This is a genomic window from Novosphingobium gossypii, from assembly GCF_050433305.1.
GTDB lineage: Bacteria > Pseudomonadota > Alphaproteobacteria > Sphingomonadales > Sphingomonadaceae > Novosphingobium > Novosphingobium gossypii.
In genome coordinates, this window is the sequence record NZ_JBNPXM010000001.1 from 720298 (window position 1) to 834332 (window position 114035).

A 114035-nucleotide genomic window follows, 5' to 3' on the forward strand; every position below is an offset into this window, starting at 1 on the left:
CGGATTTCATCGCGTTCTTCGGGGTTCACGAAGATGATCGTGTCGTCAGGCGTGCGCAGGCCATCGGTGAAGCCCTGTGCCGACCAGTTGCGGGCGCGCTCCAGATCCCTGGGCGTCACCCAGAAGTTCTTGCCCTTCACGCCGACATCGAGGCGCACGGTGTGTTCGCCTGCCTCGACCTTGGAATAGGGGATCTGGCGCTCTGAACGCGCTTCCAGATTGCGCAGGAACGGATTGCGCACGGCGGAGGAGTAGAAGCCGGTGGGCGAGAAACGGTGCAGCAGCACATCGCCCGGCTCCAGCGTGCGCAGGTGGTCCTTCCACTCCTGCGGGATCGGGCTTTCATGCGTCAGCAGCGGACGGGTGCCATACTGGAACGCGATCGAGCCGAGTTCCGGATTGTCGATCCAGTCGTTCCAGTCACGCAGGTACCACACGCCGCCGGCCATCACGATCGGCACGCTGTCAGGCACGCCTTCCGCGCGCATCGTGTCGCGCAGCGCCTTGACGCGGGGATAGGGATCTTCGGGCTTGAGCGGGTCTTCGGCGTTGGACAGGCCGTTGTGGCCGCCCGCCAGCCAGGGATCTTCGTAGACCACCGCGCCCATCAGGTCGGCGACCTTGTGATAGGCGCGCTTCCACAGCGCCCGGAAGGCGCGCGCGGAGCTGACGATCGGCAGGTAGTTGACGTTGAAGCGCGCCGCGATCTCGGACAGCTTGTATGGCATGCCCGCACCGCAGGTGACACCCGCCACCATGCCGCGGGTCTTTTCCAGAACGCCTTCGAGGATCTGCTGCGCGCCGCCCATTTCCCACAGCACGTTTATGTTGATCGCGCCCTTGCCGCCCGAAATCTCGTAGGCACGGCGCACCTGCTCCACTGCGCCGTCGATGGCGTAGTCGATCAGTTCCTGGTGCCTCTCCTTGCGGGTCAGCGCGCGGTAGATCTGCGGGATGATCTTGCCTTCGGCGTCGTAGCTGTCGGCATTCACCGCGCTGACCGTACCGATACCACCCGCAGCCGCCCACGCGCCCGAAGACATGTGGTTCGTGGCGGCGACGCCCTTGCCACCTTCGACCAGCGGCCACACTTCGCGGCCACCATACATGATCGGCTTGAGACCCTTGAAACTCATTTTCTCTCGTCTTTCCCCAGGCTTTCGCAATCAGCCCTGCGATTCATTGTGTTTCGGCGGCGCCGCGCCCGAAATGCGACATGGTTTTATGGCTTCCGGCGCCGGCCTTGGCCCTGCAGCTTCAAATTGCGCATAATAGCCCTGTAGCTCGGGCTTGCGAACAAATTCCGTCAGACGATAGCCGACCGATGCAAATTCGCAGAACAGCAACGACGGCGGCAACCCATGCGTGCCCGCCGGACGATCCACATCCACGACCACCAGCTTGCCACCGGGCCGCAGCGCGGGGCGCAGCCTCCAGAGGAACCCGTAGGGGTCGCCCACTTCGTGGTACATGTGGATCAGGAAGATGCGATCAAAGCTCTTTTCCGGCAAGCTGGGATCGCTTGGCCGGCCCAGCTTGATCGAGACGTTCTCCAGTTCCTCGCGCATGACGCGCGCGGCGAGCCGTTCGTTGGCGCCGCGATCGATATCCTCGCCCAGCACCCGGCCCTTCTTGCCGACACGCTGCGACAGGCGCACCGTGTAGTACCCCTCTCCCGCGCCCAGATCGGCCACGGTCATGCCGGGACGAACCTGCGCAAGGTCCATCACCACGTTCGCTTCGTTGGAACTGTCGCGCAGGGCCTCGGTGGAAAACGTGCTGGAAGTGGTCTGCGCAATGGGCCGATCGGCCTTGGGGAAACGCGGTTCGCGGGCGTCGTGGCCATCATCACCCGTCGATGGCTGGCACGCGCCAAGCACCAGGACGGCAGTTGCCAGAACGGCAAGACGAGGAGCGCGCGCGCGAAACATGCGGCCCCTTAGCGCCTGAGCGCCGGATTGGCAAAATGGTTGAGAGGCATCCGTCGCATCCGTGTGTCGGCGCCCCGGCCCTGTGCCGGGACGGGACGCCAGTGATGCCTCAGTCGGCGTCTTCGACTTCGACCTTCTCGCCGGTCACGCGCTGCGACAGGGCAGCGGCCATGAACGGATCGAGAGCGCCGTCGAGCACGTCTCCGGGCGCGGTGGAAATCACGCCGGTGCGCAGATCCTTCACCTGCTGATAGGGCTGCAGCACGTAGGAGCGGATCTGGTGCCCCCACCCGATGTCGCTCTTGCTGGCGTGTTCGGCGCTGGCGGCCTCTTCACGCTTGCGCATTTCTTCCTCGAACAGGCGCGCTTTCAGCATGCCCATCGCGATTTCGCGGTTCTTGTGCTGCGAACGGTCGATCTGGCTGGCGACGACGATGCCCGAAGGAGCGTGGGTTATGCGGACCGCCGAATCGGTGGTGTTGACGTGCTGGCCGCCTGCACCCGATGCGCGATAGGTGTCGATCTTCAGGTCGGCCGGGTTGATGTCGATCTCGAAGCTGTCGTCGATGACAGGGTAGACCCACACCGACGAGAAGCTGGTGTGGCGGCGCGCTGAACTGTCGTAAGGGCTGATGCGGACCAGGCGGTGCACACCGCTTTCGGTCTTGGCATACCCATAGGCGTTCTCGCCCTTGATGAGCAGCGTGCAGCTCTTGATGCCCGCCGCTTCGCCAGCGTGATAATCGACCAGTTCCACCTTGTAGCCGTGCCGTTCCGCCCAGCGCGTATACATGCGCTGGAGCATTTCGGCCCAGTCCTGGCTTTCGGTGCCGCCGGCCCCGGCGTGGACTTCGAGATACGTATCGTTGGCGTCCGCTTCACCCGAAAGCAGCGCGGTCACCTTGTCCTGGTCGGCGCGTTCGGCAAGGGCTGCCAGCGCGGAAAGACCTTCGGCGATGGTATCTTCGTCGCCTTCCATTTCGCCCAGTTCGACGAATTCGACGGCGTCGGCCATTTCGGCACTGATCGTGTTGACTGCGCCGATCGCGGCTTCAAGCCGGCGACGCTCCTTCATGACCGCTTCGGCTTCCTTTGGCTTGTCCCAAAGGGTCGGGTCCTCGACGCGGGCGTTCAACTCGTCGAACCGGCGCAGCGCGCGGTCCCAGTCGAGGAACTTGCGGACCAGCGCAAGGGCCTTCTCGATGCGGACAATGTGGGCCTGCCCCTCGGCACGCATGACAAAAACTCCAAAGAACCGGCGCCAACGGATGGCCGGACAGATCAAGCCGCCCCGCTTAGCGCAGTATGCCTGTTTGTAAAGTGGCGCTCACGCCACCATCCGCAAGGGATGGCGTCAGCCGGGGCGCTTTGCCCTGAGCGCCTTGATGGCCGCAAGCGTGCCGGAAACATGCTCGCGATAGTCCATGTCTGCGTGGACGTAGGCTATGCGGCCACTGCGGTCGATGACGTAGCTGACCCGCTGGGTCATACCCGCCGGAACGCCCGGACGGTTGAGTGCGACGTCATATCCCCTGGTCACTGCCGGGCTGGCGGTGGCGACTGCGAACTTGTCGCGGCAGGCCTCGGTGGAGAACTTCTTGAGCGTGGGCAGGTCGTCCGCCGACAGTCCGACCACGGTTGCGCCCAGCGCCGCAAATTCCGGCGTCGCCTCGGCAAAGGCGTGCGCTTCGAGGGTGCAGCCCTGCGTGAACGCCTTGGGGTAGAAATAGAGCACCACAGGCCCCTTCTTCAGCGCGCGGGCAAGGTCGAAGTCCACCTCCTTGCCGCCCTTCGCGCCCTTGGCCGCGAATTGCGGGGCCTTGGCGCCCACGGCAAGGCTGGCGTGCGCGGTACCCGAAGCGGCAAGGAGCCCAAAGGCGGCGACAGCGGCGAGGATGCGGTTCATGCGCGGGAATGTGGCGCGCAAGCCTGCGCCTGTCCAGTACACGGCGCCAATCGCTGCAGAAAAAGCCAGTGGCTCCAGAAAATGTGTCGCCCCGCGCCTGCCAGGGGAGGCAGGTCACGGGGCGACGTTGCGACCCTCGAAAGGGCTTGCCGTCCGGGTGTGGAAGCGGAGGCGGAATTTCCCCCACACCCTGATCGCGATGCGCGGCGATCAATGATCGGCTACTGCCTGAATACATAACGGACAAACGATTGCAAATTGTACTGTCCGATTAGAGAGGGGTACCGGGATCGGCATTGACGGTGTGGCAACCATGCTTGACGCGGTGTCGCATCGCGGCCCAAGAATGCGGACCATCCTTGATCCGGGACTTTCCATGACTGGCGCCACGACCGCTACCGACCGCCCGCGCCGGAGCGCGCTCTACCTGCCCGCCTCGAACGCCAAGGCCATCGCCAAGGCGCGCACCCTGCCCTGCGACGTCGTGATCCTTGACCTCGAAGATGCCGTTGCCCCCGATGCCAAGGAAGAGGCGCGCGCGGCCGCCGTCGCCGCCGTGGCGGAAGGCGGCTTCGGCCACCGCGAAGTGGCGATCCGCGTCAACGGCATCGACACGGAATGGGGCGCAGCAGACGTTGCCGCCGTCGCCGGATCGAACGCCGATGCGGTTCTGGTGCCCAAGGTCGATGGTCCGGCGGACATCGACCGCTATGACATGGCGCTGGCGTCGGCCGCTGCGGATCTCCAGCTATGGGCCATGATCGAGACCTGCTCCAGCGTCCTCAGCCTTGAGCCGATCGCCGCGCAGGCGCGGGATACCCGGCTGTCGCTGTGGATCATGGGCACCAACGACCTTGCCAAGGAAATGCGCGCGCAGTTGACGCCCGATCGCACGCCGTTCCTGCCCTTCCTGTCGCAGGCGGTCGCAGCGGCGCGGATGCACGGGGTGGCCATTCTCGACGGGGTTTGCAACGAGTTTCGCGACCTTGACATCTTCTCGGCAGAGGCGCGTCAGGGCCGCCTGTTCGGCTTCGACGGCAAGAGCCTGATCCACCCGGCGCAGATCGATCCGTGTAACGCGGTGTTCTCTCCGGGCGAGGCGGAACTGGAGTGGGCCACCTCCGTCATCGCCGCCTTCGCCCTGCCGGAGAACCGGGGCAAGGGTGTAATCAAGGTCGACGGCAGGATGACCGAACTGCTGCATCTGGAACAGGCGCAGCGGCTGGTCGCGATTGCGGAGCAGATCGGGGCGGCGGGCTAAGCGCCCGCCGATCGACTTTCCTTTACTTGCCCTTGCCGATCACGCCCGGCTCGTTGGCGATCACCCTGAGCACTGCTGCCCAGGCATCGACGTTCTGCTGCAGCGCCGCCGGATCGACCTTGTCCAGCGTATCGTCGGGCGTGTGGTGCAGGTCGAAGTAGTGCGTGCCGTCCTGGCCCAGATCGATCACGGCAAGGTTCTGCGCCTTGATGATCGCCGAAACGTCCTCGCCCCCGTCGGCCTCGCCTTCGTGCGGGACGATGCCCATCGGCCAGAGCGCGGCCTTCACCTTGTCCACCAGCGGCTGGCTTTCAGCCGCGGTGTTGAACTTGACCTGCCACACCCTGTCGGCGCCGAAATCACTCTCCATCGCCACGGCGTGGGTTTCGGAGCCATGCACGCGGGCATAGTCGGCGCCGCCACCGCCGCCGACGCCCATTTCCTCATTGCCGGCCCACAGGACGCGGATGGTGCGCAGCGGCTGCCCTCCGTTTTGTGCCGCCAGCGCCGCCGCCGTCACGATGGCGCAGCCCGATGCATCGTCCACCGCGCCGGTGCCCAGATCCCAGCTGTCGAGATGGCAGCCCAGCAGGATCATCGGCAGCGAGGGATCGCGGCCCGGCAGTTCGGCGATGACGTTGCCCGAAGGCGCATCGGGGAACGGCTTGCCCTCAAGCCTGAGGTCGATGGCGAGCGGCGCGCCGCGCGCGGCGGTGCGGGCGATCAGGTCGGCATCGGGGTTGGACACCGCGCCCGCCGGGATCGGCTTCACGTCCTTGGCAAAGATCGTCACGCCGGTATGCGGATTGCGATGGCTGTCGGTGCCCGCCGAGCGGATCACCACCGCCGCTGCGCCCTTGCGCGCTGCAATGGTCGGCCCCTGACGCCGCACGTTGCCATAGGGACCATAACCCGATCCGTCCTGCGCCGCGCGCATGGCGTGGTCGATGAAGGCGACCTTACCCTTCAGCGAACCTTCGGTCGCGGCTTCCAGCGCGGCTAGCGTCGGGAAGTAGACCAGCGGCGCCTTCAGCCCGCCCCTGGGCGTCGGCACCGAGAAGCCGAGCGCGGTGATCGCCAGTGGCTGGGCATAAGGAGCGGTCAGCGCGGCGCTTTCGGGCCCGCGCGTCCAGGCGCGAGTCCTGAACTCGTCCACCCTGACGTTCTGGAACCCCAGCGCCTTCAGCTTCGCCTCGCCCCAGACGCGGGCACGGCCTTCGGCGGGCGAACCGGCGGGGCGCGGCCCGATTTCGGTGGTGATGCCCTCCACGATGTCCCAGGCGACGCCGGTGCCCTGCTGCGGAGTTGCGAAAGCCGGAACGGCAGCGGAGAACGCGGCGGCCAGAAGCCCTGCGCGTAAGAAAGGGGATGTGCTCATGGCCCAAGTGCTAACCGAGCCGTCCGCCGCTGCCAAGGCACGTTCCGACTTCCCCTCTGGCCGCTTTCCTACACCGCGTCGATTTGCGATGCTGCGCCGCCCCTTCTTCGGCAACCCAGTTCAGGAGGCGGATGGAGAAAGGTCACACCACATGCTTGAGGCTCAATCACGAACATGCATGCAAGTCTCTGATGCGGCATAGTTTTTATCGCTCTTCAGTCGTCACTTCGCCATTCACTTCGAACACACCCCGGTTCAACCAGGGCGCGGTCCGCACGCCTCGTCGACGCGTCCCCGCCCCGCCCTTGGCAATCCGGCCTTGCACCTGTAGAGCGGCCCCAACTTTTCCAGACTTGAATTTCCATCCAGAGGAACCCCATGGCCGCCCAATACGCCTACGTCATGAAGGGCATGACCAAGACCTTCCCCGGCGCTGCAAAGCCGGTGCTCAGCGACATCTCGCTCCAGTTCTACCAAGGCGCCAAGATCGGCATCGTCGGTCCCAACGGCGTCGGCAAGTCCACGCTGATCAAGATCATGGCCGGCATCGACACCGACTATACCGGCGAAGCCTGGGCCGGTGAGAACATCACCGTCGGCTACCTGGAACAGGAACCGGAGCTGGACGAGAGCAAGACCGTCCTCGAAAACGTCAAGGACGGCGCGCGCGAAACCGCCGATCTCGTCGATCGCTTCAACGAGATCTCCAACATCATGGGCGATCCGCCGGAGGACTGCGACTTCGACGCGCTCATGGAGGAAATGGGCGACCTGCAGGGCAAGATCGACGCGGTCGACGGCTGGACGCTCGATAACCAGCTTGAAATCGCCATGGAAGCGCTGCGCTGCCCGCCGGGCGACTGGCCCGTCACCAGCCTGTCGGGCGGTGAAAAGCGCCGCGTGGCCCTGACCCGCCTGCTGATCCAGAAGCCGTCCATCCTGCTGCTCGACGAACCGACCAACCACCTCGACGCCGAATCCGTCGAATGGCTGGAAAACCACCTCAAGGAATACGCGGGCGCGGTGCTGATGATCACCCACGACCGCTACTTCCTCGACAACGTGGTGGGCTGGATTCTCGAGCTCGATCGCGGGAAATACTTCCCCTACGAAGGCAACTACTCCACTTATCTGGAGAAGAAGGCCAAGCGCATGGAGCAGGAGGACCGCGAGGAATCCGGCCGCCAGAAGGCGATCAAGGAAGAGCTGGAGTGGATCCGGCAGACCCCCGCCGCCCGCCAGACCAAGTCGAAGGCGCGTATTCGCAAGTTCGAACAGCTGCAGGAAGCGCAGTCGGGCCGTCGCCCCGGCAAGGCCCAGATCGTCATCCAGGTGCCCGAGCGCCTTGGCGGCAAGGTCATCGAGGTCAAGGACATCTCCAAGGCCTATGGCGACAAGCTATTGTTCGAGAACCTCTCGTTCATCCTGCCGCCGGGCGGCATCGTCGGCGTCATCGGGCCGAACGGCGCGGGCAAGTCCACGCTGTTCAAGCTGCTGACCGGCAAGGAAACCCCGGACGAAGGTTCGATCGAGATCGGCTCGACCGTGCATCTGGGCTTCGTCGACCAGAGCCGCGACCATCTGGACCCCAAGAAGAACGTCTGGGAGGAAATCTCCGACGGTCTGGACTACATGAAGGTCAACGGTCACGACACGTCGACCCGCGCCTACGTGGGTGCGTTCAACTTCAAGGGCGCCGACCAGCAGAAGAACGTCGGCAAGTTGTCGGGCGGTGAACGCAACCGTGTCCACATGGCCAAGATGCTCAAGGAGGGTGGCAACGTCCTCCTGCTCGACGAACCGACCAACGACCTCGACGTGGAAACGCTGGGCGCGCTGGAAGAGGCGATCGAAAACTTCGCGGGCTGCGCCGTGGTCATCAGCCACGACCGCTTCTTCCTCGACCGTCTGGCCACGCACATCCTGGCGTTCGAAGGCAACAGCCATGTCGAATGGTTCGAAGGCAACTTCGCCGCCTACGAAGAGGACAAGCGCCGTCGCCTGGGCGATGCCGCAGATCGCCCCACCGCGCTGGCATACAAGAAGCTGACGCGCTGAGGCATTGATGACGATGCCGCCGCTCGCTATCCGGGCGGCGGCAGTCGTTCAGCAAATGTCGCTGCCATATTACGAAACTTAACAATGCGCATCGGTGCCATTCACCTTTGCGACAGCGCTTGTCCGGTAGACAAGACCCAACGATGAGCCGCGCTTCGCCGTCCGGCACTTCGGTTTTGGAGAACCGGAACAATGGCAACCAAGAATAGAAAAGCCCGGATACTGCTCGCCGTCGCAACGATGGCGATGGCCGTCACCGGTATGTCCGCACCCAGCTTCGCACAGCGTCAGGATCGTGGCGAAGACCGGCGCGGTGCCCTGCCCGCCCCGCGTGAGAACGCCCGCGCAGACTTCGGCACACAGCTGCGTCAGATGCGCGAACAGCAGCGCCAGCCTCAGGCGCGGCCACAACAGGCCCGCCCGGACCAGCGCCCCAGCTGGCAGGGTTCGCGCCCGAACGATGGGCGGCCCAACGCCGGGCGGCCTGATCGAGGCGACCGACCGGACCGTGGCCAGCAGGGTCGGCCGGGCTGGTCCGGCGGGGACAACCGCCCGGGCAATCGCCCTGACGGCAACTGGCAGCGGCCAGGCAACGACGGTCGCCCGGATCGCGGCGATCGCGATCGCAACCCTTCGTGGCGCGCCGACAACGATCGTCGCCCCGATGCGAACCGTGACCGCGATCGTGACCGTGACCGCAATCCCGGCTGGCGCTCGGACAACGACCGCCGCGACAACAATGGCTGGCGCGGAAACAACGGTTGGCGGGGCAGCAACGGCTGGCGTGACAACGATCGTGGGCGTGACAACAACGCCTGGCGCAACAACGGCCGGGGCGATCGCTATCAGGCGTGGAACCGCAACGACTGGCGCCGGGACAATCGATACAACTGGCAGAGCTACCGCGACCGCAATCGCAGCATCTACCGCCCGGGCCGGTACTACGCGCCTTACAACGGCTACTCCTATCGCCGCCTGAGCATCGGGTTCTCGCTGGGTTCGATGTTCTATGGCAACCGCTACTGGATCAACGACCCTTATTCCTATCGCCTTCCGCCCGTCTACGGCCCCTATCGCTGGGTCCGTTACTATGACGACGTGCTGCTGATCGATACCTACAGCGGCGAAGTTATGGACGTGATCTACGATTTCTTCTGGTAAGTACACCTGATGAAGACCTCCGGGTACCAGAATCCGGAGGTCTTCTTTTCATGATATGAGCCATGCTTTCCCGCTACTTCGCAAGACCATTGATCTGCCGTCGAATAGCGATACTCTGCTGCCGATGACCGCCGCAGCCCATCCCGATCGCAAAGCCCTTGCCCGTATCGGCACGGCGGTGCGCGAACGGTTGGCGACCCACCCCCGGGTCCGTCGAATGCCGGAGGACCGCGCGGAAATCTACGCCATCGCCGATTTCCTGCCTGCCACGGCCTGCGCACACCTGATGGCCATGATCGACGCCGTGGCCTGCCCCTCCAACCTCGTCGACAATGCGCTCTGGCCGAACTACCGCACCAGCTACTCCGGCGACATCAACGAAGCCGACGCGTGTGTCCGCGATCTGGAGGCGCGGCTCACCGCACTTACCGGCATCGCCTCTGCCTGCGGAGAGTCCGCGCAGGGGCAGCGCTATCAGTGCGGGCAGTATTTCGATGAGCACTGCGACTGGTTCGACACCAGTGCCGGCTACTGGCCGGACGAGCGGCGCTGCGGCGGCCAGCGCAGCTGGACAGCGATGGTCTATCTGAATTCCGTCGACGAGGGTGGCATGACCGATTTCACCCGCGTTGCCCTGACCGTGCCGCCCTGCGCCGGGACGCTGCTGCTGTGGAACAACGCCCTCCCGGACGGCACGCCCAATCCCTGGACGATGCACGCGGCCCGCCCCGTAGTGCGCGGCGTGAAATACGTAGTAACCAAGTGGTTTCGGACCCGCACCTGGCAATAGCGCCACCCCGTCACTACGAAGGCTGGGACAGGCTCACCGCTCCCTGGCGTCGGGCGCGCAGGATTTCGCCTCCAGCACTTCGAACAGGTGGTCCATCCGCTTGTGCAGCCGGATGATCTCCAGCTGTGTGCGCAGGTTCACCTCGTAGTCGTGGCGGGCGGCGATGCGGTCCTTGTCGGAGGCGCGGTTCTGGCTCATCATGATGACCGGCGCCTGGATTGCCGCCAGCATCGACAGCATCAGGTTGAGAAAGATGTACGGATAAGCATCGAAGGGATGCAGTCCGAAATCCTCAAGGATGCGGCTGTTGACCAGCATCCATCCGCCCAGCACCACGCCAAAGGCGATGATGAAGCCCCACGACCCGCCGATCGCCGCGACGCGGTCCGCCAGACGGTCGCCGAAACTGGCGTGGAGCGACGCCTCTTCCTGCGCATCCGGGCCCATCACTACGCCCGAAGCGATGCGTTCGAGAACGCGCCGCTCTTCGGCATCCACGTCGATCAGCTTGCGACCGAGCAGTTCCTCGCACAGTTCGTTCGCGGTCCACTCGGTCTTGTGCATGGGTTCCGGCCCGTCAGGTGGCGGCGCTGTGCAGCGCCAGCGCCTCCGCGATCAGCAGGCGCGTTTCGGACACGCCGTAAAGCGCGATGAAGCTGCCCATGCGCGGCCCCTGCGGGGAACCGAGCAGCGTCTCGTACAGCGCCTTGAACCAGTCGCGCAGGTTCTCGAAGCCGTAGGCTTCCGCCTTGCCGATCTCGTAGACGATGTTCTGCAGGTCTTCCGCCGTCGCGTCGGCGTCGAGGTTGGCCAGTTGCGCGTCGAGGTCCTTCAACGCCGCAGCCTCGATGGCGGTCGGCGCGCGGCGCTGGAGCGTCGGCGCGATGAAGTCGCGGTTGGTAGCCAGGGCGGCGCGGACCATGTCGGCCAGATCAGGATGCGCCTCGGGGCTGGCATCGGCCACGTAATTGCCGAGATACGACCAGACCTGATCCGCCGTCGCCTCTGCGCCCAGCACGCCGACGAGGTTGAGCAGCAGCGCGAACGTCACCGGCACGCTGTCGCCCGCGCCGCCTGTTCCGCCATTGGCGCGCAGCAGGTGCCAGACCGGGTTGCCAAGCTGCTTGTCGAGCGCCTGCCCGGCAAGGTTGCCACGGAACTGCCAGTATTCGTCCACCGCCTTGGGGATGACGCCGACGTGAAGCTGCTTGGCGCTCTTGGGTTCGCGGAAGAGGTAGAAGCCCAGAGATTCCTCGGTCCCGTAAGTCAGCCACTGCTCGATCGTGAGGCCGTTGCCCTTGGACTTGGAAATCTTCTCGCCGTTCTCGTCCAGGAAAAGTTCGTAGATCAGCCCCTCGGGCTTACGCCCGCCAAGCACTTGCACGATCTTGCCTGACTGGATGACCGAGTCGGTCAGGTCCTTGCCGCACATCTCGTAATCGACGCCCAGCGCGTACCAGCGCATGGCCCAGTCGACCTTCCACTGCAGCTTGGCCTTGCCGCCGAATGCCGACTGCTCGACGACGGAGCCGTCCTCATCAGTGAAGCGGATCAGGCCAGTCGCCGCATCCAGCACCTCGACCGGAACCTGCAGCACCACGCCGCTGGTCGGCGAGACGGGCAGCACCGGCGAATACGTCCTGCGACGTTCCTCGCGCAGCGTCGGCAGCATGACGTCGAGGATCGACTGGTTGCATTCAAGTACGCGCGCCAGAGCGGCATCGAACTGGCCCGAGTTGTAACGATCGCTGGCGGAAACGAATTCGTAGTCGAAGCCGAAGCGATCGAGGAAGTCGCACAGCATCGCGTTGTTGTGATGCGCAAAGCTCTCATGCGTTCCAAATGGATCGGGGATGCGGCTGAGTGGCTTGCCAAGGTTGGCCGAAAGCACCTCCGCGTTCGGGATGTTGTCCGGCACCTTGCGCAGCCCGTCCATGTCGTCGGAGAAAGCCACCAGTCGCGTCGGCGCGCCGCCCGTCAGCGCTTCGTAGGCGCGGCGCACCAGCGTGGTGCGCAGCACTTCCTGGAACGTGCCGATATGCGGCAGGCCCGAGGGACCGTAGCCCGTCTCGAACAGCACCGGCGCGCCATCGGGCTTGCCCTGCGGGAACCGCTTGAGCAGCTTCTGGGCCTCCTGGAAGGGCCAGGCCTTGGACACACGTGCGGCTTCGATCAGGGCGTTTTCAGTCATGCCCGCGCTCTAAGGCGAAAAGCGCGATTTTCGCAAGGCCCTCGTCGATCCGGCGCCGCCCCGGGAGGCAATCCGGGACGACGCCGGGGCAGCCTTAGTCCCGCCACGCCCAGTCGTAGACCAGCGGGTCTTCGCGAAATGCGAACCGGTCTATGTGGCGGGCGACCACATCCGTCAGGCCCTGCACCGCATCGCGATCTTCGCCGGTGATGGTGATGGCGATGCCGTCAGCGTCAGCGGCCATCACGGTGACGGCATTGGGGAACGTCACCGTTCCCGTGTCTCCGTCCACCTGCGTTTCCAGCTTGTGGCTCCAGTGCTTGCACAGCTGGCGGACGTACTTGCCGCCGTTTTGCGTTTTAACGATGGTGGCGATGGTGCTCACTTCTCGATCCTTTCGATCTTGCGCGTCGCTTCGTCGATCACGTCCGCCACTTGCAGGATGAAGTCGCGGTCGGCGCCTTCGTGCGATAGGCGGTCGAACACGGCGGTCTTCAGCGCGTGGAAGGCGCGGCGCACGGGCGCAGGATCGACCCTGTCGCGCTGCGCGGCAAGTGCGGCGAGCCGGCCCTTGAGTTCCGCAGCCTTGTCAGCATCCGCTTGCGCCCTGGCGCGGCCTTCCTCGGTCGCCTCGAACGCCTTGCGAGCGCCGTCTCCGGCGACAGGAGCGATGAGGCCGGTCTCTTCCATGTAGATGAGCGCGGGGTACACCACGCCGGGGCTGGGCGCATAGTCGCCGCCCGACAGCGCCTCAACCTCGCGGATCAGTTCGTAGCCGTGCCGCGGTGCGTCAACGATCAGGGCCAGCAGCAGCGTCTGCAGTTCAGACTGGTCAAACAGCCGCTTGCGTCGCCCGCCGCCGCGACGGCCGCCACCATGCCCCCCCCCGGGACCACCTGCGCCTCGCCCACCGAAGCCGCCACGAAAATCGCGGCCGAACTCGCCCCCGAAACCGCCGCGCATGCCATGCAAGCGTCGGCCAAAGGTTTCGCGAAAGCCTTCAGCGCCCGCCATGGCGGCGGCAATCATCTCTGCGCGGTCGATCCCGCGTCCGAAGGGATGGCGACAGTGACGGCGGTGGCCGCGACGGTCGCGCCGGTCGTCGTTGTGAATGTCGATCATTGTATGTTCCATATGCTTCATGATGGCTCTAAGATATATCTTATGCCTTCTTCGACAAGAGGCATATTTGTATCGAAGCGTAATTTTTTCCGTGGAGCGCCTGCCCCTGCCGTTTTCAACCGCACACGCCGTCCCTAAGACAGGGCCATGGCCGCCCTGCCCCTTCCTGCCCTTCACGCCAGTCATGGCGGCTGCTGGTTGCGCGAGAAGGATCTGACCGGGACCGGAACCCGCCCGATCTCCAAGGGCGAAGCGGTTATGGCCGCCGCCGATACGCCGCTGCTGATCTTGAACGCGCCGCTGCTCGCGACACGGCTTGGCTATCCCGATCTGTCCGGGCTGGACCTGCTGGAACTTTACGCTTTCGTGCATCCGGCGCGCTTCGTGGTGCCCACGCCCAAGGGGCTGGCCCATGCACTGAACCTTGCAGAGCCGGAAAACGACGCCGACGTCCCACGCCTGTTGCAGGATGCGGCAGGCGCCCTGCTCGACATGTGCGAGAACGGCGCCTGGTCCGAACGGGAAGGCGCATGGACCGCGCTGCAATCGCTCATCCGCATGCGCTGGCCCTGGGCCACGCTGCTGACGGGGCGCATCCGCCGTCCCGAACGGGCCGAACGCTGGTTGTTCACGCGCCTGCCCGAGTGGGAGGAAACGCCCGAGGTTCCGCAGCCCCGCCAGGTGGTGCTGGACGATCAGGACGTTCTCGACCGGCTGGGCAAGCTGACCGGCTCCACGGCGGAGCAGCGCCCCGGCCAGCGCGCCTATGCGGTCGAAACCGCGCATGCCTTTGCGCCGCGGGAACGCTCGGGCCATCCGCATGTGTTGCTGGCGCAGGCAGGGACCGGCATCGGCAAGACGTTGGGCTATCTGGCGCCGACCTCGCTGTGGACAGAGAAGGCCGGCGGCACCGTATGGGTGTCCACGTATACCAAGGCGCTGCAACGCCAGCTCCGTGCCGAAAGCCGCCGCGCCTGGCCTGAGCGGCGCGCAGACGGCACACGGCCCGTGGTTGTGCGCAAGGGGCGCGAGAATTACTTGTGCCTGCTCAACCTGGAAGACGCGCTGCAGGGCGGCTTTGCCGGCCGCGCGGCGATCCTGGCGCAGCTGGTGGCGCGCTGGGCCGCCTATTCGCAGGATGGCGACATGATCGGCGGCGACCTGCCCGGCTGGCTCGGAACGCTGTTCCGCCAGCGCGGCATCGCGGCGCTGACCGACCGGCGCGGCGAATGCGTCTATGCCGGGTGTCCGCATTATCGAAAGTGCTTCATCGAACGCGCTACCCGCGCCAGCGTCGGCGCGGATCTGGTGATCGGCAACCACGCCCTCGTCATGGTCAATGCCGCCCGCGGGCGTGATCCGGCTTCACGCCCTACCCGCGTGGTGTTCGACGAAGGGCACCATGTGTTCGACGCCGCCGACTCCACCTTTGCCGCCGCGCTGACCGGGGCGGAGGCGATCGAGTTGCGCCGCTGGGTGATCGGGCCGGAAAAGGCATCGAAGGGCCGCCGTCGAGGCCTTTCCGCGCGCCTTGCCGATGTCGCCAGCTATGACGAGGCCGGCGCGAAGGCCATCACCGACGCCCGCGACGCGGCAGAGGCACTGCCCGGCGACGGGTGGATGCAGCGCATTGCGGAAGGCGCCCCCAGCGGCCCGCTGGAAGACCTGCTCGCCGCCGTTCGCGCCACCGTCTACGCCCGCGACGAAAGCGGCGGACAGGAAGCGGGCTATGGCCTCGAAACCGAAGCCGCCGGGCTGGAAGGTTCCTTCGTAGAGATCGCGCAGGCCGCGCGCGTGGCGCTGGCCGAACTGCGCCAGCCCCTCATCAAGCTGGGCATGCGGCTGGAGGCTCTGCTGGAAGAACCGCCCGACTGGCTCGACGGCCCCGGTCGCGCGCGCATCGAAGGTGCGCGTCATTCGCTGACCTGGCGGGTCGACACTCTTGGCGCGTGGGAATCGCTGCTCGACCGGCTCGGCGGCCCTGCCGACCCCGAATACGTCGACTGGCTGGCGCTGGACCGATCGGAATCGCGCGAGTTCGACATCGGCATCCACCGCCGCTGGCTCGATCCGATGAAGCCGTTCGCACGGGTGGTGCTGGAGCCGGCGCACGGCGTCGTCATGACGTCCGCCACGCTGCGCGACGGGGACGACTGGGCCAAGGCCATCGCGCGGTCGGGTGCCACCAACATCGAGGTCATGCCGCGACTGTCGATCCACCAGAGCCCGTTCGACTACGCCAGCCAGGCCGAAGTGCTGATCGTCACCGACGTGCCCAAGGGCGACATCCCCGCCCTATCCGCCGCGTTCGGTCGGCTGATCGAAACCTCGCGGGGCGGCGTGCTGGGCCTGTTCACCGCCATCCGCCGCCTGCGTGCGGTCTATGGCCGCATTGCCGACCGGCTGGCACGCGGTGGCCTTCCGCTTTACGCGCAGCATGTCGACCCGATCGACACCGGCACGCTGGTGGACATCTTCCGCGACGATCCCGCCGCATCGCTGCTGGGCACCGACGCCCTGCGCGATGGGGTGGACGTGCAGGGAGATTCGCTGCGCCTCGTCGTCATGGAGCAGGTGCCCTGGCCGCGCCCGACGATCCTGCACCGCGCGCGGCGCATGGCGAACGGCGGCAGCGCCTACGACGACACGCTGATCCGTGCGAAGCTGGCGCAGGCGTTCGGTCGGCTGATCCGCAGCCGGGAGGATCGCGGGCACTTCGTGGTGCTCTCCCCCGCCTTCCCTTCGCGCCTGCTTTCGGCGTTCCCCGAAGGCACGCCGATCCGGCGGGTGACGCTGGAGGAGGCTTTACAGCGCGTGGCCGGTCATGCTTCAGGGGCCACGGTGGACCCGGCGGAAGACTCGCGGCCCCTCATCTGAACCCCGCCGTCCCGATCCGCCGCAAGAAAGAGCGTCCATGAAAATCCTCGGCATCTTCCGCCACGCAAAATCGGACTGGACCGACGCGCGCCTTCGCGATTTCGACCGTCCGCTCAACCAGCGCGGGCGCGTGGGCGCGGGCGTCATGGGCAAGCACATCATGGAGCACGGCGTCGGCTGGCGCTATATCCTCGCCTCGCCCGCCGTGCGCGTGACTCAGACCATAGAACTGGCCGGGGAGGCCGCGGGGGAAACCCCGCCCGTCACCTGGGACCGGCGCATCTACCTTGCCAGTTCCGCTGCATTGATCGACGTATTGCGCGAACAGGAGGCCGATCCCCGCTCGATCCTGCTGGTGGGGCACAATCCGGGGCTTGAAGACCTGATCTTTGACCTCGTGCCCGACGACGGCTCAAGCCCCCTGCGCGATGTGGTGGAGGACAAGTTCCCAACGGCTGCCTATGCCGTCGTGGAACTGGACATCGAGCACTGGTCCGACTTGCGCGAAGGCTGTGGGCGGCTGACGCATCTGGTCCGACCGCGTGATCTGGACCCGGCGCTGGGGCCGAGCCTGACCGATTAGGTGCCCTCGGCGGGGAGCGCACACGCCCCCCGGTTAAGTCCGTCAGGCCCCGATCAATACTGGACCGTCTCGGTGAACCCGGCGAGGTGCAGCTTTTCCGCCAGATAACGTTCGGCATCCAGCGCGGCCATGCAGCCTGCGCCCGCCGCCGTGATCGCCTGCCGATAGACGTGATCCGACACGTCGCCCGCCGCATAAACACCGGGGATTTCTGTGCGCGGCGTACCGGCCTCGACGATGAGGTAGCCGGTTTCGTCCATCGCCAGCTTGCCCTTGAACAGTTCGGTCGCGGGCGCGTGGCCGATCGCCACGAAGGCGCCATCGGCCAGCAGTTCGCTCTGCTCGCCGGTTTCCGTGTCGATCAGCGCCAGAGCACGCAGGGTGCCGTCCTCTGCCGCAAGGAAGCGGTCGACCTTCTTGTTCCAGACCGTGGTGATCTTGGGATGCGCGAACAGCCGATCCTGCAGGATCTTTTCCGAGCGCAGGGAATCGCGCCGGTGGACCAGCACCACCTCGGTCGCGTGGTTGGTCAGGTAGAGCGCTTCCTCTACCGCCGTGTTGCCACCGCCGATGACAACCACCTTCTTGCCGCGATAGAAGAACCCGTCGCAGGTGGCGCAGGCCGACACGCCCTTGCCGGACAGTTCCTGTTCGCCGGGAACGCCAAGCCACTTGGCCTGCGCGCCCGTGGCGATGACCAGCGTGTCGCCTTCGTAGCTGTCACCGGAATCGCCGGTAGCGACGAACGTGTCGCCGGAAAGATCGACGTTGGTGATGGTGTCCCACATCATCCTCGTGCCGACATGCTCCGCCTGGGCCTGCATTTCCTGCATCAGCCAGGGCCCCTGAATCACTTCGCGGAAACCGGGATAGTTCTCTACATCGGTGGTGATGGTCAGCTGGCCGCCGGGCTGTAGACCCTGAACCACGATCGGTTCCATCCCCGCCCGCGCGCCATAGATGGCCGCAGAAAGGCCCGCCGGGCCGGAACCGATTATGAGCATGCGGGTCTTGTGCGTGGTCGCCATGATCGTAACTTTCGCGTGAATTCGTTGGGGCGGAGATAGGACGTCGCGCCGCGCTCGCCAAGCATGACCGATGCCAAGCTTTCGTTTCATCCCCGCAAAATCGAATATGGCCTGCCAGATTGACGTTACCGCCGCGGGGCTCCAATCCATCGGCCATGACGATCCGGCACGGCCCCACTTCCAACCGCTTCATCTCGCAGCGCCTGCGGCTGAATTATGTCGACTGGGGCAATCCCGATGCACCGCTGCTGATCCTGCAGCATGGCGGGCGCGACCATTGTCGCAGCTGGGACTGGGTGGCCGAAGAACTGCGGCAGGACTGGCACGTCATCTGCCCCGACCTGCGCGGCCACGGGGACCGTGAATGGTCACCCGAAGCGCATTATGGAATGGATGCCTTCGTCTACGACTTCGCGCAGCTGGTCCATACTCTGGGGTACGACCGCGTGACCGTCGTGGCGCACTCGCTTGGCGGAAACATCGCCACGCGGTTCACCGGCCTTTATCCCGACAAGGTCGACAGGCTGGTCAACATCGAAGGGCTTGGTCCTCCTCCCGGCCTGCGCCGCCAGGGTGAGGAGCGGCCGGTGGCGGGGCGCCTGCGCGAATGGATCGAGCAGAAGCGCGCCGCCTCGAGCCGAACAGTGCGCAAATATGCCACGCTGCGCGATGCCTATGAGCGGATGAAGGCCGAGAACGACTTTCTCACGGTCGAACAGGCGCGGCACCTCACGGTCCACGGCGCCAGTCGCAACGAGGACGGCACCTGGAGCTGGAAGTTCGACAACTACCTGAACTTGTGGAACGCTTCGGATCTGCCGACCGACCATGTGGTCGCGCTGTGGCAGGCGATTACCTGCCCGATGCTTCTGCTGTGGGGCAAGGACAGCTTCGCCAGCAGCCCGGCGGGCGACGGAAGGCTGGACTACCTGCCCACCGCCCGTCTGATCGAGTACGAGGACGCCGGCCACTGGCTCCACCACGATCAGTTCGAACGCTTCATGCAGGACTTGCGAGCGTTCCTGTCCTGAACACAGGAAGCAGGCTGGAACCGGTCCGGCCCGGAACCAGCCTGATCGACCCTGGTGCGACCCAAAGGTCCGCGCGCCCAAGGCGGCAGATTAGGACAGCAGGAAATATCCCAGCGCGGCCCAGCAGGCCATGCACAGCAGGATGGCGATCGTCAGGCCGCGTCCATCGTGCTCTTCCCCGCGATCCATGCGCTGGGCAGCATACACGCCACCCGGCACACCATCGGCAGAGAGCCGCGCGGAGAAATTACGCCCCGCGTCGGGGATACGTTCGAAACGGATAATATTGTCGTCGGCGACCTTCATAGCGCATCCTCAAATTGCCGGGATGGTTCGCGCGCTGTTCATGCGATCGCTTCTCCCGGATCAATCCACGGGCGGCGCCTTGTTGACGTCTCATCCCATTCGTCCTGACGATGGTGTACCAAAATCGAGCGAACTTTTCCAGAATATCCAGACTGCATCACATCATTTTAACCCTCGAACAGAATGGATTATTATAGTCGATGAGGCGGTAATTTTATGAAAGTCTGGTGAAATATCACTTCGGCCGCGTACCAAGGCATTTTGCAGTGCAAAAACCACTCCGGGCTTTTTAGCCCGGCAGCTTTTGCAAACGATGACCATCAACTTGGGCAGGGTTTTTGCCGCACGGCAGCACCGTCCTGTCAGCAGCCCACCCAGAACAACGCCGAAGTGACAGCTGACCGTCTTTTTTTCGTCATGGATGCAAAGGCCTCGGCCCCATGACCGTGCAGACCCAGTGATTCGTTACCGCGGTCGATCATCGATCGTGCCGTCTTGCGAGGCGGAGCGGGCACATTTACGCTGACCGCATGACAGATACGCCGCGCCTGAAGATCAAGATCCAGATCCATTCCGGCGATGAGATCGCCATGGGGCCCGGCAAGGCCGACCTGCTCGATGCCATTCGCGATCATGGCTCCATCTCGGCTGCCGGGCGGGCGATGGACATGAGCTATCGCCGGGCCTGGCTGCTGGTGGACGCCATGAACCGCTGCTGGGACGCACCGCTGGTGCAGACCGCGCCCGGTCGCTCGGCAACCAGCGGAGCGCGCCTGACCGCACTGGGTGAGGATGTCTTGGCCCAGTATCGCGCGCTGCAGGAGGAGATCGGCAATGCCGCGCGTGGAACGGCTTACGATGCGCTTGCCGCCCGACTGCTTTGCGAACCCCGCCTGTCGCAGAAAGAGTAAGCCGGCGCGGCTTTCCATTCACGGCGCCACCGTATACAGCTCGATACGGTTCGACCCGGAGTGCCCTTTTCCATGCGCAAGTTCGTGGCCTTCCTGCTGGCTGTGCTGACCCTGACGCACGGAGCCTCTGCCGCGCTGGCCGCTGTTAGAGAGCGACCACCACTGGTCCTGGCTGCCGCCAGCCTGCAGGAGTCCATGAACGCCGCCGCGGATGCCTGGGCGCGCAAGGGGCACCCGCGCCCGCGCATCTCCTTTGCGGCGTCGTCAGCGTTGGCCCGACAGGCCGCATCGGGAGCGCCTGCCGACCTCTTCGTCTCCGCAGACGAACCCTGGATGGACTACCTGCAGCGCAAGGGCCTTATCCGGAAGGGCACGCGTGTCTCGTTCCTGCGCAACGATCTGGTGTTGATCGCCCCGCGTGCCAGCAAGGCACGGCTGCACATCGCGCGCGGGATGCCGCTGAGCGCAGCGCTGGGCAAGGGCCGCCTTGCCGTGGCCGATCCTGCAGGCGTTCCCGCCGGGATCTATGCAAAACAGGCGCTGACCCGGCTGGGCGTATGGCCATCTGTGCAGAGCCAGATTGCGCCGGGCGACAGCGTGCGCAGTGCGCTTGCCCTCGTCAGCCGAGGCACTGCACCGCTGGGAATCGTCTACGCCACCGACGCGCGCGCCGACCCGGCGGTGCGTGTGGTCGCCGTGTTCCCTCCCGCCAGCCATGATCCGATCAGCTACCCGGTGGCCACGCTGGCCGCATCCCGCAATCCGCAAGGCGAAGCGTTCCGCCGATACCTGATTTCTGCCGAGGGCAAGGCGGTGTTCCGCCGCTTCGGCTTCGGAACGAAGTAAGCCCGCCGTGACTGCGCTTTCACCGGCTGAATGGGAGGTCCTGCTCCTGTCGCTGAAGATCGGCGCGGTGGCGATGGCGGCGGTGCTGCCGGTCGCCTTCGCGCTGGCATGGGTGCTGGCACGGTGGCGCTTTCCCGGCAAGGTTCTGGTCGATGCTCTGGTGCACCTGCCGCTGGTACTGCCTCCCGTGGTGACCGGATGGCTACTGCTGATCACTTTCAGCCCCAATGCGCCGCTGGGCAGCCTGCTGGAGCGGACGATGGGCCTGACCTTCCTGTTCCGCTGGACCGGCGCTGCGCTGGCCGCTGCAGTCATGGCGCTGCCGCTGATGGTGCGCGCGATGCGGCTCTCGCTGGAGGGGGTGGACCGCAGGCTGGAACAGGCCGCCCGCACGCTGGGCGCAGGCCCATGGCGCACCTTCCTGAGCGTGACGCTGCCGCTAAGCCTGAATGGTGTGCTGGCGGCGCTGGTGCTGGGGTTTGCCCGTTCGGTGGGAGAGTTCGGCGCGACCATCACGTTCGCTTCGAATATTCCCAGCGAGACGCAGACCCTGCCGCTGGCGATCTACAGCGCGTTGCAGGTGCCCGGCTCGGACGTGCAGGTGGCGCGGCTGGCGGTGCTTTCGGTGCTGCTTTCGATCGTTGCACTGGCAATTTCGGAATGGCTGGTGCGGCGCAGCGGTCAGGACAGGGCGCGCCGTGTCTTCTGACCCCCCCACCTTCGACATCGCCGTGACCCTGCGCCGGGGTGGCCGCGATCTGCGCTATGCGTTCACCGCCAGGCGCGGCCTGACCGCGCTGTTCGGGCCTTCAGGAATCGGCAAGACTACGCTGCTTGATGCCATGGCCGGACTGCTGCGCCCGGTCGATGGCCATATCCGCGTGGCCGGAACCACTCTGTTCGACAAAGCGGCAAGGATCGACCTCAAGCCCGAACGGCGGCGCTGCGGATACGTGTTCCAGGATCTGCGGCTGTTCCCGCATCGTACCGTCCGCTGGAACCTGGAATTCGGGCATCGGTCGTCCCGTGGACAGGCGCTTGACCGCGATCACACGCTGGATCTCTTGGGCATCGCTCATTTGCTGGAACGGATGCCTGCAACTCTGTCCGGCGGCGAAGCGCAGCGTGTGGCGATCGGGCGCGCGGTGTTCTGCAACCCGGCCTTCCTGCTGATGGATGAGCCGCTGGCTTCGGTCGATCTGGCCCGGCGCGAAGAGATCATCCGGCTGGTGGAGCGCATCCGCGACGAGATGCACCTGCCTGTCCTCTACGTCAGCCACGACAGGGCCGAGGTGGAGCGGCTGGCGCAGACTATCGTGCCGCTAACGGCATCGTAAGCGGGGCTTAGCGATCCTCTATCCGCAGCGAAGCGGCGGCGGCGACCAGCAGGGTTCCCGCTGCAAAAGCCATCGTCCAGATCGGCTCTCCCGGAAAGAACGCCTTCATGATCGATCCCATGACTGTCGCCACCAGCAACTGCGGCAGCACCACGAAGACGTTGAACAGGCCCATGTAGATGCCCAGCTTGGCCTGCGGCAGGCTGCTGGCCAAGATCGCGTAAGGCATCGCCAGGATCGAGGCCCAGGCGATGCCGATGCCCACCTCGCAAGCAATAAGTGCGGTCGGATCGCGCACCACCATGAACCCGCCGAAGCCGAGCGCGCCCGCCACCAGGCAAAGACCATGCGTGCGCGCCTTGCCCAGGCGAGCCGAGAGCACCGGCAGCAAGGCCAGCGCAGCCACGGCTGCGACGCCGTTGTAGACCGAGAACAGCACGCCCACCCAGTTGCCCGCCTGCTGGTAGGCCGCGCTGGCAGGGTCGGCGGAACCGAAGGCATACTGCGCGACAACCGGGGTGGTGTTGATCCACATGATGAAAAGCGCCGACCAGCTGAAGAACTGGACGAAAGCCAGCCGCTTCATCAGTGGCGGCATGCCTGCAAAATCCCCGACGATGCCGGCCAGCATCGATGCGCTGCGGCCCGAGCGCGCCAGTCCGATTGCGGCCATTGTGGCAATACCGTACCCTGCGAGAAGCGCCGCCAGCAAGTAGACTTCCTTTTCCAGCGACCACCCCTGCACGGCCACGGCCACGATCCCGCCCACGATGATCCACGGCAGAGCGCTCCACAGGCTGCGGTCGGACAGCGCGGCAGCAGTGGTCTCGGCCTCGTGCGCGTCGCCGAATGCGGCCTGTTCCTGCGGCGAATATTCGCGCGTTGTCAGCACCGTCCACAGCACCGCGGCCAGCAATGCGAGGCCTCCCACCCAGAAGCTGTAGCGCACGGTATCGGGTATCTCGCCCGCGCCCGCGACGTTGGAGACGCCCATATGCTCCAGCGCATAGGGGAACAGCGAGCCGACCACCGCACCCGCGCCGATGAAGGCGGTCTGCACGCCGTACCCGGCAGTGTGCTGGTCCTTGCGCAGCATGTCGCCCACGAAGGCGCGGAACGGTTCCATTGAGATGTTGAGGCTGGCGTCCAGCATCCACAGCAGGAGCGCGGCCATCAGCAGCCCGGATGATGAACCTGCACTTTCAGGCATTGCCAGAAGTGCGATCGTCGCCAGCACCGCTCCTGCCAGGAAATAGGGACGGCGGCGGCCCAGACGACCCAGCCAGGTGCGGTCCGACATGTGCCCGACGATCGGCTGCACCAGCAGTCCGGTCAGCGGAGCGGCCACCCACAGCGCAGGCAGGTCGTCGATCCCGGAACCGAGGGACTGGAAGACGCGGCTCATGTTGGCGTTCTGCAGCGCGAAGCCGATCTGGATGCCGAAGAAGCCGAAGCTGATGTTCCACAGCCCTGCCCAGCCCTGCCGCGGCTTTTCCATCGTGGCTTCCATCATCGCGCTCCTTCCCAACACCCTCGCGAACTTGCCGCCGCGCCGGATCACAGCGCCTTGCACGGGCGGCGGACGCCGACAACATGCATACGAATGCGTGGGCGCGCCACCATCATCGATCGGGGCTATGTCAGCCCACCGTACTGCGCCGCACCACCAGCCGCGCGGGCAAAGTGCGCGATGGCGCTTCTCCGTTCTCGATCTGCTGCGCCAGGGTTTCCACCAGCACCGCGCCCGCACTCTTGAGATCCTGCATCACCGTGGTCAGCGGCGGATTGGTCATGCTGGCGGCGGGCAGGTCGTCGAAGCCGATCACCGCCACGTCGCGCGGGATCAAGCGCCCGGCCTCGGTCAGGGCGCGCATCGCGCCGATGGCGATGAGATCGCTGGCTGCGAACACCGCGTCGAAAGCCACACCCTCGTCCAGCAGTCCGCGCATGGCGGCGTGGCCCATGTCCTCCAGATTCACCGCATCGCGCTGCAACAGCGGATCGACCGGCAGCCCCTGCGCCGCCAGCGCCTCGCACAGACCGCGATACCGGTCTGCAAATTCGGGATAGTGCTCGTCCGCCTGCCCCAGGAAGGCGATGCGCCGCCGCCCCAGCCCGAGCAGATGCTGGCCCGCCATGCGCCCTGCGCCAAGGTTGTCCGAGCCGATCGTGACGCCGATGTTGCCCATGTCGCTGGCATCCACGCTACCCCAGCGCACGAAGTGGGTGCCCTGCCCCACCAGTTGCTGCAGACGGCTTTCGTAAAGCGTGTAATCCCCGTAGCCCAGCAGGATCAGCCCGTCGGCACGGTGGCTGTCCTGATAGCGGACATGCCAGTCGTCCTCCAGTTTCTGGAACGAAATCAGCAGGTCAAGCCCGCGACCGGCGCACTCGCGGGTGATCGCGCCCAGCATGGCGAGGAAGAAGGGGTTGATCTTGGAATCGTCGGGAGACTGTTCCTCGAAGAACAGCAGCGCGATCGTGTTGGACCGCTGTGATCGCAGCGAGGACGCGTTCTTGTCGACCGAGTAGTTCAGCTCACGCGCGATGGCCTCGATCCTTTCGCGCGTGGCGGCGCTGACCGACTTGCTGCCGCGCAGCGCCCGGCTGACGGTGGGCTGCGAGACACCGGCGCGATAGGCGATGTCGAAACTGGTCGGGCGGTTGGTCGGCTTGCGTCCCATCGTCTCTCTCATCAGCGGTACTGCGCTGCAACAATGCTGCGCCCTACGCCGCGTCGCTCCCCGAAAATGCGCGGTTCTACGCAGGTTTACGCGTGGCATTCAGGACACGTCACGTACCTATCATGCATCTACGTATACGTATGCCATATTATGCGCAACGAAGGAGCATCTTAAGCAAGAGGGGTCGAATGGAGTCGCGGGCGAAATCCCCGGGCTTCGCAGGAGGAGAGCCGGACACCATGAGAAGTGGGCCGGCACAAGGTTTCAGGAGAGGGACATGATGTCGCTTCGTAACGAATTTTCGGTCGTCCGCGCGTCGTCGCGCATGGCCATCGCCGCCGCCCTCATGACGGCGGCCTTCCCCGCCGTTGCGCAGGACACCGCCGCAGAAGCTGCCGATCCTGCCGAAGGTGCATCCACGGATGCCGGCACGATCGTCGTCACCGGCTTTCGCGCATCGCTGCAGAACGCCATCAACCAGAAGCGCAACGCCGAACAGATCGTCGAAAGCATTTCGGCGGAAGACATCGGCAAGCTGCCTGACGCCTCGATCGCCGAATCCATCGCACGCCTGCCCGGTCTGACCTCGCAGCGCGTCAACGGACGGTCCAATTCGATCGCGATCCGCGGCTTCGCGCCCGATTTCTCGACTACGCTGCTGAACGGGCGTGAGCAGACCTCCACCGGCGACAACCGCGCCGTAGAGTACGACCAGTATCCGTCCGAAGTGGTCAGCGGCGTCAACGTCTACAAGACGCCGATGGCCAGCCTCGTCGGTCAGGGTCTTTCGGGCACGGTGGACATGCGCACGATCCGTCCGCTCGAGACGGGCAAGCGCATCATCTCCTTCGGTGCACGCGGAACTTACGCGGATCTTGGCAAGCTGAACGCAGGATCGAATGACAAGGGTTACCGCCTGACCGGCACGTATGTCGATCAGTTCGCGAACGACACGATCGGCATCGCGCTAGGCGCCAGCTATATCGACGAGCCTTACCAGATCCAGGAATTCAACGCCTGGGGGTATGCCGACACGCTGGACGGCAACCGTGTCATCGGCGGTTCGAAATCCTACGTCACGTCCACCAACCTGAAGCGGCTGGGCCTCAACGGCACGCTGCAATGGAAACCGACGCCGAACCTGACCACCACGCTCGACGCCTTCTATTCCGACTTCAAGGATGACCAGATCAAGCGCGGGATCGAACTGCCGCTGTACCAGGACCCGGATACCGTCACGCTGGCTAACGCCACGGTCGACAACGGCCTTGTTACCGGCGGCACGTTCAACGGCGTAAAGGGCGTCGTGCGCAACGACGTGTTCCAGCGTCACGCGAAGCTCTACTCGTTCGGCTGGAACACCAAGTGGGAAGGCGACGACGGCTGGAACGCCTTCTTCGACGTCAGCTACTCCAAGACCGACCGCAGCGAACTCAACATTGAAAGCCTGGCAGGTACAGGCCGCAACACTGTGGGTGCACTGGACTCGATCGGTTTCTCCATGAGCGATCGCGGCGCGGTGTTCCGTCCCGGCCTGAACTATGGCGATTATGGCTCGATCCTGCTCACCAGCCCGCAGGGATGGGGCGGCGACCAGACCGCCGTGGACGGAACCCGCATTCGCAACGGTCAGGACGGCTACTACAACGATCGTCATATCAAGGACGAGCTGTGGCAGTATCGCGTCGAAGTTGCGCATGAGTTCGAGAGCGGCGCGCTCCATTCGGTCCAGGTCGGCTGGAACTATACCAATCGTTCCAAGACGCTGGTTCCCGAGGAATACTTCCTGGGTCTGGCTGCCAATACGGATGGCCTGACTAGCGTTGCCATCCCTGCGGAATACCGCCTGAAAGGCGAAACGCAGCTGAACTACCTCGGCCTTGGTCCGGTGGTCAGCTACGATCCGCTCGCACTGGTGCGCGACGGCATATACAACCGCGTCGCCAATCCTTACGGCGATGTCGTGGTAAAGAGCTACGCCATCCGCGAACGCCTGATGACGGCTTATGTTCAGGGCAACCTCGATGCGGAACTGGGCTCGGCTCACCTGACCGGCAACTTCGGCGTGCAGGCGCAGTGGACTGATCAGAACTCGGTCGGCGCCAGCGCGATCCTGCTGCAGCCGCCGGTTAATCCCAACGGCTCTCCCAACATCGGCGGTCTGCGCCGCAACGTCAGCGTCGATTATCTCGACGTGCTGCCCAGCCTCAACCTTTCGCTGCGTTTCCCCAGCGAGACGGTGATCCGCTTCGCAGCGGCGCGTGAAATCATCCGTCCGCGCCTGGACGACATGCGAGCGTCCGAAAAGTTCGACTACACGCTGACCGGCGGCGTCGCGCAGGTGACGGGTGAGGCCGGCAATCCGTACCTGCGTCCATGGCGCGCCAATGCGCTCGACCTGACCTTCGAGCAGTATTTCGGCGGCAAGGGCGTGATCGCGGCCCAGTTCTTCTGGAAAGACCTGAAGAGCTACATCTACAACAACCAGAGCACGGTCCCCACCGACAGCCTGGCACTGCAGGATCCGGGCAACGGCGTGGTGCTCTCTCCCACGGCACAGTACACGATCCCGATCAACGGCAAGGGCGGCAAGCTCTATGGCGTGGAAATCGCCACCACCCTGCCGTTCGAGACGTTCCTGCCCGCGCTGGAAGGCTTCGGCGTGACGGGTTCGGTCGCCTATACCAAGAGCAAGATCCAGGCGACGCCGGACTCGCCCACCGGCGATCTTCCGGGCTATTCGAAGTGGGTCGCCAACGGCACCGCCTACTTCGAGAAGTGGGGCTTCAACGCGCGCGGCTCGGTGCGCTACCGTTCGACCTTCCTGGGCGAAGTCTCCGGCTTCGCGGCCAACCGCGTGCGTCGCCGCGCGGCTTCGGAAACGATCGTGGATGCGCAGATCGGCTACGATTTCCAGCCGGGCAGCGCACTTGAGGGGCTGTCACTCTACATTCAGGGCCAGAACCTGACCGACGCGCCGTTCGTCACGACCAATCCGGGCGATAGCCGCGAGGTCATCGATTACCAGAGGTACGGCCGCCGTTTCCTGGCCGGCTTCACGTACAAGTTCTGACCTTACGCCTCCCCCCCCGGCGCCGGGATGGAACCCTCCTCCTCCTGACCGGCGCCGACCGGGCGGAACCGTCGAAAACTCCCTCCATTCGACGGTTCCGCCTACTACTTCCCCTGACGGCCATCCGGAGATTGCCCGATGAACCGCCTGACATCTTCCGTTGCCGCCATGGCGCTGGCCCTCTCCCACGGCGGCGCTGTCGCCGGAACCGTGGAGGACATGCGCGCCCGCACGCCCGAGCAGGAAGTCATCTACTTCGTCCTTCCCGACCGTTTCGAAAACGGCGACCCCGCTAACGACACCGGCGGTCTGACCGGTGGCAAGCTCCAGACCGGCTTCGATCCGACCGACAAGGCATTCTACCACGGCGGCGACCTCAAGGGCCTGACTGTGCGGCTGGACTACATCCAGAACCTGGGCGCCAGCGCGATCTGGGTCGGGCCGATCTTCAGGAACAAGCCGGTACAGGGCCCCAAGGGCAACGAAAGCGCGGGCTATCACGGCTACTGGATCACCGACTTCACAGCTGTGGACCCGCACTTCGGCACCAACGAAGACTTCGCGGCGCTGGTTCAGGCGGCGCACGCGCGCGGCATGAAGGTCTACATGGACATCATCGTCAACCACACGGCGGACGTGATCCAGTTCCGGGAAGGCACGGCCGAAGGTTATCCCTACCGGTCGAAGGCCGATTATCCCTTCTCCACGCGCGGCGGCCTGAAGGGTGCCGCGATCAACAGCGGCTTTGCCGGCGATGCCGTCGCCACGGCAGAGAACTGGGCGAAGCTGACGGACCCCTCGTTCGCCTATACTCCCGTAGTGCCTAGGGCGGAAAAGGACGTGAAAGTCCCCGCCTGGCTGAACGACCCGATTTATTACCACAACCGCGGCAACACCGACTGGAAGGGCGAGAGCGCGCAGTACGGCGATTTCGTGGGCCTCGACGATCTCGCCACCGAGAACCCGCGCGTCGTCGATGGCATGATCGACATCTACGGCGGCTGGATCGACCGCTTCGGGATCGACGGCTTCCGCATCGACACCGCCCGCCACGTCAACGCCGAACTCTGGCGCAAGTTCGTGCCCGCGATGCTGGAGCGGGCGAAGGCAAAGGGCATTCCCAACTTCCACATCTTCGGCGAAGTGGCGACCGGCGACTACGATCCCGCCCTCCTCGCCTCGTGGACGCGCAACGCGGATTTGCCGGGCGTGCTGGACTTCGCGTTCATGCGGGCGGTGGACGATGCGGCGGGTGGCGCGAAGGATGGCGGCACCGAAACGCTCGCCCGCCTGTTCGATGACGATGCGCTGTACGCAGGCGGCAAGAAGGGCGCGCGGCAACTGCCGACGTTCCTGGGCAACCACGATGCCGGGCGCGTGGCCGCGTTCCTCAAGCTGGGCCAGCCGCTGGCGGGGAACGGCGAACTGCTCCAGCGCTCGATGCTGGCTCATGCCATGCTGCTGACGCTGCGCGGGGTGCCGACGATCTACTACGGCGACGAGCAGGGCTTCGTCGGCCACGGTGGCGACCAGTGGTCAAGGCAGGACATGTTCGCGTCGAAGGACAAACGCCTGACTGACGAGCCTTTGCTGGGCACCGACCGCGCGCCCGCTGCCGAGCATTTCGACCCCACGCATCCGCTCTACCGGCTGATCGCCGAGCTGGCGACGCTGCGGCGCAATACCCCGGCGCTGCATTCGGGCGAGACGAAAGTGCGCGCGGCATCGGACAAGCCGGGCCTCTTCGCCGTCTCCCGCTTCGACCCGAAAACCGGCGGCGAAGTGCTGCTGGCGTTCAACACCTCGGCCGAGGCGGTGAGCGGCAACGTGGCGGTGGAGCCTGCCTCCGCAGCGTTCCACACACTGGCGGGCACCGGCTGTCCCGCGACGGCAACCGCGCCCGGCTCCGTCGCGGTCACGCTGCCGCCGCTCGGCTTCGCAGTCTGCGCCGCGCAACCCTGATCCCACCGAGACGACCATGACCAACGACACCCCCAACACGGCCCCCTGGTGGCGCGGTGCGGCGATCTACCAGATCTATCCGCGCAGCTTCGCCGATTCCAACGGCGACGGCATCGGCGATCTGCCCGGCATCACCGCGCGGCTCGATCACGTCGCGCGGCTGGGGGTGGAGGCGATCTGGATCTCGCCGTTCTATCAGTCGCCGATGGCGGATTTCGGTTACGACATTTCCGACTACTGCGCAGTCGATCCGATGTTCGGCACGCTGGAGGATTTCGACGCGCTGGTGGTGCGAGCAAGGGAACTGGGCCTGAAGATCATCGTCGATCAGGTCTATGCCCATACCTCGGACCGTCACCCGTGGTTCGCGCAGAGCCGGTCCAGCCGCGACAATCCCCATGCCGACTGGTACGTCTGGGCCGATCCCAAGCAGGACGGCACCCCTCCCAACAACTGGCAGTCGATCTTCGGCGGTCCTGCGTGGCGATGGGATGCGCGGCGCCGGCAGTATTACATGCACAATTTCCTGGCCGAGCAGCCGCAGCTCAACTGCCACAACCCCGCCGTGCAGGACGCGCTGCTGGGCGTGGCGAAGTTCTGGCTGGACCGGGGCGTCTCAGGCTTTCGCATCGATGCGCTGAACCATTCGATGTTCGATCCGGACCTGCGTGACAACCCAGCCGCGCCCGACACCGGCCAGCCGCGCACGCGCCCCTACGATTTCCAGACGCAGCTGCACAACCAGTCGCACCCCGACATCCTGCCCTTCATCGAACGGCTGCAGGCGCTGATCGCCAGCTATCCCGACACGTATTCGCTGTGCGAAGTCGGCGGCGCGCGCGCAGGGCAGGAGATGAAGACCTTCACGCATGGCCCTGACCGGCTGGACAGCGCCTATGGGTTCGACTTCCTCTATGCCGACAACCTGACCCCGCAGCGCATCGCCGCCGCGCAGGATTACTGGCCGGACGAACCGGATACCGGCTGGCCAAGCTGGGCGTTCGAGAACCACGACGCCCCGCGCGCCCTCTCCCGCTGGTGCGCGCCCGACCAGATCGACGCCTTCGCCCGGATGAAGACGATGCTGCTGCTGTCGCTGCGCGGCAACCCCATCCTGTTCCAGGGCGAGGAACTGGGCCTGTTGCAGGACGAGATTCCGTTCGAGATGCTGCGCGATCCCGAAGCGATCGCCAACTGGCCGCTCACCCTGTCGCGCGATGGCGTGCGCACCCCGCTGCCGTGGATCGCGCAGAGCGAGCATGGCGGCTTCACCGCAGACCGGCCATGGCTACCGCTGAGCGAACAGAACCTGTCACGCGCGGTGGACCGGCAGGAGGCCGACCCGGCATCACTGCTCAACCTGACGCGACACCTGCTGCACCGTCGCGCGGGCGACGCGGCCCTCCGCCGGGGCTCGTGCGACGTGCTGGTCGCCGACGATGCGCGGTTGGTGCTGCGCCGTGAAATTGCAGGTCGCCGCGTGCTGACCGTGTTCAACATGAGCGCGCAGGCCGCAGCATGGCCCGCAGCAATTCCCACCGGCGGCACCGTCATTGCCGCCGTCAACGACACTGAAATCGGGTCGCTTCCTGCATGGGGCGGCATCTGGATCATCGAAGGAGAAGAGGCATGAAGCCGCTCGCCCTGCTGGCTACTGCTGGCATCGTCATCGCTGCGCCTGCAATCGCGCAGGAAGCGCCCAAGGTCACTGCGGCATCGCCCGATGGCTCAATCGTGCTGACCGTCACCACCGACGGCGACAGCCGCCCCCTGTGGTCGCTCACGCGCAAGGGCAAGCTGCTGATCGCGCCGAGCAAGCTGGGCTTCATCCTGACCAACGGCCTCAACATGACGCGCGGCTTCGCGATCACCGGCAGCGACACGGCAAAGGGCGACGACACCTGGGAACAGCCCTGGGGCGAGCGCCGCTTCGTCAAGGACAAGTACAACCAGGTCACCGTCCGCTTCAAACAGGGCCAGACTTACGGCGAGCGGATGATGAACGTCACCTTCCGCCTCTTCGACAACGGTGTCGGCTTCCGCTACGAAATTCCTGAGCAACCCGCGCTCAAGACGATGAAGATCGCCGACGAGACGACCGAGTTCGATATCGTCCCCAAGGGCACTGCATGGTGGATTCCGGGTGGCGAGTGGAACCGCTACGAACAGGTCTATCAACAGACCCCGATCGATGCCGTGCCGACCGCACACACCCCCATCACCATGAAGCTGGAAGACGGCACGCACCTGTCTTTCCACGAAGCCGCGCTGGTCGATTACGCGGGCTACTGGTTCAAGCGCGAACAGGGCCAGACTTTCCGCACCACGCTGTCCCCGTCCTCGCGCGGGCCGCGCGTGGTGCGCGACCTGCCCTTTGCCACGCCCTGGCGCACGGTGCGGATCGCGGATGATGCCGCCGAGCTGGTCGACAACGACCTTGAACTGAATCTCAATGAGCCGAACAAGCTGGGCGACGTCAGCTGGGTGAAGCCGGGCCGCTACATCGGCATCTGGTGGGGCATGATCCGCAACGACTGGAGCTGGGCGGAAGGGCCAAAGCATGGCGCTACCACCGAACGCACCATGCAGTACATAGACTATGCCGCGAAGCACAAATTCCGCGGCGTGCTGGTGGAAGGCTGGAACAAGGGCTGGAACGGCGACTGGTTCGGCCACGGCGACGAGTTCAGCTTCACGCAGGCGACCCCCGATTTCGACATCAACGCGGTCACGAAGTACGCCGCGAAGAAAGGCGTCAGGCTGATCGGCCACCATGAAACCGGGGGCAACATCGCCAATTACGAAGCCAACATGGATGCAGGCTTCGCGCTATACCAGAAGCTGGGCGTGGACACGGTGAAGACCGGCTATGTCGCCGACCACGGCGGCATCATCGCGAACACCGATTATCCCGGCGGCCCGGTCGGCCCGCTGCGGATGGAGTGGCACGACGGCCAGCGGCAGGTCCAGCACCACCTTGCCGTCGTGGAGGATGCGGCCAGGCACCACATCTCCATCGATGCGCACGAACCGGTCAAGGACACCGGCCTTCGCCGCACCTATCCCAACTGGGTTTCGCGCGAAGGCGCCCGTGGCATGGAATACAACGCCTGGGGCCAGTTCGCCAACGGGCCGGAGCATGAACCGACGCTGGTCTACACGCGCATGCTGTCCGGGCCGATGGACTTCACACCGGGCGTCCTGAGCCTGCAAGGCGCGAAGGGCGCGCTGGCCTCCACGCTGGCCAAGCAGTTGGGCCTGTACCTCGCGATCTACTCACCGATCCAGATGGCAGCGGACTTCATCGAGCAGCTGGACAAGTATCCGCGCGAGATGAAGTTCATCGAAAGCGTTCCCACCGACTGGGCGGAAAGCCACCTGATCGCGGGCGAAGTGGGCGACTATGCGATCTTCGCGCGCAAAGACCGCAATTCCAATCGCTGGTTCGTGGGCGGCGTCAACGATGCCACCGCGCGTAACGTGACGCTGAAGTTCGACTTCCTCGACGCGGGCAAGAGCTACAAGGCCAGCGTGTGGAAGGACGGCGAAGGCGCCACTTACGAAACCGAAGCGCGCCACAACATCGCCTACGATACCCGCACCGTGAAGAAGGGCGATACGCTGGATGTGTGGCTTGCCCCGGGCGGCGGCACCGCCATCCGGCTGGAACCGCGCTGAGGCAACACGAGGCTTCGGACCAGGTTCCGGGGCCTCGTCTCTCTCCGCTCAGGCGCAGCTTGAGTTGTTCGTACCCGTGACGCCCAACGTCAGGTTGCGATCGTCGCGGATGATGAAGGCGGCTTCGCGGCGGAAGGTGGGATTGCCTACGAACCAGCTGCCGAACAGCGGCTGGTAAACGTAGTTCACCTCCACATACATGACTGCGGAATTTGCAACGGCAGTCAGGTTCGGCTTGCCCATACCGGGAAGGATGGTGCCGGTCTTGCCAGCGCCTTCCACGCCGTACTGCGACTTGACCTTGAGGCTGCCACGGCAACGCTGCCAGTGGATGTACTGGCGCCCGGTAGCCGTATCCCTTTCAAGGCTGGACAGGATAATGCGCCCGGTAGCGGCGAAATTGAAGTAGGATCCCTGCACCAACGCGCCGTTCATCACCGAATCGATATCGGTTTCCTTGACGTTGGGCGTCACGGCGCTGTTGTCCGTCTGGCCAAGGCGCGAGGCGTTGTCCGCCAGCGAGGACGCGATCTGGCCGACCTGCATGTTTACCATCGACATCCACGCCAGTTCCGTCCCGTAGAACCCCAGCGTGACAAGCACCGGCAGGATCAGCGCGAACTCCACGAACGACACGCCGCGCTCGTCGCGGCGCAGGCGCCTGACGAGGGTGTTGATGGCGCGCCGCATCACGGGCATGTCCCCGCTGCAGAGCCGTATTTCGCCTGAAGCGCGAAGGGCTGGTTCTTGCGCACGGCGGTGGCGCTCATCTGGCGCTGGTCAGAAGCGCCGGACATGAATGGCACGATGAAGACCGGCTTGTAAGTCACCGTCGCGGTATAGAGCACGACGTCGTTTGCGCCCCCGTTGGAGTTGCTGCCCACGTCGGCATCCCATTTGCCGTTCTTGTTTTCGTCCGTGTAGGCTTCGCCCGCGTCGCACTTGCCGTTGGCGTTGCGGTCGTTCCAGGTTTCGGCCCGCTTGATGTCGGCAAAGTCGTAGTAGCTCATCCGCTTGAACGCCACCGTCGCGTCCGGGGCAACGCCCTTGACGATGTTGGTGACATAGGCGTCAGCCTTGACGTTATTGGCGGTTTCCAGCCCGTCGCCGCGCGCAGCCGCCTGCACAGCCCCGCGCAGGACGATCGTAAGATACGCCGTCCACGCCATGTTGTAGATGCCGATGAGCAGCAACAGCAGCACCGGAGCGGCGATGGCGAATTCGATCACCGCCGATCCGCGCGTTTCTGCCCTCAGCCGATGAAGCGAACGCGCGATCATTCCACCACCCGCAGTTCGCCCACCTGCTTGGCGATTTCCTGGAACGCGGCATTGAGTTCGCCCGAACTGCTGGCAGTGAAGGAACTGTCGTCAGACGCGCAGGTGGTCAGGTCCGAGCTAAGCCCAGAGGTGAAGGCGATGACCCAGACACGGATGCCCTTGTCCTTGATCGCCTCGCACGTCGCAAGGAAACGCTGGGTGTGGCGGGAAGCGTCGCCGCTGCTGCCGTCGGTGGTGACGCGGCGATCCCAGAACTCCATGCCCCACGCCTGCGGAATGTGATACGCCGGCTCCATCTGGCCGTCGGTCATGAAGATGATATGGCGAGACACTTCGCCGCCGTTGGAAGGCTCATCATTGACAAGCGATTTCCACATGCCCTGCGGCGACATCATGCGCCCGCCCCAGATCATGCCGATGTCCAGATACGTGCCGCCCACGGCCTGAAGCGAGTCCGCATAAGTGTTGAACGACGACTGGCTCATCGTCTGCAGAAGCTGCGCCTGCGCCGGGCAGTATGTGCCGCCAAGCTGGCCGTAGGACGAAATGTCGGTGGTGTAGTTCCCTCGGTTGTTATACCGCTGATAGGAAATTTCCGGCCACAGCGGTGCCCACTTGGTAGCGTCGTTGGCCACATCGGGCGCATTGTCGAGATCGAGGTCCAGCGCGGCCTTGGGCGTGATGCCGGTGGCGCTGGAATAGCTGAAGCTCGACTGGTTTACCGTCTGACGTTCCTGGATGCACCCGCCCCAGGTGGAGGATACATTCGAGCCGTAATCGCCCGTCGGCGTGGTCACCGAGCTGAAACGCTTGAACGCACTCGTATCCACGTTCAGCACCTGACGATAGCGCATCGCATAGGGGCGAGTGATGGTGCGGGAATAGATGTAATAAGATCCAAACACCAGACCCGTATAGCGGCAGGAGTATTCCGTGCGTGTCTGCTTTTTGCCCGAGCCGGAGCCGGTGTCGGCAAAGCCGGTACCGGCCGGAACCTCGTTGTTGCAGTTGTTCCCGCTGTAGCTTTTGTTGGAATACAGGGTCCAGCCGCTGGCTGTGTCGCTGTCACCGGAATCGTCGGGCTCGTAGACGCGTGACTGGTAGTTGTACTTATCAACGATATACCGGCTGTCGATCGCGTTCAACAAACGCCCTACATTCACGGTCGAGCTGAACGGCACGAACCCGTAGCGCACGCGCGCATTGCTGGCGGCGGTGGCGTTGTAGATCGTGGTGTAGAAGTTCTTCATCGCCGCCCGCAGCGCCTGGATGCGCGTCTGCGAACCAGACAGCGTGAAGTCCATCGATCCGGTGGTGTCGAGCACCATCATCACGTCGGCGTTGCCCACGCCCATCGAACTGGCGCAGGTGACGCTGATCGGGAAATTGTCCTTGCCGACGATGCGCATCAGCAGCGTGTCGAGGATCGTGGTCGCCGTGGCGTTAACCGTCTGGCCGTTGTCTGGCGAAGTTACGGTGAAAGTGGTGGAGCGCGTGCCCTGGATCGCGTCGTTGAAGTTGGTGTTGAAGTAAGAAGTCGCCGCCGTCTTTGACGCCGCGTCGAAGCCCGCAGTGGTCACGGTACGCCGCCCGGCCAGCACCGCCGCGTCGCAGGCGGACTGGATCTGTTCACGCACCAGATAGTTGCGCCCCAGATCGACCGCGGAGCCGACGACGATCACCGCGATCAGCAGGCCCATGGCCGCGATCGGCAGGACATTGCCGCGCTCGCTGATTGCCACCTGCCGCAGGATCGTGGTGACCGAAGGAAATGCTCGACGCATCGTAAACCAGGCTCGCTCTTGGAATTGCCCCTATAATCCGGCAGTCATAGCGCGAATGTCTTAAGGAAGTTTTGGCGCAGCATCGGCGGCCGCAAACGATAGCATCCCTCATGTCGGAATTTTTTCGTGTGTTTGCGGAACCTTGCGCAAAGACGGGGCGTTATGCGCGCGATCCGGAAAAGGTCGCCTCATGGGGGAGCGATCGCGCGGTGCCGGCAAAGCCCTTTGCGGGACCATAGAATGAAGATTGCGCGCGCAATGCAGTTCCAGCCGTATTACCCTGCCCTGGAGCAGATCATTGGCGGATGAACCGCTCCGCATTCTGGCGGTGGACGACACGCGGGAAAATCTGATCGCGCTGGAAGCTGCGCTGGAGCAGCCCGGCGTGGAACTGGTCACCGCGTCATCCGGGTTCGAGGCGCTTGAGCTGCTCCTACGGCAGGATTTCGCGCTGGCTTTGCTGGACGTGCAGATGCCGGACATGGACGGCTTCGAACTGGCCGAACTGATGCGCGGCACCGATCGCACGCGCGGCGTTCCCATCATCTTCCTGACCGCCATCGCCACGGACGAACGGCGACGGTTCCGGGGTTTCGAGACGGGTGCGGTCGATTACCTGTCAAAGCCGATCGACATCATGGTGCTCAATTCCAAGGTCGCGGTCTTCGTCGAACTGGCCCGCCAGCGGCGCGAGATTGCGTTCCAGCGCGACGAACTGGGCGCTGCGCTGGGCCGCCTGCGTGCGCATGGCGACAATTCCCCGCTTGCCGTTTTCGAGATCGACGCCGACTTGCGCATTGTAAGCTGGTATCGCAGCGCCGAGCGCACACTGGGCTACACCGCGGACCAGGTACTGGGCGCTCCCCTGGCCCTGGCGCCGTTCCTGCCGCCCAACGGTGGTCGCGAGGCGCTGTTGGACGGCATGATCGACCTGCTGCAGGGCGGTGATCGTCGGGCGATGCAGACCCACCGCTTCCGCCGCGCGGATGGCACGGTGCGCGATGGCGAATGGTACTGCTCGTCACTTGCCAGCACCGGCCAGCGGGCGGGCAGCGTGATGGTGGAAATGCTCGACATCACCGAGCGCCGCCGGGCCGAGGATACCCAGCGCCTGCTGATCGGCGAACTGAACCATAGGGTGAAGAACACGCTGGCGACTGTGCAGGCGATCGCTTCGCAGGGGTTCCGCCATGCCCGTTCGCACGATGAATTTCAGGATGCTTTCACCGGCCGCCTCCAGGCCCTGTCGCGCGCGCATTCGATGCTCAGCGCCACGACGTGGGAAAGCGCGGGCCTGCGCCGCCTGATTGCCGATCAGGTGGCGATCGGGGCGCTCAGTGAAGACCGCCTGCTGCTGGATGGCGCCGACATAGACCTTCCGCCCGAACTGGCGCTGCGCTTCTCGCTGGTGTTCCACGAACTGGCGACCAACGCCCACAAGTACGGCGCGTTTTCCAACGCCATCGGCACCGTGAGCCTGATCTGGACTACCCAGGACGGCATGCTGACGATGGAATGGAGCGAACGGGGCGGGCCATCCGTCGCGCCGCCGAGCCGGCGTGGTTTCGGCTCTACCCTTATAGAGCACAGCATGGCCGCCGACGGCGCACGCATCGTCTGCGACTTCGCGCCAGAAGGCGTGCGCTGGTCCATGGTCCTGCCCCTGCCCGATGGCGGGATTTCCGGTGCTCAGGCCGGCGTCCCGGAGCCCCAACCAGAACCGGCCCAGCCCGCGCCCGCCCCTGCCCGTTGCGAAGGCCTGCCGCCGATGCGCGTCCTCGTGGTGGAGGATGAACCGCTGGTGGCGATGGAACTGATGATGGAGATCGAGGACGGTGGCGGCATCGCCCTTGGCCCGGCCACAAGCTGCGAACAGGCACTGGCCATGATCCGCGAAGGCCAGCCCGACATCGCCTTGCTGGACGGCAACCTCAACGGAAACCGGATCGATCCCGTGGCCGATGCCTTGTCCGCGCGAGATGTCCCGTTCGCCTTCGTCAGCGGGTACGACCGCGAACACCTGCCCGCGCGGCACGAACGGCGGCCGATGCTCAACAAGCCGTTCATCCCCGCCGACGTGCGCGCCATGCTGGCGCATCTGGCGCAGGAGGCAAACGCCCCGGTCAGCTAGCCGCGCGCCCGCCGACCCGCTATCGGCACGGGATGACCCAGGTTCCTTCCGTGCTGTTCGTCTGCCTTGGTAACATCTGCCGCTCGCCCCTCGCCGAAGCCGCCCTGCGGCACGAAGCTGCCGCCGCCGGGCTGGACGTGCTGGTCGATTCGGCCGGCACAGGATCGTGGCATGTCGGCAAGGGGCCTGACCCGCGCTCCTGCGCCGAGGCCGCGCGCCACGGCATCGACATCCGCTCCTACCGCGCCCGGCAGGTGGAGGCCGCAGACTTCCGCCGCTTCGACCGGATCCTGGCGCTGGACGCGGCGAACCTTGCGGACCTGAAGCGCATCGCCCCGGCAGATGGCACGGCCAGCCTCTCGCTGCTGCTTGATCTTGTACCGGGGCTGGAGGGATCGGACGTTGCCGACCCCTACTACGGCGGGCCGGAGGGATTCGCGCTGACATGGACGCAGGTGCGCGAAGCCGCGCGCCGACTGGTGGCGCAACTGGCAGACGGCTGAATTTTTCCAACCCGTCCCGCCTTCCGGCGACCCGCATCCGGCCTGCCGCGCGCGCAGTTTGCTTTTGGACCCGGTTGCATTATATGCGCGCTCGAATGCCCCCGGCCCCGGCGGTGGTCTCCCACCAGCAGCCGGGGCTTGCTCTTTCGCACGTTATCCAAGGACCACGCGCATGTCCCGTCGCCGCCAGATCTACGAAGGCAAGGCCAAGATCCTCTACGAAGGCCCCGAGCCGGGCACGCTGATCCAGTATTTCAAGGACGATGCGACCGCCTTCAACGCGCAGAAGAAGGGCACGATCCAGGGCAAGGGCGTGATCAACAACCGCATCAGCGAGTATGTGTTCACGCGCCTCAACCACATCGGCGTTCCCAACCACTTCATCCGCCGCCTCAACATGCGCGAACAGCTGGTCCGCCAGGTCGAGATCATCCCGATCGAGGTCGTGGTGCGCAACGTGGCCGCAGGGTCCATCTCCAAGCGCCTCGGCATCCCCGAGGGCGAGATGCTGCCTCACACGCTGATCGAATACTACTACAAGGACGACGCGCTGGGCGATCCGCTGGTCGCCGAAGAGCACATCGCCTGCTTCGGCTGGGCCAACCATGACGAAATGCAGGACATCGCCGCCATGGCGATCCGCGTGAACGATTTCATGGCCGGCATGTTCGCGGCGATCAACATCCGTCTGGTCGATTTCAAGCTGGAATTCGGCCGCATCTGGGATGGGGACTACAGCCGCGTCATCCTCGCCGACGAAATCAGCCCCGACGGCTGCCGCCTGTGGGACATGACCACCGGCGAAAAGCTCGACAAGGACCGCTTCCGTCGCGACCTTGGCGGTGAAGAGGAAGCCTACCAGGAAGTCGCCCGCCGCCTTGGCCTGCTGCAAGACGACAACGGCCCGAGCGAAGTGCTGGACCTGACCAAGCACCGCAAGCTGCGCGGCAAGTAAGCCCCGAAGTTCAAGGGTTCGATGAAAAGGCGGCGTTCCGAAAAGGAGCGCCGCCTTTTTCCATATGTCGCCTTGCCAAGCCCTTCGCGCCTTGGCACTTCTGCCTGCGATGAGAGTTTCCCTGATCGCGCTCCTCGTCGCGCTGGCGCCTGTCACCCTGACATCTGCGCCGCTGGCCGCGAAGGACCACATTCCCGCCATCGACGACACCCGCTGGGCGTTCGAGCACAGCGACATTCCCGTTGACCCCGACTTCCGCTTCGGGCGGCTGGCGAACGGCATGCGCTACGTCATCCGGCGCAACGCGACCCCGGCGGGCACAGCCGTCGTCCGCATGAACGTGGCGGCAGGATCGCTGGACGAAACGCCTGCCGAACAGGGCTATGCCCACTTCCTCGAACATATGGCCTTCAACGGATCGCAGCGCGTGCCCGAAGGCCAGATGGTTCCCCTGCTTGAGCGCGAGGGGTTGGCCTTCGGGGCAGACACCAATGCCTCTACCAGCTTCGACCGGACGCTCTACAAGCTGGACCTGCCCCGCAGCGACGCGGCGCTGGTCGACACCGCGCTGATGCTGATGCGCGAGACGGCCAGCAATCTCACCATCTCGCAGGACGCAGTCGCGCGCGAACGCGGTGTGGTGCTGGCCGAGATGCGCGATCGCAATTCGTGGTCGCTGCGCAATGCCATCGACACCACGCGCTTCTTCTATCCGGGATCGCTTTACGGCCAGCGGTTCCCCATCGGCACGACCGAGACGCTGAACGCCGCCACCGCCGCCTCGCTGCGCGCCTTCTACGAACGCGAATATGTGCCTGCGCATGTGACGCTGGTGATCGTCGGCGATTTCGACCCCGATGCGGTCGAAGCCGGCATCGTGCGCCATTTCAACGACTGGGCGGCCAGGCCCGCCGCACCGCAACCCGCCCCCGGCCCGATCAGGCCGCGTGACAAGGGCCGCACCGGCATCTACCTCGACCCGGCGCTGTCGGAGCGGGTGACGATCCAGCGCAACGGGAAGTGGATGGACGAGCCGGATTCCATTGCCCAGCGGCGCGAAACGCTGCTGCGCTCCATCGGGTACGACATCGTCAACCGCCGGCTCCAGCGTCTGGCCCGCAGTGCCGAGCCGCCCTTCCGCGGCGCCGGCTTTGGCACCGGCGACGTGTTCGAGGCGGGCCGCTCCACCCGCCTGATCCTCGATACCGTGGACGGCAAGTGGCGCGCAGGGGTTGAGGCTGCCGGGCGGGAATATCGGCGCGCGCTGGCCTATGGCTTTTCCGCTGCCGAAGTGGCCGAACAGGTGGCGCAGGTCCGCACCGGCGTGACCAACTCGGCCGCTTCCGCGTCGACCCGCAGCAACGGCGCGCTGGCGCAGCTGGCGCTTTCGCTGGTGGATGACAGGATGGTCCCTTCCACGCCGCAGTCCGGGCTGCAGCGGTTCGAGGCATTCGCCCCGCACATCACGCCCGAGGCGGTGCTGGCCGCCCTGCGCCGCGAAGCGTTGCCGCTGGACGCACCGCTGATCCGCTTCCAGGGTCGGCAGGCGCCCGAAGGGGGGGCCAAAGCCCTGCGCGCGGCATGGCAGGACGTCATGCGCGCGCCCGTCACGCGCGAAGCGGCGACCGACACGGCGCAGTTCGCCTATACCGATTTCGGCCCGGCCGGGAAGGTCGTGGCCGATACCCGCCGCGCGGATCTTGGCATCCGGGAAATCCGCTTCGCCAACGGCGTAATGCTGAACCTGAAGCAGACCGGGCTGGAAAAGGACCGCGTGCGCGTCAGCCTGGCGATCGACGGCGGCGACCGGCTGGACACCCGCGCCAACCCCCACGCCACGCAGCTGGTGCCGAACCTCGACGACGGGGGTCTGGGCAAGCACAGCCGCGATGCGCTGGACACGATCCTGGCCGGGCGCAGCGTCGGGATCGGCCTCTCCAGCAGCGCCGCTTCGTTCGATTCGCGCGCCACGACGACTCCGCGCGATCTGGAGATCCAGCTGCAGCTGCTGGCCGCGCTCGTCACCGATCCCGGATACCGCCCCGAAGGCGAAGTGCGGTACCGGCAGGCCATCAACAACTACTTCGCCCAGCTGGACGCGACGCCGGCGTCTGCCCTCGCTGCGCGACTGGGCGCCATCCTCAGCGATGACGATCCGCGCTTCAGCCTCGGCAACGTGGAGGATTATCGCCATCTGTCCTACGCCCGCCTCAAGGCCGACATCGGAGACCGGCTGGCCAGAGGCGCCATCGAAATCGCGATCGTCGGCGACATCGATGAGGACGCAGCGATTTCGCTGGTTGCGCGCACGTTCGGCGCCCTGCCCGCGCGCGAACCCGAGTTTCACGACGAACAGGGTCAGGAACCGCGCGTCTTCGCAAAGGATCGGTCGGCTCGCGTCGTTCGTCACACCGGACCCGCCGATCAGGCCCTGCTGCGCCTGATCTGGCCCACCCGCGACGACGCCGACCCGGTCGAGACGCTGCGGCTGGAACTGCTGGAACGCGTCATGCGCGTGGAACTGACCGACCAACTGCGCGAGGCGCTGGGCAAGGCTTATTCGCCGTCCGCCGCCAGCCAAATGTCGCATGAGTGGAAAGGCTACGGCACCTTCGCAGTCAACGCCTCGGTCGATGTGGCCGAAGTCCCGGCGACGCGGGCTGCCATCGCACAGGTCGTGGACGAACTGCGCCGCGCCCCCATCAGCGACGACATCCTGCGCCGCGCCCGCCAGCCGCTAGTGGAAGGCTTGACCAACGCTCTGAAGACGGATGCCGGGTGGATGGCGCTGGCCGAACACGTCCAGTCACAGCCAGAACGGATCGCGCGTTTTGAAAAGGCGAAGGACCGTCTGCTGGCGCTGACTGCGGCGGACGTTCATGCCGTTGCCCAGCGCTATCTGGTGCCGGGCCAGGGTATCGAGGTGCTGGTGCTGCCCAAGGATGCTCCAGAGCCGAAACGCGATTGACATATGTAACCATTTAGGTTATACGCTCCAGCATCCGTCGATCCTGCGGCCGCTGGAAAGATGGTGTATCGGGTCGGTGTCGTGGGCGGTGTACGAGCGTAAAGCCGTGGACCACGCCACGAGCGTCCTCCCGGAAACGGTTCACCGGCCATGCGATCCCGTTCCCCGGCTCAGTCTGTGGAACTTCGCCTGCCCACCCAATCTGCCGCGCCCGAGCCTGTACCTTGCGAGGTCCAGCACGGCACGGCAGGCAGGATCGTCGCCGTCCGCGAGCCCGCGCCGACGATCCGGACCGTTCTTCCGCCAAGGGTCGAGACGGGGTGTTGGTGGCCACTACCCGTCCGGTCGCATCATGCAGTGCCATGCTCCCTCGCACACCCGCAGGGACGCCCCGACGCCGACCCGATGTTACAACTTCGGTCGAGAATTTACCCCGGCACAAGGTCCGCATTCGCCAGCGGATGTTTCCGCGTGTCCGTCGTCCCGGACTTGCTCCGGGACCGCTGGCGGTCTTTAGGCGCCAGCCATCGGCAGGGCGGCTTGCTGCGATGTGGGCTGTTCACGGCCAACGGTCCCGGATCAAGTCCGGGACGACGAGGTAGTCCTACCGGAGCTTCTCTCCGAGAGTGCCCCCCCTCAGGAAACCGGCTGCTCCGCGCCGATTCTCTCCAGCGCAGGCACAAGCTGGTCGAAATGGCTGATCACCGCCGCTGCACCCATCTCTGCGGGCGGCATGTCGTTGAAACCGAAGTCCACCACCACGCACGGCAACCCCGCCGCAGCGGCGGCGCGGGTGTCATAGGTCGTATCCCCGACATAGGCCGCCCTGCCCACGCCACCCGCGCGCTCCAGCATCAGGTGCAGCAGGTCCGGCTGCGGCTTGGCGCGTCCGGGGCCGAGAGTGTCCCCGCCAATGACGGTATAGAACCGGTCGGTCAGCCCCAGTTCGGCGAAGATCTTCTTCGCGAACCGCTCCAGCTTGTTGGTGACGACGGCAATCCTGACACCACGCGCATCCAGTGCGTCCAGCATCGGCTCTCCACCCGGAAACAGGCGGGTTTCCCGCGCGATGTTGGCTTCATAATACGTCAGCAGCGCCTGATGCAGTTCCTCGAATCGCGCGTCCTCCACCGCACCGCCCGTTGCCAGCAGCGCATTGGCAAGCATCTTGCGCGCGCCGCCGCCGACGAAGCCGCGCACTTCCTCTCGTGGAACAGCGCGGCGACCTTCCATGGCCAGCGCGTGGTTCACCGCGTGACCAAGGTCGCCGAGACTGTCGAGAAGGGTGCCGTCGAGATCGAAACCGACGATATCGAAAGGAAAATCATTCATGCGCCGAACAGTGCAGGCTCGGGATGGAAACCGCAACAATTTGCTGGCAGGAGAGCACCCATGACTTCTGCCAGCACGCCCGCTTCCGCCGCGCCCCTCGCGATCGTCGTCCTCGCCGCCGGCAAGGGCACACGCATGAAGAGCGACCTGCACAAGGTGCTCCACCCCATTGCGGGCCGCCCGATGCTGGATCACCTGCTTGCCAGCGCCGCGCAGCTGGCGCCGCAGCGGCAGGTGGTGGTCGCCGGGCACGGGCGCGAGCAGCTGGAAAAGGCCTTGGGATCACGTGCCACCATCGCGGTGCAGGATCCACAGCTGGGCACCGGCCACGCCGTCCAGCAGGCAGAGGGCGCGCTGGAGGGTTTCGACGGTGACGTCCTTATCCTCTATGGAGACGTACCCTTCGTCCGCCCCGAAACGATGCGCGCGATGATAGAGCGGCTTCATGCCGAAGACGCCCCCGCCGTCGTCGTGCTTGGTTTCCAGCCCGCCGACCCGCTGCAGTACGGGCGCGTACTGGCCCATGACGACGGGCGCATCGCGATGATGGTGGAATACAAGGACGCCACCGAGGAACAGCGCGCCTGCACCTTGTGCAACTCCGGCCTGATGGCGGTGAAGTCCGCCGACCTGTTCGACCTGCTGGCCAAAGTCGGCAACGAGAACGCACAAGGCGAATACTACCTCGTCGATATCGTCAACATCGCCACGCTGGAAGGCCGCGCCTGTGCCGTCATCGTCACCGACGACGCCGACGAAGTGGGCGGCATCAACAGCCGCGGCGAACTGGCCGAGGCGGAAGCGCGCTGGCAGGCCAAGCGCCGCATCCGCGCCATGGTGAACGGCGCGACGCTGATCGCGCCGGAAACCGTCTTCTTCGCCTGGGACACGGCCATCGGCCGCGACGTCACCATCGAGCCGAACGTGGTGTTCGGCCCCGGCGTGAGCGTTGCGGACGGCGTCACGATCCATGCCTTCTCACACCTGGAGGGCGCCACGCTGGAAAGCGGCGTCGCCATCGGACCTTTCGCCCGCCTGCGCCCCGGCGCGGTGCTGAAGACCGGGTCCAAGGTGGGCAACTTCGTCGAGATCAAGAACGCGGTGCTGGGCGAAGGCGCCAAGGCCAACCACCTGACTTATCTGGGAGATGCCACTGTCGGTGCGGGTGCCAACATCGGCGCGGGTACGATCACCTGCAATTACGACGGCTACTTCAAGCACAAGACTGTCATCGGCGAGCGCGCCTTCATCGGATCGAACAGCGCGCTGGTGGCTCCGGTGAAGATCGGTGCCGACGCCATAGTGGCGGCGGGCAGCGCGGTGACGCGCGACGTGGCCGCCGGGGAATTGCGGCTTGTGCGCGGCGAACAGCTGGTCAAGCCCGGCTGGGCCGACCGCTTTCACGATGCGATGAAGAAGAAAAAGGCAGAGTTGAAGGGCTAACGCGTTCGCGCTGCAGCAAAGCGCCCGTCATCCCCGCCTTCGCAGGGATGACGGCAGATGCACGTTACGAACCGATCGCCTTCCTGCGGGCGATGTTGCCCAGTTCGGCCTTCGCGATCTCGCTTTTGGGATCGTACTGCAGCGACTGATCGTAGAGCTTTTCCGCGTCGTCGTACTGACCCATCGCCGCCTTGGTGAAGCCCATGCCGCGCAGGGCTCGCGCCGCGATGCGGGTGTCCTTGCCGGTGGTAGACTTGTCCACCACCGCCCACGCCCTGGCGAAGAGATCATAGCTTGATTGCCAGTCCCGGCGGGATTTGAACAGTTCGGCATACTCGTTGGCGAAATGGGCATTGCCCGGCGCCATCTGCGCGGCGGCCCGCAGTTCCGCTTCGGCCAGATCGCCCCGGCCAAGGTCGATCAGTGCATAGCCCTTACCGAAATGCGCCTCGCACAGGGCCGCCTCGACTTCGACCGAACCTGCCGCCGATCCGCCTTCGCGGCACAGGCGCGGACGAAGATCGCCGGCAAGGCGCTGGTCGGCATCGGCGATGACCTTGTCGAACAGCTTGACCGCCTGCGCCTGCTTGCCCTGCCGCAACAGGGTGTATCCCTGCTGGACGTGGCCCGCCGCATCGAAGCGGGTATCAGTGACCCTGACCGGCGACTGAAATGCAGTGGCGACCAGTCGCGGGCTGTCGGATGGATTGGCATGCGCAGTACCCGCCAGTAGCAGCGAGACCAGAACTGAAGACGCAATTCGAGCGTTCATCCGTGTTTTTCCTCTCCCAAAAACACCGATACCGCGCCGGTCTTTGCCGAGCCCTGTAATTTGGGCCAGTCGTCAGACAGTGTTCGTTGAACTGCGAAGAATATCCGACGGACGCGGTTTGACAAGTCATCTTGGTGAAATCAAATCGTCGTTCATCGCAAGCAGGGCCGATCCTGGCCCGGACACGGAGATTCCCATGGCCAACAGCCCCTGGAGCCACACCCGCAGCGCATCGCTTTCGGACGACGTCGATTTCGAGATCAAGGGCCAGGAACTGCAGTTCGTCGAGATCGAACTCGACCCCGGCGAGAGTGCCGTTGCCGAAGCAGGCGCGATGGTGTGGAAGGACGCCTCGATCGACATGACCACCGTGTTCGGCGACGGGTCCGCCGATCAGGGCGGCGGCTTCATGGGCAAGCTGCTGGGTGCGGGCAAGCGCCTGGTGACGGGGGAAAGCCTGTTCACCACCGTTTTCACGCATAGGGGTTCGGGCAAGGCGCGCGTCTCGTTCGCGGCGCCGGTGCCGGGGGCCATCCTGCCAATCAAGCTGGACGACGTCGGCGGGCGGCTGATCTGCCAGAAGGACGCCTTCCTGTGCGCGGCGCGCGGCGTGTCCATCGGCGTACACTTCCAGCAGCGCATCATGACCGGCCTGTTCGGCGGTGAAGGCTTCATCATGCAGAAGCTGGAAGGCGACGGCTGGGTCTTTGTCCAGATGGGCGGCACCGTGATCGAACGGACCTTGCGCCCCGGAGAGGAATTGCATGTCGACACCGGCTGCGTCGCCGCATTCCAGCCCAGCATCGAATTCGACGTGGTGCGTGCCGGATCGGTCAAGTCGATGATCTTCGGCGGCGAAGGCGTGTTCTTCGCCCGGCTGCGCGGCCCCGGCAAGGTCTGGATTCAGTCGCTGCCGTTCTCGCGCCTCGCCGGGCGGATGCTGGCGGCGGCCGGGTCCACGGGCGGCCAGAGCCGGGGCGAAGGCTCGCTGCTGGGATCGTTCGGCAACCTTATCGACGGCGATTGATGACGCCGATGTAATGTCCGGGACAGCGCGCCGTCATAGCTTGTGGCGCACTGTCCCGGCATGAACGCTGGATCCTGTTCCTTGCCGGTGATATCACGATATGATATCGCGCTATCATGACCCGCATCCTTGCCGACCTGCCTGAGGAAGACATTCGCTGGCTCGACGCGCGCGCCGCCGAACTCGGCCAGTCGCGCGCGGCGGTGCTGCGCGAAGCGGTGACCACTTACAAGGCACAGGCCCAGCCGGCCAGCGGCAAGGAATGGCTCGATCAGGCGTTCGGGATCTGGAAGGATCGTGCGGGCTGCGAAGATGCCGTTTCAGGGCAACGCCGCGAACGCGCGCAGTACCTCGATCGGTCCGACGGAAAGCCTTCTGCCCAGTGAGCGGCTATTCCTTCGACAGCAACATCCTGATCGACGCGCTGAACGGACACCGCCCGGCGCACTTCGAGATCGCGCGCGTCGATCGCCCGTGCATCAGCCGTCTGGTCTGGACCGAGGTGCTTTCCAGGGAAAGCGGCCCTACCCTGCGCAACATCGAAATATTCCTGTCCGGCTTCCTGATAGAGGAAGTGGACGCCGAGATTGCCCGCCACGCCGCAGCGCTGCGACGGGAACGGCCAAGGCTGAAGTTGCCCGACGCCATCGTTCTGGCATCGGCGCAAGTCCGGCAGCGCATTCTGGTTACACGAAATACCAAGGATTTCCCGGCAAGCATGCCGGGCATCCGCGTTCCCTATTCGCTTTGAGCGGCCTCATTCTCTCTAGATCGAAAGCATCGGCAAAATGTGTGGCATCATCGGCATCGTCGGCAAGGAAGACGTGGCAGAGCGGTTGGTCGACGGACTGCGCCGGATGGAATATCGCGGCTATGACAGCGCCGGCGTCTGCACCCTCGACGATGGCCAACTGGTTCGTCGCCGCGCCGAGGGCAAGCTGATGAACCTCGTCAAGGAACTGGCAGGCAACCCCGCGCCGGGGCTGACCGGCATTGCGCATACCCGCTGGGCCACTCACGGCGCGCCGACTGCGGCCAATGCCCATCCCCACGCCACGGCCGAACTGGCGCTGGTTCACAACGGCATCATCGAGAACTTCAAGCCGCTGCGTGAAGCGCTGGAATCGCGCGGCCGCAAGTTCGAGAGCCAGACCGACACCGAAGTCGTCGCGCACCTCGTCTCCGAACAGGTGGAAGCCGGCATCGCTCCCGAAGACGCGGTGAAGGCAATACTGCCGCAACTGCGCGGCGCCTTCGCGCTCGCCATCGCCTTCCGCCGCTTCCCCGACATGCTGATCGGCGCGCGCCTCGGCTCGCCGCTGGTCGTCGGTTATGGAGAGGGCGAGACGTACCTGGGTTCCGATGCGCTGGCGCTGGCGCCGCTGACGCAGCGCATCACCTACCTTGAGGAAGGCGACTGGGTGGTCATCACCCGCGACGGCGCGCAGATCTACGACGCCGAAAACAACCGGGTCGAGCGCGAGATTGTAACGTCCGGCGCATCCGCCGTCGCGATCGAGAAGGGCAATTTCCGCCACTTCATGCAGAAGGAAATCTTCGAGCAGCCCACCGTCGTCGCCCAAACGCTGCGGTCGTACCTGCGGCAGGTCGATCAGTCGGTGGCGCTGCCCCAGATCGACTTCGACCTGAGCACGGTAAAGCGCATCACCATCGTCGCCTGCGGCACCAGCTTCTACGCCGGCATGGTGGCCAAATACTGGATCGAAACGTTCGCACGCCTGCCGGTGGACATCGACGTTGCGTCGGAATTCCGGTATCGCGATCCCGTGCTGGAGGACGGCGGCCTTGCCCTGTTCATCTCGCAATCGGGCGAGACGGCGGACACGCTGGCTGCATTGCGCCACTGCAAGGCGGCGGGCCAGACCATCGCCGTCGTCGTCAACGTGCCCACCAGCACCATGGCCCGCGAGGCCGACCTCCTGCTGCCCACGCACGCGGGGCCGGAAATCGGCGTCGCCTCGACCAAGGCGTTCACCTGCCAGCTGGCGGTACTCGCCGCCTTGGCCGCGCATCTGGCAGTGAAGCGCGGGCGCATGGATCGCGACGAAGAGGCGCAGGTCGTCCAGCATCTGCTGGAGGTGCCCGCCTGCTTCAACGCCGCGCTCGACCATGATGAGGAAATTGCCGCGATGGCGCACCTCATCGCCCCCGCCCGCGACGTGCTGTATCTGGGCCGCGGACCGGATTACCCGCTGGCGCTGGAAGGTGCGCTGAAGCTAAAGGAAATCAGCTATATCCACGCCGAAGGCTATGCTTCGGGCGAGATGAAGCACGGGCCCATCGCCCTCATCGACGAAGCGGTGCCGGTTATCGTGCTGGCCCCGTCGGGTCCGCTGTTCGAGAAGACCGTCAGCAACATGCAGGAAGTTCGCGCGCGCGGTGGCAAGGTGGTGCTGATCTCCGACGCCGAAGGCATCGCCGAAGCCGGCGACGGCTGCATCGCCACGATCGAGATGCCGCGTGTCCACCCCCTGATCGCGCCGCTGGTCTATGCCGTGCCGGTGCAGTTGCTGGCCTACCATGTCGCCTGCGTGAAAGGCACCGATGTGGATCAACCTCGCAACCTGGCGAAGAGTGTCACGGTCGAATAGAACCTTGTTATCCCCGGCCGAGCCCGCGTAGCTTTACCTACTACTAACCATTGCAACCCTATCGCTTGGTCGTGAATACGCGAACGGTCTCCAGCAAAGCCCTGTCTCAGGGCTTGCCCCTTTCCGCCATGCTCGGCATCTCAGATCCGGGCGACGGGGACTGGGTGCGGCTTCGCGCGATGCAGTACGCCACCCTGCGGCATGCCCTGGTCACGCGGCTGGGGACGCAGGCGGCGGGCGCGCTGGCTGCCGGCATGCTGTTGCTGGGACGCATCCATCCGATGGCGATCCTGTCGTGGATCGCAGCAGTCGCCGCAACGCAGTGGTACGCCTGCCGCCTCGACAGGCGGCTTACGCGGGCCGATCATGGTCGCATCACGTCCGTAGAAGTGCGCCGCCACGCCCTCGGCCCCTTGCTCAACGCCCTTGTCTGGGCGCTGCCGCTGTGGGCGTTCGGGCCGTTCGTGGATGCGCAGACACTGGTCAAGCTGTGGACGGTGCTGGCGATGCTGATGGCCGCCTCCGTCATCCTGCTACCGGCGGTGCCGCTGGTGACGCTCGTCTTTTCGGGTGTGGTGGGCCTGTCGGCGATCGCGTGGTTCGTCGTTTCCGGTAGCCTCGACATGGCCGCCATCGCCTCGCTGTTCCTCTGCATCGTCGCCATCGGCGCGGTCGAAGGCGCGCGCCGATACCTGACCGGGCAGATCGCCGAAGCGGGCATCGTCGAAAAGGATCAGGTCGTATCGCTGCTGCTTCGCGAGTTCGAGGAAGGCGACGCCGACTGGCTGTGGCAGACCGACACCGCGCGCCGCGTCCGCTCCGTCTCCCCCCGCTTCGCCTTTGCGCTCAGCAGCACCGCCGCCGAGATCGAGGGCATGCCCCTGCTGCGCCTGATCGCCGGGTCGGCCTGGGACAGCGGCCAGTTTCCGCCCAGCCTGCACGATCTGGCAGAGCGGCTGAAGCATCGCGAACCCTTCGCCAACCTGCTGGTGCGGGTGATGGTGCGCGGTGATGCCCGCTGGTGGGAGCTTTCGGGCACCCCTCGCTTCGCTGCGAACGGCACGTTCGAAGGGTACCGCGGCGTCGGCTCCGACGTTACCGAGGCGCGCGAGAATTCCGACAAGATCGCCTGGATGGCCCGCTACGACACGCTGACCGGCCTGCCCAACCGCACTATGCTGACCGAAACGCTGGCAACCGCGCTGAGTGACGCGGCCAGGTGGCGGACCCGCTGCGCTTTCCTGATGATCGACCTCGACCGATTCAAGGCAGTGAACGACACGCTGGGTCACCATGTCGGCGACCAGTTGCTGGCGCGCGTATCGGAACGGCTGAAAGAGCAGATGACCGAGAACGAGCTGTGCGGTCGCCTGGGCGGGGACGAATTCGCGGTGGTCCTGCGCGACGTGACTGACGCTGCCCATGTCGAGCGCTTTGCGCGGCGGGTGATAGAGCGGCTTTCCCAGCCTTACGAAGTCGATCACCACACGCTTTTCGTCGGCGCTTCGATCGGCTCTGCCGTGGGTCCGCGCGATGGGTCGACGGTGGAAAAGATCATGCGCAACGCCGATCTTGCGCTGTACCGGTCCAAGGACGGCGGCGGCAATGCGCACCGCACGTACGAGCCGGCACTCCACGCCCATGCGGAGGAACGCCGCAAGCTGGAAGTGGCGCTGCGCCGCGCGGTTGATCGGGACGAGATGAGCCTGGCATTCCAGCCCGTGGTCGACGCGCATTCCGAAAGCATCGTCAGCTTCGAGGCGCTGCTGCGCTGGCACAGCAAGGAACACGGCCCCGTCAGCCCCGCAAAGTTCGTGCCTCTGGCGGAGGATACCCGGCTGATCATCCCGATCGGCGAATGGGTGCTGCGCGAGGCGTGCAGGGAGGCCATGAACTGGCCCGCGCATATCCGGATCGCGGTGAACGTCTCGGGCGAGCAGTTGCTGGATGCCAACTTCGCGGCCAGCGTAGTGGGCGCGCTGTCCGGCAGCGGACTGCCCGCCAGCCGGCTGGAGATCGAAGTCACCGAAAGCATCTTCCTGCGCGACGCCACGCAGGCCCGCACCGCGCTGGAGCAGGTCATGGCGCTGGGCTGCGCCGTGGCCCTCGACGATTTCGGCACCGGCTATTCCTCGCTCGGGTACCTGCGCAAGATGCGCTTCTCCACCATCAAGGTGGACCGTTCCTTCGTACAGGGCGCGGCAACCGGCAACCCCGAAAGCTTGGCGATCATCCGCGCCGTCGTCGCCATGGCCGACAGCCTTGGCATGTCGACCACGGCGGAAGGCGCGGAAACGGAAAAGGAAGTGCGGATCATCCGCGAACTGGGATGTCGCAAGATTCAGGGCTTCTTCTTCGGCCGTCCCATGACGGCCACCGATGCAAGCGCGCTGTTCCGGCGACACTCATCGCAGGAAAGCGTGGCTTAGCGCGCCTGCCCTTGTCGATGCGTCCTCAAGCCCCGGCCCTTCCCAAGGCGACGGGGTTCGAAGGGCAGTGCTTCAGCCGCGAACCGCTGCCAGCGCGTCGTGAAATGCACGCACTGCGACTTCCTCGTCGCCGTTCCAGACAGCGCCGGACACTGCCAGGAAGTCTGCCCCCGCGCGCACCACATCGCCGCAGTTATCCGGCGTAATGCCGCCGATAGCGACGCAGGGAATCTCGAAGATCGCCTGCCACCATTCCAGCAGGTCCAGCCCCGCGACGTGCTTGGTCACCTTGGTGGTGGTCGGGAAGAAGGCTCCGAATGCGACGTAATCGGCGCCGTTCTCTCCGGCTTCCATGGCAAGATGGCGGCTGGCGTTGCAGGTCACGCCGATCTGCGCATCCCGGCCCAGCGCCTGACGCGCTTCCTCGACGGTGCCGTCTTCCTGTCCCAGATGGACGCCGTCCGCACCGAGCCGCTTGGCGAGGCCGATCGAATCGTTGACGATGAAGGCAGTACCCCGGTCCGCGCAGATCTTCTGGAGCGGTTCGGCAAGCCGCGCGGCTTCGTGCTGATCCACGTCCTTGACCCGGAACTGGAATGCCGCAACCTCGCCCGCGTCCAGCGCCCGCGCCAGACGGTCGGCAAACGCCCCGCCCACGTCGAGCGGCGAGATCAGGTAAAGCTGCGTGGGTTCGCGCGGAATGTCGGCTTCGTCTTTCATGCCGGTGCTCTAGCCCGATAACGGCGCCGCGCCAAGTATCGGAGAAGTTGCGCACGTTCGGGAACCATTCAGGCGCAAGCGTGTTCATTCGCGCGCCATGAGGATTTCCCCGAAGCTCGCCCCTGCTGCGGCGCTGCTGGCGGCTCTGCTGCCCGGCTGCACCATGATCCCCCCGGCCGACCCGGCACGGATGCAGGGCTACGCGCCTGCCGATGCGCCGCCCCCTGCAGGCTATCCTCCCCAAACCGCGCCTGCGCCTTACACCCCCGCCCAGACATACACGCCGCCGTATGCTCCGCCCCCTGCGCCCAGCGAACTCCCGCCCGCAGCACCGCTGACTTACGCCGCCATCGGCCAGACCGTCACCGTCAGCGGGCCGCGCATCACGCCGCTTGCCGTGCTGGAAGACAGCCGCTGTCCGATGAACGCGCGCTGCGTGTGGGCCGGACAAGTCCGCCTGCGCGTCCGCATCGACAGCGGCCGCGGGGGTGAGGTGGAAATGACGTCGGGCAAGCCGGTGTCGGTCGCCGACGGCGCGCTGGAACTGGTGGAGGTGCGTCCTGACAAGGCCGCGGGCGGACAGAACAACGGAACGGTGGCCCAATCCGCCTACCGCTTCGGATTCCGCTTCTCGGGAGGATACTGAACCGTCCTGCCGGGCGACGCAAAAAGGCGGCACCCCTGCGGGCACCGCCTTGTTGTCGCGAACCGGTAGAACGGATCAGGCGGCGGCTGCCGCTTCCACCTTCTGGGTCGATCCGACGTAGATCGTCTCGATCGCTTCGGACAGCGCGGCGTCGAATTCGTCGTCGCTCATCTGCGCGCGCAGGTCTGACAGCAGCGCTCGGCTGAAGCTGGCGATGATGCCCTTGTTCTTCGCCAGTTCGACGCAGGCGTCGGCGCGCGAATAGCCGCCCGAAAGCGCCACCACGCGCAGCACGCGGGGATGCTCCACCAGCGGGTCGAACGTGCCCGGCACGATCGGCAGCGACAGCTTGAGCATGACCTTCTGCCCTTCCGGCAGTTCGTCGAGGTTCTTGAGGATTTCCGTCAGCAGGATCGCATCGCACTCGGCGCGGGTCTCGCTCTTGATGTTCACCTCGGGCTCGATGATCGGCATCATGCCGTGCGAGAGCACCTGCGCACCGATCTCGAACTGCTGCTTCACCACGGCGGCGATGCCCTCGGCATTGGCAGAGTTGATGACCGAACGCTCCTTGGTGCCATAGACGCCCAGCGCCTTCGAGCGCGCAAGCAGCTCGTCCAGCGTGGGCATGGGCTTCATGAGCTGCACGCCGTTGGCTTCGTCCTCAAGACCCTTGTCGATCTTGATGAAGGGCACCACGCCCTTGGCGATCAGCGCCTGCGGGGTCGGCACGCCGTCCACGGTTCCGTCCATGGTCCGCTCGAACAGGATCGCACCGATGACCTTCTCCCCCGTGAAGGCCTTCGACGAGATGATCCGCGCGCGCATTTCGTGGATCAGGCCGAACATTTCCTCCTCGCTCGACCAGGCGTCCTCCTCTACGCCATAGCCCTTGAGCGCCTTGGGCGTGGACCCGCCACTCTGGTCGAGTGCGGCGATGAAGCCGTCTCCGTCCGCCATCTTGGCGGTCATTTCCGAATACTGCATGGTTTCTCCTCCTGAGGTGTTCGGCAACTTGAAAATCAGCCTACGCCGCGCCCCCTGCGTTCGCAACTGCGGCATAGGCCCGTGGGAACTCAACTAGGGATGGCCCGAGGCGGCACGTGTCGGGCCCGTGCGTGCAGCATAACGTTGAGCCGCCTCCGCAACGGAATGTCCACATAGCGCACGCAGAGCCAGCCCAGCCCCACGCACGCTGCCAGGTATATCGCGCCCATGAGCACATCGTTCCAGCCCAGGTCGTCCTTGAAGTAGCGCAGCGGCTCCATCAGCGCCCAGTGCACGGCATAGACGGCGTAGGACACCTCCCCCAGAAACCACGCCATCGGCATCAGCACGCGCGAAGGCTCTCCCCGCGATCCCAGCCAGACCAGCAGCGGCGCAACCACGATGGCGCATGCCAGATCGTACCAACCCTTCGGGACGAATGCGGGATCCGCCACCAGCATCGCCACGATGGCGACAAAGCAGAACAAGCCCAGCCAGCCGGGGTGACGCACGTCCTTGGCGGGCAGGCCAGCAAGCCAGACGCCGATGCTGAACGACATCGTGGTACGCAGCATCGTGATGCCAAGCTGGCTCCACAGCGGGCCAAGGTTGCCGCCGTTGCGGTCCAGCACTTCGGGCGCGAAGAACCAAGCGGCGATCAGCGCGATGCCCAATTGCGCCATCCGGGGCACGCGGAACAGCACCACCGCCAGCCCCACGCTCGCCACCAGTTCGAAGAACAATGACCACGCCGGGACGTTCGTGGGGAACAGCGTGTTGGTGAAGGGAGATGGCAGCATCAGCAGATTGAACGGCAGCGACTTGGCGATCTTGGCGTAGCTGTAGACGTCGCCCTTGCCGGTCCAGTGATTGGACATCGCCGACAGCGTGGTGATCACGATCCCCGCCAGGAACAGCGGGTAGAGCCGCACCACGCGCTGCTTCATGAAGCCCCAGACGGTCAGCCCGGCGCGCCATCGCGGCAGGTAGGTCCGGCACAGCACGAAGCCCGAAAGCGCGAAGAAGAAGTCCACCGCGACATAGCCGTGCGGGGCCTGCGAGATGTTGTAGTGGAACAGCGCCACGGCCAGCGCGGCGATCCCGCGCATGCCGTCCAGCGTGACGTACCGGCCCTGCCAGGGCGGTGCGGTGCGTTCACTGGCGTTCATGCGCGGCGCATCATCCCAAAACATCCCCCCATCGTCCCGGCAAAGGCCGGGATCACGCCCTGATCAGACCGAAAGCGCCGCGACGCCCGGCAGTTCCTTGCCTTCCATCCATTCGAGGAAGGCACCGCCCGCTGTCGAGATGTAGGAAAAGTCCTGAGCCACGCCCGCATGGTTGAGCGCCGCCACGGTGTCTCCGCCGCCCGCGACCGACACCAGCGAGCCTTCCGCCGTCAGAGCGGCAGCGGTCTTCGCCAGTGCCACGGTGGCGGCATCGAAGGGCTGCATCTCGAACGCGCCGAGCGGGCCGTTCCACACCAGCGTGCGGCAGGTCTTGAGGACGTCGCCCAGCGTTTCAGCGGCATTCGGCCCGGCATCGAGGATCATTTCGTCGGCAGCGACTTCGTGCACATTGACGGTGCGCAGCGACGCCGGGTTGGCGGCGAATTCCCTGGAGACAACGACGTCGTATGGCAGGTGGACCGTACAGCCCGAGGCATCTGCAGTGGCGAGGATCTCGTTGGCGGTGTCCGTCAGGTCATGCTCGCAAAGCGATTTGCCCACGTCCACGCCCTTCGCCGCAAGGAAGGTGTTGGCCATGCCGCCGCCGATGATCAGGTGGTCGACCTGCGTGACGAGGTGCTTGAGCACGTCCAGCTTGGACGACACCTTGGCGCCGCCCACGACCGCCGCCACCGGCTTTTCGGGAGTGCCGAGCGCCTTGTCCAGCGCCTCAAGCTCCGCCTGCATCGACCGACCGGCATAAGCGGGCAGAACGTGCGCCAGACCTTCGGTGGTGGCATGGGCGCGGTGCGCGGCGGAAAAGGCGTCGTTAACGTAGAAGTCCGCATTCGCAGCGATTGCGGCGGCGAGTTCGGGGTCGTTCTTTTCCTCGCCCTTCCAGAAACGGGTGTTTTCCAGGATCGCGATGTCGCCCGCGCGCAAGATGCCGACCGCCTGCCTGACGACGTCACCCGCGATCTCGGGCACAAACATCACTTCCTTGCCCAGCGTCTTCTCGACCGCGCCGACCACCATCGACAGAGACTGGGTTGAGACGCGCTCGCCCTTGGGACGGCCGAAGTGCGCGAGGAGGAGAACCTTGGCGCCCTTTTCACTCAGTTCCAGTACGGTCGGCGCGGCGGCGCGGATGCGCGTATCGTCAGTGACCGCACCGTCCTGCATCGGCAGGTTGAGGTCTACACGCACAAGCGCGACCTTGCCGTTCACGTCGCCCAGATCATCAAGGGTCTTGAAAGCGCTCATGTCTCGATCCTTATCTCGTCGCCGACGGCAATCGCGCCGTCATCCAGCACCGTGCCCAGTACGCCACCCCGCCAGTCCGGCATGAGCGCGCCCTTGAGACCCGGCGCCACCTCTTCCATGCGGCTGCACGGATCGCATTCCATGGTAATCGCGATGCGCAAAGTCGGCCCGATCGCCACGACATAGCCGGTTTCGCGCGGGAAACGCAGCCCTTCCACCAGCAGGTTCGCGCGGCGCGCATGCCAGGGCGGCATGTTGCCGAACAGGTCCGTGACGTTCAGGTCGCCCAGCGCGGCCCGCCAGCTTTCGATTTCCATCAGGGAGACCTGCCGCCGGGGCCGCCGGCCCGGACGCACCGCGCCGCGAAAGTCCCCGTGGACTCCCGCGGCGGTAGTGACGGTGACGGACCGCAGTTCCTCCATCGGTGCGCGCGGGCGTGCCCGCCGCGCGATACCGATGATGCGGCCCGTCTCCATCTATGGCCTCAGAGCAGGCCGCCGATCACGCCGGCCGTATCGACCATGCGGTTCGAGAAGCCCCACTCGTTGTCGTACCACGACAGCACGCGCACCAGCTTGCCTTCGAGCACGGCGGTTTCAAGGCTGTCGATGGTGGACGAGTGTGCATCGTGGTTGAAGTCGATCGAGACCAGCGGCTCCTCGGTGTAGCCGAGCACGCCCTTCAGTTCGCCCTCTGCCGCTTCCTTGAGCAGAGCGTTCACCTCTTCCGCCGTAGTGTCGCGCTGCGGCACGAAAGTCAGGTCCACGACCGAGACGTTTGGGGTCGGCACGCGGATCGAAGAACCGTCCAGCTTGCCCTTCAGATCGGGCAGAACCAAGCCCACGGCAACGGCGGCGCCGGTGCTGGTGGGGATCATGTTCATCGCAGCGGCGCGGGCGCGGCGCGGGTCAGAGTGGATCTGGTCGAGGATCTTCTGGTCGTTGGTGTACGAATGGATCGTGGTCATCAGACCGCGCTCGATACCGATCTTCTCGTGCAGAACCTTGGCGAAGGGCGCGAGGCAGTTGGTGGTGCACGATGCGTTCGACACCACGGTATGCTCAGCGGTGAGCTGGTCGTGGTTGACGCCGTAGACGACGGTGAGGTCGACGTTCTTGGCCGGAGCCGAGATCAGCACGCGCTTGGCACCGGCTTCGATGTGCTTCGACGCGGAAGCCTTGTCGGTGAAGAAGCCGGTGCATTCCAGCGCGATGTCGATGCCGTTGGCGGCATGCGGCAGGTTCGCGGGATCGCGCTCCGCCGTCACCTTGATGCGCTTGCCGTTGACGATCAGGTCGTCGCCGTCGACTTCGACAGTGCCCGCAAACGCACCGTGGACGCTGTCACGCTTGAAGAGGAGGGCATTGGCCTTGGCGCTGGCAAGGTCGTTGATCGACACCAGTTCCAGGTCATGGTCGGTCCGCTCCAGAATGGCGCGGGCGACATTGCGTCCAATACGTCCGAAACCGTTGATCGCAACCTTGATCGCCATAATCCTAATCTCCTCTTAGACTTAGACGCTGAGCTTTTCCAGAATCTGCGGCACGATCGCATCGACGGTGAAGCCGAAACGCTCGAACAGAACCTTGGCCGGGGCAGACGCGCCGAAGCGGTCCAGCCCGATGTTGAGGCCGCCGTTGCGGCTGAATGCGGTGAAGCGTTCCCAACCGTGAGTCACGCCCGCCTCGATCGAGACGCGCAGGATCGACGGGTCGTTCGGCAGGACTTCGTGCTTGTAGGCAGCGTCCTGGGCCGCGAAAAGTTCCATGCAGGGCATGGAAACCACATCTGCGCCAATGCCCTGGCCCTGCAGCGCGTCGCGCACCTTGACCGCCAGTTCCACTTCGGAACCGGTGGCGATCAGGATCACCTTGCGGTCGCCTTCGGCACGGCGCAGCGTGTAGGCGCCGCGCGCCGACAGCATCGTGCCCGAAGTGCGCAGCTGCGGCAGGTTCTGGCGGGTCAGCGCCAGGACCGAGGGCGTCTCCGCGCTGCCCAGCGCGATCTGCCAGCATTCCGCCGTCTCGATCACGTCCGCCGGGCGGAACACGTTGAGGTTAGGGATGAGGCGCAGCGACATGACCGTTTCGACCGGCTGGTGCGTCGGGCCATCTTCGCCAAGGCCGATGCTGTCATGCGTCAGCACGTAGATCACGCGGGTCTGCTGCAGCGCCGACATGCGGATCGCGTTGCGGGCATAGTCCGAGAAGATCAGGAACGTGCCGCCGTAAGGGATCACGCCGCCGTGCAGCGCCATGCCGTTCATCGCCGCCGACATGCCGAATTCACGGATGCCGTAGTAGACGTAGCGACCGGCATAGTCCTCTGCCGAAAACGCCGACTGGCACTTGGCCTTGGTGTTGTTCGATCCGGTAAGGTCCGCCGATCCGCCGACCATTTCGGGCACCAGCGGAGCAAGGACGTTGAGCACGTTTTCCGACGCCTTGCGGGTGGCCACGGTGCTTTCATTCTCAAGCCAGCTGGCGAAGGTCTTCGCGGCTTCGTCACCCGAGGGCAGGTCGCCTGCCATGCGGCGCTCGAATTCGGCCTTATTCGGATGGACGGCGAGGCGCGCTTCCCATTCCTGACGGACGGCGGTGTTGCGCTTGCCGATCAGGTGCCAGTCGGCAGCGATCTCCGAAGGGATCTCGAACGGCTCCGAAGTCCAGCCGATGTTCGCACGGGTAGCGGCGATCTCGGCGTCGCCCAGCGGCGAGCCGTGAACGTCGTGGCCGCCTTCCTTGTTGGGAGCGCCCTTGCCGATCAGCGTGCGGCAGGCAACCAGCGTCGGCTTGTCCGAAGCGGCGGCCTGGCCCAGCGCCCGCTCGATATCGGCGAAATCATGGCCGTCGCACTCGAACACGTCCCAGCCCGAAGCGCGGTAGCGGCCCGGGATGTCTTCCGAAGTCGACAGCGAGGCGTCGCCATCGATGGTGATCTTGTTGTCGTCCCACAGCACCTTGAGGCGCCCCAGCTTGAGCGTGCCAGCCAGACCGATCGCTTCGTGGTTCACGCCTTCCATCAGGCAGCCGTCACCGGCGATGACCCAGGTGTTGTGATCGACGATCTCGTCACCGAAGGTCGCGGCCAGATGACGCTCTGCCATGGCCATGCCCACGGCCATGGCCACGCCCTGGCCCAGCGGCCCGGTTGTGCACTCCACGCCTTCGATCAGGAAGTTCTCAGGGTGGCCGGCGCAGACTGATCCCAGCTGACGGAAGTTCCTGATGTCGTCCAGCGTCGGGCTGGCATAGCCGGTCAGGTGCAGCAGCGAGTAGATCAGCATCGAGCCGTGGCCCGCCGAAAGCACGAAGCGGTCGCGGTCCGCCCACTTGGGGTTGGCGGGATCGAACTTGAGGAACTTGGCGAAAAGCACCGTGGCAACATCGGCCATGCCCATCGGCATGCCGGGGTGGCCGCTGTTCGCAGCCTGAACCGCGTCCATCGAAAGCGCCCGGATGGCATTGGCCATCGGCGCAAGACGGTCGGAAGCGAGGGTCATGGGATTACTCCGGGTACGCGCGGAAATGCGGCTACGATTCGTATTTCGCGACCCCCTTTAGGCAGAGGCCGTCCCGCGTCAAGTTCACCGCCGGTTTTCACCCTCCCCCGGCGTACGGCCATCATTAATTCGCGTTCCGTCGCATGTCGCGCACCCTTGGAGCGGAAATGAATGAGAAGGTTGTGAACAACCCGCGCCAAGTCCTTGCCCCTGCGCACGGAGCGGCGCAGCGCAACCCGATGACCAACCCGCACAAAGATCGGGTCGGGGCTGCCCCCCCTGCTCCGACAGCCCCAACCCCTTTGGCGCTGTCGCTGCTGGCGCTGGACCGGATCGAGGCTGCCTTGTCGCGTATCGAAGGTGCCGCGCCTGCCTGCGTCGCCCGCGACGGCGATCTGCGACGCCGCCATGACGCATTGAAAGCCAGCGTGGCCCAATCCCTTGCCGGGCTGGACGAACTGCTGGCGGTTGCCGCCCGCCCTGAGCAGGCTCCGGAGGAGGATATCTGATGGGCAACGTTACGCTTGGCATCGGCGGCCGCGAATTCATGCTTGCCTGCGCCGATGGAGAGGAAGCGCATGTCCTGCGGCTGGCGCGCCTCATCGATTCGAAGGTGACGGCCTCCGGCGCAGTCGGGCAGACCGAGACGCGAATGCTGCTGTTCGCGGCGCTGATGATGGCCGACGAACTGCACGAACTGCGCTCACGCCCCGAACCGCAACCCACGCTGCCCATCGAAGTGCCGGCAATCCCGGCGCCTTTCGCGGAACGGCTGGTAAAGATCGCGGCGCGTGTCGAAAATCTTGCCGACCTTCTTGAGACTGAAGCCGCGAACGCCTAGATAGGGCAAGACGGGATCTGCCCGGCACGTGCCGTTCGAACATCCCTGAGGCTATAAGCAATCCATTGGGGGCTGTCCCTGCCCGGATCCTGGTCCGGAACACATGGTCCCCACCTGACGTCGAGGCGTCAGAGGATTTCTAGGAAACGACCCATGGTGGACCCGTCACCCCCATTCGATCTGGCAGCTGAAAAGGCTGCGCTCCGCAGAAATTACCGTCAGGCGCGCGTCGCCCATGTAGAGGCCCTGCCGCAAAACCTGCGCGCGCTGATCCTCAATCGACCGCCAGCGCCTGTGCTGGAGCTTATCCCGGAAGGCGCGACGGTCGGCCTGTACCACCCGGCGGGCTCGGAAGCGCCCTCGATCGGTTGGGCGCGCTGGCTGTCCGAAAACGGGCACCGTATCGCGCTTCCCTTCTTCGCCACGCGCGATAGCGCCATGGGGTTCCGTCTTTGGGACAATCCCTGGGATGAAGCGAGCCTTGAACCCGGCCCCTGGCGTGCGCTGCAACCCGCCGAAGATGCCGAACCGGCAAAGCCCGACGTAGTGGTGGTGCCGCTGGTCGCCTTCACGGCGCGGGGACACCGGCTGGGCCAGGGCGGCGGCCATTACGACCGCTGGCTGGCAGCACATCCAGGCGTGACCGCAATCGGGCTTGCATGGGACTGTCAGTTGGCCGAGAAACTGCCGGTCGAACCTCACGACCGGCCCCTCGCCGCCGTGGTCACGCCGACGCGGATATACAACGGATAAGAGAGGCCCCACATGCGCGAGACACCGACCTGGCGAATCCCCTTTGGGGTACTGCTGCTGGTAGTGGCGCTGGGGGTCTACGCGATGCTGGTCGCCAGCTATGTTCCCCCGGTAATCGGCGGATGGAACGCGCTGGCACAGACTCCTGTCTACATCGTGCTGGGCGTGGTGTGGCTGTTGCCACTCAAGCGCTTCCTGATCTGGATGGAGACTGGGCGCTGGAGTGCGCCCTGTTGATGGCAGGCTTCGGGGCTAGTTGCCATTCCGTTCGCTCAGGCCGCCGAAGATTTCTCGGTGCCAAATCATCGTATCGTCACGTAGCCATGCAGTGTTTTCAGGCGTCTCGAATTTTGCAAGCTGCGCCATTTTAACGCCGTACCTGCGGCAGAATCCGATTATCTCCCACATATCATCGTCTGTTGGGAATCGGTTGAGGTTGATGAACAAATCCCTCAATTCGCCATGGTAATCCGCGACACACGCCATGCGGTCCAGCCACTCAAAAAAGGCTCTCTCGTCAGCCTCATGGTAATAAAGCACGTCGGTCGCGATGATTTGAAGAGGCTCGGTCATGTTAACTTGGTGCCAGTGCAACTCAAGCGAAGCAAGGGCCTCAAAGCGCCGCAAGCAGCCATAGATGATCTCACACACAACAACACCCGGAAGCGGCGCTGCCGCTCCCGGGTGTTGTTCCATCCGACGACGGTGCACCCTTTTCAGGGCGCACCGCTTGTCCGATCAGTAGCGGTAGTGGTCCGGCTTGAACGGGCCGGCTTCCGGCACACCGATGTAGTCGGCCTGCTTCTTCGACAGCCTAGTCAGCTTCACGCCCAGCTTTTCAAGGTGCAGCGCGGCGACCTTCTCGTCGAGGTGCTTGGGCAGCACGTAGACGTCGTTCTTGTACTCGTCGCTCTTGGTGAACAGTTCGATCTGCGCCAGCGTCTGGTTGGTGAAGCTGGCCGACATCACGAAGCTGGGGTGGCCGGTGGCGCAGCCGAGGTTCACCAAGCGGCCCTTGGCCAGGATGATGATCTGCTTGCCGTCCGGGAACGTGACGAGGTCGGTGCCCGGCTTCACTTCCTTCCACTCGTAATTGTCGAGCGCGGAAATCTGGATCTCGGAGTCGAAGTGGCCGATGTTCGAGACGATCGCCTTGTCCTTCATCGCGGCCATGTGCTCGCCGGTGATGACGGCTTCGTTGCCGGTGGCCGTCACGAAGATGTCGGCACGCGCGACGGCATCTTCCATGGTGACGACCTCGTAGCCTTCCATGGCGGCCTGCAGGGCGCAGATGGGATCGATTTCGGTAACCAGAACGCGCGCGCCGCCGTTGCGGAGCGAAGCAGCCGAGCCCTTGCCGACGTCACCGAAGCCGGCGACGCAGGCGACCTTGCCGGCCAGCATCACGTCGGTGGCGCGGCGGATCGCGTCGACCAGCGATTCACGGCAGCCGTAGAGGTTGTCGAACTTCGACTTGGTAACCGAGTCGTTCACGTTGATCGCGGGGAACGGCAGCTTGCCGTCCTTCGCCAGATGGTACAGGCGGTGGACGCCGGTGGTGGTTTCTTCCGACACGCCCTTGATCGCCTTGACGCTGGCGGTCAGGTAGCCGGGCTTTGCCTTGAGGAAGGCGTTGAGCGCGCGGACGAACTCGATTTCCTCGGCATTGCTGGGCTCGAACAGCTTTTCGCCCGCTTCGACGCGCGCGCCCCACAGTGCGAACATGGTGGCGTCGCCGCCGTCGTCGAGGATGAGGTTGGCGGTGAGGTCCGGGTTGCCCTCGCTCGACCAGTCGAAGATCTTGCCGACATAGTCCCAGTAGTCCGCCAGCGATTCACCCTTGATCGCGTAAACGGGGATTCCGGCAGCAGCGATCGCGGCAGCGGCGTGATCCTGGGTGGAGAAGATGTTGCAGGTGGCCCAGCGGACCTCTGCGCCCAGCGCGACCAGCGTCTCGATCAGCACGGCGGTCTGGATCGTCATGTGCAGCGAGCCGGTGATGCGCGCGCCCTTGAGCGGCTGCGACGCGCTGAATTCCTCGCGCAGAGCCATCAGGCCCGGCATTTCGGTTTCAGCGATGGCGATCTCGGTGCGACCGAAGTCGGCAAGGCCGATGTCGGTGATGGCATAGTCGGGGGCGATGGTGGTGGCCACTTGGGTCTCCATTGGATAGCGTCACGCCGGGACCGCCCGTGGTGAAGACCACCAACGATGCCGGCAATGTCGCGTCCCTACCCGCTCAGCCCGCCCGAAGCAAATATAAAGATATCTTTATATCCGCCGCGTTCGCCTTTGCCTGTGCGGTGCCGGTTGCCCACACGGCGACGTGCCCTATATCTGCGGGGCAACGCAATTCCCCGTCACGAAAGGACGAATGTCATGACCATCGCCGTGGGCGACACCCTGCCCGACGTAAAGCTCATCAAGGTCGGCGAAAGCGGTCCCGAGCCGGTGCAGTCTTCCGAATACTTCGCCGGCAAGAAGGTGGCGCTGTTCGCAGTGCCGGGCGCATTTACCCCGACCTGTTCGGCCAAGCACTTGCCGGGTTTTGTCGAAAAGGCTGAAGAACTGAAGGCGAAGGGCATCGACGAGATCGCCTGCGTGTCCGTCAACGATGCCTTCGTGATGGGCGCCTGGGGCAAGGTTTCCGAGGCCGAGAACGTCACGCTGCTGGCTGACGGCAATGCCGACTTCGCCAAGGCGGTGGATCTGGTCATGGACGGCTCGGGCTTCGGCATGGGCACCCGCAGCCAGCGTTACTCCATGGTTGTGGACAACGGTGTCGTCTCGCAGATCAACGTCGAGGCGCCCGGCACGTTCGAAGTCAGCTCGGCGGATTACCTGCTCGGCCAGCTGTGAGCGTTCGAGCATAACAGAATGAAAGGGCGGCCTTCCTGCGGGGAGATCGCCTTTTTCATCGGCTGCGGCGACTGACGATGCGCGGCACGTAGACGACGACGTGGCCCCCCGCATAGATCCGCTGCCAGGCGCGGCTGTTGGCCAGCGCCTTTGCCAGCGGGCGGTTGTGGCGTTCGTCCAGCACGAAGGCGGCCGGGTTCCACTTGCGCACCACGTCCACCAGCGGGACGATGCCGTTTTCGATCCCGCCGTTGTACTGCCACTCCTCCCGCGTGTAGCGGTAATAGCGACCGTCGTAAGCCACCTTCCAGTCGGGATAGCCGGTGTCGATGATGGCCCCGCCGAATGGGAAGTCGCCATAGATCGTGCCCTTCACCGGATATTGGCGCAGATGCTGCAAGGCGTCGAGCGGCAGCGTGGGGGCAAAGCGTGTCGGCTGCAGCACCGGCATGACCAGCGCCACCAGCAGGATCGATCCGAGCACCACGCCCACTTCGCGGCGATCCGGACCTGTGGCCCTGCTGCCGCCCCCGCCTGTAACTGCGCGGGCGATCACGGGGATCATCGCCATGCCCCAGAACAGCACGAAGCGGTATGTCATGACCGCCATCAGCAGCAATCCCAGCGCCACTGCGACTTCCGACGCATCGAAGCGACGAGACCGCGCGATGAGCCATGCGGTGACAAGGACGACCAGCGCCGCCAGCACGGCCTTGGGCTGGTTGGCCGGAATCCACAACGGAAACCATTCGCTGGCGCCGATGGCGATGCTGGCCCGGGCGTTGGTCGCGGCGACGGCAAGGGTGTTCCACCCGTCAGGCGTCGCGAACATCGCAGCGGTTCCGATTGCCGCCAGCGCGGTCGGCGCAACCGGCATGGCTGCTCGCCCGCGCAGCCATCCGAGCCAGCCCGGCACAGACGCAAAGGTCATCGCCGCGACACCGACGCTTACCGAAGGGTGAAGGTTCTGCCAGACGACCAGCAGCGGCGCCCCCAGCGCGATCGTCGTGATCGGCCGATAGTCCAGCTGTCGCAGCGCCAGCAGCAGCCCGAAGCACAGGCATCCGAACGTCTGCGGCCTGATGCTGGCGGTGGTCATGGTGACGATGAAGGCAAGCGCCAATGCCAGGGCCACCGCTCCCGCAGTGGCGCCGCGAACGCGGCATGCCATCGCCACTGCCCAGAACCCGCCCAGCCAGCATAACGCATCGAACAGGCGCAGCAGATCCCAGCCCCCTGCCCTGCGCACCAGCGCCATCAATGCCTGTCCGGCCCAGGCGACGGCAGGCAGCGGCTCATCCATGTGCAAAGCCGCGAATGGCTCCGTGGCCAGCGGGCCGCCGCGATCGAGGATCAGTTCGCCCAGCTTGAGCTGCCAGAAGATGTCGACGTCCCAGATCGGTCGGCGCAGCAAGACATACAGCATCATTGCCGGGACGAGCAGGCAGGCTACACGCAGCGCAGTCGTCAGGCCGTCCTGCAAATTCCCCTCATCTGGCCCCCCGCTACGCATCTGCCCGATCATTCCTGCCTGCCCACCGGAAAGTCGCGCCCGGACGCGCGCCTCTGGCTTTCCCCGCGTGCCGGTTCAAGCGCCTTTTCCCGAAGCGGTCAGTAACCCATCAGGCTGAGCACTTCCTTGCGGGAGCGTTCGTCCTCCAGGAAAGTGCCCATCATGCGGCTGGTGATCATGCCGACGCCGGGCGTACGCACGCCGCGCGCCGTCATGCAGGCATGGTTCGCCTCGATCACCACGGCGACGCCCTGCGGCTTCAGGTGCTGCCAGATGCACTGCGCCACTTCGGCAGTCAGTCGCTCCTGGATCTGCAAGCGCCGCGCAAACCCGTGAAGCACGCGCGCCAGCTTGGAAATCCCGACGACGTGATTGCGCGGCAGGTACGCGATCGCAGCCTTGCCGATGATCGGCGCCATGTGATGTTCGCAGTGCGACTGGAACGGGATGTCCTTCAACAGGACAACCTCGTCGTAGCCGCCCACTTCCTCGAAGATGCGGCTGAGGTGGATCGCCGGATCCTCCTGATAGCCCTGGCAATATTCCAGCCAGGCGCGCGCGACCCGCTTGGGCGTGTCGATCAGGCCTTCCCGGGTCGGATCGTCACCGGCCCATTCGATCAGCGTGCGGACGGCATCCTGGACATGCTCGGGCACTTGCGGCTTGCCGAGGGGATTGTCCTCATCGGGACCGACCAGACTGCTCATCCGACTTGTTCCTTTTCAACTTCGCCTTCAGCCGCGCCCGGATCAGGTGCCCCTTGCGACGGAACAGACCGCGCTGCGCGACAGGCTCGAACATCTCATCGGGGCGTTCCGGATCGAGCACCCCGCTTTCGCCGATTGCTCTTTCAGCTTCCGAGAGGTTCTTCAAGGGCAAGGGTTCGAGATATTTGCGCCCGGCTCTGGCTCCATCGCGGTTGAGCGCCTCTACCATGGCGGTCATCGAGCCATGGCGCTCTATCCCTTCGGCCACTTCCTCCTCCGCGATGCCGCAATGTTCGGCCAGCAGCCGCAGGCGCAGCGCGGTGATGGTGGCAGGATCGACATGGGCGTTGGCGGGCCGCGTCACGTCGATGAAGACGTCGCATTCGCTGTCCAACCCCATCGACCGGTTGTTCATGTTGGCCGAGCCGACGCGCAGCACCTCATCATCGATGATGGTCAGCTTGGCGTGGACGTAGATCGGCTCTCCCTCCGTAGTCATCGGATTGTAGATATGGAAAGCGCCCCTGTGATCCACCGCCTGCAGCGTTTCCACCAGCTGCACGCGTGCGGTATCCATCGCCTGCTGCTCCAGCCACCCGTCCGCCGTGCGCGGGTTGACAATAAAGAACTCGGGCGGGTTCTCTTCGGTCAGGCGCTTGCAGATCGCTTCCGCGATGGCGCGCGAGGCGAAATACTGCGTTTCGGCATACATGAAGGTCTTCACGCGCGCGATCTGCTCTATGAACAGCTGCTCGATCTCGTTGACTTGCGGGCAATCGCCGTACTCGGCGCGGGTACGGGCGATGCCCACCTCGACGTTCTCGAACTGGGCGGTCAGACCCTCGGGCCAGGGACTGTCCTGGCGCGGAAGACAGGGCTGGAGCGCCTCGCCCCCCGCCACCTTCCAGCGATCGCGACCCAATTCGCCAAGGCTGGCCGCAACGTCCCCTTCCAGCATCATCGTTATGTCATGCCACGGGCCATAGAGCCTGCCGGTGGGACGACGGCGGCGCTTGTCGTGGGGCAGGTGGTCCGGCGTATCCCAGCGATCGGAGGTCATGTCGATGCCCCCGCAGGCTGCCACGACGTCGTCGATGACCACTATCTTCTGGTGATGACTGCACCCTACGGGATGCGCCGAATCGAACTTGAAATCGATGCGTGGGTGCTTGGCCCAGCGCACCACGTCGAACAGCATCGTACCCCGGAACAGGTACTTGAGCATGGCCACGTTCCATTTCAGCAGCCGGATCTCCAGCTGCGGATTGCGCTTGACCAGCCACAGCATGAACGAGCCGAGCCGCGCCGGAAACTTGCGCCGCCGCCCCTTCTGCCACCACCGCCTTCCGGACGTGAGCAGGATGCGAGAATCGAAGTCCCATCCGATCATGAAGATGCGCTGGCGAGCACCTTCCATCGTTTCACGGATCGCCTCGAAATAGTCTGCCGCGTCGATCACCACGCGCGCGCGCGTCGCCATGGCAAACCGCCACGCCGAAGGCGCAGCGCCTTCGTCCCTCTTGTCGTCCATGTCTTCCACCTGGAGCTTCCACCACCCCGGTTGAAGCCCTCAAACCATCGCTAGTTCCATTAGTGTGCACACGGAATGGCGGATTTCCGTTCTTTTCCACAAGCCGAATGCCATTCACCGTGCGGAAGTCTCGGCTCGCCCCTTGTTTGCGCAACCGTTCACCCCGCGCTGAATTTGCCTGACTATACCCATCCGGCACCCTGCTGCCACGGCCGATACGTTCGACCCGGCAAGTCCGGCGCAAGCCGGATGGGACGCACCCAGCCTGAAGTGCCACGGCACGTCAGGCCGCATTTCTCGCCCCTTCAGGGGGGCTTGTTCCGGGTCCGACCTCCCACGGCCCGGCAAGACAAGGAGTACGCCATGAAGAAAACCCTCATCACCGCCGCGATCGCCGCTGCTGCCCTTGCTCCCGCCGCCGTGATGGCGCAAGCAGCCCCTGCCCCGACTGCGGCTCCCGCAGCGACGGCTGCAGCCAACCCGACCGCTGGTGCCAAGGTCTTCGACGCCTCGGGCGCGGAAGTGGGCACTGTCGAAGCCGTGCAGAACGGTGTCGTCACCGTATCCACCGGCACGGCGCGCGCGGGGCTTCCGCTGAACGCCTTCGTGACGCGCGACAAGGGCCTGACCATCGGCATGACCAAGGCGGAGCTGGAATCGGCTGTGAACGGCGCCAAGGCTGAAAATACCGCCGCCAAGGACGCGGCCATCGTCGCCGATGCTCCGATCAAGAGCAGCGACGGTGTCGTGCTCGGCACCGTCAGCAAGGTTGAAGGCGACAACGTCACCCTCGCACTTAGCGGCGGGTCTTCGGCACAGCTCAAGAAGTCCTACTTGGGCCTGGGGGCCGACGGTTCGCTGGCCCTCGGCATGAGCGCTGCCGACTTCGCCAAGGCGACCCAGTCGGCAGCGGCCGGTCAGCCGGGCGCCGATGCGGCTGCAACCGCTGGCGGCACTGCCGCTGCTGCGGGCACTACCCCCGAAGGCCAGTAAGCCTTACTGAACAGGGCCCGCCCTTGCGGCGGGTCTGCGAAGGCCGGGTGCGACATGTCGCATCCGGCTTTTTCGTGGAAGCATAAGCTGGCGCTGGTTCCAGATACGAAAAACCCCGCCGGCAAGGGCGGGGTTTTCAGTCTGTAAAATGGTGCGCCCGGAACGATTCGAACGTCCGACCCTCAGATTCGTAGTCTGATGCTCTATCCAGCTGAGCTACGGGCGCATACCAATTTTTACCCAAGACCTGAACCACTTACCCCCCGAAGAGGGAGAGTGGTGCGCCCGGAACGATTCGAACGTCCGACCCTCAGATTCGTAGTCTGATGCTCTATCCAGCTGAGCTACGGGCGCCTTGGAGGGCTGCCTCTAGGAGGGGAATCGACGTCGGTCAACGCCTATATCGCCATGTGGCCGATATTTTTCCACAGCCTCAAAATAATGGCCCAATGCCCCTGCCAGCGGATAGTCGAGCGGCGGCATGTCCAGCGCTGAGATTGCCCCACGCGCCACCCACGCGACTTGTGCCGCCTCCACCGCCCGTGGCTCGCCCAGCCATACATCGCACGCGTAGAGCAGGATGACGAGCGGGCGCGACGGGCCCTTCCCACCTTCATGCGGCGGAACGGTGTGGCCGCTGGCAAAGCCGACGGCGCGCAGGTCCTGCACGGCCACCGTGATGCCCAGTTCCTCCGTCAGTTCGCGCACCAGCGCAGTTTCGGGCGTTTCGCCGGGATCGACCTTGCCTCCGGGAAATTCCCATAGGCCGCCATGCACCCCGCCGAAATCGCGCTGCTGCATAAGTACATTAACGCCGCGCGCGCCCTCTTCGTCACGGAGCAGCGCCGCAGCGACCACGATCAAGGGTGTGGGTGGGGTATCCAGCTCTGCCTCCTGCCTTAATGCCAATTTAACGCGCCCCCGGTATCTTCACGATCCTCGCGCGAACTAGCACGGTGACTATGCGCCTCCATCGCCTTCTCAAGACGATCATCGAAAATCGGCGCGGTGCGACGACGATCGAGTATGCCCTGATCCTGGCCTTCATCGTCCTGGCGATGCTGGTCGCGCTCCAGGCACTGGCCGGCCAGAACCTTGCCATATGGAACTACGTCTTCGACACCTCCGGCAATGCGATTTCGCAAACCAAAGGATGATCGCGCTTAAATCTTTGTCAACGATTGCAGCGTAGATAGAGGATGTCCAAGGCGCAGAAGAGAGACTGAAGCGAGGCGGACCGGGTACACCAAGACTGCTTTTTTCAGGAGACCACCATGAAGTTTCTCGCCAAGCTGCGCCGCAACGAAAAGGGCGCGACCGCCATCGAATACGGCCTGATCGCCGCTCTCATCGCCGTCGCCGCGATCGCAGCCATGCAGGGCCTCGGCTCGCAGCTGAAGACCACCTTCAACACCACCTCGGAAAAGATGTCTGCCGGCGTCACCGCAGGCACCACGAAGTAAGCCTTACTTCGAAGCACCAGATGAAGGGCGGCAGGGCAACCTGCCGCCCTTCTCGTATGTGCGCGTCTTTCAGTACGTGACCAGCTTGATCTTCTGCCCGGGAATCAGCTTTGCGTCCGCAGAAAGGCCATTGAGCACCAGGAACCGATCCACCGCCGCATCGGTATAGGCCATCTTCGCGGCCAGCGATCGGACGGTGTCGCCCTGCTTCACGGTCTGCACCCGCAACACGCGCGGCTTGACACTGCCTGCATCCGCAGCGGAAATGCGCCGCAGCGAACGGAACATCGGCGTGAACACCTCTGCCCCGCCCGCCTGCGCAAGCGCCACGAAATGGTACGCCTGCCCGTTTCCATAATCGTAGGCGAACACCACGACGTCGATAGCCCCGCCGGACTGCTGCACCCGAGCGACGCCGTAAGCCGCAGTCATGCCGTTCACCGTGGTGCGCTCGATACTCGACGGCGTGATTCGCGGTTGATTCGATTCGGTCAGGCCAGCGAAGACATTGGTGATGTACGAATCGAGGCTGCCCGACAGTTTGGCGCCGGAAAACTGCGCCTTGCCGGACGATCCGCTGATCGTCACCGCCTGCGTTCCGTTGACCATGTAGAAGCCGTCCGGCGCCTCGAACGCGAATCGCAGTGTCGGATGCGTGAACCTGCGGCCATCGATGACGCCCTGCTTGGGATCGTCGCCGTAGACCAGCCCGTCGATCCGCGAGAGGAACGTGTCGCGGTTGGACGTGCCGCCCGTTGCCGATCCGGCATACGTCATTGCCGATCGCACGCGTGAAGCCGGATCGGGGTGAGTCGAAGCCCACTCGGGCGTCTGGTTGGTGCTGCCACGCAGTTGCGCCTCCAGCGCGTTCTGCCGCGCCAGGCTTTCAAGGACGCTCGACATGGCGCGCGGATCGTAGCCGGCGCGCTTCAGGTACGTGATGCCGAGCTGATCGGCCTGCAATTCCTGCGAACGTGAGAATTTCAGCGTAAGCAGCTGTGATCCTTGCGAGAACACCTTCTGCCCGAACTGCCCAAGCGCGTTGTCGCCCAGCACTGCGCCGGCCAGTACGGAGCCCAGCACGCCCAGTATCTGGTTGCGCTGCGCCGCCTTCTGGCGCTGTGCGGAATGGCGTGCGGCGACGTGGCCGACCTCATGCCCCAGCACGCCCGCCAGCTCGGCCTCGTCGTTCATAAGCGCGGTCAGCTGACGCGTGACGTAGATATAGCCGCCGGGAATCGCGAAGGCGTTGTTCACTGGCGAGTTGAGCAGCGTGACGGTGAAATCGCCCGTCGCGTTGGACAGGCCAGACTGCACCGCGATTCGCTTGCCCACCTGTTCGACATAGCTCGCCTGGGGCCCTGTCAGCGCGCCGCCGAACTCTGCCAGCAGTTCGGGATGGGCCTTGGCGCCCTGCGACTTGTCGGCCGCGCTGATCGCATAGACGCGCGGTGCCTTGGCTGCCTGTGCATCCAGCCGCGCCGGACCGCCTGCAAGCGCCAGCAGGCCAAGCGCCGAAACCGCACAAGTGCCCTTCAAAGTGCGTTTGATGTCCATAGCCTGTCGCTCCCTTCCTGTCCTGCCGCAATGACGCGGTCCGCCAACCGCTTCATCGATACCGATGCGAGGAACGAGGCGCCTGCCCCGCTTGTTCCCCGTCAAAACCTTCCCGTCGCCAGCGGATGGCGCGAATTGACCAGCGCCACCAGCTTCGCGCTGTCCACGTGGGTGTAGATCTGCGTCGTGGCGATGTCGGCATGGCCCAGCAGCATCTGCAGCACCCGCAGGTCCGCGCCGCCTTCCAGCAGATGCGTGGCGAAGGCGTGGCGCAGGACGTGCGGAGACACGCGCTCGGGATCCAGTCCGGCGCGAGCCGCCAGACCCCGCAGAAGCTGGAACAGCCGTACCCGCGTCAGATACCCGCTGGCACCACTCGACGGGAACAGGAACCGCGAATTACCTCTGCGCAGCACCAGCCAGCGAGACAGGACGGCGCGGGCCCGGGTGCTGACCGGAACCATGCGCTGCTGCCCGCCCTTGCCTGTAATATGCAGGAACGGCGCGTCGCGCGGCACGGCCGCAAGCGGCAGCGACACAAGTTCGGTCGCCCGTAGCCCCGATCCGTAAAGCAGCTCCAGCAGGGCCAGCAGCCGCACCGCATCGGGGCGGTCACCCTCGGCCTCCTGATCGGCCCGCGCCAGAAACCGCTCCACCTCCTCATGGCTGAGCAGGCGTGGCAGCGGGCGGCGGGTGCGTGGGCGGGGCAAGGCTCCTGAAGGGTCGTCCTCCCGCAGCCCTTCGTCCACCAGGAACCCGTAGAACTGGCGCAAGGCGGAGCAGCGGCGTGCAAGGCTGGACCCGGCAAGATCGCTCCATGCGGCTCCAAGACCCTCCAGCGCCGCCGTATCGGCCCCGGCGACATCGCCAAGCGCCTGCCGCGCCGCTTCAAGGTCGCGCCGATAGGCCGCTAGCGTATTGGCCGCAGCACCGCGCTCAGCCGCCAGCATCGCGAGGAAGCGCTCAGGCAGGTCGTCGCGCCCGGTGGCGGCGGCCATGACGCGTCAGGCCCGCGCGACCGCCTCGGCGGCGATCATCCGCGCTTCGGCATCAAGCCCGACTTCGCGCAGGGCAGAGACGATATGGAACAGGTAGCGCGGCGTCATACGCTGCCAGCTGTCGCCCTGCATGCCGAACGCGGCCAGCATCGCCACGCTGACTTGATCGCCCCGCCCTGCAGCGCTTTCGATGGCGCGGGTCCAGCGGGTTTCGCCGGTCATGCTCATACCCGATTCCGCCGCGAGCCGCTCCGCCGCGCCGCGATCGGCACGGCCAAGCGCGGCAAGACCGGCTGCAAGGAAAGCCGACCGCCGCTTGGCCGGGCTGTCATCGTCATCGGCGTAAGTGTTCAGCGCGCCGCCATCGACGGCGTTGACGCGACCCGGCGCGGCCAGCACCAGCATGCCCCATGCGCGCGATCCGGCTTCCACCACGCCGGACCAGCGCAAGGCATTCGCATCGTACCCGGCAGACAACATCGATGCGATGAGCGCGGGCGCATCTGCGGCAAGGTCAGCGCTGGGCGCCATGCGCGCCGCCGCCGCCGCGGTCAGCACCTGCCGCGCATAAGCGGTGGGGCCGTTGACGTTCCATAGCGACTTCATTGCGGCCAGACGCGCCGCCGGATCCTCCTGCACGTAGGCATCCCGCAGCGATTCGGCGCGGTCCTGCCATTCGCCGGTCACGCCGGGATCTGCAAAGACCTGCGCATAGAGATCGACCATCGCCGCGTTCGACAGAACGCCCGTCGCCGCCGCCGTATCTGCAGCCGCCGCCCGCCGCGCAAGGCCGACCATCGGCGCGAGTGCGGTGATTGCATCGTACGAAGGCCCGGCGGTCTTCATCAGCGATGTCGGCGGCTCCAGCCCGGTGCCGATGGCCAGGCCGTAGCGCCACGGGGTCATCGTGGTGACCTTGTCCCACTCGATCGTCACCGCGCGCCGCGTCTTGCCAGCCGCACCTGCGTATTTCTGGGCAAGCAGCAGGTCGATCTGGTCCATCTTGCCGCGCACGCGATCGCGCTCCAGCTTGGAAATCGCCGCCGTGCTGTTGCCGCGAAACGCCTCGCAGATGGTGCGCGAGGTGTTCCACGCCGCATCGTCCCGCAGCGAACCCTGCGTCGCCATGACGGGGCACAGGCCGGTGAAGTCGGCGTTGCGGGCGTAGACGTCGAACGCGACCTGGCCGAACGCGGGGGTATAGTCCGCGATGTCGAGATCCTGCAGCACCGCGCGGGCCGCGTCGGTTTCGCCCATGCGCAGCAGCAGCCCGACGCGCATCGCCAGGAAATCCGCCGCGTTCATCCCCTGCGGCGGGTTGAGGCGCGAGGCCAGCGCCCGGCGCAGCAGGATGTGCCCCCAGCGCGACACCAGTTGTCCACGATTGCCGTTCAGCACCGTACGGATCAGCGCGCCGTTCTGCGGGCGCAGCGAATCCATCGGCAGACCACCTTCCTCGGCATCGAGCAGCCCGGCTTCTTCAGCGGAACGGCGCGAGGCGGGCGGCATGTCGATCAGCACCTTGGAGCCCAGCAGGCTCTCGAAATCCTCGGGCGACATGCGTTCGAGTTCTTCAAGGCTGGGAATGCGGCGCAGCGTGCCGTCGTCCTGCGCGAGGGTGGTGGGCGTCGCGGAAGGCGTGCCGGTGGGCAGCGCCTGCACCACCGGCGTGGACGTGGCCGTGGGACGCGGCGCGGTGGCTGCGGCGGCGCTGGCTGCCGGGCGTGGCGCCTGCGATGCCGCCGGGCGGGATGGCTGGGGCCGGGGCGCGGCACTGCGCGAAGGTGCCGGGGCCGGCTCGTCGAACATCTTGGGAAGCAGGGATTCGGGCGAATCCTGCGCCGCCACCCATGCCGAAGTCAGTGCCAGCGCGGCACCCGCAAGCAGGTGGACCGCCTTCACCGGGCACCATCCCCGCCAGCCGGCGCAGCGACCGCCGGCAGCGGTACGGCCACAGTCTGGTCCGTAACCGGCTGAACGCCCGCATCGCGCCACGCGGCAATGCCCAGCACGATAAGCGCCAGCGGCACGAGGATGGCTATGACCGAGGCACCTTTCCGGGAAATCCCAGGGCGCCCACGCTTGACGATGTTCACTCGGCTTCCTTCACCATGCTTGCGCTGCGACCTAGCGCAACTATAGGCGATCGGGCAATGGACGTTCAACAGACCCGGTTTTCCGCGCAGGAGATTGCGGCGCTTGCCCGCCGTGTGGACCGTCCCATCGTGCTTGTCGGCATGATGGGCGTGGGCAAGTCCAGCGTGGGCAAACGGCTGGCGCATCTACTGGATTGCCCGTTCGTCGATGCCGATGACGAGATCGAACGCTCCGCGCAGATGACTATCCCCGAGATCTTCGACGCATACGGCGAACAGTATTTCCGTGATGGAGAGCGCCGAGTCATCGCGCGCCTGCTGGCCGACAGCGTGGAATCCGGCCGTCGCATCGTCATCGCCACGGGGGGCGGCGCCTTCGTCAACGCCGAGACGCGCGCGCTGATCCTCGACAAGGCGATCACGGTCTGGCTCGACAGTGACGTGGATACCCTGGTGGAGCGGACCGCCCGCAAGGAAAACCGCCCGCTGCTGCGCAATGGCGATCCGCGCGAGATCCTGGGTCGCCTGCGCGAGGAACGCGCGCAGCATTATTGCCAGGCCCCCATCCACATCCTGAGCGGCAGCGGGCCGCATGTGCAGACGATCAACAAGGTTCTCCAGGGAATTTCGCAATGGCTGTAATCCCCGTCGACATCGCCGGTCGCCCCTACGAAGTGCGCGTCGGCGCCGGGCTGCTGGCCGAACTCGCCACCAACTGCGAAGGCAGGCTGCGCAAGCGTGCGGTGCCGATCGTTACCGACGTCAATGTCCATGCGGCATGGGGCGCAGTGGTCGAACAGTCGCTGCGCGATGCCGGCCACGAACCGCAGTGGCGCATTCTTCCCGCAGGAGAACAGACCAAGTCGTGGGAAGAACTGGCCGCCACAGTCAACTGGCTGCTCGACCTCGAGGTGGAGCGGGGCGACCATATCATCGCGCTTGGCGGCGGGGTCATCGGCGACCTTACCGGGTTCTGCGCCTCAGTGCTGAAGCGCGGCTGCAAGTTCATCCAAGTGCCCACCACGCTGCTGGCACAGGTCGATTCCAGCGTCGGCGGCAAGACTGCGATCAATACGCCCGCGGGCAAAAATCTCGTCGGCGCATTCCACCAGCCTTCGCTAGTCCTGGCCGACCTTGCCGCGCTGGAAACCCTGCCGACGCGCGATCTGCTGGCGGGCTATGCCGAAGTCGTGAAGTACGGCCTGATCGACGACGCCGACTTCTTCGCCTGGTGCGACGGCAACGCGGCGGCCATGATCGCGGGCGATGCCGCTCTGCGCGAATATGCCGTCGCTCACTCGGTAGCAGCAAAGGCGCGCATCGTCGCCGAAGACGAATTCGAGACGACCGGGCGCCGCGCGCTGCTGAACCTTGGCCATACCTTCGGTCATGCGCTGGAAGCGGAAACCGGCTTCTCCGCCCGCCTGCTGCATGGCGAAGGCGTGGCGCTGGGCATGGTGCTGGCCGCGCGCTATTCGGCGCGGCGCGGACTGATGCCGCCGGCCAGCGCGGAACACGTCGCGCAGCACATCGGCGACATCGGCCTTCCGTCCAGCCTGAAGGCGCTCGGCCTCGATTGCGACGGCGGCACACTTGTGCGGCACATGCTGCACGACAAGAAGATGGACGCGGGCACCCTGCCCTTCCTGCTGATGAAGGGCATCGGCCAGACGTACCTCGACAGGCAGGTATCGCTGGACGACGTGGCGGCTTTCCTAGACGAGGAACTGGCTCGCTAGCAGGACGACGCGCATTCCTGCCGCGACGAAAGCCGGATCGTCGCGGCCATTCCGCCGTTATTCCACCATGCACACTCCTTTTTCGGAGTAGGCGTTTGTCACGCTGGCCGGGGGGCCTAGACGCCCCGCGTGAATCCCCCGGGGCGTTGCGGAGGCGGCAGGTCGATCGGCCTGCCGCCTTTTGCGCGGACATGCAGCCAGTGCCTGTTCATGTTTGACCTTGTTACATCGGCGTGACATTGCTCGCCGACGAAGCGCGATTGCGCCTGTGAACAAGATAATTACTGGACCGACATGACTGCAGCCGAAGCGACACCCGAGCTCGACTTCCCTGAAATCGCCACGAGGGATGATCGGGCATTCCTCGGCCATCCTAAGGGTCTGGGTTATCTGGGCGTGGTCGAAGGGTGCGAACGGTTTTCGTACTATTCCATGCAGACGCTGCTGACGCTCTACATGGTGAAGTACCTGCTGGTGCCGGGACGGCAGGAACAGGTGCTTGGCCTCGACTGGGTCAGCACGCACTTGTTCCCCGGATTGCACGGCCAGCCGCTCGCTTCCGAGATCTTCGGCCTCTACACCGCGCTGGTGTACCTGACGCCGATCCTGGGCGGAGTTCTTGCGGACCTCTTGCTGGGGCGGCGTGCGGCGCTGATCGCGGGCGGGATCGTCATGTCGCTGGGCCATTTCCTGATGGCCTTCGAAAGCGCGTTCCTCCTCGCGCTCCTGTCGCTGGTGGTTGGTGTCGGCCTGTTCAAGGGCAACATCGCCAGCCAGGTGGGCGAACTCTACCGCCCCGGAGATATCCGCCGCGCGATGGCGTTCCAGATCTTCTACATCTTCATCAACGTATCGGTCATCGCCGCGCCGCTGGTGTCGGGCACTCTGGGCGAGAAAATCGGCTGGCACTGGGGCTTCGGCTGCGCCGGCGTGGTGATGGTGCTGGGCCTGCTGATCTACCTGTATGCCCGTCCGTGGCTGCCTGCGAACACGAAGCCGGCGAAGTCCGCCACGCCCCGCGCCCGGTTCCAAAAGGGTGACGGCCCGCGCCTGCTGGCGGTGCTGCTGCTGGTGCCGATCATGGGCATTTCGTTGCTGACGAACCAGCAGATCTTCAACGCCTATCTCGTCTGGGCCGATCAGCAATTCCAGCTGACCTTCATGGGGGAGACCCTGCCGACCAGCTGGATGATCACGATCGATGCGACGCTCAGCTTCTCGATGCTGGTCGTGGTGGCGGCGTTCTGGGCCTTCGTGGGCAAGCGCATCGGCAAGGAGCCGGATGAACTGGGCAAGATGATCCTGGGCTGCGTGTTCATCGTTGGCGGCGGCGCGTGTCTCTACATGGCCGCGGCGACACAGGGCGCGGGCAAGATCGGCCTGTTCTGGCCGGTGCTGTTCCACCTCGTGAACTCGATCGGTTTCGCGCACCTTCTTCCGGTCAGCCTTGCGCTGTTCACGCGGCTGGCGCCGAGGGCGCTCAACGCGTCCATCGTCGGCATCTATTACCTGGCCTTCTTCGGCGCGAACCTGGCCGTGGGCAAGATCGGGACGCTGTTCCAGACCATGCCTGCAACGCAGTTCTGGCTGCTGCACATGGGTTCGGCGGTCGTCGCCACGGTGGGCTTTGGTCTGTTCAAGCTGTTCTTCGCCCGACGACTGCTGGGCACCGCCTGATCCGGTTCTGCCGTTCGCGGGATCGAACCCCGCTACATCGCCGGCAAAAGAAAAGGGGGCACCGCGCGGCGCCCCCTTTTCTTTTGCCCGAAGTAGCAGGGATCACTCCATTTCGAGGATCACCGCGTCCACGGCCAGGCTTTCACCCGCCTTGGCGTTGACGGTCTTCACCGTGCCGGACTTTTCCGCACGCAGGATGTTCTCCATCTTCATGGCTTCCACCACCGCCAGCGGCTGCCCGGCCTCGACCTTGTCGCCCACGCCCACGTTGAGCGAGACGAGCAAGCCGGGCATCGGGCAGATCAGGAACTTCGACAGATCGGGCGGGATCTTCTCGATCATGTGCCGTGTATACCCCGCGATGTGCGCAGGCAGGCAGTCCACCTTGTGGATCGCCCCGCGCGTGGTCATGCGAAAGCCGGTGCGGGTGACTTCCAGCTTGAGCGTCAGGTCTTCGCCGTCCACTTCAGCGTCCACGAAGCGGTCGCCGGGCGTGTATTCCAGCTCAAGCTCGACTTCCTTACCGTTGACGGTCAGCAGATCCTCGTCGAGTTCGACCGCGAAGACGTCGCCGTCGATAGTGACGGTCCATTCGCCCGGCGGGTCCAGCGGGGCGCCAAGCTGGCCCTCGACCCGGCGCGAACGGTCGGCGCGGGCAGTCGCCACGAACGAAGCGATCGCGGCCAGCTGCACCTTCAGGCCGTCCGACGCAGGCGCGCCGTGGAAGCCTTCGGGATATTCCTCGGCGATGAAACCGGTCGTCAGCTCGCCCGAGCGGAAGCGCGGATGCTGCATGATCGCGGATACGAAATCGATGTTGTGCCCAAGGCCCTCGATCTCGAAAGCATCGAGCGCGGCGATCTGCTTGTCCGCTGCCTCGTCGCGCGTGTCGCCCCATGTGATCAGCTTGGCGATCATCGGGTCGTAGAACATCGAGACTTCGCCGCCTTCGTAGACGCCGTCATCCACGCGGATGCCGTCAATGCCCCGGCGGCCATTCTCCTCACCATCATCCGTCCAGCCATCGACCGGCGGATTGTAGCGGATGAGGCGTCCGGTGGAGGGCAGGAAGCCGCGATAGGGATCTTCGGCGTAGACGCGGTTCTCGATGGCCCAGCCGTCGATCTTCACATCGTCCTGCGTCATCTCCAGCTTCTCGCCCGCCGCGACGCGGATCATCTGCTCGACGAGGTCGATGCCGGTAATCGCTTCGGTGACGGGGTGCTCCACCTGAAGACGGGTGTTCATTTCGAGGAAGTAGAAACTTTCGCCCGTCGGGTCCGCGCCCGAGACGATCAGTTCCACCGTGCCCGCCGAATAGTAACCCACCGCGCGCGACAGGGCGACGCACTGCTCGCCCATGGCCTTGCGCATCGCAGGCGTTACGAAGGGCGACGGCGCTTCCTCCACCACCTTCTGGTGGCGGCGCTGGATCGAGCATTCGCGCTCGTTCAGATAGAGGATATTGCCGTGCTGGTCGCCCAGGATCTGGATTTCAATGTGGCGAGGGTTGAGGATGAACTTCTCGATGAAGACGCGGTCGTCGCCGAAGGAGTTCAGGCCCTCGCGCTTGACGCTCTCGAAGCCCTCGCGCACGTCCTGCTCGGTATAGGCAAGACGCATGCCCTTGCCGCCGCCGCCCGCCGATGCCTTCATCATCACCGGGTAGCCGATCTCGTTCGAGATGCGCACCGCGTGTTCGGTATCCTCGATCTCGCCGACGAAGCCGGGGACGACGTTGACGCCAGCCGCCTTGGCCAGCTTCTTGGACTCGATCTTGTCCCCCATCGCCGCGATCGCGCCTACGGGTGGGCCGATGAACACGATGCCTTCCGCCGCCAGCGCCTCAGCGAACGACGTCCGCTCCGACAGGAAGCCGTAACCGGGGTGGACCGCTTCCGCGCCGGTCTGCTTGCACGCGGCGATGATCCTGTCCGCGATCAGGTAAGACTGGGCGGCAGGGGCCGGTCCGATGTGAACCGCCTCATCGGCCATCTGCACAAACGGCGCGCGGGCGTCGGCATCGGAATAGACGGCAACCGTGGCGATACCCATGCGTCGCGCCGTCTTGATGACGCGACAGGCGATCTCGCCCCGGTTTGCGATCAGAATCTTTTTGAACATGGCACCTCGAAGCCCCATTCGGGATCTTGTTTGTTGACGGTCGGAAACAGGAATTGCAGCGCCTGCGGCGAAAGCACGTGGTACGCCGTTGCGTGGGTCAGGTCCGGACGCGGCGCAAGGCAGACCCGCGCCCCCCCTGCCCTGGCGACGCTCTGCGCAGCTTGAGCAGTTTCCTGCCCTTCGTTCGAATAGGTGAGGTACAAGGGCGCGCTGGGGCGATTGGCAGCCACCAGGTTCGCAGCGGCTTTGGAAAGCGCCGCATCGTCCCACCACAGGCTCGCGTCGATGGCAGCATAGCGGTGGAACAGGCCCGGTTCGCGCAGCCATGTCTCCACGATGAACAGCCCCGCAAGCGATTCCCCGATCACGCCGTCATTGCCATCGGAGCGATAGGTCGCGTTCACCAGCGGCTTTACCCTGTCGCGCAGGAACGCGCGAAATCGGGCGGACTGTCCGGCGGTGGGATATTGTTTGCGCTGCGCGGCATTGCCCGCGCTGCCGATCAGTTCGGCGCGGCGATCCCTGCTTTCGATCCCGACGACGATGACCGGCAGCGAGCGCCCCCAGATCGCGTTGAGCGCGCTGGTTCCGACGATGTGCAGGAAGTCCTGCGACAGGCCGCCGTCGATGAGATAAAGCACCGGGTAGCGCTCGGTCCCCCCGGCATACCCTTCCGGGAGGTAGACGTTGACCTGCCGCAGATCGTCGTCGGCGAATTGGACGAGGTGCGTTTCCCCGATCGTGATCGGAGCAGGCGCAGGCGATGCGGCCACCGCAACGCCCGGCACCGAAAGGAGGCAGGACAACGCCATCAGCATCGATCCTGCCAGACGCATCACTCAGCCGCTTCCAGCTTGGCGCAGCCTTTGGGCATGCGCTGGGCTTCGACTTGCGCGGGCGTCAGTTCGATGGCCATCGGCCTGATGCCGAGGCGTGCGAACATCGCCAGATCGTTGTCGTCGCCGGCGTTGGGCGCGGTCAGCAGCTTGTCGCCGGTGAAGATAGAGTTGGCGCCGGCCATGAAGCACATGGCCTGCGTCATCTCCGACATCGATTCACGCCCGGCGGAGAGGCGCACCATCGACAGCGGCATGGTGATGCGCGCGACGGCGACAGTGCGGACGAACTCCACGTCGTCGATCTTGGCCAGCGGGGTGTCGGCCAGCATGTCGCCCAGCACGGTGCCCTTTACGGGAACCAGCGCGTTGACCGGCACCGACTGCGGGTGATCCGGCAGCGTCGCCAGCGTGTGGACGAAGCCAACGCGGTCGGCGCGGGTTTCACCCATGCCGACGATCCCGCCCGAGCACACGTTGATCCCGGCCATGCGCACGTTGGACAGCGTGTCGAGGCGGTCCTCCATCGTGCGCGTGGTGATGACCTGATCGTAACGCTCGGGCGAGGTGTCGATGTTGTGGTTGTAGTAGTCCAGCCCCGCATCGCTCAGCATGTCGGCCTGATCGGGCGTCAGCATGCCCAGCGTCATGCAGGTTTCCATGCCCATCGCGCGCACGCCCTTCACCATCTCGATGATGGCGGGCATGTCGCGGTCCTTGGGGTTGCGCCAGGCAGCGCCCATGCAGAAGCGGGTCGAGCCCTGATCGGCCGCCTGCGCCGCGCGTTGCAGCACCTGCTGCACTTCCATCAGCTTGGTCGCCTTGACCCCGCTTTCCGCGTGGACCGACTGCGAGCAATAGCCGCAATCCTCCACGCACCCGCCCGTCTTGATCGAGAGCAGCGTGGACAACTGCACCTCGTTCGCCGGATGGCTGGCGCGATGGACTTCGGCAGCGCGGAAGACCAGTTCGGTAAACGGCAGGTCGAAAAGCGCGGCGATTTCCTGGCGGGTCCAGTCGTTGCGGGCCACAGGGCGCGGGGTGATGGAGCGGGTATCGGTCATTGTCATTCCTTAGCTGGCCAAAGCCAAACCACGCCCATAGGCGCTAGTCGGGCAACGATCCAGCATCACTCGGCAGCCTGCAGTTCGGAACCAGCAGGGGGCATGTTGTGGCCTAGCAGGCGCAGAACGTCCGCCGCGCATTCCACCACGTTCGAGCCGGGGCCGTAGATGCCCTGCACGCCGGCATTGCGCAGGTAATCGTAGTCCTGCGGCGGGATCACCCCGCCCGCGATCACCTTGATGTCGCTGCGGCCCTGTTCGCGAAGCTGGCGGATCAGTTCGGGGATCAGGGTCTTGTGCCCTGCCGCCAGCGACGAAGCGCCCACCACATCGACTTCGCTTTCCAGCGCCAGCACCACCGTCTCCTCCGGCGTCTGGAACAGCGGGCCGGAGACAACTTCGAACCCCATGTCGCCGAAGGCGGAGGCGATCACGTTGGCACCGCGGTCATGCCCGTCCTGTCCCATCTTGGCGACGAGAAGTTTCGGCTTGCGCCCCAGCCGACGCTCCACCGCCTGCACCCCGTCGAGCACCTGCTGCCAGCGGCTGTCACCTTCGTAAGGCGCGGCATAGACGCCCTTCACCGGGGTTGGCTGGGTGCCGTAACGCTCGAAGCTCTCTTCCATCGCCGAGCTGATTTCACCCAGCGTGGCGCGGGCACGGGCGGCATCGACGGCGTGGGCCAGCAGGTTCGTCTCGATCGACTGCGGCGCAGCAGCAGCCTTGCGCAGTGCATCGAGCGCGCCCTGACAGGCAGCTTCGTCACGGCTGGCCTTCACCTTCTCGATGCGGGCGATCTGCGCCTCGCGCACCTTGGTGTTGTCGACCTCCAGCGTTTCCAGCAGGTCTTCGTTGGCGAGGCGATACTTGTTGACCCCGACGATGACGTCGTCCGCCCGGTCCACGCGCGCCTGTCGGGCGGCGGCGGCGGTTTCGATCATCGCCTTTGGCCAGCCGGCGGCGACCGCCTTGGCCATGCCGCCTTCGCTCTCCACACGGTCGATGATCTCCTGCGCGGCATCGACCAGTTGCTGGGTCAGCGCCTCGACGTAGTAGGAGCCGCCAAGCGGATCGACCACCTTGGTCATCCCGGTTTCTTCCTGGATGATGATCTGCGTGTTGCGGGCGATGCGGGCCGAAAAATCGGTGGGCAGCGCGATCGCTTCGTCCAGCGCATTGGTGTGCAGCGACTGGGTGCCGCCCAGCATCGAGGCCATAGCCTCGATCGTGGTGCGGATCACGTTGTTGTAGGGATCCTGCTCGGTCAGCGACACGCCCGAGGTCTGGCAATGGGTGCGCAGCATCTTGGAGCGTTCGGACTTCGCGCCCAGCTTCGTCATCGCCCGATGCCACAGCACGCGCGCGGCGCGCAGCTTGGCGACTTCCATGAAAAAGTTCATGCCGATGGCGAAGAAGAACGAAAGCCGGCCCGCGAACTGGTCCAGATCAAGGCCAGACGCCACGCCGTAGCGGGCATATTCGATGCCGTCGGCGATGGTGAAGGCCAATTCCTGCACCTGCGTCGCGCCGGCTTCCTGCATATGGTAGCCGGAGATCGAGATCGAGTTGAACTTGGGCATCTCGCGGCTGGTATACCCGAAGATGTCCGAGATGATCCGCATGCTGGGTTCGGGCGGGTAGATGTAGGTGTTGCGGACCATGAACTCCTTGAGGATGTCGTTCTGGACCGTCCCGTCGAGCAGCTTGCGATCGACGCCCTGTTCCTCGCCTGCGACGATGAAGAACGCCAGGATCGGGATCACCGCCCCGTTCATGGTCATCGACACCGACATCTGGTCGAGCGGGATGCCGTCGAACAGGATCTTCATGTCCTCGACCGAGTCGATGGCGACGCCTGCCTTGCCGACATCGCCGACGACGCGCGGGTGGTCGGAGTCATAGCCACGGTGCGTCGCAAGGTCGAAGGCGACCGACAGGCCCTTCTGCCCGGCAGCGAGGTTGCGGCGGTAGAAGGCGTTGGATTCCTCTGCGGTCGAGAAACCGGCGTACTGGCGGATGGTCCAGGGGCGACCGGCATACATCGAGGCGCGCACGCCGCGCGTGAAAGGCGCGAAGCCGGGCAGGCCGGGATCCGCCGTCACATCCTCGGCGGTGTAGAGCGGCTTGACCGCGATGCCTTCGGGCGTTTCCCAGGTCAGGTCCTTGCCCTTGACCTCCTTTTCGGCGGCTGCCTTCCAGTCGTTGATGTCGGGCATGATCGGTTTCCCTGGCAATTCAGTGCGCGCCCTTGGGCGTTTCCATGATCTCGGTCAGCTGGCCGCCCATGTCGCGAGGGTGGACGAAGAAGATCAGCGTCCCGTGGGCACCCATGCGCGGCTCGCCCAGCACTCGCTTGCCGAGGCTCTCGAACCAGGCCTTGGCGGCGTGGATGTCGGGCACTTCATAGCAGATGTGGTGCTGTCCCCCGAGCGGGTTCTTCTCCAGCCACTTGCCCACCGCCGAATCCGGGGAAGTCGGCTGGAGTAGCTCGATCTGGGTGCCGGCGGTCCCGCCCTCTCCGGGTGTGTTCACGAAGCAGACGCGTACCTGCTGGCTTTCCAGCACGAACGGCTCGGTCACATCCGTCGCGCCCATCACGTCCCGGTAGAACGTGATGGCAGCGTCGAGATCGGGCGTGGCGACACCGATGTGGTTGAGGCGGCCCAGCTTCACGCCGCCTGCCTTCCAGCGTTCTCGATGACCAGGGCAATGCCCTGCCCGCCGCCGATACACATGGTCACAAGGCCGTATCGACCGTCCGTGCGCTGAAGTTCGTACATGCACTTGATCGTCAGCATCGTTCCCGTAGCGCCGACCGGGTGGCCGATCGACACGCCCGAGCCGTTCGGATTGACCTTCGCCGGATCGAAGCCCAGCACTTTGGAAACGGCGGCGGCCTGAGCGGCGAATGCCTCGTTGCTTTCGATGACGTCGATCTGGTCGAGCGTCACCCCGGCGCGCTTCAGGGCGATGGGCACGGCCTGGATCGGGCCTTCGCCCATATATTCCGGCTCGACGCCTGCGTGACCCCAGGCAACGATACGCGCAAGCGGCTTCAGCCCGCGCTTCTCCACCTCGGCTCCTGTTGCCAGTACCACGGCGGCAGCACCGTCGTTGATGCCGCTGGCGTTGCCTGCGGTGATCGCGCCGTCCTTTTTGAAAGCCGCCCGCATGCCGCCAAGCACTTCCAGCGTGGTGTCGCCCTTCACATGCTCGTCTGTGTCGAACACGGTCACGCCCTTGCGCGTCTTTATCTCCACCGGAAGGATCTGGTCCTTGAATCGCCCCTCGGCGATGGCATGGGCAGCGCGCTGGTGGCTGGTGACAGCCAGCGCGTCCATTTCCTCCCGACTGATGCAGTGGCGCTCCGCCACATTCTCGGCGGTGATGCCCATGTGATAGCCGCCGATCGCATCCGACAGGCCCAGCACGAGCGCGTCTTCCTGCGTGTTCGGACCCATCTTGCGACCCCAGCGCACGCCGTGATCGTGATAAGGCACGTTGGACATAGATTCGGCGCCGCCCGCCAGCGTCACCGAAGCCTCACCCAGCTTCATCATCTGCGCCGCGGATACGATCGCCTGCACGCCCGAACCGCACAGCCGGTTCAGCGTCAGCGCAGGAGTGGCCAGCGGGATGCCGGCATTGATGCCGATCACGCGCGCCAGCATCTGGTCGCGGGCGCTGGTGGGCATGACCTGGCCGATGACGACGTGCTCCACCGCATCGGCCTCCACGCCCGCGCGCCTGAGCGCCTCGGTCGCGACCAGCGCACCCAGATCGGCCGGCATGAACGACTTCAATGCACCGCCGAAATCGCCGACCGCCGTGCGTACGCCGCTGATGATGTAGATGTCTTCCATGACCTGACTTCCAATCCCTAGGTTTCCGGATGCCGTATTCGGCTTTCGATCCTGATCAGTGTACTCTCGAAAAGGCCACCTGACGGATCACAGCGGAATGTTGTCGTGCTTCTTCCAGGGGTTCTCCAACTCCTTGTTGCGCAGCTTGCGCAGGCCCAGCGCGATGCGGCGGCGGGTGGAGTGCGGGTAGATAACCTCGTCGATGTAGCCACGGCTGGCCGCCACGAACGGGTTGGCGAAGCGGTCTTCGTATTCCTTCGTCTTGGCGGCGATGCCGTCAGCGTCCTGACCGCGGAAGATGATCTCCACCGCGCCCTTCGCGCCCATCACCGCGATTTCCGCCGTGGGCCAGGCATAGTTGAGGTCGCCGCGCAGGTGCTTGGAACTCATCACGTCGTAAGCGCCGCCATAGGCCTTGCGGGTGATGACGGTGATCTTGGGCACGGTCGCCTCGGCATAGGCGAACAGCAGCTTGGCGCCGTGCTTGATGATGCCGTTATGCTCCTGATCGGTGCCGGGCAGGAAGCCGGGCACGTCCACGAAAGTCACGATCGGGATGTTGAAGGCATCGCAAAAGCGCACGAAACGCGCCGCCTTGCGGGAGGAATTGATGTCCAGCACGCCCGCCAGGACCATCGGCTGGTTAGCGACGATGCCGATCGTGCGGCCTTCGATACGACCGAAACCGATCAGGATGTTGCCGCCGTGCTGGGGCTGCAGTTCGAAGAACTCACCCTCGTCCACCGTTTTGCGGATGACTTCGTGCATGTCATAGGGCTGGTTGGCGCTGGGCGGGATGATCGTGTCCAGCGTCGGCTCCAGACGGTCCCACGCGTCGGCGCTGGGCCGTTCGGGCACTTCATCACGGTTGGACAGCGGCAGGAAGTCGAAGAAATCGCGCGCCGCCAGCAGCGCTTCAATATCGTTTTCAAGCGCAAGATCGGATACCGACGTCTTGCTGGAATGCGTGATCGCGCCGCCCAGTTCTTCCTGCGTGACCACTTCGTTGGTGACGGTCTTCACCACGTCCGGGCCGGTGACGAACATGTAGGAGCTGTCCTTCACCATGAAGATGAAGTCGGTCATCGCCGGGGAATAGACCGCGCCGCCTGCACAAGGGCCCATGATGAGCGAAAGCTGCGGCACCACGCCCGATGCCAGCACGTTCTTCTGGAATACGTCGGCATAGCCGCCCAGCGAAGCGACGCCTTCCTGAATGCGCGCGCCGCCCGAATCGTTGAGGCCGATTACCGGTGCGCCGACTTTCAGCGCGGCATCCATGATCTTGCAGATCTTCTGCGCATGACGGGCCGACAGCGAGCCGCCGAACACCGTGAAGTCCTGGCTGAAGACATAGACCAGCCGCCCGTTGATCGTGCCCGAACCCGTCACCACGCCGTCGCCCGGGATCTTCTGGTCCTGCATGCCGAAGTCCACGCAGTCATGCTCTACGTAGAGGTCCATCTCCTCGAAGCTGCCTTCGTCCAGCAGCACGTCAAGGCGTTCGCGCGCGGTCAGCTTGCCCTTGGCATGCTGCGCGGCAATGCGCTTTTCCCCGCCGCCCAGCTTGGCCGCATCCCGGCGCTTCTCCATTTCGGCGATATTTGCTGACATCCGGATTCCCTTGCCTCAGCGCCTGCGGCGTCAATTGCTGCATCTGCGTAGGACGGGTTGAACGGTGGGGTCAACTGTTTTTAATCGCGCGGTTAACACTTGTCACAGGTGCGCGGCGGATGATCGCCTGGCGGATGGTCGGCCCGCGCCGGGTGCGTATCGGGGCCGTCTCGGGGCGGAGCTTGCCCACGCATCATCGCTACGTGGGCCATTTCCGGCCGGCGGTCCCGGGTCAGGTCGGGGGCGACGGATTTCGCCCCCGACCTTAGTTCCGCAGTGCTATTTCAGCAGCACCATTTCCTCCGACATCGTCGGGTGGATGGCCACGGTGGCGTCGAAATCGGCCTTGCTGAGACCCGCCTTCACGGCAACGGCGGCGAGCTGCATGATCTCGGGCGCGTCCGGGCCGATCATGTGGATGCCCAGAACCTTGTCCGTCTCGGGATGGCAGACCATCTTGTAGAGCGAGCGTTCGTTGCGCTGGGCCAGCACGTTCTTCATCGGCCGGAAGTCGCTGGTATAAACCTTGGCCGAGCCGAACTGCTGCGTCGCCTGCGCCTCTGTCAGCCCCACGCCGGCGATCGGGGGGTGGCTGAACACGGCGGACGGAATGCAGGCGTAATCGACCGTCGTCGGCTTGCCGCCGAACACGCTGTCGGCAAATGCCTGCCCTTCGCGGATGGCAACGGGGGTAAGCTGCACGCGGTCGGTCACGTCACCCACGGCGTAGATGCTGGGGACGCTGGTGCGCGAATTTTCATCCACCTCGATCGCGCCCTTGTCGGTCAGCTTCACCCCGACATCGTCAAGGCCCAGACCTTCGATGTTGGGCACGCGCCCGGTGGCGAACAGCACGCAATCCACTTCCAGCGGTTCGTGGTTGCTCATGTGGACCAGCAGCGAGCCATCGTCCTGCTTGTCGATCTTCTCGAAGTTGGCGTTGAATCGGAACTCCAGCCCCTTGATCAGCGAGATCTGCAGCAGGCGGTCGCGCACGCTTTCGTCATAGCCGCGCAGGATTTGGTCGGACCGGTTGATCAGCGTCACCTTCGCGCCGAACTGGTGGAAAATGCCCGCGAACTCGTTGGCGATGTAGCCTGCCCCCGCGATCAGCACGCGGCGGGGAATGGCATCGAGGTGAAACGCCTCGTTCGACGTGATGCCGTGTTCGTGGCCGGGGCAGGACGGCACATGCGGACGCGCGCCGGTGGCGATGAGGATGTGCTTCGCCGTTTTCTTTTCGCCGCTGGCAAGCGTGACTTCGTTAGGCCCGGTGATGACCGCACGCTCGTGGAAGATCTCGACCTTGTTGTTGTCCAGCGTCTGCGTGTAGAGGCCGTTCAGCCGGTCCACATCACCCAGCACGTTGTCGCGCAGGGTCTTCCAGTCGAACCGGGGTTCGCCCACGTCCCAGCCGAAGTGCTTGGCGTCTTCCAGATCCTCTGCGAAGTGCGCGGCGTAGACCAGCATCTTCTTGGGCACGCAGCCGCGGATCACGCACGTTCCGCCAACCCGGAACTCTTCCGCCACGGCCACGCGCGCACCGTGCGCCGCCGCGACGCGGCTGGCCCGCACACCGCCCGAACCGGCGCCGATGGTGAACAGATCGTAATCGTAGTCGGCGTCGGACATGCACAAAGCTCCTTTGGTCGCGGGGCATATGGGACATGGGCATCACGATTGCCAGCGGGGGTGCATCCGTACGGTGGCGATTTCCATCCGACGCCGAAGAATTTCTTCCCGCCGCAGGGCCTTGGGAACCTATTGTCAACCGCATTGGTTGAGTTTACATTCCCGTGCATAGCAAAGGGAGATGGCTGATGCCCCGCTCGCCCCTCACGTCCTCATATCCGTCCGGTTCCGATGGACGGGAACCGCTGATCCTCCTCGTCCCCGGCCTCGATGGCAGCGGTCCGCGCCATTGGCAGCGCCGCTGGGCGGAAGAATTCGACAATGCGCAGGTGGTCGAACTCGGCACCTGGGACGAACCGCACCGCAATACCTGGATCAACCGGCTGAACCTAGCCGTCCACCGCGCGGGACGCCCTGTGGTCATCGTGGCTCACAGCCTGGGCTGTATCCTTACCGCGTGGTGGTCCAAGTTCGAGCAGCCCAGCTGGTCGGCGCCTGTCATCGGCGCGATGCTGGTCGCCCCGCCAGAGGTCGATTTCTTCCCACGCGACGAAAGGCTGACCGGCTTTGCCCCGACGCCTGCCGATGCGCTGCCCTTCCCATCACTGCTGGTGGCCAGCCGCAACGACCCGTGGATGGGCTACGAAACATCCAGGAGCCTTGCTCGCCGCTGGGGGAGCACGTTCGTGGATGCCGGTCACGCGGGGCACATCAATGCCGATTCCGGGCTCGGCAGCTGGGAGGACGGAAAACGCCTGCTGGCGCAGTTGGTGGACGGGGCCGCCCCGTCCGCAGACGCTGCGTTGCCCGCACAACATGGAGACGTAAACCACGGAGACTGGGCGGAAGGGCTGGAGTTCCGGGCCTGAAGCCGACCGTCGGCCCGCATCGGGTCCGGGTCGACGGTCGTTTCAGTCTGGTCGGCCGTCTCAGCCGATGCCTGCCAGCGCCAGCAGCGCCGTGGTCGACGGATCGAACTTCACCCCGCCCTGCTCGATCTGCTTGGCGATTTCCTTGCCCAGTTCGACGCCGAACTGGTCGAAGGGGTTGATGCCCAGCAGCACCGCGTTGGCGAACGTGCGATGTTCGTGGAACGCCACCAGCGCACCGAACGTGGCGGGCGTCAGGTCGTCGAGCAGGATCGTCGCCGAAGGACGGTCGCCCGGATAGGCGCGGGCCCGATCGTCGCTGTGCTTCCCCGCCATCAGCGCCGCGCCCTGCGCAAAGCAGTTGGACAGCAGGATGCGGTGATGATCCTCGGCCAGATCATCGCCGGGGGCGATGGACGCGATGAAGTCCACCGGCACCAGGTTGGTGCCCTGATGCAGCAACTGGAACACGGCGTGCTGGGCATCGGTGCCCACGCCGCCCCAGGTGATCGGCGCGGTGGGGCCGTCCACCGGCTGGCCGTCGAACGTCACCTGCTTGCCGTTGGATTCCATCTCCAGCTGCTGGAGATAGTCGGGCAGCAGCGCAAGGCGTTCGTCATAGGCGAACACAGCGCGGGTCTGGCAGCCGCGCAGGCGGGTGTAATACTGGTCGGCGAAGGCGGCACGCAGCGGCAGGTTAGCAAGACCGTCAGCGTCGCGGAAATGCTCGTCCATCGCGGCGGCGCCATCCAGGAACTCGGCGAAATCGGGCCAGCCCAGCGCCATCGCCACCGGGAACCCGATCGACGACCACAGCGAGTAACGCCCGCCCACGCTTTCGGAGAACGGCAGGATGCGGGTTTCGTCCACGCCCCATTCGACCGCCTTGGCCGGAGCCGCGGTCAGCGCCACCACGCGGCCATAGGGATCCTCGACGCCGTTTTCGCGCAGCCAGATCAGCACGCTGTCGGCGTTGGTCATCGTCTCGATGGTGGTGAAGGTCTTGGACGCGACGGCCAGCATGGTGGTGGCCGGATCGCACTTCGCGAACGCCTGCTCCAGCGCGCAACCGTCGATGTTCGAGACGACGTGCACGTCCACCATCGAACCCTGCCGCGCCAGCGCGTCGATCGCCAGTGCCGGACCAAGCGCAGAGCCGCCGATGCCGACGTGGATCAGGTGCTTCACCTCGCCCATGGCACCGCGGTGGATCGCCTCGACGATGGCGGCCATGCGGTGGTGGTTCTCCGCCGCCGTGCGCACGCTGTCTTCGTTGCCGACGCCGCGCTGGGCCGTATGCTCTGCCGCGCGTCCTTCCGTCGGGTTGACGATATCGCCTGCGAACAGGGCGGCGCGGCGACCGTCGAAGTCCTGCGCCGTCGCCAGTTCCTCGAACGCGGCGACATGGGCGGCGTCCAGATGCGTCTTCGACCAGTCGAACAGGATGCCGGTGGAGCTTTCCTCCTCACCCAGACCAAAGCGTGTCGCGAAGGTGTCGAGACGCCCGGAATCGGCATCGAAGAGCTGCTTCAGGGTCGGCTTGTCGAGGCCCTGCAGCTTGTTCCACACCGCTTCGCTCATGCAATTCCACTCCATTCAGGCTTAGGCACCCGCCTTATGGATGCCGCAACTGCGAAATCCAAGCCCGAGTTGTGCAATTATCGGCCAGTCTGCGATGTTGGTCGGGATCGCTCTTGACGACGGCGCGTGCTCATGAGCAAGGGTTTGGCCATGAGCGATACCCCTAGCGCGACCAAAATCGAACCTGCGGAAAAGCCCGCCGATACCGCGACCGGCAAGCCCGTGAAGAAGGACGAGAATTTCTTCTCGTTCCTGTTCTGGCTGGTGCTGGGCGTGGTGGTGCTGCGCAGCTTCATCATCTCGCCTTTCAACATTCCCAGCGAATCCATGCTGCCCCGGCTGCTGACCGGCGACTATCTGTTCGCCACCAAGTGGTCCTACGGCTATTCAAAATATTCGCTGCCGTTCAGCGTGCCGCTGATCCCGGGCCGCATCCTCGCCAGCCAGCCCGAGCGCGGCGACGTGGTGATCTTCAAGGCACCGCCGGACAACGACGTGGACTACATCAAGCGCGTCATCGGCCTGCCCGGTGACGAGATCCAGATGAAGGGCGGCGCACTGTGGATCAACGGCAAGGCCGTGCCCAAGGTGAAGGTCGCCAACTTCACCGTGCCCGTCAGCCCCAACACGGACTGCGGCCCCGGTTTCGAGGTGACGGAAGGCGGCAGGGAGGTATGCTCGTACCCCCAGTTCCGCGAAACGCTGCCTAACGGCAAGAGCTACACCGTGCTCGACATGGGCCCGACCCCGCAGGACGACACCGGCGTCTTCGTGGTGCCCGAAGGCCACCTGTTCATGATGGGCGACAACCGCGACAACTCCATGGACAGCCGTTTCCCGGCAGTCGAAGGCGGCGGCGTCGGCATGGTGCCCGAAGAGAACCTCGTCGGGAAGGCGGCGATCATGATGTTCTCCACCGATGGGGCGGCGGAATGGATCAAGCCCTGGACCTGGTTCACCGCCGCGCGCTGGAGCCGCATCGGGAGCGTGATCTGAGTGCTTGAAGCCAATACCCGCGACTTCCTGATCAGGCATTCGGGCCAGGAGCCGCTCGACGAAGCGCTCTGGCAGGCAGCCCTCACGCACGGCTCCACCGGAGAAAAGCGCAATTACGAACGGCTGGAGTTCCTGGGCGACCGGGTGCTTGGCCTGTCGGTAGCCGAATGGCTGTACCGGGGCAGCGACGAGGCCGAAGGCCGCCTGTCACAGCGCCTCAACGCGCTCGTCAGCCGCGCCACCTGCGCCACCATTGCGCGTGAGATCGGCCTTGGCCCGCACATGCGCCTTGGCAAGCAGGCACGCGACGACGGCGGCCAGGATTCGGAAAATATCCTTGGCGACGTGATGGAGGCGATCATCGGCGCCTGCTTCACCGAGCGCGGGTTCGACGCCGCGCGCGACATGGTGCTGGGCCTGTGGGCGGACACGCTGCAGGGCAAGACCGGCAAGCGCAAGCACCCCAAGTCCGCGTTACAGGAATGGGCCGCCGGCAATCGCCGCCGCATGCCCGAATACAAGCTCGTCGACCGTTCAGGCCCCGATCACGCGGCCCGCTTCACGGTCGAGGTATCGGTTCACAACGTCGGTTCGGCCCAGGCCACCGCCAATTCGAAGCAGGACGCCGAAACCGGCGCTGCAGAAGAGTTCATGAGGAAATTCGGATGACCCAGCACTGCGGTCTTGTCGCCGTCATCGGCGCCCCCAACGCGGGCAAGTCCACGCTCGTCAACGCGCTCGTCGGGCAGAAGGTGGCCATCACCTCGGCCAAGGCGCAGACCACCCGCGCGCGCCTGCTCGGCATCGCGCTGGAAGGTGACGCGCAGATCATCCTGGCCGACACCCCCGGCATCTTCGCGCCGCGCCGCCGCCTCGATCGTGCGATGGTCGCCGCCGCATGGGAAGGCGCGCAGGAGGCCGACGCGATCCTGCTGATCGTCGACACGGTGAAGCTGCGCCGCCACGAACTGATGCCCCTGCTCGAAACGCTGAAGGACCGCCCTGAACGCAAGGTGCTGGTGCTCAACAAGGTCGATGCCGGCGCCAAGGAAAAGCTGCTGGTGCTGGCGCAGGAGTTCACCGCCGAGGTGCAGTTCGACGAGGTGTTCTTCGTCTCCGCCCTGTCCGGCGACGGGGTGCCCGAACTCAAGACCTGGCTGGCGAAGCTGATGCCCGAAGGGCCCTGGCACTACCCGGAAGACCAGGTCTCCGACGCCAGCGAACGCCTGCTGGCCTGCGAAATCACGCGCGAACAGCTCTACCGCCAGCTGCACGAGGAACTGCCTTACGACGCCGCCGTCCGGCCCGAGGCCTATACCCCGCGCAAGGATGGCTCGGTGGAAATCCGCCAGCAGATCGTCGTCACCCGCGACAACCAGCGCGCCATCGTGCTGGGCAAGGGCGGCTCGAAGATCAAGGCCATCGGCGAGGCCGCGCGCAAGGAACTGACCGAAGTGCTCGGCCAGAAGGTGCACCTGTTCCTCCACGTCAAGGTCGAGGAAAACTGGGCCGAGGCCAAGGACATCTATGAAGAAATCGGGCTCGACTGGGTGAAATGATGAAGGCCGCCGCGACGTTACTTGCCGCAACGACTCTGCTGACCTGCGCGGCTGCGCCCTGTACCTCGGCGCTGGCCGCCCCCACCGTGCGCGTCGCCAAGTTGCCGAAACCGGCCAAGGTGGCAAAGCCGAAGAAGGCGCAGGTCGTCGAGATCGAGAAGCCCCGTACCGTCATCCCGATGGACGCGGTGCGCCCGGTACTGTCGGAAAGCCTGATCGGCCAGCGCTACGTTGCGATCGGCTCGTCCTTCGCGGCGGGTCCGCAGCTGCCCCCGGCCAAGCCCAGCTGGCCCGCGCGCTGCGGCCAGAGCCAGAACAACTACCCCACGCTGCTGGCCGAACAGTTCGGGCTCGAACTGATCGACCGCAGCTGTTCTGGCGCGGTGACGGACAACGTGCTTGGCCCCTGGGGCGAAGTGCCGCCGCAGATCAACAGCGTCACGCCTGAAACCCGGCTGGTGACGATCACCATGGGCGGCAACGACCTGTCGTACATCGGCAACCTGTTCTCGGCCACCTGCGCGCATAACGCCAGACTTGCCGCGCCCGGCACCAAGAGCAAGGGCTGCGGCCCCGTCCGCGTCCCCACCGAAGCCGATTACGTGCGCGACGAAGCCCAGCTGACCGAGATCGTGCGCCGCATCCGCGCCACCGCCCCTCAGGCGCGCGTCGTCTTCGTCCAGTACCTGACCCCGCTGCCCCAACCCGGCAAGCTCTGCGCCGACACGCCCGTCAGCGAAACCGACGCCGCAATCGTCCGGGAAATCGGTAAGCGTTTGTCGGAAATCACAGCCCGCGTGGCAGAGGCCAACGGTACGATCATCGTCGGCATGGATCGTTCGTCGGCCACGCATACGCCGTGCGACAGGGAGCCGTGGATGATCGGTTCGCCCGCAGGTTATGACGGGCGGCAGGGCCTGCAATGGCACCTCAACAAGACCGGGATGCAGGCCACCGCTGACGGCATCGCCACGCTGCTTATCAAGGACGGGGTGCAGCCCGCGCGCCCTGCGCCAGCGGTGAAGCCCGGCTCCAACCCGCCCGGCCAGCAGCCCACCCGGCCCGCCCCTGGCCAGCCTGTTCCCGCCGTTCCGGTCCCGGCCACGGGCAATCCGCCCAAGCGCTGACCGCCCTTCGGTTCTCGATCGTGCCGTGCCGACATGCGGCTGCAACGTTGGCCCGATAGGGGCGCGGCGTCCGGCAAGCGCCTGTAGCGACCGGCATGATGAGAGGCCGGTCGATGGGTGCGGGTATACTGAGACAGGCCATTTCGTCATGGCCGCTGCGCTTTTCGGAAAGCCGTGCCCTGCCGGGATCCTTGCCGCTCTACCTTGCCGCAGGGTTCGTGTTGCGGCTGGTCATGTTCGGAAAGCCAGCGTTTCAGTCGGATGAGCAGTTCTACCTGCTGGTCGGCCAGCGCATGGCGCAAGGCGCCCTGCCCTACGTCGACATTTGGGACCGCAAGCCGTGGGGCCTGTTCGCCATCTTCCGCGGGGTCCATGCCCTGCCGTTCGATCCGGTGCTGACGTATCAGGTGCTGGGCTTGGTAAGTTCGGCACTGACCGCGCTGGTGATCGAACGCATCGCCCGCAACATAGCGCCGCTTCACGCCGCGCGACTGGCAGGGCTCGCCTATCTGGTATGGCAGCCGGTGTTCAACGTGGCGCTGGGCCAGTCTCCGGTGTTCTACACCCTGCCGGTGGCAATGGCTGCGCTGATCGTTGTCGAGGCGCGTAGTCGCCCGCTCGATCCGTTGCTGGCCCGGCACGGCGTGTCAGCCATGCTGCTGCTGGGCCTTGCCATGCAGATCAAGTACACCGTGGTGTTCGAAGGGTTGGCGCTGGGCCTCATGCTGCTGGCGCGCGGATGGACAGACGGCTGGTCTCCGCTCAGGCTCGCAGCGACCGGGGCGACCTGGATCGCGGTGGCCTTGGCCCCCACTGCGGCGGTACTGCTGGGCTATGCCGCCATCGGCCATGCAGACGCGTTCGTGCAGGCAAACTTCGTCTCCATCTTCGGACGCAGCACCGACATGACCGACGCGCTGGCGCAACTCGGCAAGGAGGCGCTGGCGATGATCCCGTTCGCCCTTGCCATCCTTATTGCCCCGCGCCGCCTTTCTCCGGTGAACGGCAACGCACCCGCCACGCTGGGCAGCATCCGCCTGTGGGCGGTTGCGGCAGTGATCGGGTTCCTGCTGTTCGGCACCTGGTACGATCATTACCTCGGCCCGGTGCTGGTGCCGCTTTGCGTGCTGGCCGCCCCGGCACTGGGGCGCACCGTTACAGGGGAGCGCTGGTATGGCAGGTTGCTGCTTGGCTGTGGCCTGCTCGGCGCCGTCGCGGTTCCCGTGGCGCAAGTGGTAGAAAAGGGTGACGCCGCCCAGTTCGCCAAGGCTACTCGAGCCATCATGGGCGAGTTGCATGGTCGCTGTCTGTACGTCTACGAAGGCGACAGCGCCCTCTACCGCACCACAAACGCCTGCATCCCGACGCGCTTCGCCTATCCCAGCCACCTCAACGCCCGGAATGAAGCCGCAGCACTCGGTGTGGACGCCCACGCCGAAATCCGCCGGGTGCTCGCCAGCCGCCCCGGCGTCATCGTGATAGCCGAATCGCGGCGCCCCAACCAGGCCAATCTGGATAACCGCCGCATTGTGGCGACCGTGTTGGGGCAGCACTACCGCCGCTATGCGCAAATCACGCTGGGAACACGCAAATTCGGCCTTTGGACGCTGCGGCGTTAGGGGTCACATTCGCCCGCAGGCGCATGTTCGTGCCCTCGTCACCCTGAACTTGTTTCAGGGTCCATCGCGCAGCGTAGTCCGTTGTTTGGGACAGCAAACCGAAAGCGCCACTAGCGACACCACATTCCGGCGCCAACCGTACCAGGGGCCCTGAAACAAGTTCAGGGTAACGAAGGGATAACATCATCAGTGGACTGCAGTGCAGGCACTGCCGTCGCTGGCGCACCTTGCCGATACACGAAAGGGCACGCGCATGACGCGTGCCCTACCGTTCTTTAGTAATCCTCCGTCGCAGGGAGGATTTTACCTCAGCGCGCCTTGGCGATGGTCATGCCATGCTGGCGCGCCGCGTCCTTGGTGGATTCCTCGGTGCGGTTAAGCGCCTTGGCGATTTCCTTGAGGCCCTTGCCCTTGCCGGCCAGGGTCTGCAGCTTCTGCAGTTCCTCGGGCTTCCAGGGCTGCTTGTGCTTGGCAACCTTGTCGCTCATGCGTCGGCGTCCCAAGGTGCCGCATCGTCCGTTCCGGCGGTTTCAGCCACCTTCTTCGGCGCAGCCTTCTTCGCGGGAGCCTTCTTCGCAGGCGCCTTCTTTGCCGCGGGCTTCTTTGCCCCGTCCGTCTTGGCGGCTGCCTTTTTGGGCGCGGCCTTCTTCGCGGCCGCCTTCTTCTTGGGCTTGGCCGGACCCTTGGCCGCCTTTTCGTCGATCAGCGTGATCGCCTGTTCGGCGGTGAGGTCTTCGGGCTTCTGGTCGCGCGGGAGGGTGGCGTTAGTCGTGCCGTCCGTGACGTAGGGACCGTAGCGGCCCGCCATCACCTTGATTTCCCCGCCCGAGGTCGGGTGTGCGCCCAGCACCTTGAGCGGCTCGGCCTTGGTGCGCGATGCAGCCCCGCCGCGATTGGCGACGTCGGCCAGCATCGAGACCGCCGCGTTCATCCCGGTGTCGAACACTTCCGCTGTCGAGCGCAGCCGCGCGTACTTGCCGTCATGTGCGAGGTACGGGCCGTAACGCCCTATGCTGGCGGTAATATCCTTGCCGCTTTCCGGGTGCGGGCCCACCGTGCGCGGCAGGCTGAGCAGCTTGATCGCCCATTCCAGCGTCAGTTCGTCGATGTCCTTGGGGATCGACGCGCGCTTGGCTTCCTTGCCTTCGCCCAGCTGGATGTAGGGCCCGAAGCGACCGGTGCGGCGCATGATCTCCATGCCCGTTTCCGGATCCTTGCCAAGCCCTTCGTCATCGCCGCCATCGTTGGCACCGCCGGGCTGCGCGAACTTCCGGGTGAACTTGCACTCCGGATAGTTCGAGCATGCCACGAAGGCCCCGTAGCGACCGCCGCGCAAGGACAGGCGCCCTTCGCCGCACTTGGGGCAGACGCGCGGGTCGGTGCCGTCGGCCTTGGGCGGGAACAGGTAATCGGAGAGAAATTCGTCCAGCGCCTCAGTCACTTCCGAGGGCTTCTTCTCCATCACCTCATCGGACTTGGGCTTGAAGTCACGCCAGAACGCTTCGAGCAGCGCCTTCCATTCCTGACGACCGCCGGACACGTCGTCCAGTTCGTCCTCCATGCCCGCGGTGAACTCGTAAGCCACATAGCGGGGGAAGAAGCGTTCGAGGAACGATGTCAAAAGTCGACCCGTTTCCTCTGCAAAGAAACGGTTTTTTTCGGTCCGCACGTAAGCGCGGTCCTTGATGACCTGGATCGTGGCGGCATACGTGGACGGACGCCCGATGCCCAGTTCCTCCAGCCGCTTGACGAGGCTGGCTTCGGAAAAGCGGGGCGGCGGCTGGGTGAAGTGCTGTTCGGCGGTGACGTCCTTCTTGGCCGGCATGTCGCCCGCCTTCATGAACGGCAGCAGGCCGCCGTCGTCATCATCGTCCGACTTGTTGTCGCGCCCTTCCTCGTAGACGGCAAGGAAGCCGGGGAACTTCACGACCTGCCCCGATGCGCGCAGTTCGTTGCGGCCAGTGCCGTCGCGCAGGGTGACGGTGGTGCGTTCCAGCTGGGCCGACGCCATCTGGCTGGCCATCGCGCGCTTGAAGATGAGGTCGTAAAGGCGTGCCTCGTCCCCGGAACCGAAGCGGTCCTTCGTGAACTCGGTCGGACGAATCGCCTCGTGCGCTTCCTGCGCGTTTTTCGCTTTGGTTTCGTAGTGGCGCGGCTTTTCCGGCACGTAATGGCCGGAGAACCGCTCCGCAATGGCGGCGCGGGCGGCGGAAATGGCGCTGGGGTCCATCTGCACGCCGTCGGTACGCATGTAGGTGATCGCGCCCGCTTCATAGAGCGTTTGCGCCACGCGCATCGTCTGGCTGGCCGAGAAGCCCAGCTTGCGCGCGGCTTCCTGTTGCAGGGTCGACGTGGTGAACGGCGGCTGCGGGTTGCGGCGGTGCGGCTTGGTCTCGACGCCTTCGACCTTGAAGGCGCCCTGCTCCACCGCGGTCCTGGCGCGGAGGGCCACGCCCTCGTCGCCCAGGCTCAGCCGGTCCAGCTTCTGGCCTTCGAATGTCACCAGCTTGGCTGAGAAGTCGGTGCCGTCATGCGCCAGCAGCGCCGCAACCGACCAGTATTCCTGCGGACGGAACGCCTCGATCTCACGCTCACGGTCGACGATCAGGCGCAGCGCCACCGACTGCACACGGCCCGCCGACTTGGCGCCCGGCAGCTTGCGCCACAGCACCGGCGACAGGGTGAAGCCGAACAGATAGTCCAGCGCGCGACGGGCAAGGTAGGCGTCGATCAGATCCTGATCCAGCTCGCGCGGCTGGGTCATCGCCTTTGTGACGGTTTCTTTGGTGATCGCGTTGAACGTCACCCGCTGCACGTCTTTGGGCAGTGCGCGACGCTTGGCCAGCAGTTCGCGCACATGCCACGAAATCGCTTCGCCTTCGCGATCAGGGTCGGTCGCGAGGATGAGGCGGTCGGCCTGCTTGGCCGCGTCGGTGATGGCCTTCACCTGGCGCTGCTTGTCGCCGTAGAGTTCCCAGTCCATCGCGAACTCCTCGTCCGGGCGGACCGACCCGTCCTTGGGCGGCAGGTCGCGGACATGGCCGTAACTGGCGAGAACCTTGTAGTCCTTGCCCAGGTACTTTTCGATGGTCTTTGCCTTGGCCGGCGATTCTACGATGACTAGCTGCATTATTTAACTCTGTTCCGCCTTACGCGTGTGCGCGCATACATACACGTACAAGGTGGGTCCGCCGCCAAAGCGACGTCAACCCCTGTCGAAAAGCTCCATGGCGCATTCGCGTGACGGGATAAAGCGTTTCACGCAAGACTGACGCGCCCGCCGGCGTGTCGGACAAGCCGCCCGTCCAGTTCCAGCTCCATCAGGGCGAGATGAACGGCGGCGGTCCCGCCCCCTGCCTGCCGGATCAATTCGTCCACCGCCACCGGCGCGGTGGTAAGCATCGCGTGCACTTGTGCGCTGCCCTGTGCGGGGTCGGCATGGTTGCCCGATGGCATAGGTGCGGATTGTTGCGGAACGAACGGAAAGCTGGGGTTACCGGCAAAGTCGGACAGCATCTCGATGATATCCGCCGGGCTCTGCACCAATATAGCGCCATCGCGGATCAGCTGGTTGCAGCCATGCGCGCGGGCATCGAGCGGTGAGCCGGGAACCGCCATCACATGTCGGCCCATCTCTCCCGCCAGCCTTGCCGTGATGAGCGAGCCGGAGCGGGGCGCAGCTTCGACCACCACGGTCCCGGCCGCCAGCCCGGCGATGATGCGATTACGGGTGGGGAAGTGCCGCGCCAGGGGTTCGGTGCCAGGCGGCTGCTCAGCCAGCAGGAGGCCGGACTGGGCGACCTCTTCCTGCAGGTCCGCATGCTCTGGCGGATACGTGACGTCGATGCCGCTGGCGATCACGCCAATGGTTGCACCCGTAGCCAGAGCACCTCGATGGGCGGCGCCGTCGATGCCGCGGGCGAGGCCGGAGACGACGCTCCACCCCTGCCCGGCCAGATCGTGCGCGAACTCGCGGGCCAGCCGGATCGCGGCGGCAGAGGCGTTGCGCGCGCCCACCATGGCGACGCATGGCCGGGCGGCCAGCGCGGTATCGCCGCGATAGGTCAGGATCGGCGGCGCGCCTTCCGCCTGTGCCAGCAGTGGCGGATAGTCGGGCGAATCATGGAACAGATAGCGCGCACCGGCCTTGCGGGCGGCGGCAATCTCGGCCTGGACGCGATGCTCCGGCGCGGGAACGTAGGCACGACCTGTCTTTCCGCCGAGATCGGGCAAGGCCTCCAGCGCGCGGCGGGCATCACCGAAACGCGCCAGCAGGTGGCGGTAGGTAACGGGGCCTACGTTTGGTGAACGCAGCAGCCGGATCCGGGCGAAGGCCTCATCCTGCGACAGTTCGCCCGCAGCGCTCACTTGCTCTTGCTGCCGCCGATGCGCGGTTCGGTCCCGGCGCGCAGGCGGGCGATGTTCTCGCGGTGCAGGAAAAGCACCAGCAGCGCGATCACCGTGAGCACCAGCCCCGCTTGGGGATAGCCCAGCACGAAGGCGGCCAGCGGCGCGACGACGGCTGCGGTCATGCCCGCGACCGACGAAATGCGCACCAGCGCCAGCAGGCCGATCCACGTCACCGCGTAGGCCAGCCCCACCGGCCAGGCGAGGCCGAACGCCACCCCCGCCGTGGTCGCCACGCCCTTGCCCCCCCGGAACTTCAGCCAGACCGGAAAGCAGTGCCCCAGGAACGCGCCCAGCGCGGCCAGCGGCGCGCCTTCAGGCCACAGGTGCGCGGCGACGAGAACCGCGACCAGCCCCTTCAACAGGTCCAGCAGCAGCGTTGCCGCCGCCAGTCCCTTTCGCCCGGTGCGCAGCACGTTGGTGGCGCCGATGTTGCCCGATCCGATCGCGCGCAGGTCGCCCGCGCCGGTCAGGCGGGTGAGGATGAGGCCGAACGGCACCGAACCGAACAGGTAACCGAGCAGGAGGGGGAGAATCCACGTCATGGCACCGGCCTTAGCGCCCTATCGCGCTTTGCAGAAGACAGGTTGCAGCATTCGGCGTTGCCGGATTGCCGTTCCACCGGTTAACAGGTGGCAAGGTCCAGGGATTGACGATGGCTTCCGATACACTGCGCGCGCCGGCAAGGGCCGCCGAAATGACCGCAGCCGTCGATCCGGCTGCTCCGATACTGCTGTTCGATTCGGGCGTCGGCGGGCTTACCGTTCTGGACGAGGTGCGCCGCGCGCTGCCCGATGCGCCGATCATCTACGCCGCCGACACCGCCGGCCTGCCCTACGGAACCAAGACCGAAGCACAAGTGGCGGCCCGAGTCGCCGGGCTGCTGGGCCGCATGACCGAACGGCTGCGCCCGCGCCTCGTCTGTATCGCCTGCAACACCGCGTCCACCATCGCGCTGGGGATGGTCCGCGAAGTGCTGGAGGTGCCGATCGTTGGCACTGTGCCCGCGATCAAGCCGGCCGCCGAAATGACGCGTACCGGGGTCATTGGCCTGCTGGGCACCGAAGCGACGATCCGCCAGCTCTACGTCGATCGGCTCGAACAGGAATTCGCCGCGGACAAGCGCCTGCTGCGCTATGGCGCACCGGGTCTTGTCGAAGCCGCCGAAGCCAAGCTGCGCGGCGAGCCGGTGGACCCGGCCATCATCCGCGATGCCGCGCATGCCCTACGCAGCCAGCCCGATGGCGACCGGATCGACACCGTGGTCCTCGCCTGCACCCACTTCCCGCTGGTGGAGACCGAACTGGCCGAGGCGTTCGGCCCCGAGGTGCGCTTCGTCCACGGTGCGCAGGGGATCGCGCGGCAGGTCTCGCGTCTCGTCGCGGGACAGGAATATTCTCGCCAGGCTGCTGATCTGGCGCTATTTACCGGACAGGGAGAACTGCCCGGCGCGTATGCCGAACAATTGGCACGATACGGGCTCTTGAGGATCGAGAGGTTTTGACGCGACGGCTGAATATCTGGTTGTTGTCCGCACTGCTCATCATCGCCGTCCCCTACTACTGGTTCCTGGCCGACGCCGGGGCCGGTCCAGGAGCGAACGACGTCAGGCCGCAGCCGGTAACCATCGACATGTTGCGCAGGATGGCGACGACCGGCAACGGTCAGTCGCCCGTCGAACTGCGCGTGGAGACGGTGGGCCTGCGCCTTACCTCACGCAACATGCTGGTGGCGGGAAGCGGATTGCGCCAACTGCCCAACGTGGTGCGTGCCTACGAACTGATCGTGCCCGGCGCTGCGCCCCTCATCATCGACCGTGGCATATCGCGCGCAGCCGCCGCCGAACACGGCTTCGCCAGCTTCGATACGCAGGCTCAGGCGCGCGTGGGTGCCGCCATTGCCCGGGCAACGCACGTCATTGAGCTTTCCGATCGCCCTTCCCACAATGGCGGCCATGCCACTGGCACGCGCCGAGTGAAGGACGCCTTCCTCGCTTCCGGCGGCGCCCCTTATACGCTTGCCCCCGGTGTCGTCGTGATACCCGCCCGTGGCCTCGCCCCTGGCACCGCCATGGTCTATGTCCGCCTTTCGGATGACCATGAATACCTGTTCACCGGCGACGTGGCCCCGCTGCATCGCAGCTGGCACGACCTGCGCCTTCCCGCCCGGCTCGCCACCCGCAGCGAGGCGCGGACGTTCCGTGAATCCAACCTTTCGTGGCTGATGACGATCAATGCCCTGCACCGCGCGGCACCGCGCATGACGATCGTGACCGGCCACGAGCCATCGGAAATCCCATTCTCGGCAGGCACGTTTTCCGATTGAGGCGGCATCACAAGCGACTGGTCATGAGCAGTCCAATACGCTAATGGCAACGGCAAAAGCGGTCCGAATTCAACGGACAGGACGAGTGGGGCAGGCGCCGGGGCGGGCAAGTCAGGATCTGACTGTTGCGATCCGGCAAGGCAGGATGAAGTCTACACCGTGAACTACGAACACATTTTCGATCAGGCCATCGAGCGTCTCCATTCGGAAGGCCGCTATCGCGTCTTCATCGACATCCTGCGCAACAAGGGTGCCTATCCCAACGCCCGCTGCTTTGCCGGCCATAACGGCCCCAAGCCGATCACTGTGTGGTGTTCCAACGACTATCTCGCCATGGGCCAGCATCCCAAGGTGATCGAGGCCATGGAAGAAGCGCTGCACGACGTCGGCGCCGGTTCGGGCGGAACCCGCAACATCGGCGGCAACACGCATTACCACGTCGATCTCGAAGCCGAACTGGCGGACCTTCACGGCAAGCAGGGCGCGCTGCTGTTCACGTCGGGCTACGTTTCCAATGACGCCACGCTGTCCACCCTGGCCAAGCTGTTGCCGGGCTGCGTGATCTTTTCCGACGAACTGAACCACGCCAGCATGATCGCCGGCATCCGCAATTCCGGGTGCGAGAAGAAGGTGTGGCGCCACAACGACCTCGACCATCTTGAGGAACTGCTGGCGGAAACTGACCCCAGCCTGCCCAAGCTGATCGCGTTCGAATCGGTCTATTCGATGGACGGCGACGTCGCCCCGATCCATGCGATCTGCGACCTTGCGGAAAAGTACAACGCCCTCACCTACATCGACGAAGTGCACGCCGTCGGCATGTACGGCCCGCGCGGCGGCGGCATCACCGACCGTGACGAAGCCGCCCACCGCATCGACATCATCGAAGGCACGCTGGGCAAGGCATTCGGCGTCATGGGCGGCTACATCGCCACCAACACCAAGATCATCGACTGCATCCGCTCCTACGCGCCCGGCTTCATCTTCACGACGTCTCTGTCGCCCGTGCTCGTGGCAGGCGTGCTCGCTTCGGTGCGCCACCTGAAAAGCTCCAGCGTGGAGCGTGACGGGCAGCAGGCGTCTGCCGCCACGATGAAGCGGATGTTCCGCGAGGCCGGCCTGCCGGTGATGGATTCGGTTACGCACATCGTGCCGCTGATGGTTGGCGACCCCGTCCGTGCCAAGCAGATCAGCGACATCCTGCTGGCCGAATACGGTGCTTATGTGCAGCCGATCAACTATCCCACCGTGCCGCGCGGCACTGAACGCCTGCGCTTCACCCCCGGCCCCGCACATACCGAAGCGATGATGCGCGAACTGACTGATGCGCTGGTGGAAATCTGGGATCGTCTGGACATGCGCCTCGCCGCCTGATCCATTTCGCACACGCAAGATAATCTTTGCGACAAAAAGGCTCTCCGTCGACGCGGGGGGCCTTTTTTCATGGCAAAAGATGCCCACGTGATGACGCGCTGCAGCAATGCCTTGCTGCCCCCCTATTGCAGACCAGAGGACCATCCATGGCCAAGCTTTTCGAGCCCATTACCCTCGGCGACCTCACGCTTTCCAACCGCATCGTCATCGCTCCGATGTGCCAGTATTCCGCCGAAGACGGCCGCATGACCGACTGGCACGCGATGCATCTGGGGCAGTTGGCGCAGTCCGGTGCAGGTATTCTGACGATCGAGGCGAGCGCGGTGCTGCCAGAGGGCCGCATCTCCTATGCCGACGTCGGCCTGTGGAACGATGCAACCGAAGCAGCGATGGGCAAGGTCATCGAAAGCGTGCGCCGCTGGTCCGACATGCCGATCGCCATCCAGCTTGCCCACGCCGGCCGCAAGGCCAGCACCGCCAAGCCCTGGGACGGCGGCGCCCAGATCGCACCTGACGATGCCAATGGCTGGCAGACCGTCTCCGCTTCCAACCTGCCGTTCCAGAGCGCCGAGAACGCTCCTGTGGCGCTCGACAGCGCCGGACTGGTTCGCGTGCGCAATGCCTTTGCCGAAGCCGCCCACCGCGCTGCCCGCCTTGGCATCGACGCGGTCCAGATCCATGCCGCGCACGGGTATCTGCTGCACCAGTTCCTGTCGCCCCTGTCGAACGTGCGGACCGACGAATACGGCGGCAGCCTTGAAAACCGCATGCGCTTCCCGCTCGAAGTGTTCGACGCGGTGCGCGCCGCGTTCCCGGCGGGCAAGCCCGTCACCGTGCGCCTTTCGGGCACCGACTGGGTGGACGGCGGCTGGGATGCCGAACAGACGGTGGCGTTCTCGAAGGCGCTGGAGGCGCGCGGCGTTGACGCCATCCACGTATCCAGCGGCGGGCTTCACATCGACCAGAAGATCCCCGTCGGCCCCAATTATCAGGTGCCGCTGGCCCGGGCGGTGAAGGATGCGGTGTCAGTGCCGGTGATCGCGGTGGGCCTCATCACCGAACCCGAGCAGGCAGAAGCAATCGTCGCCACCGGCGAGGCGGACATGATCGGCCTTGCCCGCACGGTGCTCTACGACCCGCGCTGGCCCTGGCATGCAGCCGCGGCGCTGGGCGCGAAGATCAAGGTTTCCCCGCAGTTCCTGCGCAGCCAGCCCCGGCGCTACAAGGATCTTTTCGTGGCCTGACCATCGATCCAGCGGTGCGGCACCTGTTGTCGCACCGCTGGCCAAGGTGAGTCTGCCTTGTCCCACTGGACAAACGAAAACCCCCGGAACCGCGAAGTTCCGGGGGCCTCTCGTTATGCGATTGTCGGTTAAGTCAGCGCAGCGACACGACGTTGTCCGAAACGCGCGGATCCTTGCGCCCGGTGTAGAGGCTGGTCATCGGCTCGTCCTGAGCCAGGACGACTTCGCCGCCGCCGAAACCGTTGAAGGCAGTGCGCATCGCCGCGCCGTAAGCGCCCAGCATTCCCACCTCGATCCAGTCGCCCGCCTTGATGTCGGCGGGAAGCAGGAACGGGCCTTCCATGAAGTCGGCATCGTCGCAGGTCGGGCCGTAGAAGGAGAACTCCTGCAGTTCCGACGAACGCTCACCATCCTTCGCGATGGCCTTGACGGGGAAGCGCCATGCGACGTGAGCCGCATCGTAGAGCGCGCCGTAAGCACCGTCGTTGATGTAAAGCTCATCACCGCGACGCTTCTCGACCTTGACGATCAGCGAATTGTATTCCGCCGACAGCGCCCGGCCGGGCTCGCACCACAGTTCCGCGTTATAGGCGATCGGCAGCGCTTCGAAGTGGCGATGGATGATCGCGAAATAGTCTTCGAGCGGCGGCGGCTCCATGCCGGGGTACGACGAGGGAAAGCCCCCGCCGACGTCCACCATGTCGATGACGACGCCGGCAGCCGCAATGGCCGCACGCGCACGTTCCAACGCCTGCACATAGGCGAAGGGCGTCATCGCCTGCGAACCGACGTGGAAGCAAACGCCCAGCCAGTCAGCGACCTGACGGGTGGCCTGCAGCAGTTCGCCCGCGTCCGCGACGTCGATGCCGAACTTCGAGGCGAGGCTCAGCTCCGAATACTCCGAAGATACGCGCAGGCGCACGCACAGGCGCAGGTCGGTGGCGCGATTGCCGTCGGCATCGGTGGTAGCGTCGAGGATCTTCTCGACTTCCTCGATCGTGTCGAGGCTGAATGTCCGCACGCCATGCTGGAAATAGGCTTCACGGATCGCGCTGGCGGTCTTGACCGGGTGCATGAAGCACAGGGTCGCGTCCGGCAGAACGCCGCGCACCATGCGCACTTCCGCGATGGAAGCGACGTCGTAGTGCGTGATGCCGTTGTCCCAGAGGATCTGGACGAGGTCGGGCGACGGATTCGCCTTCACCGCATAGAGCGACTTGCCCGGAAACTTCGTGGCGAAGAATCGGGCAGCGCGCGCCGCAGCATGCGGGCGGTTCAGGATGACTGGTTCGTCAGGCGCGAGGGTGCGCGCTACGGCCGGTGCGTCGAGGAATGCGTGCAACTCAAGGGACCCCCAAACGGTGTGTTAACGACAAAGCTGCCTTGCGGTTTGGAAGTCCCCATGGGGCAGCGAGGGGCGGATATACGGCTCAGATCATGAATCGCAAGTGAAAAAGGGGTGTTTTCACAAAAATGTCATGGCGCTGAAAGCAGATGCTGGGATGGGCTGAAAGCAGCATGATTTTACGTTCATTTGCAGTGGGTTGCATCGATATGCTCCATTGCAGCAAGATGACGGTACGGTGACCATCCAGCGTCGTGTATCGGTGTATGGAACGTGCCTGCCCCCCGGTCGCTCCATAGTGGGTCGGGGATTCGGGATTGGACGCGCCCATCTTGCGACGGACTGCAATCCCGATGCCTAGAACGTCAGCTAAGGCGGCTACGGAAATCCTCGTAATCGAACCGACGGACGCATTCGAGCGCGTCGGTTTCGGAATCCCACAGCCAGATCGACGGCAGTGGCACGCCGTTGAACGTCGTGGTCTTGACCATCGAATAGTGCGCCTGGTCAAGGAACGCGAAGCGCTGCCCGGCCTCCGGATCTGCCGGCAGCACGTAATCACCGATGACGTCGCCCGCGAGGCACGACGGGCCACCCAGGCGGATCGCCTCGGCTTCGTCCTCGCCCCGCTCGCCCAGCATCGCCGGGCGGTAGGGTGCCTCGATCACGTCGGGCATGTGGCACGTGGCGGAAATGTCGACCACGGCCACCGGCATGCCGTTCCAGCCCACGTCCAGCACGGTGCCGACGAGAATCCCGGCGTCCAGCGCCACGGCTTCGCCGGGTTCGATGTAGATCTCGGCGCCGGTATCGTCCGCCATGTCGGACAGGAACTGGACCAGTTCCTCGCGTTGGTAGTCTGCGCGGGTAACGTGGTGGCCACCGCCGATGTTGATCCACTTGAGCTGGCCGAAGAACGGCTCAAGGAAATCGAACACCTTGTCCCAGGTGCGCTGGAGCGGCTCGAAATCCTGTTCGCACAGGTTGTGGAAGTGGATGCCATCGATCAGGCCGACATGATCCTCGGTCAGCTGGTCGATGGGGAAGCCCAGACGCGAATGCGGCGCGCTGGGATCGTACTTGGGCACTTCGCCTTCGGGATGCAGCGGGTTGACGCGCAGGCCGATGTCGAAATCCTCGCCGCGCGCGCGGGCCAGCTCGATTTGCGGCCAGAACCGTTCGATCTGGGCGGGGCTGTTGAAGATCACATGGTCGGAGAGGCGCAGGATTTCCTCCATGTCCTCTTCCTTGTACGCGGCGCAGTAGGTCGCGATCTCGCCGTCGTAGAATTCGGATGCAAGGCGCGCTTCCCACAGGCCGGAGGTGCATACGCCGTCGAGGTATTCACCCACGATCGGCGCGGTCGACCACATCGAGAACGCCTTGAGCGCGGCCAGCACCTTGGCGCCGGACTGTTCGCCGACCTCGGACAGGATGCGCAAGTTCGAGCGCAGCTTGGCGGCATCTACCACGAAGGCGGGACTGTCCACGCGCGACAGGTCGAAGTTCGCGAATGCGCCCGGATCGCCGGCCCTGGTTTCCATGCTTGTGAATCCTGATCGGCGCGCCGGACTATCCCAGCGGACCCTTGAAAATGAACCACGCCCCTGCCCCTACAAGGCAAAAGCCCACGATCTCGTTCCAGCCGGGCTTCTGCCCGAACAGCGCCCATGCCACCAGCACGAAGCCCAGCAGCGAGAACGCCTCCTGCATGACCTTGAGCTGGCCGAGCGAATAGGCCGAACTGCCGATGCGATTGGCAGGAACGGCAAGGCAGTATTCGAAGAAGGCGATGCCCCAGCTCATCAGCACCGCCACCCAAAGCGCCTTTCCGGGCACCTTCAGGTGGAGATACCAGGCCGTGTTCATGAACAGGTTGGACCCCGCGAGCAACGCGATGGGCGCGACGAACGACCAGTTCATGGCAGGGTCAGTCGACGCAGATCGCGTGGACCGACTTGCCGCCCCTGATTTCCGAATAGCAGCCAAACAGCCTGTCATCCGCCTGGCACTGGCCGGTCGTCGGTTCCGTACCGGAAGCAGCGCCTGCACTGCCCACGCACTTGCCCTGGCACTGCGCGGAATCGGTGCACTGCTTTCCCGCGTCGGCGAAGGGACGGACGCACAGTTCCGCCCCGATCCGACCGCGCCGCTGGACGGTGCCGCCCCTAGCCGTGCACGCCGCGCGATCTGCCGCGCTCATGTCCCGGCCAAGGGACTGATTGCCAGCTGGCTCGGAAGGGCCGGCAGGCGCCGTGGGCGCAACCGGCCCCGGCTGCGGTGCTTCTGCGGGTGTGCAGGCGCCCAGCGACAGAGCACTCAGCGACAGGGCGCCCAGCGCAGCCAGGGTCAGCAGGCGCATCAGAACGGCAGCGGCTCGGACAGTTCTTCCACCGTCCAGGGCAGGCCGTGCCTGTTCAGCATGTCCATGAAGGGGTCGGGATCGAACTGCTCCATGTTGAACACACCTTCGCCGCTCCATGCGCCGGTCACGACCATGGCCGCGCCGATCATCGCCGGGACGCCGGTGGTGTAGCTGACGGCCTGGTTGCCGGTTTCGGCATAGGCATCTTCGTGGTCGCAGATGTTCTTGATGTAGAACGTCTTCTCACCCGAACCGTCCAGCGCTTCCCCGGTGGCGATGTCGCCGATGTTGGTCTTGCCCTTGGTCGTGGCGCCGAGCGAGGCAGGCTCGGGCAGCACGGCTTTCAGGAACTGCAGCGGCACGATTTCCACGCCGTTGTAGATCACCGGGTCGATGCGGGTCATGCCGACGTTCTGCAGTACCGTCAGGTGCTGGATATAGGCATCGCCAAAGGTCATCCAGAAGCGCCCGCGCTCCATTTCGGGGATGAACTTCGCAAGGCTTTCCAGTTCCTCGTGGTACATCATGTACATGTTCTTGGGGCCGACGCCTTCGAAGTCGAAGCTGACCTTCTTGCCCATGGCCGGAGTTTCGACGAAATCGCCGTTCTCCCAGTGGCGCGCGGGTGCGGTGACTTCGCGGATGTTGATTTCCGGGTTGAAGTTCGTCGCGAAGGCCTGGCCGTGGTCGCCGCCGTTGCAATCGAGGATGTCGAGCGTGCGGATGGTCTTGAGCTTGTGCTTCTTGAGCCACATCGCGAACACGCTGGTGACGCCCGGATCGAAGCCCGAACCCAGCAGCGCCATCAGGCCCGCCTGCTTGAAGCGCTCCTGATAGGCCCACTGCCAGTGGTATTCGAACTTGGCCACATCCTTGGGCTCGTAGTTCGCGGTGTCCATGTAGTGCGTGCCGGTTGCCAGGCACGCATCCATGATCGCCAGATCCTGATACGGCAGCGCAAGGTTGACCACCAGCTTGGGCTGGATCTGGCGGATCAGGGCCGAGGTCGCCTCCACGTCGTCGGCATCGATCGCATAGGTGCCGATGGTCACGCCGGTGCGCGCCTTGACCGATTCGGCAATCGCCTCGCACTTGGACACCGTGCGGCTGGCGAGATGGATGTCGCTGAAGATATCGGGATTCATCGCCATCTTGTGGACCGCGACCGATCCGACGCCGCCTGCGCCGATCACCAGAACCTTGCTCACCAACCTGTCTCCTTCGGCCTTCGGGCCTTGAGGGGCCTAAACACAAAGCGGGCCATATAGTGTCCCTGTGTGACAACTCAACTGTACCTTGCCCCTTACGCGCCCGAGTTGTCACAAACCGCCATGGAGACGTCATCGACCGGTCACCCCACGGTGGCATTGCGCGGCAACCCTACGAAGGAGCCTGCCGCGATGCCCACTCCCCGGTCCAATCTCATCGAGAACGCGGTCGTCCGCGACGAAGCGTCCCGCAAGACCCGGCTGCTGGACAAGGCCTTTGCCATGGCCTTCAAGGGCTTGGTCTACGCGCAGATCTGGGAAGATCCCGTGGCCGACATGGCAGCGATGGAAATCACCCCGGACAGCCGCATCATCACCATCGCCAGCGGTGGCTGCAATGCGCTGTCCTATCTGACGGCAGACCCGGCGCACATCACCGTGGTGGATCTCAACACCGCGCACATCGCCCTCAACAACCTCAAGCATGCCGCCATTCGCCACCTGAGCCACGCCGAAGTG

The 114035-nt window shown here is 65.1% G+C and carries 101 protein-coding genes and 2 tRNA genes (2 of these 103 only partly in view); 48 read left to right on the forward strand and 55 right to left on the reverse strand.

Annotated elements, in window-relative coordinates; all coding sequences use genetic code 11:
* The 4 genes from GGR40_RS03780 to GGR40_RS03795 all read right to left on the reverse strand — a co-directional run.
* A protein-coding gene (locus GGR40_RS03780; protein ID WP_429274848.1) for an NAD(P)H-dependent flavin oxidoreductase crosses the window boundary here: on the reverse strand, nt 1-1136 show its 5' portion. It extends 271 nt beyond the left edge of the window; the window shows 1136 of its 1407 coding nt (coding positions 1-1136); the start codon lies at nt 1134-1136; its stop codon lies off the left edge, out of view.
* A gap of 30 nt (nt 1137-1166) precedes the next feature.
* The gene (locus GGR40_RS03785) at nt 1167-1931 is read right to left on the reverse strand and encodes a class I SAM-dependent methyltransferase (protein ID WP_429274849.1); all 765 of its coding nucleotides are present in this window, start codon (nt 1929-1931) and stop codon (nt 1167-1169) included.
* A 109-nt stretch (nt 1932-2040) separates the two neighbouring features.
* Nucleotides 2041-3168 (reverse strand): peptide chain release factor 2, encoded by a 1128-nt coding sequence (gene prfB / locus GGR40_RS03790; RefSeq protein ID WP_429274850.1) that lies wholly within the window; start codon nt 3166-3168, stop codon nt 2041-2043.
* Nucleotides 3169-3285: 117 nt separating this feature from the next.
* The gene (locus tag GGR40_RS03795; protein WP_429274851.1) at nt 3286-3837 is read right to left on the reverse strand and encodes a peroxiredoxin; all 552 of its coding nucleotides are present in this window, start codon (nt 3835-3837) and stop codon (nt 3286-3288) included.
* Nucleotides 3838-4213: 376 nt separating this feature from the next.
* On the opposite strand from GGR40_RS03795, the gene GGR40_RS03800 reads away from it, so the two are divergent.
* Complete coding sequence (locus tag GGR40_RS03800) at nt 4214-5098, forward strand: HpcH/HpaI aldolase/citrate lyase family protein (RefSeq protein WP_429274852.1); 885 nt, start codon at nt 4214-4216, stop codon at nt 5096-5098.
* Nucleotides 5099-5120: 22 nt separating this feature from the next.
* On the opposite strand, the gene GGR40_RS03805 is transcribed toward GGR40_RS03800, so the two are convergent.
* A complete protein-coding gene (locus GGR40_RS03805) occupies nt 5121-6476 on the reverse strand; it encodes a M20/M25/M40 family metallo-hydrolase (RefSeq protein WP_429274853.1) in 1356 nt (451 codons plus the stop codon).
* Nucleotides 6477-6854: 378 nt separating this feature from the next.
* On the opposite strand from GGR40_RS03805, the gene ettA reads away from it, so the two are divergent.
* The 3 genes from ettA (at nt 6855) to GGR40_RS03820 (ending at nt 10485) form a co-directional block, all read left to right on the forward strand.
* A complete protein-coding gene (ettA, locus tag GGR40_RS03810; RefSeq protein WP_429274854.1) occupies nt 6855-8534 on the forward strand; it encodes an energy-dependent translational throttle protein EttA in 1680 nt (559 codons plus the stop codon).
* A gap of 192 nt (nt 8535-8726) precedes the next feature.
* Nucleotides 8727-9695 (forward strand): RcnB family protein, encoded by a 969-nt coding sequence (locus GGR40_RS03815; protein WP_429274855.1) that lies wholly within the window; start codon nt 8727-8729, stop codon nt 9693-9695.
* Between the two features lie 55 nt (nt 9696-9750).
* On the forward strand, nt 9751-10485 hold the full coding sequence (locus GGR40_RS03820; protein ID WP_429274856.1) for a prolyl hydroxylase family protein: 735 nt from the start codon (nt 9751-9753) through the stop codon (nt 10483-10485).
* Between the two features lie 33 nt (nt 10486-10518).
* On the opposite strand, the gene GGR40_RS03825 is transcribed toward GGR40_RS03820, so the two are convergent.
* The 4 genes from GGR40_RS03825 to GGR40_RS03840 form a co-directional block, all read right to left on the reverse strand.
* Nucleotides 10519-11049 (reverse strand): DUF1003 domain-containing protein, encoded by a 531-nt coding sequence (locus tag GGR40_RS03825; RefSeq protein WP_429274857.1) that lies wholly within the window; start codon nt 11047-11049, stop codon nt 10519-10521.
* Nucleotides 11050-11062: 13 nt separating this feature from the next.
* Nucleotides 11063-12676, reverse strand: coding sequence for a lysine--tRNA ligase (locus GGR40_RS03830; protein WP_429274858.1), 1614 nt, complete (start codon nt 12674-12676; stop codon nt 11063-11065).
* Nucleotides 12677-12770: 94 nt separating this feature from the next.
* Nucleotides 12771-13061: a DUF2218 domain-containing protein gene (locus GGR40_RS03835; protein ID WP_429274859.1), complete on the reverse strand. Its 291-nt coding sequence runs from the start codon at nt 13059-13061 to the stop codon at nt 12771-12773.
* Nucleotides 13058-13705 carry a PadR family transcriptional regulator gene (locus GGR40_RS03840; RefSeq protein ID WP_429275212.1) on the reverse strand — a complete coding sequence of 216 codons (648 nt, stop codon included), beginning with the start codon at nt 13703-13705 and terminating at the stop codon, nt 13058-13060. Before GGR40_RS03840 ends, GGR40_RS03835 begins: the two co-directional genes overlap by 4 nt.
* A 240-nt stretch (nt 13706-13945) precedes the next feature.
* Between GGR40_RS03840 and GGR40_RS03845 the strand changes: the two genes are divergently transcribed.
* On the forward strand, nt 13946-16675 hold the full coding sequence (locus GGR40_RS03845; protein ID WP_429274860.1) for an ATP-dependent DNA helicase: 2730 nt from the start codon (nt 13946-13948) through the stop codon (nt 16673-16675).
* A 37-nt stretch (nt 16676-16712) separates the two neighbouring features.
* The gene (locus GGR40_RS03850; protein WP_429274861.1) at nt 16713-17258 is read left to right on the forward strand and encodes a SixA phosphatase family protein; all 546 of its coding nucleotides are present in this window, start codon (nt 16713-16715) and stop codon (nt 17256-17258) included.
* Between the two features lie 53 nt (nt 17259-17311).
* Here the strand turns inward: GGR40_RS03850 and trxB are convergent, their stop codons facing one another.
* Nucleotides 17312-18286, reverse strand: a complete 975-nt coding sequence (trxB, locus tag GGR40_RS03855; RefSeq protein WP_429274862.1) for a thioredoxin-disulfide reductase — start codon at nt 18284-18286, stop codon at nt 17312-17314.
* Nucleotides 18287-18441: 155 nt separating this feature from the next.
* On the opposite strand from trxB, the gene GGR40_RS03860 reads away from it, so the two are divergent.
* Nucleotides 18442-19317 carry an alpha/beta fold hydrolase gene (locus GGR40_RS03860; RefSeq protein ID WP_429274863.1) on the forward strand — a complete coding sequence of 292 codons (876 nt, stop codon included), beginning with the start codon at nt 18442-18444 and terminating at the stop codon, nt 19315-19317.
* A gap of 90 nt (nt 19318-19407) precedes the next feature.
* On the opposite strand, the gene GGR40_RS03865 is transcribed toward GGR40_RS03860, so the two are convergent.
* Complete coding sequence (locus tag GGR40_RS03865; protein WP_429274864.1) at nt 19408-19623, reverse strand: hypothetical protein; 216 nt, start codon at nt 19621-19623, stop codon at nt 19408-19410.
* A gap of 530 nt (nt 19624-20153) precedes the next feature.
* On the opposite strand from GGR40_RS03865, the gene GGR40_RS03870 reads away from it, so the two are divergent.
* The 4 genes from GGR40_RS03870 to GGR40_RS03885 all read left to right on the forward strand — a co-directional run bounded on the left by GGR40_RS03870 (nt 20154) and on the right by GGR40_RS03885 (nt 22717).
* Nucleotides 20154-20534 carry a winged helix-turn-helix domain-containing protein gene (locus tag GGR40_RS03870; RefSeq protein ID WP_429274865.1) on the forward strand — a complete coding sequence of 127 codons (381 nt, stop codon included), beginning with the start codon at nt 20154-20156 and terminating at the stop codon, nt 20532-20534.
* A 72-nt stretch (nt 20535-20606) separates the two neighbouring features.
* On the forward strand, nt 20607-21380 hold the full coding sequence (gene modA, locus GGR40_RS03875) for a molybdate ABC transporter substrate-binding protein (RefSeq protein WP_429274866.1): 774 nt from the start codon (nt 20607-20609) through the stop codon (nt 21378-21380).
* A gap of 7 nt (nt 21381-21387) precedes the next feature.
* Nucleotides 21388-22089, forward strand: a complete 702-nt coding sequence (gene modB / locus GGR40_RS03880; protein ID WP_429274867.1) for a molybdate ABC transporter permease subunit — start codon at nt 21388-21390, stop codon at nt 22087-22089.
* Nucleotides 22079-22717 carry an ATP-binding cassette domain-containing protein gene (locus GGR40_RS03885; RefSeq protein ID WP_429274868.1) on the forward strand — a complete coding sequence of 213 codons (639 nt, stop codon included), beginning with the start codon at nt 22079-22081 and terminating at the stop codon, nt 22715-22717. Before modB ends, GGR40_RS03885 begins: the two co-directional genes overlap by 11 nt.
* 7 nt (nt 22718-22724) lie before the next feature.
* Here GGR40_RS03885 and GGR40_RS03890 read toward each other — a convergent pair whose 3' ends face one another.
* Nucleotides 22725-24215, reverse strand: a complete 1491-nt coding sequence (locus tag GGR40_RS03890) for an MFS transporter (protein ID WP_429275213.1) — start codon at nt 24213-24215, stop codon at nt 22725-22727.
* A gap of 142 nt (nt 24216-24357) precedes the next feature.
* Nucleotides 24358-25401, reverse strand: coding sequence for a LacI family DNA-binding transcriptional regulator (locus GGR40_RS03895; RefSeq protein WP_429275214.1), 1044 nt, complete (start codon nt 25399-25401; stop codon nt 24358-24360).
* 280 nt (nt 25402-25681) lie between these two features.
* On the opposite strand from GGR40_RS03895, the gene GGR40_RS03900 reads away from it, so the two are divergent.
* The 4 genes from GGR40_RS03900 (at nt 25682) to GGR40_RS03915 (ending at nt 34114) form a co-directional block, all read left to right on the forward strand.
* Complete coding sequence (locus GGR40_RS03900) at nt 25682-28474, forward strand: TonB-dependent receptor (RefSeq protein WP_429275215.1); 2793 nt, start codon at nt 25682-25684, stop codon at nt 28472-28474.
* 138 nt (nt 28475-28612) lie between these two features.
* Nucleotides 28613-30436: an alpha-amylase family glycosyl hydrolase gene (locus tag GGR40_RS03905; protein ID WP_429274869.1), complete on the forward strand. Its 1824-nt coding sequence runs from the start codon at nt 28613-28615 to the stop codon at nt 30434-30436.
* Nucleotides 30437-30452: 16 nt separating this feature from the next.
* Nucleotides 30453-32069 (forward strand): alpha-amylase family glycosyl hydrolase, encoded by a 1617-nt coding sequence (locus GGR40_RS03910; RefSeq protein WP_429274870.1) that lies wholly within the window; start codon nt 30453-30455, stop codon nt 32067-32069.
* On the forward strand, nt 32066-34114 hold the full coding sequence (locus GGR40_RS03915; protein WP_429274871.1) for a glycoside hydrolase family 97 protein: 2049 nt from the start codon (nt 32066-32068) through the stop codon (nt 34112-34114). The genes GGR40_RS03910 and GGR40_RS03915 overlap by 4 nt, the downstream gene beginning before the upstream one ends.
* 48 nt (nt 34115-34162) lie before the next feature.
* On the opposite strand, the gene GGR40_RS03920 is transcribed toward GGR40_RS03915, so the two are convergent.
* The 3 genes from GGR40_RS03920 to GGR40_RS03930 are packed head-to-tail and all read right to left on the reverse strand — an operon-like array spanning nt 34163 to nt 37178.
* Nucleotides 34163-34813 (reverse strand): TadE/TadG family type IV pilus assembly protein, encoded by a 651-nt coding sequence (locus GGR40_RS03920; protein ID WP_429274872.1) that lies wholly within the window; start codon nt 34811-34813, stop codon nt 34163-34165.
* Nucleotides 34804-35394 (reverse strand): TadE family protein, encoded by a 591-nt coding sequence (locus GGR40_RS03925; protein ID WP_429274873.1) that lies wholly within the window; start codon nt 35392-35394, stop codon nt 34804-34806. Before GGR40_RS03925 ends, GGR40_RS03920 begins: the two co-directional genes overlap by 10 nt.
* Nucleotides 35391-37178: a Tad domain-containing protein gene (locus GGR40_RS03930; RefSeq protein ID WP_429274874.1), complete on the reverse strand. Its 1788-nt coding sequence runs from the start codon at nt 37176-37178 to the stop codon at nt 35391-35393. Before GGR40_RS03930 ends, GGR40_RS03925 begins: the two co-directional genes overlap by 4 nt.
* Before the next feature lie 298 nt (nt 37179-37476).
* Here GGR40_RS03930 and GGR40_RS03935 point away from each other — a divergent pair, with 298 nt between their 5' ends.
* From GGR40_RS03935 to GGR40_RS03950, 4 genes are all read left to right on the forward strand, one after another.
* On the forward strand, nt 37477-39309 hold the full coding sequence (locus GGR40_RS03935) for a response regulator (protein WP_429274875.1): 1833 nt from the start codon (nt 37477-37479) through the stop codon (nt 39307-39309).
* A gap of 32 nt (nt 39310-39341) precedes the next feature.
* The gene (locus tag GGR40_RS03940; protein WP_429274876.1) at nt 39342-39812 is read left to right on the forward strand and encodes a low molecular weight protein-tyrosine-phosphatase; all 471 of its coding nucleotides are present in this window, start codon (nt 39342-39344) and stop codon (nt 39810-39812) included.
* Between the two features lie 172 nt (nt 39813-39984).
* Nucleotides 39985-40767, forward strand: a complete 783-nt coding sequence (purC, locus tag GGR40_RS03945; protein WP_429274877.1) for a phosphoribosylaminoimidazolesuccinocarboxamide synthase — start codon at nt 39985-39987, stop codon at nt 40765-40767.
* 109 nt (nt 40768-40876) lie between these two features.
* On the forward strand, nt 40877-43735 hold the full coding sequence (locus GGR40_RS03950) for a M16 family metallopeptidase (RefSeq protein ID WP_429274878.1): 2859 nt from the start codon (nt 40877-40879) through the stop codon (nt 43733-43735).
* Nucleotides 43736-44371: 636 nt separating this feature from the next.
* On the opposite strand, the gene GGR40_RS03955 is transcribed toward GGR40_RS03950, so the two are convergent.
* Nucleotides 44372-45067 (reverse strand): HAD-IA family hydrolase, encoded by a 696-nt coding sequence (locus GGR40_RS03955; protein ID WP_429274879.1) that lies wholly within the window; start codon nt 45065-45067, stop codon nt 44372-44374.
* Nucleotides 45068-45127: 60 nt separating this feature from the next.
* Between GGR40_RS03955 and glmU the strand changes: the two genes are divergently transcribed.
* The gene (glmU, locus tag GGR40_RS03960; protein ID WP_429274880.1) at nt 45128-46510 is read left to right on the forward strand and encodes a bifunctional UDP-N-acetylglucosamine diphosphorylase/glucosamine-1-phosphate N-acetyltransferase GlmU; all 1383 of its coding nucleotides are present in this window, start codon (nt 45128-45130) and stop codon (nt 46508-46510) included.
* 64 nt (nt 46511-46574) lie between these two features.
* Here glmU and GGR40_RS03965 read toward each other — a convergent pair whose 3' ends face one another.
* Nucleotides 46575-47282: a tetratricopeptide repeat protein gene (locus GGR40_RS03965; protein WP_429274881.1), complete on the reverse strand. Its 708-nt coding sequence runs from the start codon at nt 47280-47282 to the stop codon at nt 46575-46577.
* Between the two features lie 196 nt (nt 47283-47478).
* Between GGR40_RS03965 and GGR40_RS03970 the strand changes: the two genes are divergently transcribed.
* The 5 genes from GGR40_RS03970 (at nt 47479) to GGR40_RS03990 (ending at nt 53350) form a co-directional block, all read left to right on the forward strand.
* Nucleotides 47479-48309 (forward strand): TIGR00266 family protein, encoded by an 831-nt coding sequence (locus tag GGR40_RS03970; RefSeq protein ID WP_429274882.1) that lies wholly within the window; start codon nt 47479-47481, stop codon nt 48307-48309.
* A gap of 116 nt (nt 48310-48425) precedes the next feature.
* On the forward strand, nt 48426-48695 hold the full coding sequence (locus GGR40_RS03975) for a ribbon-helix-helix domain-containing protein (protein ID WP_429274883.1): 270 nt from the start codon (nt 48426-48428) through the stop codon (nt 48693-48695).
* Complete coding sequence (locus tag GGR40_RS03980; protein WP_429274884.1) at nt 48692-49060, forward strand: type II toxin-antitoxin system VapC family toxin; 369 nt, start codon at nt 48692-48694, stop codon at nt 49058-49060. The genes GGR40_RS03975 and GGR40_RS03980 overlap by 4 nt, the downstream gene beginning before the upstream one ends.
* Before the next feature lie 37 nt (nt 49061-49097).
* A complete protein-coding gene (gene glmS, locus GGR40_RS03985) occupies nt 49098-50921 on the forward strand; it encodes a glutamine--fructose-6-phosphate transaminase (isomerizing) (protein ID WP_429274885.1) in 1824 nt (607 codons plus the stop codon).
* Between the two features lie 128 nt (nt 50922-51049).
* Complete coding sequence (locus tag GGR40_RS03990) at nt 51050-53350, forward strand: putative bifunctional diguanylate cyclase/phosphodiesterase (protein ID WP_429275216.1); 2301 nt, start codon at nt 51050-51052, stop codon at nt 53348-53350.
* 72 nt (nt 53351-53422) lie between these two features.
* Here GGR40_RS03990 and thiE read toward each other — a convergent pair whose 3' ends face one another.
* Nucleotides 53423-54070 (reverse strand): thiamine phosphate synthase, encoded by a 648-nt coding sequence (thiE, locus tag GGR40_RS03995; RefSeq protein WP_429274886.1) that lies wholly within the window; start codon nt 54068-54070, stop codon nt 53423-53425.
* A gap of 97 nt (nt 54071-54167) precedes the next feature.
* Here thiE and GGR40_RS04000 point away from each other — a divergent pair, with 97 nt between their 5' ends.
* Nucleotides 54168-54716 (forward strand): hypothetical protein, encoded by a 549-nt coding sequence (locus tag GGR40_RS04000; protein WP_429274887.1) that lies wholly within the window; start codon nt 54168-54170, stop codon nt 54714-54716.
* A 75-nt stretch (nt 54717-54791) separates the two neighbouring features.
* Here the strand turns inward: GGR40_RS04000 and GGR40_RS04005 are convergent, their stop codons facing one another.
* The 6 genes from GGR40_RS04005 to tkt form a co-directional block, all read right to left on the reverse strand.
* Complete coding sequence (locus GGR40_RS04005; protein ID WP_429274888.1) at nt 54792-55703, reverse strand: fructose bisphosphate aldolase; 912 nt, start codon at nt 55701-55703, stop codon at nt 54792-54794.
* 89 nt (nt 55704-55792) lie between these two features.
* Nucleotides 55793-56872, reverse strand: coding sequence for an acyltransferase family protein (locus GGR40_RS04010; protein ID WP_429274889.1), 1080 nt, complete (start codon nt 56870-56872; stop codon nt 55793-55795).
* Between the two features lie 63 nt (nt 56873-56935).
* Nucleotides 56936-58135, reverse strand: coding sequence for a phosphoglycerate kinase (locus GGR40_RS04015; protein WP_429274890.1), 1200 nt, complete (start codon nt 58133-58135; stop codon nt 56936-56938).
* Entirely contained in the window at nt 58132-58557 is a 426-nt protein-coding gene (locus GGR40_RS04020) for an MOSC domain-containing protein (RefSeq protein WP_429275217.1), read from the reverse strand. Before GGR40_RS04020 ends, GGR40_RS04015 begins: the two co-directional genes overlap by 4 nt.
* Nucleotides 58558-58619: 62 nt before the next feature.
* Entirely contained in the window at nt 58620-59627 is a 1008-nt protein-coding gene (gene gap / locus GGR40_RS04025) for a type I glyceraldehyde-3-phosphate dehydrogenase (RefSeq protein ID WP_429274891.1), read from the reverse strand.
* A 21-nt stretch (nt 59628-59648) separates the two neighbouring features.
* Nucleotides 59649-61637: a transketolase gene (gene tkt, locus GGR40_RS04030; protein ID WP_429274892.1), complete on the reverse strand. Its 1989-nt coding sequence runs from the start codon at nt 61635-61637 to the stop codon at nt 59649-59651.
* A gap of 167 nt (nt 61638-61804) precedes the next feature.
* On the opposite strand from tkt, the gene GGR40_RS04035 reads away from it, so the two are divergent.
* From GGR40_RS04035 to GGR40_RS04050, 4 genes are all read left to right on the forward strand, one after another.
* Complete coding sequence (locus tag GGR40_RS04035; RefSeq protein WP_429274893.1) at nt 61805-62146, forward strand: hypothetical protein; 342 nt, start codon at nt 61805-61807, stop codon at nt 62144-62146.
* Nucleotides 62146-62478: a cell division protein ZapA gene (locus GGR40_RS04040; protein ID WP_429274894.1), complete on the forward strand. Its 333-nt coding sequence runs from the start codon at nt 62146-62148 to the stop codon at nt 62476-62478. The genes GGR40_RS04035 and GGR40_RS04040 overlap by 1 nt, the downstream gene beginning before the upstream one ends.
* A gap of 153 nt (nt 62479-62631) precedes the next feature.
* On the forward strand, nt 62632-63231 hold the full coding sequence (locus GGR40_RS04045; protein ID WP_429274895.1) for a 5-formyltetrahydrofolate cyclo-ligase: 600 nt from the start codon (nt 62632-62634) through the stop codon (nt 63229-63231).
* Nucleotides 63232-63243: 12 nt separating this feature from the next.
* Entirely contained in the window at nt 63244-63468 is a 225-nt protein-coding gene (locus GGR40_RS04050) for a DUF2842 domain-containing protein (protein ID WP_429274896.1), read from the forward strand.
* Between the two features lie 15 nt (nt 63469-63483).
* Here the strand turns inward: GGR40_RS04050 and GGR40_RS04055 are convergent, their stop codons facing one another.
* Both GGR40_RS04055 and ahcY read right to left on the reverse strand, forming a co-directional pair.
* Nucleotides 63484-63927 (reverse strand): hypothetical protein, encoded by a 444-nt coding sequence (locus GGR40_RS04055; protein ID WP_429274897.1) that lies wholly within the window; start codon nt 63925-63927, stop codon nt 63484-63486.
* 42 nt (nt 63928-63969) lie between these two features.
* The gene (ahcY, locus tag GGR40_RS04060) at nt 63970-65385 is read right to left on the reverse strand and encodes an adenosylhomocysteinase (protein ID WP_429274898.1); all 1416 of its coding nucleotides are present in this window, start codon (nt 65383-65385) and stop codon (nt 63970-63972) included.
* Between the two features lie 225 nt (nt 65386-65610).
* Here ahcY and GGR40_RS04065 point away from each other — a divergent pair, with 225 nt between their 5' ends.
* On the forward strand, nt 65611-66090 hold the full coding sequence (locus tag GGR40_RS04065) for a peroxiredoxin (RefSeq protein ID WP_429274899.1): 480 nt from the start codon (nt 65611-65613) through the stop codon (nt 66088-66090).
* A gap of 55 nt (nt 66091-66145) precedes the next feature.
* Here GGR40_RS04065 and GGR40_RS04070 read toward each other — a convergent pair whose 3' ends face one another.
* The 3 genes from GGR40_RS04070 to GGR40_RS04080 all read right to left on the reverse strand — a co-directional run bounded on the left by GGR40_RS04070 (nt 66146) and on the right by GGR40_RS04080 (nt 69841).
* Nucleotides 66146-67519 (reverse strand): hypothetical protein, encoded by a 1374-nt coding sequence (locus GGR40_RS04070; protein WP_429274900.1) that lies wholly within the window; start codon nt 67517-67519, stop codon nt 66146-66148.
* A 182-nt stretch (nt 67520-67701) separates the two neighbouring features.
* Nucleotides 67702-68310, reverse strand: a complete 609-nt coding sequence (folE, locus tag GGR40_RS04075; RefSeq protein ID WP_429274901.1) for a GTP cyclohydrolase I FolE — start codon at nt 68308-68310, stop codon at nt 67702-67704.
* Nucleotides 68285-69841, reverse strand: coding sequence for a phospholipase D-like domain-containing protein (locus tag GGR40_RS04080; RefSeq protein WP_429274902.1), 1557 nt, complete (start codon nt 69839-69841; stop codon nt 68285-68287). The genes folE and GGR40_RS04080 overlap by 26 nt, the downstream gene beginning before the upstream one ends.
* A gap of 363 nt (nt 69842-70204) precedes the next feature.
* Here GGR40_RS04080 and GGR40_RS04085 point away from each other — a divergent pair, with 363 nt between their 5' ends.
* Nucleotides 70205-70834: a hypothetical protein gene (locus GGR40_RS04085; protein WP_429274903.1), complete on the forward strand. Its 630-nt coding sequence runs from the start codon at nt 70205-70207 to the stop codon at nt 70832-70834.
* A gap of 149 nt (nt 70835-70983) precedes the next feature.
* Here GGR40_RS04085 and GGR40_RS04090 read toward each other — a convergent pair.
* From GGR40_RS04090 to GGR40_RS04100, 3 genes are all read right to left on the reverse strand, one after another.
* Nucleotides 70984-71060, reverse strand: a tRNA-Arg gene (locus GGR40_RS04090).
* Between the two features lie 51 nt (nt 71061-71111).
* Nucleotides 71112-71188 (reverse strand) — tRNA-Arg (locus tag GGR40_RS04095).
* A gap of 15 nt (nt 71189-71203) precedes the next feature.
* Nucleotides 71204-71743: a (deoxy)nucleoside triphosphate pyrophosphohydrolase gene (locus tag GGR40_RS04100; protein WP_429274904.1), complete on the reverse strand. Its 540-nt coding sequence runs from the start codon at nt 71741-71743 to the stop codon at nt 71204-71206.
* A 53-nt stretch (nt 71744-71796) separates the two neighbouring features.
* On the opposite strand from GGR40_RS04100, the gene GGR40_RS04105 reads away from it, so the two are divergent.
* A complete protein-coding gene (locus GGR40_RS04105; RefSeq protein WP_429275218.1) occupies nt 71797-71991 on the forward strand; it encodes a Flp family type IVb pilin in 195 nt (64 codons plus the stop codon).
* A 117-nt stretch (nt 71992-72108) separates the two neighbouring features.
* Complete coding sequence (locus GGR40_RS04110) at nt 72109-72297, forward strand: Flp family type IVb pilin (RefSeq protein ID WP_429274905.1); 189 nt, start codon at nt 72109-72111, stop codon at nt 72295-72297.
* A gap of 69 nt (nt 72298-72366) precedes the next feature.
* Here GGR40_RS04110 and GGR40_RS04115 read toward each other — a convergent pair whose 3' ends face one another.
* The 4 genes from GGR40_RS04115 to GGR40_RS04130 form a co-directional block, all read right to left on the reverse strand.
* A complete protein-coding gene (locus tag GGR40_RS04115) occupies nt 72367-73854 on the reverse strand; it encodes a M48 family metalloprotease (protein WP_429274906.1) in 1488 nt (495 codons plus the stop codon).
* A 101-nt stretch (nt 73855-73955) separates the two neighbouring features.
* Nucleotides 73956-74852 carry a tyrosine recombinase gene (locus tag GGR40_RS04120; RefSeq protein WP_429274907.1) on the reverse strand — a complete coding sequence of 299 codons (897 nt, stop codon included), beginning with the start codon at nt 74850-74852 and terminating at the stop codon, nt 73956-73958.
* 6 nt (nt 74853-74858) lie between these two features.
* Complete coding sequence (locus tag GGR40_RS04125) at nt 74859-76754, reverse strand: hypothetical protein (RefSeq protein WP_429274908.1); 1896 nt, start codon at nt 76752-76754, stop codon at nt 74859-74861.
* Nucleotides 76751-76948, reverse strand: coding sequence for a hypothetical protein (locus GGR40_RS04130; protein ID WP_429274909.1), 198 nt, complete (start codon nt 76946-76948; stop codon nt 76751-76753). The genes GGR40_RS04125 and GGR40_RS04130 overlap by 4 nt, the downstream gene beginning before the upstream one ends.
* Nucleotides 76949-77005: 57 nt before the next feature.
* On the opposite strand from GGR40_RS04130, the gene GGR40_RS04135 reads away from it, so the two are divergent.
* The 3 genes from GGR40_RS04135 (at nt 77006) to GGR40_RS04145 (ending at nt 80364) form a co-directional block, all read left to right on the forward strand.
* Nucleotides 77006-77590, forward strand: coding sequence for a shikimate kinase (locus GGR40_RS04135; RefSeq protein WP_429274910.1), 585 nt, complete (start codon nt 77006-77008; stop codon nt 77588-77590).
* On the forward strand, nt 77581-78687 hold the full coding sequence (gene aroB / locus GGR40_RS04140; RefSeq protein ID WP_429274911.1) for a 3-dehydroquinate synthase: 1107 nt from the start codon (nt 77581-77583) through the stop codon (nt 78685-78687). The genes GGR40_RS04135 and aroB overlap by 10 nt, the downstream gene beginning before the upstream one ends.
* Before the next feature lie 294 nt (nt 78688-78981).
* Nucleotides 78982-80364, forward strand: a complete 1383-nt coding sequence (locus GGR40_RS04145) for a peptide MFS transporter (protein ID WP_429274912.1) — start codon at nt 78982-78984, stop codon at nt 80362-80364.
* Between the two features lie 102 nt (nt 80365-80466).
* Here GGR40_RS04145 and GGR40_RS04150 read toward each other — a convergent pair whose 3' ends face one another.
* The 8 genes from GGR40_RS04150 to gor form a co-directional block, all read right to left on the reverse strand.
* The gene (locus tag GGR40_RS04150) at nt 80467-82488 is read right to left on the reverse strand and encodes an ATP-binding protein (RefSeq protein WP_429274913.1); all 2022 of its coding nucleotides are present in this window, start codon (nt 82486-82488) and stop codon (nt 80467-80469) included.
* On the reverse strand, nt 82470-83324 hold the full coding sequence (locus tag GGR40_RS04155; RefSeq protein ID WP_429275219.1) for an alpha/beta hydrolase: 855 nt from the start codon (nt 83322-83324) through the stop codon (nt 82470-82472). The genes GGR40_RS04150 and GGR40_RS04155 overlap by 19 nt, the downstream gene beginning before the upstream one ends.
* Nucleotides 83324-84388, reverse strand: coding sequence for a biotin synthase BioB (bioB, locus tag GGR40_RS04160; protein WP_429274914.1), 1065 nt, complete (start codon nt 84386-84388; stop codon nt 83324-83326). Before bioB ends, GGR40_RS04155 begins: the two co-directional genes overlap by 1 nt.
* 65 nt (nt 84389-84453) lie before the next feature.
* The gene (scpA, locus tag GGR40_RS04165) at nt 84454-86604 is read right to left on the reverse strand and encodes a methylmalonyl-CoA mutase (RefSeq protein ID WP_429274915.1); all 2151 of its coding nucleotides are present in this window, start codon (nt 86602-86604) and stop codon (nt 84454-84456) included.
* Between the two features lie 19 nt (nt 86605-86623).
* Nucleotides 86624-87061 (reverse strand): methylmalonyl-CoA epimerase, encoded by a 438-nt coding sequence (gene mce, locus GGR40_RS04170; RefSeq protein ID WP_429274916.1) that lies wholly within the window; start codon nt 87059-87061, stop codon nt 86624-86626.
* Nucleotides 87058-88251 (reverse strand): beta-ketothiolase BktB, encoded by a 1194-nt coding sequence (gene bktB / locus GGR40_RS04175; protein ID WP_429274917.1) that lies wholly within the window; start codon nt 88249-88251, stop codon nt 87058-87060. The genes mce and bktB overlap by 4 nt, the downstream gene beginning before the upstream one ends.
* 87 nt (nt 88252-88338) lie before the next feature.
* Entirely contained in the window at nt 88339-89865 is a 1527-nt protein-coding gene (locus GGR40_RS04180) for an acyl-CoA carboxylase subunit beta (RefSeq protein WP_429274918.1), read from the reverse strand.
* Between the two features lie 279 nt (nt 89866-90144).
* Nucleotides 90145-91497, reverse strand: coding sequence for a glutathione-disulfide reductase (gene gor / locus GGR40_RS04185; RefSeq protein ID WP_429274919.1), 1353 nt, complete (start codon nt 91495-91497; stop codon nt 90145-90147).
* 188 nt (nt 91498-91685) lie between these two features.
* On the opposite strand from gor, the gene GGR40_RS04190 reads away from it, so the two are divergent.
* On the forward strand, nt 91686-92366 hold the full coding sequence (locus tag GGR40_RS04190) for an RBBP9/YdeN family alpha/beta hydrolase (protein WP_429274920.1): 681 nt from the start codon (nt 91686-91688) through the stop codon (nt 92364-92366).
* A 60-nt stretch (nt 92367-92426) separates the two neighbouring features.
* Here the strand turns inward: GGR40_RS04190 and pgi are convergent, their stop codons facing one another.
* Complete coding sequence (gene pgi, locus GGR40_RS04195; protein WP_429274921.1) at nt 92427-93947, reverse strand: glucose-6-phosphate isomerase; 1521 nt, start codon at nt 93945-93947, stop codon at nt 92427-92429.
* A gap of 150 nt (nt 93948-94097) precedes the next feature.
* Between pgi and lepB the strand changes: the two genes are divergently transcribed.
* The 5 genes from lepB (at nt 94098) to GGR40_RS04220 (ending at nt 99248) form a co-directional block, all read left to right on the forward strand.
* Entirely contained in the window at nt 94098-94943 is an 846-nt protein-coding gene (lepB, locus tag GGR40_RS04200; protein WP_429274922.1) for a signal peptidase I, read from the forward strand.
* Nucleotides 94944-95612, forward strand: coding sequence for a ribonuclease III (gene rnc / locus GGR40_RS04205; protein WP_429274923.1), 669 nt, complete (start codon nt 94944-94946; stop codon nt 95610-95612).
* Nucleotides 95609-96502, forward strand: a complete 894-nt coding sequence (era, locus tag GGR40_RS04210; protein WP_429274924.1) for a GTPase Era — start codon at nt 95609-95611, stop codon at nt 96500-96502. Before rnc ends, era begins: the two co-directional genes overlap by 4 nt.
* Complete coding sequence (locus GGR40_RS04215) at nt 96499-97629, forward strand: SGNH/GDSL hydrolase family protein (protein WP_429274925.1); 1131 nt, start codon at nt 96499-96501, stop codon at nt 97627-97629. The genes era and GGR40_RS04215 overlap by 4 nt, the downstream gene beginning before the upstream one ends.
* 113 nt (nt 97630-97742) lie before the next feature.
* Nucleotides 97743-99248: a hypothetical protein gene (locus GGR40_RS04220; protein ID WP_429274926.1), complete on the forward strand. Its 1506-nt coding sequence runs from the start codon at nt 97743-97745 to the stop codon at nt 99246-99248.
* 308 nt (nt 99249-99556) lie between these two features.
* Here the strand turns inward: GGR40_RS04220 and GGR40_RS04225 are convergent, their stop codons facing one another.
* The 4 genes from GGR40_RS04225 to plsY form a co-directional block, all read right to left on the reverse strand.
* Nucleotides 99557-99736, reverse strand: a complete 180-nt coding sequence (locus tag GGR40_RS04225) for a hypothetical protein (protein ID WP_429274927.1) — start codon at nt 99734-99736, stop codon at nt 99557-99559.
* Nucleotides 99733-102378 carry a type I DNA topoisomerase gene (gene topA, locus GGR40_RS04230; RefSeq protein ID WP_429274928.1) on the reverse strand — a complete coding sequence of 882 codons (2646 nt, stop codon included), beginning with the start codon at nt 102376-102378 and terminating at the stop codon, nt 99733-99735. Before topA ends, GGR40_RS04225 begins: the two co-directional genes overlap by 4 nt.
* Nucleotides 102379-102506: 128 nt before the next feature.
* Nucleotides 102507-103616 carry a DNA-processing protein DprA gene (dprA, locus tag GGR40_RS04235; RefSeq protein WP_429274929.1) on the reverse strand — a complete coding sequence of 370 codons (1110 nt, stop codon included), beginning with the start codon at nt 103614-103616 and terminating at the stop codon, nt 102507-102509.
* A complete protein-coding gene (gene plsY, locus GGR40_RS04240) occupies nt 103613-104200 on the reverse strand; it encodes a glycerol-3-phosphate 1-O-acyltransferase PlsY (RefSeq protein ID WP_429274930.1) in 588 nt (195 codons plus the stop codon). Before plsY ends, dprA begins: the two co-directional genes overlap by 4 nt.
* A gap of 110 nt (nt 104201-104310) precedes the next feature.
* Here plsY and murI point away from each other — a divergent pair, with 110 nt between their 5' ends.
* From murI to GGR40_RS04260, 4 genes are all read left to right on the forward strand, one after another.
* Nucleotides 104311-105159: a glutamate racemase gene (gene murI, locus GGR40_RS04245; RefSeq protein WP_429274931.1), complete on the forward strand. Its 849-nt coding sequence runs from the start codon at nt 104311-104313 to the stop codon at nt 105157-105159.
* Between the two features lie 23 nt (nt 105160-105182).
* Nucleotides 105183-105980, forward strand: coding sequence for an MBL fold metallo-hydrolase (locus GGR40_RS04250; RefSeq protein ID WP_429274932.1), 798 nt, complete (start codon nt 105183-105185; stop codon nt 105978-105980).
* A gap of 159 nt (nt 105981-106139) precedes the next feature.
* Nucleotides 106140-107354, forward strand: coding sequence for a 5-aminolevulinate synthase (gene hemA, locus GGR40_RS04255; protein WP_429274933.1), 1215 nt, complete (start codon nt 106140-106142; stop codon nt 107352-107354).
* A 146-nt stretch (nt 107355-107500) separates the two neighbouring features.
* Nucleotides 107501-108598 (forward strand): NADH:flavin oxidoreductase/NADH oxidase, encoded by a 1098-nt coding sequence (locus tag GGR40_RS04260; RefSeq protein ID WP_429274934.1) that lies wholly within the window; start codon nt 107501-107503, stop codon nt 108596-108598.
* Between the two features lie 133 nt (nt 108599-108731).
* On the opposite strand, the gene GGR40_RS04265 is transcribed toward GGR40_RS04260, so the two are convergent.
* The 5 genes from GGR40_RS04265 to GGR40_RS04285 form a co-directional block, all read right to left on the reverse strand.
* Nucleotides 108732-109940: a type III PLP-dependent enzyme gene (locus GGR40_RS04265; protein ID WP_429274935.1), complete on the reverse strand. Its 1209-nt coding sequence runs from the start codon at nt 109938-109940 to the stop codon at nt 108732-108734.
* 368 nt (nt 109941-110308) lie between these two features.
* The gene (locus GGR40_RS04270) at nt 110309-111487 is read right to left on the reverse strand and encodes a carboxynorspermidine decarboxylase (RefSeq protein ID WP_429274936.1); all 1179 of its coding nucleotides are present in this window, start codon (nt 111485-111487) and stop codon (nt 110309-110311) included.
* 28 nt (nt 111488-111515) lie between these two features.
* Nucleotides 111516-111866 (reverse strand): DMT family protein, encoded by a 351-nt coding sequence (locus GGR40_RS04275; protein ID WP_429274937.1) that lies wholly within the window; start codon nt 111864-111866, stop codon nt 111516-111518.
* A 7-nt stretch (nt 111867-111873) separates the two neighbouring features.
* Nucleotides 111874-112305, reverse strand: coding sequence for a hypothetical protein (locus GGR40_RS04280; protein WP_429274938.1), 432 nt, complete (start codon nt 112303-112305; stop codon nt 111874-111876).
* On the reverse strand, nt 112305-113516 hold the full coding sequence (locus GGR40_RS04285) for a saccharopine dehydrogenase family protein (protein ID WP_429274939.1): 1212 nt from the start codon (nt 113514-113516) through the stop codon (nt 112305-112307). The genes GGR40_RS04280 and GGR40_RS04285 overlap by 1 nt, the downstream gene beginning before the upstream one ends.
* 192 nt (nt 113517-113708) lie before the next feature.
* On the opposite strand from GGR40_RS04285, the gene GGR40_RS04290 reads away from it, so the two are divergent.
* Nucleotides 113709-114035: the 5' portion of a BtaA family protein gene (locus GGR40_RS04290; RefSeq protein WP_429274940.1), read on the forward strand. The gene runs 888 nt beyond the window's last position; only the first 327 of its 1215 coding nucleotides appear in the window; it begins with the start codon at nt 113709-113711; its stop codon lies beyond the right edge, outside the window.

Excerpts from the sequence above, each read along its gene's own strand:
- GGR40_RS03785 (WP_429274849.1), bottom strand. The coding sequence starts at position 1,931 with ATGTTTCGCGCGCGCGCTCCTCGTCTTGCCGTTCTGGCAACTGCCGTC.
- prfB (WP_429274850.1), bottom strand. The coding sequence starts at position 3,168 with ATGCGTGCCGAGGGGCAGGCCCACATTGTCCGCATCGAGAAGGCCCTT.
- GGR40_RS03795 (WP_429274851.1), bottom strand. The coding sequence starts at position 3,837 with ATGAACCGCATCCTCGCCGCTGTCGCCGCCTTTGGGCTCCTTGCCGCT.
- GGR40_RS03800 (WP_429274852.1), top strand. The coding sequence starts at position 4,214 with ATGACTGGCGCCACGACCGCTACCGACCGCCCGCGCCGGAGCGCGCTC.
- GGR40_RS03805 (WP_429274853.1), bottom strand. The coding sequence starts at position 6,476 with ATGAGCACATCCCCTTTCTTACGCGCAGGGCTTCTGGCCGCCGCGTTC.
- ettA (WP_429274854.1), top strand. The coding sequence starts at position 6,855 with ATGGCCGCCCAATACGCCTACGTCATGAAGGGCATGACCAAGACCTTC.
- GGR40_RS03815 (WP_429274855.1), top strand. The coding sequence starts at position 8,727 with ATGGCAACCAAGAATAGAAAAGCCCGGATACTGCTCGCCGTCGCAACG.
- GGR40_RS03820 (WP_429274856.1), top strand. The coding sequence starts at position 9,751 with ATGAGCCATGCTTTCCCGCTACTTCGCAAGACCATTGATCTGCCGTCG.
- GGR40_RS03825 (WP_429274857.1), bottom strand. The coding sequence starts at position 11,049 with ATGCACAAGACCGAGTGGACCGCGAACGAACTGTGCGAGGAACTGCTC.
- GGR40_RS03830 (WP_429274858.1), bottom strand. The coding sequence starts at position 12,676 with ATGACTGAAAACGCCCTGATCGAAGCCGCACGTGTGTCCAAGGCCTGG.
- GGR40_RS03840 (WP_429275212.1), bottom strand. The coding sequence starts at position 13,705 with ATGATTGCCGCCGCCATGGCGGGCGCTGAAGGCTTTCGCGAAACCTTT.
- GGR40_RS03845 (WP_429274860.1), top strand. The coding sequence starts at position 13,946 with ATGGCCGCCCTGCCCCTTCCTGCCCTTCACGCCAGTCATGGCGGCTGC.
- GGR40_RS03850 (WP_429274861.1), top strand. The coding sequence starts at position 16,713 with ATGAAAATCCTCGGCATCTTCCGCCACGCAAAATCGGACTGGACCGAC.
- trxB (WP_429274862.1), bottom strand. The coding sequence starts at position 18,286 with ATGGCGACCACGCACAAGACCCGCATGCTCATAATCGGTTCCGGCCCG.
- GGR40_RS03860 (WP_429274863.1), top strand. The coding sequence starts at position 18,442 with ATGACGATCCGGCACGGCCCCACTTCCAACCGCTTCATCTCGCAGCGC.
- GGR40_RS03865 (WP_429274864.1), bottom strand. The coding sequence starts at position 19,623 with ATGAAGGTCGCCGACGACAATATTATCCGTTTCGAACGTATCCCCGAC.
- GGR40_RS03870 (WP_429274865.1), top strand. The coding sequence starts at position 20,154 with ATGACAGATACGCCGCGCCTGAAGATCAAGATCCAGATCCATTCCGGC.
- modA (WP_429274866.1), top strand. The coding sequence starts at position 20,607 with ATGCGCAAGTTCGTGGCCTTCCTGCTGGCTGTGCTGACCCTGACGCAC.
- GGR40_RS03890 (WP_429275213.1), bottom strand. The coding sequence starts at position 24,215 with ATGGAAAAGCCGCGGCAGGGCTGGGCAGGGCTGTGGAACATCAGCTTC.
- GGR40_RS03895 (WP_429275214.1), bottom strand. The coding sequence starts at position 25,401 with ATGGGACGCAAGCCGACCAACCGCCCGACCAGTTTCGACATCGCCTAT.
- GGR40_RS03900 (WP_429275215.1), top strand. The coding sequence starts at position 25,682 with ATGTCGCTTCGTAACGAATTTTCGGTCGTCCGCGCGTCGTCGCGCATG.
- GGR40_RS03905 (WP_429274869.1), top strand. The coding sequence starts at position 28,613 with ATGAACCGCCTGACATCTTCCGTTGCCGCCATGGCGCTGGCCCTCTCC.
- GGR40_RS03910 (WP_429274870.1), top strand. The coding sequence starts at position 30,453 with ATGACCAACGACACCCCCAACACGGCCCCCTGGTGGCGCGGTGCGGCG.
- GGR40_RS03915 (WP_429274871.1), top strand. The coding sequence starts at position 32,066 with ATGAAGCCGCTCGCCCTGCTGGCTACTGCTGGCATCGTCATCGCTGCG.
- GGR40_RS03920 (WP_429274872.1), bottom strand. The coding sequence starts at position 34,813 with ATGCCCGTGATGCGGCGCGCCATCAACACCCTCGTCAGGCGCCTGCGC.
- GGR40_RS03925 (WP_429274873.1), bottom strand. The coding sequence starts at position 35,394 with ATGATCGCGCGTTCGCTTCATCGGCTGAGGGCAGAAACGCGCGGATCG.
- GGR40_RS03930 (WP_429274874.1), bottom strand. The coding sequence starts at position 37,178 with ATGCGTCGAGCATTTCCTTCGGTCACCACGATCCTGCGGCAGGTGGCA.
- GGR40_RS03940 (WP_429274876.1), top strand. The coding sequence starts at position 39,342 with ATGACCCAGGTTCCTTCCGTGCTGTTCGTCTGCCTTGGTAACATCTGC.
- purC (WP_429274877.1), top strand. The coding sequence starts at position 39,985 with ATGTCCCGTCGCCGCCAGATCTACGAAGGCAAGGCCAAGATCCTCTAC.
- GGR40_RS03950 (WP_429274878.1), top strand. The coding sequence starts at position 40,877 with ATGAGAGTTTCCCTGATCGCGCTCCTCGTCGCGCTGGCGCCTGTCACC.
- GGR40_RS03955 (WP_429274879.1), bottom strand. The coding sequence starts at position 45,067 with ATGAATGATTTTCCTTTCGATATCGTCGGTTTCGATCTCGACGGCACC.
- glmU (WP_429274880.1), top strand. The coding sequence starts at position 45,128 with ATGACTTCTGCCAGCACGCCCGCTTCCGCCGCGCCCCTCGCGATCGTC.
- GGR40_RS03965 (WP_429274881.1), bottom strand. The coding sequence starts at position 47,282 with ATGAACGCTCGAATTGCGTCTTCAGTTCTGGTCTCGCTGCTACTGGCG.
- GGR40_RS03970 (WP_429274882.1), top strand. The coding sequence starts at position 47,479 with ATGGCCAACAGCCCCTGGAGCCACACCCGCAGCGCATCGCTTTCGGAC.
- GGR40_RS03975 (WP_429274883.1), top strand. The coding sequence starts at position 48,426 with ATGACCCGCATCCTTGCCGACCTGCCTGAGGAAGACATTCGCTGGCTC.
- glmS (WP_429274885.1), top strand. The coding sequence starts at position 49,098 with ATGTGTGGCATCATCGGCATCGTCGGCAAGGAAGACGTGGCAGAGCGG.
- GGR40_RS03990 (WP_429275216.1), top strand. The coding sequence starts at position 51,050 with ATGCTCGGCATCTCAGATCCGGGCGACGGGGACTGGGTGCGGCTTCGC.
- thiE (WP_429274886.1), bottom strand. The coding sequence starts at position 54,070 with ATGAAAGACGAAGCCGACATTCCGCGCGAACCCACGCAGCTTTACCTG.
- GGR40_RS04000 (WP_429274887.1), top strand. The coding sequence starts at position 54,168 with ATGAGGATTTCCCCGAAGCTCGCCCCTGCTGCGGCGCTGCTGGCGGCT.
- GGR40_RS04005 (WP_429274888.1), bottom strand. The coding sequence starts at position 55,703 with ATGCAGTATTCGGAAATGACCGCCAAGATGGCGGACGGAGACGGCTTC.
- GGR40_RS04010 (WP_429274889.1), bottom strand. The coding sequence starts at position 56,872 with ATGAACGCCAGTGAACGCACCGCACCGCCCTGGCAGGGCCGGTACGTC.
- GGR40_RS04015 (WP_429274890.1), bottom strand. The coding sequence starts at position 58,135 with ATGAGCGCTTTCAAGACCCTTGATGATCTGGGCGACGTGAACGGCAAG.
- GGR40_RS04020 (WP_429275217.1), bottom strand. The coding sequence starts at position 58,557 with ATGGAGGAACTGCGGTCCGTCACCGTCACTACCGCCGCGGGAGTCCAC.
- gap (WP_429274891.1), bottom strand. The coding sequence starts at position 59,627 with ATGGCGATCAAGGTTGCGATCAACGGTTTCGGACGTATTGGACGCAAT.
- tkt (WP_429274892.1), bottom strand. The coding sequence starts at position 61,637 with ATGACCCTCGCTTCCGACCGTCTTGCGCCGATGGCCAATGCCATCCGG.
- GGR40_RS04035 (WP_429274893.1), top strand. The coding sequence starts at position 61,805 with ATGAATGAGAAGGTTGTGAACAACCCGCGCCAAGTCCTTGCCCCTGCG.
- GGR40_RS04040 (WP_429274894.1), top strand. The coding sequence starts at position 62,146 with ATGGGCAACGTTACGCTTGGCATCGGCGGCCGCGAATTCATGCTTGCC.
- GGR40_RS04045 (WP_429274895.1), top strand. The coding sequence starts at position 62,632 with ATGGTGGACCCGTCACCCCCATTCGATCTGGCAGCTGAAAAGGCTGCG.
- GGR40_RS04050 (WP_429274896.1), top strand. The coding sequence starts at position 63,244 with ATGCGCGAGACACCGACCTGGCGAATCCCCTTTGGGGTACTGCTGCTG.
- GGR40_RS04055 (WP_429274897.1), bottom strand. The coding sequence starts at position 63,927 with ATGGAACAACACCCGGGAGCGGCAGCGCCGCTTCCGGGTGTTGTTGTG.
- GGR40_RS04065 (WP_429274899.1), top strand. The coding sequence starts at position 65,611 with ATGACCATCGCCGTGGGCGACACCCTGCCCGACGTAAAGCTCATCAAG.
- GGR40_RS04070 (WP_429274900.1), bottom strand. The coding sequence starts at position 67,519 with ATGATGCTGTATGTCTTGCTGCGCCGACCGATCTGGGACGTCGACATC.
- folE (WP_429274901.1), bottom strand. The coding sequence starts at position 68,310 with ATGAGCAGTCTGGTCGGTCCCGATGAGGACAATCCCCTCGGCAAGCCG.
- GGR40_RS04080 (WP_429274902.1), bottom strand. The coding sequence starts at position 69,841 with ATGGACGACAAGAGGGACGAAGGCGCTGCGCCTTCGGCGTGGCGGTTT.
- GGR40_RS04085 (WP_429274903.1), top strand. The coding sequence starts at position 70,205 with ATGAAGAAAACCCTCATCACCGCCGCGATCGCCGCTGCTGCCCTTGCT.
- GGR40_RS04105 (WP_429275218.1), top strand. The coding sequence starts at position 71,797 with ATGCGCCTCCATCGCCTTCTCAAGACGATCATCGAAAATCGGCGCGGT.
- GGR40_RS04110 (WP_429274905.1), top strand. The coding sequence starts at position 72,109 with ATGAAGTTTCTCGCCAAGCTGCGCCGCAACGAAAAGGGCGCGACCGCC.
- GGR40_RS04115 (WP_429274906.1), bottom strand. The coding sequence starts at position 73,854 with ATGGACATCAAACGCACTTTGAAGGGCACTTGTGCGGTTTCGGCGCTT.
- GGR40_RS04120 (WP_429274907.1), bottom strand. The coding sequence starts at position 74,852 with ATGGCCGCCGCCACCGGGCGCGACGACCTGCCTGAGCGCTTCCTCGCG.
- GGR40_RS04135 (WP_429274910.1), top strand. The coding sequence starts at position 77,006 with ATGGACGTTCAACAGACCCGGTTTTCCGCGCAGGAGATTGCGGCGCTT.
- aroB (WP_429274911.1), top strand. The coding sequence starts at position 77,581 with ATGGCTGTAATCCCCGTCGACATCGCCGGTCGCCCCTACGAAGTGCGC.
- GGR40_RS04145 (WP_429274912.1), top strand. The coding sequence starts at position 78,982 with ATGACTGCAGCCGAAGCGACACCCGAGCTCGACTTCCCTGAAATCGCC.
- GGR40_RS04150 (WP_429274913.1), bottom strand. The coding sequence starts at position 82,488 with ATGTTCAAAAAGATTCTGATCGCAAACCGGGGCGAGATCGCCTGTCGC.
- GGR40_RS04155 (WP_429275219.1), bottom strand. The coding sequence starts at position 83,324 with ATGCGTCTGGCAGGATCGATGCTGATGGCGTTGTCCTGCCTCCTTTCG.
- bioB (WP_429274914.1), bottom strand. The coding sequence starts at position 84,388 with ATGACCGATACCCGCTCCATCACCCCGCGCCCTGTGGCCCGCAACGAC.
- scpA (WP_429274915.1), bottom strand. The coding sequence starts at position 86,604 with ATGCCCGACATCAACGACTGGAAGGCAGCCGCCGAAAAGGAGGTCAAG.
- bktB (WP_429274917.1), bottom strand. The coding sequence starts at position 88,251 with ATGGAAGACATCTACATCATCAGCGGCGTACGCACGGCGGTCGGCGAT.
- GGR40_RS04180 (WP_429274918.1), bottom strand. The coding sequence starts at position 89,865 with ATGTCAGCAAATATCGCCGAAATGGAGAAGCGCCGGGATGCGGCCAAG.
- gor (WP_429274919.1), bottom strand. The coding sequence starts at position 91,497 with ATGTCCGACGCCGACTACGATTACGATCTGTTCACCATCGGCGCCGGT.
- GGR40_RS04190 (WP_429274920.1), top strand. The coding sequence starts at position 91,686 with ATGCCCCGCTCGCCCCTCACGTCCTCATATCCGTCCGGTTCCGATGGA.
- pgi (WP_429274921.1), bottom strand. The coding sequence starts at position 93,947 with ATGAGCGAAGCGGTGTGGAACAAGCTGCAGGGCCTCGACAAGCCGACC.
- lepB (WP_429274922.1), top strand. The coding sequence starts at position 94,098 with ATGAGCGATACCCCTAGCGCGACCAAAATCGAACCTGCGGAAAAGCCC.
- era (WP_429274924.1), top strand. The coding sequence starts at position 95,609 with ATGACCCAGCACTGCGGTCTTGTCGCCGTCATCGGCGCCCCCAACGCG.
- GGR40_RS04215 (WP_429274925.1), top strand. The coding sequence starts at position 96,499 with ATGATGAAGGCCGCCGCGACGTTACTTGCCGCAACGACTCTGCTGACC.
- GGR40_RS04220 (WP_429274926.1), top strand. The coding sequence starts at position 97,743 with ATGGGTGCGGGTATACTGAGACAGGCCATTTCGTCATGGCCGCTGCGC.
- GGR40_RS04225 (WP_429274927.1), bottom strand. The coding sequence starts at position 99,736 with ATGAGCGACAAGGTTGCCAAGCACAAGCAGCCCTGGAAGCCCGAGGAA.
- topA (WP_429274928.1), bottom strand. The coding sequence starts at position 102,378 with ATGCAGCTAGTCATCGTAGAATCGCCGGCCAAGGCAAAGACCATCGAA.
- plsY (WP_429274930.1), bottom strand. The coding sequence starts at position 104,200 with ATGACGTGGATTCTCCCCCTCCTGCTCGGTTACCTGTTCGGTTCGGTG.
- murI (WP_429274931.1), top strand. The coding sequence starts at position 104,311 with ATGGCTTCCGATACACTGCGCGCGCCGGCAAGGGCCGCCGAAATGACC.
- GGR40_RS04260 (WP_429274934.1), top strand. The coding sequence starts at position 107,501 with ATGGCCAAGCTTTTCGAGCCCATTACCCTCGGCGACCTCACGCTTTCC.
- GGR40_RS04270 (WP_429274936.1), bottom strand. The coding sequence starts at position 111,487 with ATGGAAACCAGGGCCGGCGATCCGGGCGCATTCGCGAACTTCGACCTG.
- GGR40_RS04275 (WP_429274937.1), bottom strand. The coding sequence starts at position 111,866 with ATGAACTGGTCGTTCGTCGCGCCCATCGCGTTGCTCGCGGGGTCCAAC.
- GGR40_RS04280 (WP_429274938.1), bottom strand. The coding sequence starts at position 112,305 with ATGCGCCTGCTGACCCTGGCTGCGCTGGGCGCCCTGTCGCTGAGTGCT.